This is a genomic window from Novosphingobium sp. LASN5T, from assembly GCF_003856955.1.
Taxonomy (GTDB): Bacteria; Pseudomonadota; Alphaproteobacteria; order Sphingomonadales; family Sphingomonadaceae; genus Novosphingobium.
Genome location: NZ_RQSI01000002.1, coordinates 112954 through 225160 on the forward strand (window position 1 = coordinate 112954; position 112207 = coordinate 225160).

The window sequence follows — 112207 nt, forward strand, 5'->3', positions numbered from 1 at the left end:
AGGACTTTGCCTGGCTGTTTTTCGGCCATTCCGAAGCGGGCCGCGCGGCCGCGGCGGCATTCTGGCAGCGCCGGCATGAACGAACAGAAGATGTCGATCCGCCCAGCGGCATGGCCACGATCATGGCGCAAGTGGCCGCCGGACGGGACTGGCTTGTGCCCCACGGCGAACGCTTCGCCGATCTTGCGGCGATCAGCTGCCCGACGCTGGTCGTCAATGGCAGCCTCGACGTGATGCTGCCAACGATCAATTCGTTCCATCTCCAGCAGCATCTGCCCGATGCGCAACTCATCCTCTATCCCGATGCTGGCCATGCGGCACAGTTCCAGTATCCCGAACTGTTTCTGGCCCATCTCCTCCTGTTTCTCGACGGACACTGAGCAGCCTGCGGACGATTGCCGCCCGCTGCCGAATGAAGGACACGCTATGGATCCCCTCGCTTCTGCAACCATTGCCGCCCATGGCGGGCTGGACCAATGGAAGCGCTTCACCACGCTTTCCGCGCGGCTCGCGCAAGGCGGTGCGCTTTGGCCGCTCAAGGGGGTCGGCGGCGTGCTGGACGATACCGTGGTGACCATAGACCTGACTCGCCAACAGGCCTCGCACGCGCCCTTCGGCGATGCGGCGCGCAAGTCCGCGTTCGCGCCGCATCGGGTTGCGTTGCTGTCCGGCGCGGATACCGTGCTGGAAGAACTGGCCGACCCGCGCGCCTCGTTTGCCGGGCATACGCTCGAAACCCCGTGGACCGAACTGCAGCTGGCCTACTTTGCCGGCTGCGCGATGTGGACCTATCTGACGCTCCCCTTCCTGCTGGCCGAGCCGGGAGTCACGGCGCAGGAAATCGAACCCTGGGAGGAAAGCGGGGAGCAATGGCGCCGCCTGGCGGTGACATTTCCCGCGCACATCGCCACCCACAGCACGCACCAGACGCTTTACATCGGCAATGACGGCCTGCTGCGGCGCCACGATTACGACGTCGAGATCGCCGGGAACACGCCGGGCGCCCACTATCCCGCAGACTATGTCGAAGTGCAGGGCATCCGGTTTCCCACCCGCCGTCGCATCTATCCGCGTCAGGCCGATGGCAAACCGATGGCCGAGCCGCTCGTCGTGTCGATCGATCTCGGCGACATCGTGCTGCGCTGATGCATCGCGGCCCATTGGAACGACCATGGCAGTACGACCGATTTACCGATAGAAACCCCGGAATGCGGCACACGATTCTCGGCGCGTGCTTGTTCGTCGCAGCCTTCTTCGCGGCGCCTTCGGCAGCGTCCGCCACCGATCCCGGCAGTAGCGCTGCCGCGACGGATACCTCCCACATCGTCGTGACAGCCTTGCGCCGCCCGCTGCCCGCAGACGCCGTGCCCGCCAGCCTGACCGTTCTGACCGGGCAGCAGTTGCAGGCCCGTTCGGTCCGCTCGTTTGCCGATCTGGCGATGATCGAACCCAGCCTCCAGATTTCCGCCTATCAGGGCGAGAGCCAGATCTTCGTGCGCGGGATCGGCGCGGTCACCTTCCTGGGCGGATTTGACAGCAGCATCGCGGTCAATCTCGATGGAGTCTATCTTGGCAGGCCGAGCGCAGCGGCATCGGCGATGTTCGATCTCGACCGGATAGAAATCCTCAAAGGCCCGCAAGGCACACTCTATGGCCGCAACGCCACGGGGGGCGCGATCAATCTGGTGAGCCGCGGCCCCGCGCAGGACTGGCGGGCCGACGGGCGCGTGGCGTTCGGCAACTATGCCCGCGCCGATGCCTTCGCCAGCATTGCCGGCCCGCTGACCGACAGACTGGCAATCCGCTTGTCGGTGGGGAGCAGCAATCACGCCGGCTACACCCGGCTGATCACCGGACGCGATGCAAGTGGCAAGGAACACGTTGATCGCGCCGAGGACCAGCACGACCAGAGCGCCCGCCTGCGGCTGGACTGGCAGGCCCGCAGCAATCTGAAACTTGCCCTCTCCGCCGATGTCAGCCGGGCTGATGACCGCGCCGTGGTGTTCCACTTTGCCGGGTCGGGATATGGCAACAATCCCGTCTTCCTCGCGCGCCTTGCGCAAGGCATCGTCGGCCCGGTCGGAGCGCGCACCATCGCCTCGTCCGTGCTGCCGTTCAACCGGCCGCTGAACTGGGGCCTGATGGCCCGGGCCGAGCTTGATCTGGGGGGCACCATATTGAGCGCGACGGCAGCCTACCGCCAGACGCATCCGAAAAACTTCGACGATCTGTCGAACAGCACCGTGCTGGGCGAAACCCAGTACAAGGAAGAAAACGCCCGGCAATGGAGCATTGACCTGGCGCTGCGCTCGGCGCCTTCGGCCACGCTCACTTACTGGCTCGGCGCCTCGCACTACATCGAGCACAATGCGGTTCGCAACGAGTACTTCTTCCCTTACCTCGTTACGCTTCTGGGCGGCACGGGCAGTGCCGACTGCTGCCTGCTGCGCGCCAACGGCAACCAGCGCACCCTTGCCGATGCGCTGTTTGGCGAGGTTGGCGGCGCGATCCTGCCTCGCACCACAGTCACCGTTGGCGGACGCTGGACGCGCGAACGCCGCCAGGGGAGCAATCTGCTCGATTTCACCGGCCTCCAGACCCTGAACAATTCGGTCCTTGCTCCGGCCGATTTCCGGTCCTTCACACCAAAGGCCGTGATCGACCACAGGCTTTCGGACCGCAGCCATATCTTCGCCTCGGCCACGCGCGGCTACAAGGCAGGCGGGTTCAACCTCGGCTCTGCGCAGAACACGCCGTATGCCCCGGAAAAGATCTGGTCCTATGAATTGGGTGCCAGGTTTGCCGGCCCGAACTGGAACATCGAAGCGAGTGCTTTTCACTACGATTACCGCGACCTTCAGGTGCAGGATGTCGACGCGAATTCCGTGCTCATCCGCAACGCGGCAAACGCAAGGGTCGACGGCGTGGAGCTGGGCCTGCGCGGCGCGAGCGGGCCGCAGTTCCGGTTCGCAGCGCGGGCGACCTGGCTGAACGCGCGCTTTTCGCGCTACGCCACCATCAACACCAAGCAGCCCGGCCTCGGCACGCAAGACCTTGCCGGAAACCCGCTGCCCCAGGCGCCGCGCTGGCGCGTACTGGGCTATGCCGAACGGGATTTTGCGCTGCGTGGCGGCGCCATCCTTCGGCTGCGCGGCGATGCCAGCTGGCAGGACCGGATCTGGTTCACCGCCTTTCGCGATGCGCGTGCCACTCAGGCTGCCTGGTGGTGGTTGAAAGCCCGCGCAACGTGGATCCCCGCGCATGGGCGCTGGCAGGCCACCGCGTTCGTCGACAACCTCACGAACACGCGCGCATTTACCAATATCTCCATCACCGGCGATCTCGACGCGAGCCGTGCGCTCGGCAACATGGCCCCGCCCCGCACGTTCGGGTTGGAGTTCGGCTTCAGTCTTTAGGGTCAGGAGCCCCTACCGGCACGGCAGGGCCAAGCACCCGTGCCACCCATCGGCTGCGTCCGCCTAGATGCCGAGCAGGTCGATCTTGCGCAGCATATCGGCGACCGAAATCGACTTGAGTTTGCGCCCCGCGCTTGAACGATGCATCTTCACCGTGATTTCGGTGATGCCGAGTTCATAGGCGATTTGCTTGTTGAGCAAGCCGCGCGCAACCCCGCGCAAGACATCCGTTTCGCGCGGGGTCAGGCTTTCGCCCAGCCGCCGCACGGTGTTTCGCTCGCCGCCATCCCTGTGCTTTTCACCTTCGGTCCGCAGCGCATGAGACACCACGTCGAGCAGTTCCTGCTGACGAAAGGGCTTTGGCAGGAAGTCGATCGCGCCGGCCTTCATCGCCCTGACGGAGGTGGCGACATCGGCGTGACCGGTGATGAACACGATCGGCACGAACTGGTTCATCTCCCGCAGCTGCGCCTGGAATTCGAGTCCGCCGGTGCCCGGCAGCCGCAAATCCAGCACAAGGCAGCATGGCCGATCGGGTATGCCATGCTGCAGCATCTCCGCGGTGGATTCGAACACGGCCGTTTCAAGGCTCACGGATTCGAACATATCCTGCAGGCTTGCGCGCACGTCGGGATCATCATCCACGACGAGGACAAGCGGCTGCCGCGATGTAAACTGGGCCGATGCTTCCTGCACGAGAGCTGCCCTGACCGTAGCCATGGATCGCCTTTCCGGCCGATCGGCCTTGTATTGAGACGCCAATCTACATCGACTTTGCCCGCAGTGCCAGCCGCCGCGCCCCATACCTCGGTATGGGAAGCCACAGAACAAGAGCTATGCAGCCGCAACACTGCTATCAATTGGCCGCAAAGTAGCCGATGACCACCAGCGGCAACACCGGCCTGGCAATGCCAAGCAACCCCGAACGAGAGGACAATGTTGGTGCCTGGGCCTTCCCCGAAAATGCCGGCCCTAATCGGAATTGTCGACGATGACGATGACGTGCGTGAGGCTTTGGAAGGGATGCTGGAAAGTCACGGCTATCTCACGGCTTCGTTCAAGTCGGCTACCGATTTCCTTAAATCTGCCGATGTCTCGAGTTTCTTCTGCGTCATCACCGACTTCCAGATGCCGGGTCTGACCGGACTCGATCTGATCGATGCGCTGCGGGATTTTGGAATGCCCACGATCATGATCACCGCGTTTGCCACGCCGGTGATCGAACGGCAGGCCCGGAATGCCGGCGTGCGCCTTTTCCTGCGCAAGCCTTTCAATCCCCAGCAGCTTGTTGCCGCGATCAAATCCATTCGCAACGGGATGATGTGAAGCGTCGCCCGCGCGCAGCGGCAGCCACGGAGACTTTGCGCGCAGCAGGGCATACCACGGTAGAGCTGTGCCGAATGCCGGCACCCGATCATGGTGGCGACCAAGACGTCCCGTCGCCAACGGCGGCGCCACCAAGGAATTGCCCCATGCCTTACCACCTCCTGATCGACGGCGCACTGGTCGACGGCACCGATACCATCAACGTCATCGATCCGACGATGGCCCAGCCCTTCGCGCAGTCGCCGCGCGCCAGTGCCGCTCAGGCCGAAGCTGCCATACAGGCCGCCAAGCGCGCTCAACCCGCCTGGGAAGCCTTGGGTTACGAAGGCCGCAGGCCGTACCTTGAACGGTTTGCCGAGGCGATCACCGCCAACCTCGATTCCATTGCAGCAACCCTGACCCGTGAACGCGGCGGCCCGATTGCAGATTGCCGCTTCGAGGTGGGCCGCGCGCGCGATGCCATCGCGCACTTCGCCACGCAGTCTCTGGCCGACCGCGTGCTGCTCGAAACTCCCGGACAGCGCATCGTCGAACAACGCTACGCGCATGGGGTGCTGGTCGCTATCATGCCGTGGAACCGGCCGATGACGCTGCTCTCGTTCAAGCTTGGGCCAGCGCTGATTACCGGGAACACGGTGATCGCCAAGCCCGCCCCCACCACGCCGCTTTCGACCCTTCTCCTCGGCCAGCTGGCTGCCGAAATTTTCCCCGCCGGCGTCTTCCAGACCCTGGTGGATGCCAATGACCTCGGCCCTCTGCTGACCAGCCATCCCGACGTCGCCCACGTCAGCTTCACCGGCTCGACGCCGACCGGCAAAAAGGTGCTGGCGTCGGCCGCCGACACGCTGAAGCGCTTTACCCTGGAACTCGGCGGCAACGACGCAGCCATCGTGCTGGACGACGCCGACATCGCCAAGGTTGCAGACCGCATCTTTGCCGCAGCCTTCATCAATGCAGGCCAGGTCTGCTTTGCCACCAAGCGCGTCTACGCCCCGCGCCGGCATGCAGCCGATCTCGCAGCGGCCCTTGCCGAACGGGCCGCTGCGGCGGTTCTGGGCGATGGTATGGACCCTTCCACCACCATGGGCCCGCTGCAAAACCGCATGCAGTTCGACAAGGTGCTGGACGTGATCGCGTCCGCTCGCGCGCAGGGCGGCCGATTCCTGACCGGCGGCGACGCCACCGGTCAGGGCTACTTCATCCGCCCGGCAATCGTCACCGGTCTGCCCGAGCAGGCGCGGCTGGTTCAGGAGGAACAGTTCGGCCCGGTTCTCCCGGTCCTGGCCTACGAGCATGTGGACGAAGCGGTGGCCGCGGCCAACGCCAGCGACTTCGGGTTGGGCGGCACCATCTGGGGTACAGACACGGACCGGGCCATGGCCGTGGCCAGCCGCATCCAGACCGGCACCATCTGGGTGAACCAGCACATGGCACTGCCCCTGGACGTTCCGTTCGGCGGCGCCAAGCAATCGGGCATAGGTCTCCAGAACGGCCTTCCGGGCATGGAAGACGTCACCCAGTTGCGTGTTCTCAACGCCATTCTGGCGGAATGAGGGGATCGGCGATGGACAACACAACGTTTCGGATCGGCGGCGAACTTGAGGTAAGCCGGCTAGGCTTCGGCGCCATGCGTCTCACCGGGCCAGGCATATGGGGGCAGCCCACCGACCGGGAAGCAGCCCTCGCCACGCTCCGCCGGGTGCCCGAACTGGGCATCAACCTGATCGATACGGCGGACAGTTACGGGCCGGATGTTTCCGAACCGCTGATCCGTGAAGCCCTGCATCCTTACGCCCCCGGCATGCACATCGCCACCAAGGCCGGGCTCCGCAGGCCCGGCCCCGATGCGTGGATGCCGCACGGCGATCCCGACTATCTCATCGCCCAGGCGCGCAGGAGCCTGACGCATCTTGGCGTAGAGCAGATCGATCTGTGGCAACTGCACCGGATTGATCCCAGCGTACCGCGTGACGAGCAGTTTGGCGCCGTTCGTGCCATGATCGACGAAGGGATCATCCGCCATGCCGGGCTCAGTCAGGTAACAGTTGCGGAGATCGAGGCGGCGCAACGGGTCTTTTCGGTCGCGACCGTGCAGAACCGCTTCAATCTTTCCGATCGCTCGAGCGAAAGTGTGCTGGATTATTGCACGCGCCACGCGATTGGATTCATTCCATGGTTTCCGCTCGCGGCAGGGGCGCTGACCGGGCCGGGCTCCGCCCTTGCCGTTATCGCGCAGGCACATGCGGCGACGCCGGGCCAAATTGCCCTCGCCTGGCTGCTGCGTCGCAGTCCCGTCATCTTGCCCATCCCGGGCACCGGGAGCGTGGCGCACCTCGAAGAAAATGCTCGGGCACTGCATATCGTGCTGAGCGACGACGAGTTCGCCAAGCTTGAGGCCACTTACCGCTAAGGTAAGGACCCATTACTAGCGTTGCCGCAAGCCGCGAGGCTGAAAGCCGTCGCGTTTTCCAGAAGAGGCTTCTTACAGCCTGCTCCCCCTACCAAGGGACGGGAAAGACAAACCATCGCAGGCCTGTTCCACCCCTGCAGTTCGGTTCAGACTGGCCCTGTTCGGACCTGCTGCGGTGTAAACCCAGCGCCACCACATTCGGGAACAAGGCCCATGGACCCGGCCGGCAACACCATTTTGATCACCGGCGGACATCCGGCATCGGCCACACCCTTGGCCGAACAGTTCCACCAGCCGGGGCGCTAAACCGCCCCGGCCACCCACCTTCCCCACAACGGAGAATGAAGATGTCCCGCATTGCCATCACCAGCCGTGACCAAGCCCCTGCAGCCGCCCAGCCGACGCTCGATGCCGTGCACAAGCAGCTCGGCTTCACCCCGAACTTCTTTGCCGTGCTGGCCAACAGCCCGGCCGTCCTTGCCGCCCACGGCGCCTTCGACGGTGCGCTCGGCAAGACGCTCGATCTGAAGACCCGCGAAGGGATCGCCCTTGCCACGGCGGCCGTCAACGGGTGCGAATATTGCACCGCCGCCCATACCTATACCGGGCACACCTTCGCCCGTCTCTCGGAGGCCGATATCGCGGCGGCGAAGCGCGGGGAGGCAGCGGACGACAAGCTTGCCGCCGCGCTGCATTTCGCCCGGCGTGTCGCGGAAACGCGCGGCAAGGTTGGCGATGACGACCTGGCGCAACTGCGCGCGGCGGGTTATGGTGATGCCCAGATCCTGGAGATCGTGGCCAACGTCGCCAAGAACTTCCTCACCAATCTCATCAACAACGTGGCGCAGACCGACGTCGACTTTCCGGCGATCACCGCCAACGCAGCCGCCTGAAAAGGTACATGGCCAGGGCGGCGGACGAACGGCGAAAGCCGCCCTATACTCTCGTGTGATTGCGCTGCGGCTGCATCGTGTGGTTCGTTTACACGCAGCGGACGCCGCCGCCGCGGCACTTGCTCCAACGGAACACGAAGGCTGACGCGTCATGAGCCAATCCGATTTCGAACTCTCCCGTCGCCAGGTGGTAGGCGGGGCAGCCCTCTCACTCGGGCTCGCGCTATTTCCTGATCCCGCAATGGCGGCCGTACTCCAAGACGCCGCATCAAAAGGACACATGACCATGGGAACGATCAAGGTCGCAGACGGCACGGAAATCTTCTTCAAGGACTGGGGCCCGAAAGGCGCGCAGCCGATTGTGTTTCACCACGGCTGGCCGCTCAGTGCGGACGACTGGGACGCCCAGATGCTCTACTTCCTGGCCCAGGGCTATCGGGTGATCGCCCATGATCGCCGCGGCCACGGCCGCTCCACCCAGACCGATACGGGCAACGACATGGACACTTACGTGGCCGATGTCATCGCGCTGACCGATCACCTGGATCTGCGCAACGCTGTGCATATCGGTCATTCGACCGGCGGCGGAGAGGCGGCACGCTACGTCGCCCGCGCCAAGCCAGGACGCGTTGCCAAGGCCATTCTCGTCGGGGCCGTCCCGCCGATCATGGTACAGTCTGCCAATAACCCCGGCGGCACCCCGATGTCGGTATTCGACGGCTTTCGCACCGCGCTTGCAGCCAACCGCGCGCAGTTCTACCTCGATGTGGCGAGTGGTCCGTTCTACGGCTTCAACCGCCCGGGGGCCAAAATCTATCCCGGCACGATCCAGAACTGGTGGCGGCAAGGCATGATTGGCGGCGCCAAGGCGCACTACGATTGCATCAAGGCATTTTCGGAAACCGATTTTACCAAGGACCTGCAGGCAATCGACGTTCCCACGCTCGTGCTGCACGGCGATGACGATCAGGTTGTCCCGATCGCGGATTCCGCGCAGCTTGCCATCAAGTTGCTGCGCAAGGGCCAGCTGAAGGTGTACCCGGGCTTTCCGCACGGCATGCTGACGGTTCACGCCGATGTGCTCAATCCCGATATGCTGGCCTTTATCAAGGCCTGATCCCCGAAACCGGAACGCTGCGCCGGAAAGGCCGCTCTCATCACGAGGGCGGCTTTTTCGCGCGCACGCGGCGCGCTGTGGCCTGAGATAAAATGCCTTCGTGCGGCGAAGTCGCGCTCCAGCCGTTCGGTGGCGATACTGGCCCGTTCGAAATCCGATCTCGGAGATGGAAAATGCCGGGCGGCCCCCAGGAGGGGGGGAGCTTCGGGGCCGCCCGACAAGGTTGGGACCACATCAGGCCCTGGGAGTGCCAATAGCGGGATCGGGAGAGTTGGCACTGCATCGATTCCGGATCGATGCCATGATGATGCGTTAGTTTCGGCGCGGAGGCTATCACGCGGAAGTATATACGATGCCTTGCCGAACCATACCGAGGTGCTGCTCCATCCGCCACGCCTGCCCCATCGTCAGGTCGCCGCATCCTTGCGCCGGCGGCAGTAGCTTTGTTCCGCAACACCGATCCGGGCGGCAGGCGCCTGCCATCGCCGCCCTGCACCGACACCAACTTTGCCCCACACGGTCTCAGGCCTGACGCGCAACGTCCACAAAAATCCAGCCGCCTTCGACCTTGACCGGATAGACGCGCACGTCCTTGTCAACGATGCCGCCCTGCGCCTTTCCAGTCTTTACGTCGAAGAAGCCCGCATGCAGCGGGCATTCGACGAGGCACCCCTCCTGGAAACCGTTGGTGAGAAGCGCGAAAGCGTGCGTGCAGACATTGTCGATGGCAAAATATTCGCCGTTCACTTCGAAAACACCGATCTTGATCCCGCCGATCGTCCCCGAAAAGGGCCGCCCGTCGGATACTGCCGAGGTTTCCGCAATTCTTTGCCAGCCCTTCATCAGATCCGGTTCCATCGGGTCACGCTTCTTCGAGTGTCTTGGGGGACGTGATCGCACGCCACGGCTGATCCGCAGCGATGGTGGCTGCGCGCGGCATGATCTGCGAAAAATCGAGTCCGCCGCCCGGAGCGCACGCTGGGACCTTGCCGTCGATATATTCCCGGACCGCGCGCAACAAGCCGCGGCGTACGCGGATCACGAACTGGTCGCTCGACGAGAGATATTCCTTTCCGCGATCGGCAAGCGGCCCCTGACTGACCTGCGTTGCGAAATCCTCGGCGACAAGCTGGCGAAATCCGGTCCAATGGCCCTTCTTCATCAATTCCCGATCCTGGCCCCAATGCTCCTCGGCAGATCCGATCGGTGCGAAGGCATCGGGATCGCCGACCTGCGCTCGGGCGCCGTCGAGCCCTGCCTCGGTGTAGGGATTGAAGCGCACGAAGAACTGCATCATGTGAGTATCGTCGGTCGGCGCGACGAAGATCGCTGTGCGATCGCCATAGGGAGGATTTTCGGGCGGTATCATCCCGAACCAGGGCAGCACGAACTCGGTGACGCGAACATACTTCTGCTCGTCGCCGATATGGCGCGTTGCCGAGGCCGTGTAGCCATAGGGCCGATCCTCGAATTCATATTCGACCGCCGTTGACTTGCGCGTCGACGACATGCCCTTGGCCCACTCCTGCTGCATCCAGCTCTGGTGAAGCACGCCGACGTGGGACGAATCGATCGTCCCCTCGACCCCCTGCACCCAGTTCGCGTCGAGCGGCTGGCACATGACGCTGTAACGGTCCGGCGCCAAGTTCATGAAAGGCAGATTCCAGAATTCAGGCTCCTCGCCGCTTCCAAGCCAGACCCAGATGATGCCAGCCGCCTCGCGCACCGGATAATGTTTGAGCGGCACCGTCGCGGCGAAAGCCGCGCTGTTGTCCCCTTCCGTCGGGACCTCGAGAACTTTGCCGTCGACGCCGAAACGCCAGCCGTGAAAGATGCAGGTGAGCGAGCAATCCCGGTTGACGCCCAGCGCCAGGCTTACCCCGCGGTGCGGGCAGGCTTCGTCAAGAAAGCCGACCCGGCCATCGGTCGCCCGGAAAGCCACAAAGTTCTCGCCAAGCAGGCGCACGCGGACCGGCGCTCCGTCGGCCTCAAGCCGCGCGGCGCGGAGTGCAGGCAGCCAGAAATGCTTGCGCAGCATACCGCCCATGGGAGCGTCGCCCTCGACCAAGCACATCAGCTCATTCTGCTCTTTGCTCAGCATTTCCGTCTCCCTCGTGCCCCGAGCGCTTTGTGCGCGGTAGCAAATCACCATCCAACAAACTTCTATTTAATTTTTCCGTTAGGTCAATAACAACATATTACGTCGACCAAAAATATCACTTTAATGCAACCTTCCCGTCGCAGAGCGTCAATCGAAGGGCCGTTTTCTCGCCCTTTTCGTCAGCTTGACCCCCTTACCTGGAATGGCCTAGACTCGGATCGGCGGCCAAAACCCGAAGTGACCCGTCGCGAACGGACCGGATTGGATCAATATGAGCATAGCCCTTGACGCGGCGACCGAAAAAGCCAGGGCCCCGCGCAAGCGGCGTGAGCAAAAGCGGGCGGTCGAAACGCGCGAACGCATTATCCGTGCTGCGGGCGCAGAGTTCGCCGCAAAGGGCTTCGATGGTGCGGCCACCCGGTCGATAGCGGCTGCAGCCGGTGTCCAGCATACCCTGGTCACTTACCACTTCGGGGGCAAGGAAGGTCTCTGGCAGGAAACGCTTCGCTTCTACTCGCACGAGCGGTTCGAGCAGCTTCAGTCAAGGTTGGACGGGCTTCGGGGGGTTGGCGCCGCGACCAAGCTCTACCTCTACATGGATGATTTCGTACGCTATTCGGCCGAGTGCCCGGAGTTTGCCTGGATCATGGGCAATGTCGCGGCAAAACCCAACCCGCAGCTTGAATGGCTATTTGAAACTCAGCTCAGCCGCGGTTTTTCCGCCGTGGAAACGATGATCGAGGGCGCACAGAAAACGGGCCATTTCGTGGATGGCGAGCCCCGATATCTTTATTATCTTTTCATCGGCACGGTGACGCGCATCTTCATGCTGTCGGCGGAGGTCGAGAAAATGCTCGGCCGGTCACCGTTCGACCCCGACTTTGTGGCTATGCATGCGAAGACATGTCTTGGGCTGTTCTTTCGCAACCAGCCCAGTCTTGAGCCCTATTGAAGCCGCCCCTCGTATCAGCCGCGCGCCGCCCTGTAGCCCGAGTAGCCCGGCTGATCTATTGCGAGCCGGTCGAGAGTAGTCTCCCGCAGGATCTCGCGCACCTCCGGGTTGCCCAAGGCATCCGCATCGGCCGCAATGAGGTCGCACAGGTCATCGCGCAATTCGCCAAGGAGGCCGCTTCTACCCAGCGCTGCTTCGAGGCGCCGTTGCTCTGCTGCCTCGGCGACAGCACGCTGCGCGATTTCACGGCCAACAAGATCGAGCGCATTGACCGTCACTCGAACATTGAACGCATCGCCGGCACTCAATCTCGGCAACAGATCGTCGCGAAGGAAGCGGGTAGCTGCCGCGAGAATATCGGGGACGGCGGGGAGGCTGTCATGGGTCATTGCAGCACCAACAGTTCGTCGAGGATGTCGATTTCGGCTTCTGAGGATCGCCGGCCGATCATCGCGCGTTCGATGCTCGGAAGTACATCCGACCCTTGTGGAAGAGACATCTCGATGCAGCCGATACCCCAGTTGAGCGAGCCGAATATCCGCCAGAATGCCAGATCTGCGGGCGCGATCTCCACGCCGCCTTCCCGGATGTATCCGGCAAGGAGATCCGCCTCGGTGCCAAGACCGCCGACAGGTAGGGACCGATTTCCGAAGCGCCAGCTATTGACCGTAAGCCACCCGAGATCCTCGGCAGGATCCCCGACATGCGCCATCTCCCAGTCGAGCACGGCGGCGACGCCGTTCGTGTCGATGATCAGGTTGCCAAGACGAAAGTCGCCGTGCACGAGCGCCGGTCCGCGCGTCGCGTCATGGGTCGGCATGTTATCCTCCAGCCAGCGGAACGCAGCTTCGAAGACCGGGCGGCGGAAGGCGAGCCGGCGATAAAGCATCCTTAGCCGTTCGAGCTTTGCACGGGGGGGCAGGTGCGGCAGGCCAGCGACACTCCGCATGTCCGCCTGGTGAAGCCGCGCGAGGATCGCGCCGCACTCGGCCGCCAAGCGTGGCCGTACTTCGCTGAAGGCCGGGTCGCGCTGAATCCGACGGGGAATCGTCTCGCCTTCGACCCGCTCGGATATGAACCCCCGGCCGAGGCCGTCGCTTGGCACCAGCACGTGACGCACGGCGGGTACCGGAACCCCGGCGCGCTTTGCCGCCGCGATCGCGGCGGCTTCGCATTCGGGGCCGATCGCATTATCGAGAAGCGGGGCATCTTCCGGAAGCCTGCGAAGAACATAGGCACGGCGTTCGGCGGCGGCATCTGCCGCGACAAAAGCCCAGCTTTGCTGGCTTGCCCCCCCTGTAAGGCGGGTCAAGGAGTGTCGATCGAGTGCGCCTAGCCGGGCGCGCTCCAGGAGCGGGCTCAGCAAAGCCGCGAGCTTGTCTTGCTCGGCGGAGGCTCCCTGCTCTAGCGCCGCCACCGCCTCGGCCGCATTATCCCGCGTTGTCGCCGGCTGCCCGGTCATCGCAAGCACACCACGAGCTTGCCTTTCGCCTCGCGCGACGCGAGACGCACTAGGGCGCCTGCCGCATCCTCCAGCGAGACAAGCTCCGAGATTGCCGGGCGGATGTGCCCTTCCCCGTACAAGGTGAACAGTTCCTCGATATTCTCGGCGGATGCAGCTGGTTCCTTCTCGGTGAACGCGCCGTAGAACACACCGATGGCCGACGCGCCCTTGAGCAGTGGCAGATTGAGCGGCAAAGCAGGAATGCCAGCCGGAAATCCGACCACAAGGTGACGACCGCCCCAATCGAGCGACCGGAAGGCGGCCTCGGCGTAGCTGCCACCGACCCCATCGTAGACGACATCGAAACCGGACGCGGGGGCTGCCTCGCGGAACAGGCTTGCCAGTGCCCGGCTATCGTCGACCTTCGAGGGATAAACAAGGCCGCTGTCCGCGCCCTTGCCAAGCGCAAAAGCGACCTTGAGCGGGCTGGATGCAGCCGCGACAACGTAAGCGCCCATGGCTTTCGCCAGTTCGACCGCCGCGATCCCGACTCCGCCTGCCGCGCCCAGCACGAGAAGGCTTTCTCCCCGCTTCAGAGCGGCACGTTGCTTCAACGCATGGTAGGATGTGCCGTAGGTCCCCAGAAATGCTGCCCCTTCGGAGAAGGGCATGGCATCCGGCAGTCGCACGCACTTACCGGCCGGGCAGGTGACCTGCTCGGCCATGCCGTTCCAACCGGTCAAGCCGATCACGCGGTCGCCCGCGCGGTGATCGGTTACGGCCACCCCGACGCGCCGGATCACGCCGGCGACCTCGCCGCCGGGTGCAAATGGCCGCTGCGGCCGGAACTGATACTTATCCTCGATCAGCAGAAGATCGGGGTAATTGATGCCGCAGGCGTGGACGTCGATCACGACATCGCCGGGTCCGCATTCCGGATCGTCGATGGTTTCGACGGTCAAGCTGTCGGGTCCGCCGGGAGTGCGGCTGAGAAGCGCGCGCATCATGCCTCCTTCAAGGTTGCGGGCTGGCGCAGCGCTGCGGCCGCCCGAAGAAAATGGATCGCCGCCCACAAGGCGAAAGGTTGCAAGGCAAGCAGTCCGCCACCGAGCGCGCGTGCGCCAAGCGAGGGTTCGAGAAGATCGCTGATCGCGCCTGCCAGCACCGGACCAGAACCAAAGCCGATGACCGTGTAACTGGCGACAAGACAGGCGGCCGCCGTAGCGCGGCGTTCGGCCCCGGCAGCGATCTGCACCGCCGCAATCGACGGTCCGAGCCAGCAGACCGAAAAGCTCGACTGCAGAACGAGTCCGGCGAGCGCCAGTTTGAGCGTCGATGCAAGAAGGAGCACCACGGACGCCGGGATAGCTGCTACGCACCCGATTACCGCTATCCATTGCAGCCAGGCGCGGTTCCGACGTGCAAGGCGGCTCGCTATCCAGCCAACAGCGATATTGGTCGCAATCGCGGGCACGCCTGCCAGCACGGCAAAATAGAGGCCAGCCTCGGCGGCTGTAATCGAGAATTTGCGCATCAGAAAAGCGGGGCCAAAGGACAGGAAGGCAGCGCTTGCCATGGCGTAGAGGATGGCGCCCAGGATCGTGTTGCGCGTGGCTCGTTGCGCGAAAATGGCCCGAAAGGCCGCCCCGGCGTTTTCTTGCGCGCGCGGCACAGAGATTGCGGCGTTGCGCGGATCGCGAACCATCAGGCGAAGCGCCAGCACCAGGAGCAGTCCCGGCGCGCCCACGATCAGCAGCGCGGCACGCCAGCCGTGTTTTTCGGCAAGCAGCCCGCCAAGGGGAAGCGCAACGAGACCGCCAGCCAGGGCGCCGGCGGCGTAGATGCCGGTGGCGAAGGGACGCCGCGTCTCGTCGAAGATATCCGAAATCAGGCTGTGCGAGGCCGGCTGGCAACCCGACTCGGCCAATCCGATACCCATGCGCAAAAACAGGAGTTGCAGATAGGAGGTCACGAGGCCGCAAATCATCGTCAGCACGCTCCACATCGCGAGCGCCACCGCGAGAATGGCGACACGGTTTCGGGTTTCGGCGAGACGGGCGATCGCGAGGCTTCCGAAGCCATAGAAAAGGGTGAATGCGAGCCCCGACAGCATGCCCAGCTGCCAGTCCTGAAGCTGGAATTCAGTTTTTATAGGATCAAACAGGATCGCTATGATCATACGGTCGACATTGCAAACAACGAGAACGAGGGTCAGGACGGCAAGCGCTCCGTAGGCAGCGCCCCCCTCGCCCATCTCATCTCCCTGCGCCATATCGCCTCCCCTCGTCGCAGCCGTTTCGCTCGATCGATGACGCGAAGCGATCTAGACAATTATTTTCCTTTTGGATAGTCTAATGCCAACAAACATATCATGTCGGAATAATTTTTGACCGATGGGGAGAGACAATGCTTGGTCAAGGGACGGCGGCAAGCGACCTGCCGACTGGGGGCTCCGGCACCTCCGTGCTGCTCGTCGGCGGTGGGCAGGCAAGCTGGATGGTCGCCAAGGCGCTACGCCGCGATGGATTCGCCGACCGCATTACCCTTGTCGGCGAGGAGCCTCATCCCCCCTATGAGCGGCCTCCGCTGTCGAAAGGGATACTCTTGGGATCCATGGCAGCTGACGATGCCTATTTGGGATCGCCGAGCGACCTGGCGGACCTCGGCGTCACCTGGATTATCGACAAGGTGGTCACCGTCGATCGCGCGTCTCGCAGCGTCCGAACCGAAGGCGGCTCTGTGCTGGCTTGGGATCATCTTGTGCTTGCGACGGGCGGGCGCGCGCGAGCCCTGAACATACCAGGTGCGCACCTTGACGGCGTGTTTTCGCTGCGCACGCTTGCTGATGCCTCTCGTCTGAAGGTGAGCCTCGTGCCTGGGCGGCGGCTCGTCGTCGCTGGCGGCGGCTGGATCGGCCTCGAAGTCGCGGCTTCGGCGCGAATGGCCGGGCTCGATGTAACCGTTATCGAGGCTGCTCCGCGCCTTTGCACGCGCGGTCTGCCCGAGGCGCCGGCCACCTTCCTTCTCGAACTTCATCGCGCGCGAGGCACCCATATCCGTTGCAACGAGACTCTCAGCGCCATTGCAGGCACCGGCTGCGTGGAAGAGGTTGTGCTGGGCAGCGGAGAGCGGCTGCCCGCCGATCTTGTGCTGGTCGGAATCGGTATGCTTCCCAATATCGATCTGGCGGCCCGGGCGGGGATCGAAACCGCGTCCGGAATCCTCGTGGATGCCGATGGACGGACGTGTGATCCCGCCATCTTCGCTGCGGGCGACGTCGCCGAAGAGCGGGGCGCGAAATCGCGGACCGAATCCTGGGCCAATGCCAATGAGCAGGCAGAGGTCGCCGCCGCCGCGATCCTCGGCTTGCCGAGACCCGAACGATCGCCAGCCTGGTTCTGGTCGGATCAGTATGATGTTAATGTGCAGATCCTCGGCACGGTCGCCGGAGCCGAAAGCGTCGCGGTCGCAACTCCGGAGAGGGGCGAGGGAAGCTGGTGCTATTTTGACGAAGGCCGCCTTTCCGGCCTTGTTGCGGTCAACCGTCCGCGCGACGTGCAGGTGGTCCGGCGCCTGCTCCAGCGCGGCTACCTGATCGATGCAGGCACGCTGGCAGCTGTAGGTAACGACCTCGCGCTACTGCTCAAATCGCCGCCACCTCCCGGTCCAAGCTCCGGCTGTTGAACTGTCTGCAGGAACATTGTCATGACATACGCCCCCACCCACCCCGATTCCGCGCCGTCCGCAGCAACCATCCCGACCGTCAGCGGCTTGATCGCGCGCCAGGCCGAAGCCGCTCCCGACCGGACCGCCTTGAAATTCGAGGGCGAGAGCCTGAGTTATGCCTCGCTTGCCGACATGGTGAGGAGGACGGCGGCTGCCCTGCACGCCGACGGTGTCCGCGGAGGCCATCATATCGCCTATCTCGGCAAGAACCACCCGGCCTATTTTGTGCTGCTCTACGCCGCGTCCCGTCTCGGCGCGGTGATGGTACCGGTCAGCTGGCGCCTGGCCGAGCCCGAGATCGAATATATCCTCGCCGACACCGGCGCGACGCTGCTGTTCGCCGATGAGGAAATGGCACAGACTGCCGCCTTGGTCGGCCTGCGTCTGCCGTTCCTGCAGAAGATCGCCACGCTGCCCGGCGGGGGCCGCGCGGCGGGGTTGGCCGACTATATCGAACATGTCGGCGCGCACCATGAAGTCCCGCCGATCGACCGGCCCGACACGGTCTTTCTGCAGCTATACACGTCGGGCACGACGGGCAGACCCAAGGGCGTGATGCTGACCGCCCGCAACATCTTCGCGATGCGCGTCCGCTGCGCCGAAGCGGGTATCGAGTGGGACCTGTGGGGAGACGACGAAGTCGCGCTGATAGCCATGCCCATCTCGCATATCGGCGGAACGGGCTACGGGCTGATGTCACTCTATCATGGGGCAAGCGGTCTTGTAGTGCGGGAATTTTCGCCCGAGATCGTGCTCGAGAGCATTCGCGAAGAGCGAGTGAGCAAATTCTTCATCGTGCCGACGGCGCTGCAGATCCTTGTGCGGCATCCCGAGGCGCAGACGACCGACTTTTCCCGCGTCCGCCACATCCTCTACGGCGCTTCGCCGATGCCGTTGCCGCTGCTCAAGGAGGCGATCGAGGTCATCGGGGCCGGGCTTGTCCAGCAATATGGCATGACCGAAACTGCCGGCACGGTCGTAGCTCTCGGCGCTGAGGATCACGATCCGGAGGGCAACCGGCGCATGATGTCCGCAGGCAAGGCTCTGCCGGGAGTCGAGATCCGGATCGTCGACGACGCGGGCGGAATACTGCCCGCGGGAGCAATCGGTGAAATCTTGGTCCGGTCTGACGCCAACATGCACGGATACTGGCATCTCCCGGAGGCAACAGCGCATACCGTGGACAGTGAGAACTGGCTTCGGACCGGCGACGCGGGCTATCTCGATGACGACGGCTATCTCTTCATCTGCGACCGGGTGAAGGACATGGTCTGCAGCGGAGGCGAGAATGTCTACCCGGCCGAAGTCGAAGCCGTGCTCTACGGGCATCCGTCCGTTGCGGAGGCCGCCGTCATCGGCGTGCCGGACGCTAAATGGGGTGAAGCCGTAAAGGCCATTATTGTCCCAACAGCGGGACGCGCGATCGACGAGGCGGAATTGATCGCTTTCACCCGTGCCTCGCTTGCCGCGTTCAAGGCGCCCAAAAGCATCGACGTCGTCGATGCCCTGCCCCGCAATGCCTCGGGCAAGGTATTGAAGAAGAATTTGCGCGAGCCCTATTGGCAGGGTTTCGATCGCCGCGTGAATTAGCGGTAGCCGACAACAGGCCCGTTCCCAGACTTTCACGTTTCAGACCGCTGCGCACCACCGCATCGATCGCCGCACGATGAAACGCCCCGGCCGCGCTAAACGGCCGAGGCGTCAGTTTCCCTCGCAGTGCGTCCGAGGTTATCAGTAGCGCAACGTAAACTGGGCCGCGATTGTCCGCGGCTTCTCGATGCTCGCGGCATAGCCCGTATAAAATGGCGGAGCGTTGTAGGCGTTGTCTATAATGAGGTTGTTTGTGAGGTTTCGGCCAAGAAGCGCAACCTCGTAGCGTCCGTCCGCGAAGCCGAGCGCAACCCTGGCGTTGAGACGCTGCGCCGACCCGAAGTTATAGAGAAATTCGCTCGCCGGCGGATTGGACGAGCTCGGCGGACGGTAGAATTGCGAACTCCGCCATTCCAGATCCACCCCTGTCGTCAGGCTCACACCCCCAAGATCACGCGAATATGTGGCACCGAGATTGCCACTCCATTTCGGTGAAAAGCTCAGTGGCAAATCGTTCGATGTGTCATGCGTGTCGGCGTAAGTGACGGTGGCGTTGAGGCTCAGGCCGTCAATCGGGCGGACCATTGCATCGAGCGTAAAGCCGTCCGATCGCTGATTGAGAGAGCGATAGATCAGCAGCGCGCCATCCGCGACCGCATTCTGGAAATTATCGACGCGAACTCGGAAGCCGGAAAGGTTCACGTAGCCAATACCCGGAATGGTATATTTCACGCCGACCTCAAGGGTGTGCGCGGTTTCTTCGCTGAACTGCGCGCCTGAACGGAACGCCTCATACGTCGGGGCCGGTTTCGGCTGATTGTTGAAGCCGCCCGATTTCGTCCCCTGGCCATAGGAAACATAAGCCATGAGCTCGGGGCTAAACTCGTACTTGGCGGAAACGCTATAATCCACGGTCGTGCGGGCGCGCTTGACGAGGGTGGCAGGAAACGGCGGCTGCGAGGAATTGGAATAGGGGCCGGCAACAATGCGGGTGTTTCCGATAACCGCCCGTTTCTGCTCGCTGGTAACGCGGACGCCCCCCGAAAGCTCGAACTGATCGGTCAGCGCGTAACTCGAACTGGCGAAGGCCGAGAGCGTTTTCGTCACCTGGTCGAAGGCGAAATCGGTACTGCCGATCGCGGTTCGCGCAAAAATCGGGGTCGAGAATTTATCATGGCCGAAATAACCACCAAACAGCCAGTTGAAGGCACCGCCTTCGTCCGAAGCCAGACGCAATTCCTGCGAGAAAAGTCTGTCGCGCTCCTCGAAGCGAGCCGCAAAGAGCGCCGTCGGCAACAGATCGGCATCGATCGAGCTTGCCGCGTCATATTTCTGATACCCCGTGATCGCTGTCATCGTGACGCCATCGAGGTCGAGAACAGCGGTGCTGCTGACACGGTGGCTCCGATACTCGTCTCCCGTCGGACCATAAGGACCCGTCGCGCCGCTGAAATTGGTCCGGCCTGGCGCGGTGGGGAGGAAGGGATGCGCCACGAAAGATACGGGAACGTAGGAACTGCCTTTGGCGCTCCGATGATCGTATTGATAGACGAGGTCGAGCGTAAAGTTGGAAGCGGGAGTCCACTGCGCCGACGCTCGGCCACTATAGCTCTTGATTGCGGTTTCGTCGCGGTTGAGCGTGGCATTGCGAATCCAACCGCCGTCGTCACGATATTGCCCGGCGAAGCGGAACTTTAGGCTGTCAGACACAGGTACGTTGACCATGCCCTCGCCATAGACCGAATCCAGTTCGAACTCGTACCGGCCCGTCAAGGTCGCCTCGAACTTGCTGCGCGGCTTCTGGCTGTTGACGAGGATGGCCCCCAAGCTCGCATTCTTGCCCAGGATGGCCTGCGTCCCCTTCACCACTTCGATGCTCTGCAAATCGTAGGTGCCGATCAACATCGAGCGGCCGTGGCCGTTAGCGACGCCGTTGAAGAAGGGCATTACCGACTGTTCGAACGTCGTGCCAGCACCAGCCGTCCCCATGCCGTAAAGGAAGAGCGCGGGATTGCCGAGCGGACTCGTGTAAATTTGCATGCTTGGAACCAGTCTGCCGACATTGGTGACGTCCACGATCTGAGCGGCCTGCACCTCGTTGCCGCTGATGGCCTGAATGGTCGCGGCGGTATCCTGAAGATTCGTGCTGCGCTTGAGCGCGGTCACCACGATGGCGTCTTCGCCGCCATCTGCCGCTGCCACGCTGTCGCCCGGGCTCGTTCTATCCGACTGCGCAGCCGCCGGCGTCGCAATTCCCGCGATGGACACGCTGACCAGCAGTCCCAACGAAATTTTCATCTCTCTCTCCCTTGTCAATTATTTTCACAAAAAAGTCTATTTTTAATCTATGAATATTCCATATGGTAAATTTGATATAGGATAAGACCGACCTTTCTCATGCTTCCTCGCTCAAGAATTCGGGGTCTGGAGCAGATGGTAGTTGAGCGCCCGCCGCGCCTCGTCGAGCCGCATCCCGCCGCGCACAAGGTCACGGATCTGCTCCTCGACCGCCTCGATCCTTTCAGCGATCTCGGCCACCTCGGCGACCCGGTCCTTCGGGATCGCGACAACGCCATCGGCATCGCCGACCAGCCAGTCTCCCGGCTCGATCCGGACCGAGGCGACCTCGACAGCGACGTTGAACGCGTGGGCGGTTACACGGTCCTTGCCCGTTCGCATCGTACTGCCACGCGCGAACACCGGATAGGCGAGCTCAACGCAGCGATCACTGTCCCGGCAAACGCCATCGATAACGGTGCCGGCAACACCCTTGGTCGATGCGACAAAGGTCAGGATGTCGCCCCAGACAGTCGCATCCATGCGGCCGTCGTTCGCGATCAGCACGACTTCGCCCGCGGCGACGTCATCTATATAGTCGCCGACACTCCCGCCGGTGATGCCCACAGGGAGCATCTGGATGGTGAAGGCAGGCCCGGCGAAGCCCATGGTCCGAACGACGGGTGCAAGGCCCAAAATCTGTCCAGGGATGGCGAGTTTATCAAGCGCGTCGGAAAGCGCGGTGGTTCCGACCGCGCGAAGCCGCGTCGAAATGTCGGCCCCGCTCATAGCGCATCCTCTGCGAGCATATCTTCGTAATCGGTGCCCATCACTTCGTCGATCGGCACACCAGCCGCGATGTCGCGGGCCATCATTTGTTCGCGTGCGAAGATCCGCTCGGCCATCGCCAGAATTTTCTCGAGGCTATCCGCGGCCAGGAACACCACGCCGCTCGCATCGGCGATAACCCAGTCCCCCTCCCTCACCGCGAGGCCTGCAACCGTGATCGGCTCCCCATGCGCGAGTTCGGCCACACGACCGCGCGCGGTGACAGGCACGCCGGCACGTGCATAAACGGGGAAACCAAGTTCGGACGCCTCGTCGATATCGCGCACCGCGCCGTCGACGATCACGCCTTCGATGCCCCGCGCGATCGCGCCACGCGATAGCAGGCCTCCCCAGCCCGATACGTCGACACGTCCCCGATGCTCGACAACGATGATATCGCCTGCCTTTGCCGCCACGATCGCGCCGGCGCCAAGATGAACCTTCGGCCGCCCTGCGACCGGAGCGCCAAGGCGCACCGTGCGCACCCGACCGGCAATACGCGCACGCGCCGTTAGCGGGAGGAGACCGTGGATTGCGCCCGGAAGCCCGAGCGCATCGAGCGCATCGGACAGTGTCGGGGTATCGAGCGCCAGCAGCCTTGTTTTGAAATCTCTCGTCGTCATCGATCCTGCCCTGTCGGTGTCAGTCCGCGATCCAGCCGATCGCGTCACATTGAAGAAGCATGTTTGCCGCCAGTCCTTCGTTGGCCAGCGTGTGCCGCGCCGGACGGCTTTCGGGATCGGGAAAATGCCGCAGCCATTCCGCGTTGATCGCCGCTCGCACGGAGGGGTGCTTCACATGAAAAGTGATCCGCGCGATGCTGCCGAGATCGCCGCCCGCCGCTTCCATGATCGCCGCAAGATTTTCGAAGGTGAGTTGCACCTGCGCAGCCGAATCGTCGGGAATCGTACCGCGCGCCCGGTCGAGACCATAAACCCCGCCGGTAACGACGAGCGGGCCAACGCGGGACGCCGCCGGGATCGGCTGATCGCCATGGCTGAAGCCGGGCACCGCGATGCTCCGCCGACCGCTCATGATTCACCGTCTTTCCAGACGGCGAACCCACACCCGATCCCGGTGCCGGCCGCAGTTCGCCGGATCGGTTCATATTCGACCCAGGAAAGGGGAAAATGGTTCACCGCGCCAGCCGTCATCACCCAGTTGAGTATTTCCGAGGATCCCTCCTTGAGCGCCTCGAACGGAAGACTGCGCAGGATCGTCCCGTCCGGTTCGGCTAGACCCTCGATAACGCGCCAATCGAGGGCTTCCTCGACAACGAAATGGCTGAGACCACCCGAGGCGAGAACGGCCACCTTGAGATCGAGCGGGCTCGCTTCAATCGCCTCGCGAAGCTTGCGACCGATGTCGAAGCAGCGGCCAGGCCGGGGAACGTTGGGGGGATAATAGGTGTTGAGAAGTACAGGCACCATGGGAATGAGACGCTGTCCGAACAGACGCTCGGCCGGAAAACCGAAGGCATGGCCGAAGCCCGACTTCCCAGGATCGGTTACTTGCTCGGCGATCGCTAGATCGACCTCGCGGTCCATCAGCCCGTCTATAATGTCGAGCGCGAGGCCCGGATGCCCCGGAAAGACATGGGTTTCATCCATGCCATAGCCTTCGGCAACCTTCTGGAGCCAGGGCGCCAGTTCATCGTCGAAGCTGTGAGTGATAATCTCGGCGCCCCAGTACACCGCGACCGCCGGCATGTTGCCGGGGGCGTAAAGCTCCTCCTGGTCGTCGCCGATCACGACGATTACATCGGGATCGGCTTCGGCGATCTCAGCCGCCAATCGATCGAGATGCGCCTGACAGCGCGCTGCGATGGCGCAGAACGTCTCGGGCGTCACCCCCTCGGCATAGGGAGCGCCGCGAAGTGCGACGAGGGTTTCGTAATCAACGAGCTGTCCGTCTGCCAGGCTAAGCCGGGGATTGCGGAGATCGGCAGCCGCACGGTTGTGCCAGTCCTCGCCATCGAGTGTAAGCATCGGGCTGTGCGATGTCGCAGCCCCTAGAACGATGCGCGCCATGCCTAGATATCCAGACGCGCAAAGAGATGGCGGGCATTGCCTTCGAAAATCGCGGTGCGGGCGTCATCGTCAAGCGCGGGGATCGCCTCGATGAGCGGCTTGATATCGTCGTAGGCGCGGCCGGTGGCCGGGTCTATCCCGCCGCCGGAGCCCGGGCGCTCGGTCCCGAAGCAGCAGCGATCATGACCAACCGTTTTGAACAGCAGTTCAAGCGAGTCCGGGTTATGCAGCACCGTATCGAACCAGAATTTGCGCAGCACTTCATCGAACGTCGGCGCATCCTGAGGTACGCGGCCGGCCGCTCGCGCCATTTCGCGGTGTGAGCGCCATCGACCGACCTGATAGGGGATCGGGCCACCGCCATGGCTGATCATCAGCTTAAGATCGGGAAAGCGGTCGAACACGCCAGCGCGATAGATGGACGTGATGGCAAGGCCTTCTTCCGCCATGAAATGCTCGTCATAGGTCTCGCGGCCGTTGCAGCACTGCCCCGAATGGATATGCGCGGGCAGGTCGAGCTCGCACAATTTCTCGTAAAGGGGATACCAATAGGGATCGCCAAGCGGCGGGCTTGCGTTCATCCCCTCACTCGGGTCCGGGTTCAGCAGGACGCCGACGAAGCCCAGGTCATTCACGACGCGATCTATTTCATCGAACAGCGAGGTGACGTCACGTCCGGCTTGCTGCGGCAGGGCTCCAACGCCGCGAAAGCGGCTCGGGTGCATCTTGACGGTGCGGGCTATCAGCTGGTTGCTATCGACCGTCCAGTCAATGATGTCATGCCAGCGCGCGGTCCCGTTCACCATCAGGAAGGGCCGCGGCGAGAGCAATTGAAGGTCGGTCCCGACACCGTCCATAATCGCGACATTCTGCTCAGCGGAAGCAGCAAGATCCTTGTCGCTGACGATGGCGCTGAGATGATCGCCATATTGCCCGCCCGACACTAGCAGATTGCTGCGGTGAGCGTAAAAGGAATTGGGCGCGACAAGGTGCGCGTGCGCGTCGATGATCATGCTTGGATGGCTCCGTTTCGAAGTCGGTATATGTCGAGCGTGGTCTCGCCTGCTTCGAGACGACGAAAGATCGTGCGTTCTTCCGCTTCGCGCGCTTCGGCAGCGGCGACGACAGCGGTCGCCTCCGCTGCCGGAATCGCAAACAGTCCATCGGCGTCACCAACGATCAGGTCGCCTGCGCGAACAGTGACGTCGCCCAGCCGAACCGGCTCGCCGATCGCGCCATCGCCGCCGAAATCCTTCGCCGTCCCCTGAATGGCGACCGAGGTGCAGAAAGTCGGGAAGCCAAGTTCCACAAGTTGGCGACTGTCGCGAATGCCTCCGGTGAGCACGAGGCCCGCAAGGCCCCGCGCCACAGCGGCGCGGGCCATCACCTCGCCCCAATGGCCGTAACCTTCGCCGGCGCCGACATCGGCCACGAGCACCGCGCCGGCTTCCGCTTCCGCAATGGCACGGTGAAGCCACAAATTATCACCGCGCGGGGAGCGTACGGGAAAAGCGGGTCCGGCAAGCAGCATAGATACGGAAAGGGGCTTAAGACCGAAAGGTAGGGCCCCTCGCCTGCCGGCAGCTTCGTGCAACGAGGCGGTCCCCAGCCCGGCCGCGCGGCCGAGCAATTCCGCTCCGAACGGATACGACCATCCCGCCATCGACTCAACCTCTCCGTTCGGTTCATGTTTTTAGTTTTATTATACCGTTTGGATAGTTTAGCAAGGCTCCGATGGATATGTTGTAAAATTTAGCTACAGATCAGGCCTTTACGAACGCGCAGCCAGCCGTCGCGACGCGCTCATGCCAATGGGCGCGCGATGGTGAGCCCGCCGCGCCTTGTTTTTTGAAGTTCGACGCCGCGCGCCGGACACCGCGGCACCCGCGCGATGCGGTTCCGATCAGGTTGCGCGCAGCAGCAGCGTTACCGCGAAGCGGCCGTTGTGGCGGCCGAACGTGACCGTGCCGTCATGCGCGGCCGCCACGCGGCTGACGATGGCAAGGCCCAGCCCGGTCCCCTCGCCGCCACGCGCGCTATCGCCGCGGGCGAAGGGGCGCAGCATCTGTTCGCCCGCGGTCGGCGCGATGCCGGCGCCGGCATCGCTGACCGTGATCCGCAACGCCCCCGCTTGCACCGCAGCGTTCATCATGACCGGCGCCACGCCGTGACGCGCCGCGTTCGACAGCAGGTTGCCCACGGCCCGCGCCACCGCCTGCGGCCGCAGCGCGAAGGTCAGCCCGGGTGCGACATCGGGCGTGACCGTGCCCACCAGCCCGGCATCCGCCACCGCGCGCGCCAGCAGCCCGGCCACGTCGGTCGGCACCTGCGCCTCGTTCTCGAAACCCCGCCCGAAATCGAGGAACTGGGTCAGCATCGCCTCGATCCGGTCAACCTGCCGCAGCGCGGTTTCCTCCAGTTCCTCGTCCTGCCCGCGCAGCATTTCCAGCGAGAGGCGCAGCCGCGTCAACGGCGTGCGCAAGTCATGGCTGACCCCTGCCAGCATCAGCGCCCGCTCGGCTTCCTGACCCGCGATCCGCGCGGTCATGCGGTTGAGCGCCCCCGCCACGGCGGCCACTTCCTCCGGACCGGAGACGTCGAGAGGCGGCTGGGCTCCATCGGCGCGGTAGCCATCGACGCTTTGCGCCAGTTGTCGCAGCGGCCGGTCGATCCGGCGCTGCAACGCCAGTCCGCAGGCGATCGCAATCACGAAGGCCACGAACGAGGCGAGCATCAGGCTGGCCAGCGCCCCACGCTGGCGCGGTGGCGTGATGCTGACCCAGTAATCGCGCTGCCCCATGCGCAGCAGGAACCATAGCCGCCCACCCGTATCGGTGCGCCAGACGAGTTCGTCCTGCATGTGCAGGCGCGAGGCGAGCGTCAGCGTGAACTGCCGCTCGACCATCGTGGGAAAGCGCGGCCCGTCCGAAGGTACGTCCGCCGCCGGGCGCACCGCCATGCTGCCCGCGCGGTTGATCCCGTCGATCAGCGCCGCCTGGCGAGCCGGGTCCATTTCGCGCATCGCCTGCGACAGCGCGGTGACCATGTCAGCGGTGACGGCGGCGACGCGGATCACTTGCGGGCGGATCACCAGCGTCATGACGAGAAAGCCGGCGAGCAGTTGCCCCGCCAGCACCACTGCCACCAGCAGCGCCACGTTGCGATGGAACAGCCGCCGGAACACGCGCCTCAGCCCCCCGCCGTCCGGTCGGCCATGCCGTCCGTCAACACATAGCCGACGCCCCATACCGTTCGCACATGGCGCGGATCGGCCGCGTCGTCGCCGATCGCGCGGCGCAGGCGCACGATCTGCACGTCGATGGCCCGGTCGGTCACTTCCGCATCACGCCCCAGCGCGCGTTCGATCAGTTGCGCCCGGCTGAGCGGCCGCCCGGCGCTGCGCGCCAGTGCTGCGAACAGCGCGTATTCGCGCGAGGACAACGGCAGCACCGCACCGTCGCGGCTGACCGTCATCGCGGAGAAGTTGATGCGGAACGGACCGATCTCTTGCTCCTCGTCACGCGTCATGGTCCGCTCCGGCCCCAACCGGCGCAAAATAGCGGCCAGCCGCGCTACCAGTTCGCGCGGCAGGAACGGCTTGGCGAGGTAATCGTCCGCGCCCATCTCCAGCCCCAGCACGCGGTCGATCGGATCGCCGCGCGCAGTGAGCATGATCACCGGCGTGGCATCGCCCGCAGCCCGCAGCCGGCGCACCACCGCCAGGCCATCCTCGCCCGGCATCATCAGATCGAGCACGATGACGTCGGCCGGCTCGCGTTGCAGCGCTGCGTCCATTGCCTTGCCCCCGTCCACCGCGCGCACGGCATAGCCATGCTCCGACAGGAAACGCTGCAGCAGCGCGCGCAGTTCAGAATCGTCGTCGACAACAAGCACGCGGGGCGAACGGTGGCTCATGCCCCGCCTTGTGCCATTCCCGCCGGGCCGCCGCCAGCGCGCAAGCTGTGACAAATGGTGACAGCGCGCCGTGCGTGTCACGCCTTGCCGCATCATCGCGCTTCGTCGGCATTGCCATGACATATCGCCTTGCCATTTCCTCGCCATCGCCAGTCAACGGCGTTCATTTTCACGCAAAGGAAACCAGACCATGATGCGCAAGACCATGAACACGATGATCGCCATGCTCGCCGCCACCACCCTGCTTGCCGGTGCCACCGCCGCCGAGGCACGGCAGGGTATGGTGCGCGTTCGCGGCGCCAACGGCGCGGCCACCGGCGTCGCCGGGCCACGCGGCATCGCCGGACGCGCCCACGGCACCTATCAGTCGTCCGACGGCACGGTGATGCATGCCAGCGGCAGCGCGTTCCGGGGCGCCAACGGCAGCCGCGGCTATCGCGGTTCGTCCACGTCCGTTTCGCCCGACGGCACCGTAACGCGCAGCGGACAGGCCGCCGCCAGCGGTGCGCGCGGGTCCGCCAGCAGCGCGGGCAGCTTCACCCGCTCCGCCGACGGCACCTGGAATGGCAGCCGCTCTACCCAGGCGACGAGCGCCACGACCGGCAATTCCTATTCGGGTTCGACCACGATCGATCCCACCACGGGCAAACCCGTCCATTCCGGCACCTGCACCGATGCCTCTGGCGCCACGATCCCCTGCCGCTGATCCCGGCGCTTCCGTATCCCTCCGGCGCGGGGAGCTTCCGGCTTCCCGCGCCTTTCCCGTCGCCAAAAGGAAAAGCGTATGAGAGCCCTTTCGATCGCGCTGGCCGCGCTGGCCATGATCCCCACCCTCGCCCATGCCACCCCTGCCCGCGCCGCCGCGCTGCCCGAAGGCGCCGCCGATCGCCTGCGCGAAGCCGATGCCAACGGGGATGGTGCGATCAGCCGCGCCGAACTGGGCGCATGGCGGGTCAGCCAGTGGCAACGCATGGATCGCAACGGCGACGGCGCTTTCTCGCGCGATGACCTGCCCGCGCTGATGCGCAGCCGGTGGGACTCCGATCGTCTGGTCAAGCTGCGCCAGGTCTACGACCGCAATGGCGATGGACGAATCAGCCGCACCGAATTTGTCGACGGCCCCGCCCCTGCCTTCGAGGCCGCAGATACCAACCGCGACGGCGTGGTCAGCGCGCAGGAGATGCGGGCGTTGAAGGCCCGCAAGGTCGGCTGAGCCGCCGCCTGCATTCCCGAAACGCCCCCTTGCTGCCGGACGTTCGGCCGGATCGATCAGCGCTTGATCGGCAATCCGGCCGAAGCCCACGCGTTGAAACCGCCGGCAAGATGTGTATCGACGGCGGCCTGCGCCACCGCGCATTTGTCGAGCGCCATGGCCGAACGCTTGCCCCCAAGGCAATTCAGCACCAGCTTCTTTCCGCCCGCATCGGGCAGACGCGAAGCCTGAAACGTCGACAGCGGCATGTTGACTGCGCCGGGAATATGACCGGCAGCGAACTCGTCCGCCTCGCGCACATCCACCACCATCGCCTTGCCATCGTCCAGCAGCGCCGCGAGTTCGGTCGCGCCGATTTCCGCATGCCGGGGCTTTCCGAAACCAAAGACCATTCGTCGTCCCTTCCGAGTCCGGAGGGCGATTTGCGGCGCCCTCACAATTGATGTTGCTAATATTGTAATTACATTATATAAGTCAATTGTAATTTACAGAGAGCGATCGGTGAAGGAGCGCGACAATGCACAAGGATTGGCCAGCGATGGCAACCGAACTCTCCGGTGCGATCAAGGAAGTGCGGCTTGGCACGCCGGAGGTGATGAAGGCGTTTTCGGCGATGGCCAAGGCCGCTACCGACGCCGGCGCGCTGGATAGCAGGACCAAGGAGCTGATCGCGCTGGCCATCGCCGTGGCGATCCGCTGCGACGGCTGCGTCGCCTTTCACGCCCAGGCGGCGGTGAAGCACGGCGCGACGCGCGAAGAGGTCATGGAAACCATGGGCATGGCGCTCTACATGGGGGCAGGCCCCAGCCTGATGTACGCCGCGCAGGCGGTCGAGGCCTATGACCAGTTCGCGGCAAAGGGCTGATTGCCAGAACGGACGAACCGTATGTCCCCGACCGATGCCGCAATCGTCATCTGCCCCCGGTGTGCGGCGGCCAACCGCGTGCCGCAGGGGCGGCTGACGCAGCATCCCACCTGCGGCAAATGCAAGGCGCCGCTGTTCACCGGCCAACCGGTGAACGCCACGCTGGCCGCGTTCGACCGGCACGTGGGCAAAGGCACGTTGCCGGTGCTGGTCGATTTCTGGGCCGAATGGTGCGGTCCGTGCAAGATGATGGCGCCGGCCTTCGCCTCGGCCGCGCAGGCACTCGAACCCTCGGTACGGTTGCTGAAGGTCGATACCGAACGCGAACAGGCGCTGGCCGCGCGCTATGGCATCCGTTCGATCCCGACGATGATCCTGTTTTCCGGCGGGCGCGAGGTGGACCGCATCTCCGGCGCGATGGACGCACGCCGCATCGCCGCCTGGGCGCAACGCCCCTGATCGTTGCCGCCCAGCCCCAACTCTTCGCCCCAACGCATCACGAGCACGCCCTCAACCCACGCAAAAGGGGCGACCGTTGCCGGCCGCCCCTTCGCTGGCGTTTGTGCGCCGGGGAAGATCAGAACTTCTTGTTCACCGTCACCGCGAATTCGCGTGGCCGGCCGACGTTCGAATAGGCCGTGCCGGCGGACGACGCGAGCGCCTGGAACCGCAACGGCAGGTAGTAATACTTGTCGAACAGGTTCTGCGCTTCCACCGAGATCGACAGATCCTCGTTTGCGTTCCGCCAGGTGATGCGGGCGTTGGCCAACGTGTAGGACGGATTGTAATCCAGCGGACCGAAGTTGCCGCCGCCCAGCGCGAGGCGCCCGATCGTCTGCTTGCCGACATGCGACAGATCAATGCGTGGCGTGATGGAACCGGAAGAACCGAGATCGGCGCGGTACTGCACGCCAAGGCTCCACCGCCACTTCGGCGTGGTGATCGGATCGGCCAGACGGATCGATCCGCCCACCGTCGGCCCGATGCGCGACCACGAGCCGTCGATGTAGCTGAGCGAACCATCGATATCGAGACCGGGGATCGGGCTTGCGCTCAGTTCGGCCTCGGCGCCCGCCATATGCCCGTCACCCGCGTTCTGGATCGCCGCGCAGGGGAACGGATCGGTCCCCACGGCAAAGCCATCAAGCAGCGAACAGTCGCCGATCGGCAGCTGGATATTCTTGTAGTCGTTGTAGAAGCCGGAAAGGTTCAGGCGCAGCTTGCGGTCGAACAAATCGGTCTTCAGGCCGCCTTCGTAAGCGGTCAGCGTTTCCGGCGTGAAGGTGCCGTTCTTCGCCTGCGCCTTGGTGAACGGACGCGCGGTCACACCACCGCCCTTGAAACCGGTGCTGACGGTCGCATAGGCCAGCACTTGCGGGCTGAAGCGATAGTCGACCGAAATGCGCCAGTCGACCTTGTGGCCATCGTACTTGGCAACCGAACCATCCAGCGCGCCGACACCGAAGATATCGACCAGCGGACCGCCGCTCCAGTTCTTGCGAACGAAGGTGTAGTCCTTGTGCTCCTTGGTGTAGCGCAGACCACCGGTGATCGTCAGCCCTTCGACGGGCCGGACGATCACCGTACCGAACGCCGCCTTGCTGTTGGCGTTGACCGGATCGTTGCCCAGGAACTGCAGGAACAGCGGCGGCGCGCCGTGGCCGATATAGCGGATGTCCTGCCGGGTGAAGTAGATCGACTGCTGGTCGTTGTAATAGCCACCCAGGGTCCAGTCGACCATATCGCCGATCTTGCCGTTAAGGCGCAGCTCCTGGCTGAAGAAGCGGAAGCGCAGATCGTTGAAGCCGGCGCCGCCAATGAGCGGATCGGGCGTGTAATCGTCATCGGTGCCAAACTGTTCGCGATATTTACGATAGGCCGTGATCGACTGGATCTTCAGCGAATCGTTCAGCGAAATGTTCAGATTGCTGGAAACGCCCCAGCCCGTGAACTTCGTGGTGTTGGGCATGGTATAGGCTTGCGCGGCCTGCCCGCCAGCCGGAAGGTAGAAACTGGCATAGGTGCAATAGCGGCCGCAGGTGAAATCGATCCCGTCCGATTTCGCCGGGTTGGAATAGGACAGCACACCCGCCGCATTGGTGCGGTTTTCGTAGGTGTAATCCCCGGTCACCGTCCAGTCGATCGTGTCGTTGGGATTGTAACGCAGTGACCCGCGCAGACCCGAATAGTTCTTCTCGCCAAGCTTGGCGACAACGCAGTTCGACGGCGTGGAGGCATTGCCGGCGATACCGAGGGCATTGCCCGGCTTTGCGCAGCCATAGTCAATCTGACTGACATAGCCGTCCTGGCGCTTGAACACCCCGGAAACGCGGGCATAGAGCCCCTCGGCAAGCTTGAAATTGGCACTCCCGCGCAAATCGATGCGGTTGCGGGAACCATAGGCCGCCTCGACCGAGCCGCTGTTTTCCGCGGCGGGCTTGGCCGAGAACAACTTGATCGCGCCACCGATGGAGTTCCGGCCCGTCAGCGTTCCCTGCGGACCACGCAGCACTTCCACGCGATCCAGGTCCAGCAAATCCATGACGCTGCCGGTCAGGGTCGCGAAATAGACGTCATCGACGTAGATGCCGACGCCCGGTTCGTAGGCGGGGTTGAAGTCATACTGGCCGATGCCGCGAATGTAGGCTGCCATCGACGATCCGAAGGCCCCGCCCATCTGCGTGAGCTGGACGTTGGGCGCCTGGGCCGCGATCTGCGAAATATCGGTTTGGTTGCGAGCTTCCAGCAGCTTGGAATCAACCGCCGTGATCGACAACGGCGTGTCTTGCAGGCGTTGCGAACGGAACTGCGCCGTCACCACGATTTCACGCGACGCGGCGGCTTCATCGGATGTTGATTGCGCCTGCGCCGCTTCCTGCGCGAAGGCCGGCATGGCGAGACCAAACGCCAGCGCCGCGGCACTTCCCGCGGAAAAAAGACGCACGATTCCTGCAGTACGGTTGGCGATTGCCATATCCCCTCTCCTGTTAGTATCCTCTACGGGACAGCCTTGCTAATTGTTAGTTAGGCATACAAACTTACGCGTGGCAAGCGCTTCCTGCACCATGTCGCCGCAAAAACGGCGCTGATGCACAAAAGTCACAAAACCACCACCAGCCTGGCTGCCGCCTCTTGCCGTTCGCGCCCGGTGCGGCGATAGGCAACGCCATGACTGCCAAGGCTTCCGCCACGCCCGATCCGCAGACCGGCGGCACCGACAACGTGGCCCTGCTGATCGACCTGCTGAAGCTGGCCACCTTCATCGCCGGCCCGATGCGCGATGGCGTAGCGGAGCCGCTCGCGCTCAGTTCCAACGATCTGCGCGTAATTCTCGCGCTGGGCGGCGAAGGCGAACTGGCGGGGCACGACCTGTCCGAAATCATGGGAGTGCCCCCCATGAATGTCAGCCGCGCGCTGGCCAGCCTGCTGGAACGCGGCCTTGTCGAACTCGGCAGCGATCCGGCGAACCGCCGCCGAAAGCCTTTCCGGCTGAGCGCGCAAGGACGGGCGACTTTCGCCAGCACCCTGCCCGCCATGGAGAAAGTCGGCGGCGCCCTGTTCGCCGATCTCGACAAGGCGGAGCGCATGGCTTTCGGCCAGGCAATGCAGGCCGTGCTGGCGCGTATTCCGGGCTGGATGGACCGTCACAGTCCCGCCTGACGATCGCACCCAAGGTCCGTCATGATGTAGCCTTGCTGGCCAGCACCGCACCGAACCGGGGATGCGCAAAGTGCATCGGCACATCATGGCGGTGTGGCCATGTCTGGCGGATTTCCGCGCTGCGGATTTCATCAGGGCCGAACGGGTTTTCGGGATAGCACGCGGTCAGGGGCTGGAGATGCGCGGTGGTCTTCGACCAGCCGGTTTCATATTCGCTCTGCCACTGCATCATGTAGTCGAGCCGCTTGATCTTCCACACGCCGTCTTCGCGCACGTAGTCGTTCTCGTAGATACCCGCTTCCATGAACTGGAGCGGCAGGCCTTCCGGCTTGAACGCGCGCGTTTCGTGGCTGCCGCCGAACAACATCCCGCGAAACCGGCCTTTCGCGGTCTGCCGGTCGGGCGCGACGGTGATGATGTCCTGCATCTGGAAATGATCGAGCAGGAAGCCATAGGCCGGCGCCTCCTCGCCCGGCGCAAGGAACAGGCTGCGGAACCACGTGCCATAGAGCCGGCGCGCGCCTTCCCGCCCCCGGTAGATGCCCGAAAGGAAGATCACCTCGCCGTCCTCGGCAAAAAGCTCTGCCACGTCGTCGGCGCGGTTGAAATCGATGTAATAGCCATAGGCCCAGTGCAGGCGGCGGATGGCGTTGACGTCCTCCAGCAAGCCCACACGGCTTTCCAGCGCCTCCAGGCGGGCAGCAACATCCGTCATTTCAACTCTCCCAATTTCGATCTTTGTATGCAACACTAACAATAACAATCGATGGAACCATTGCGAGAGGAAAACATGGCGCTTGCCCAAAAAGACGGTTCGGAATGGTCCGGCCAGGTCGCGTTCGTAACGGGTGGCGTCACGGGGATCGGCCTTGGCGTGGCGCAGGCGCTCAGCGATGCCGGCTTGCGGCTGGCGCTTAGCTATCGCAACGAGGCCCATCGCGAACTGACCGCGCGCTGGTTTGCCGATAAAGGGCGGGAACAGCCGCTGTTCGTGCCGCTGGATGTAACCGACCGCGCCGGCTTCGCCGAAGCGGCCGAGGCCGTGGAAAGGCATTTCGGCGCGGTGCACGTGCTGGTGAACAACGCCGGTGTCAGCGTGTTCGGCCCCACCGACGAGGCGAGCTATGCCGACTACGACTGGATCGTGGGCGTCAATTTCGGCGGCGTGGTTAACGGACTGGTTAGCTTCCTGCCCAAGATCAAGGCGGCCGAGGGACCGCGTCACGTCGTCAACATCGCCTCAATGGCGGCCTTCCTGCCGGGGCCGCAAGCCGGCATCTACACCGCCAGCAAGTTCGCCGTGCGCGGCCTGACCGAATCGCTGCGCTACAACCTAGCGCCCCACGGCATCGGCTGTTCGCTGTGCTGCCCGGCGCTGACCCGGACCAACGCATGGGATTCGGCGCTCAAGCGCCCGGATAGCTTCGCCGAGAGCGGCTTTGCCCCCGTCGCCCGGGCCGAGCTGGAGCAGTTCGGAACGGCTTTCGAGGCTGGCATGGACCCTTACGAAGTCGGCTGCAAGGTGTTCGCCGGCATGATCGAAGACAAGGGGCTGATCCTCACCCACCCCGAATTCCGCGAGGACTTCGAGGAAATCTTCCAGGAGAGCCTGAACGCCCTGCCCGACGAGGACGCGCCGCCGGCGCGCCTCGAAATCGAACGGCTACGCCGCGCGGCGAACAAGGCGGCAAAGGCGGGCAAGATTGTGAGCCTGTCCGATCTCACCTGACGGCCGCCGGTTGCGCCGCGCCGCTTCGCCGCTATCCTCGCGATCGGCGGGGATTTCGCGGAGAGAAGACGATGTGCGATCAGGATACGGAAGCCGATAACGAAAGCTGGCTGGCGCTGAACCGCCGGCAATTCACTGCCCTGGGCGCGGGCGCGGCGGCAATGGCGATCGTTCCCGGCTGCATGGCCCAGACGCATGACGGCGCGGGCAGCAGCAAGACGGCCAGCCGCGCGGTGACGATCACCACGCCCGACGGCAAGGCCGATGCCTTCTTCGTCCACCCCGAAGGCGGCAAGCATCCCGCCGTGATCCTGTGGCCCGACATCGCCGGCCTGCGCGATGCCTACAAGACCATGGGCACGCGGCTGGCCGAGGCGGGTTATGCCGTGCTCGTGGTCAACCAGTACTACCGTTCCAGCCCGGCGCCGATTCTCAACAGCCTGTCGGAATGGCGCTCGCCCGAAGGGCAGCAGAAGCTGGCGCCGATGATCGCGGCGATCACCCCGGCGGGTACCGTGCGCGATGCGGCGGCTTTTGTCGCCTGGCTGGATGGGCAGGCGGAAGTGGATACCAGCCGGAAGATCGGCACCTGCGGCTATTGCATGGGCGGACCGTTCACCGTCCGCACCGCGCTGGCCAATCCCGCGCGTGTCGGCGCGGCAGCTTCGTTTCATGGCGCCAGCCTGGTCAACGACACGCCCGACAGCCCGCACAAGCTGCTTGCGCAGACGCAGGCGGCCTACCTCTTCGCGATCGCGCAGAACGATGACGCCCGCGCGCCAGACGACAAGGTGCGGTTGCGCGAAGCGGCCGACGCGGCGAAGCGGCCTGAGGAAATCGAGGTCTATCCCGCCCAGCACGGCTGGTGCACGATCGATGCGCCGATCTACGACAAGGCGCAGGCCGAGAAGGCCTGGGGTCGCATGCTCGCGCTGTACAAGCAGTATCTCTGAGAGGGTCTGTCAGGCGGAAATGCTGCACGCCGCCTCGCGCAGCATTTCCGCATTTTCCTCGATCATCTGGCCGGTTGAGCGGGGTTTGCGCCCCGTCAACCGCTCGACGTGGTCGGAGCGGATTTCCAGGAACCCTTCGCGGATCGCCCGGCCGAACGAGACCATGTCATCGCTGTTCCACGGAATGCCGTTGACGGACTGGTCATCGACGGGCCGGCGCGGAATGCCCATGGCGTCGAAGATCGCGTACTGGGTCGCGTCATCCACCGGCTCATAAGTCAACGGCTGCCCGGTAGCCTCCGCCATCAGCGCCGCCACGTCGCGGAAACTCTGCAATTCCGGCCCGGTAATGTCGTAAGTGCGTCCTAGGTGCCCCTCGCCAACCAGCACCGCTGCGGCGCAATCGATGCAATCGTCCCGCCAGACCATCGCCTCACGCCCGTCGCCGGCATTGCTGGTCCACTTGCCCGCCTGCATCACGCCCGGCCCCGCCATCAGCACCATCGCATCGGCATAGTGCGCATCGCGCAGCATGGTCCAGCCGCAGCCCGAGGCGCGGATGAGTCGTTCGGTCTCGATATGATCGTGCCGCACTTCGGCCGGGTTCGCCGGATCGTCGATGCCGATGAAGCTGGTATAGACGATCTGCCGCACCCCGGCCGATGCCGCCGCCGCAATCGCCGCCCGGTGCTGCTCCACGCGCGCGCCCACCCGCGTCCCGCTGATCAGCAGCATCCGATCCGCCCCGATCACTGCTTCGGCCAGCGTCTCCGGCAGGTCGAAATCGCCATAACGCACCGTGCAGCCTTGCGCCGCGCGGTGCGCCAGCTTTTCCGGCTTGCGCGTGATCAGGATCAGATCGGCCCCGCGCCCTTGCGCGATAAGCCGGTCTGTTACCCCTCGCCCATAGTTGCCGGAAGCGCCGGTGATGACGATCCGCGTCACGCCGCCGCCGCGTCCAGTTGCGCCTGCGGCACCCACCAGCCATGCACCTGCGGGCGCAGCCGGGCGGGGATCGCCACTTTCGCCACGGGCCCCGCCGCGAGGTTGCCGGCATCGACCACCCAGGCCTTGTGCACGAAGCTGTTGTCGCCGACCTGCCGGTCCACGATCATGACCAGCCAGCCGTCATGCGCCGGGTCCTTCGCCGGCACGTGTACCGGCTCGTTATAGCCGGCCTGCGGCGGCAGGGGCAGCGCCTGCGAGAGGTGCGGCGCGCCCGTGTCCATCCCGTCCAGGCGCACCAGCAGGTTGAAGCTGACGCCTACCGGCCCGGCGAAAAGCGGCGGTCCCTGCAGGTCCGGATTCATCGACAGCATCCAGCCATGGCCATAGCGGCGCCCCTGCTTCGCGGCGGGGATCACCGGGAAATCGCCGGGAGGGCCGATGATCGTTTCGGTGACGTCGCCACCCTCCGCGGTGGGATCAACGGTCCAGCGAGTCAGCGCGCCCCGGACCTCCTGCGGCGCCATGAAGATGCCCGATGGTTCGCGGATGAAGGCAAAGGCGTTGGTGTTGTTGAGGCACGCATCGAAGTGCAGCAGCCCGCTCTCATCCTCCCACGCGTTCATCATGTGGTAGGAGTGGCACCCCTTCGGCCCCTTGAACCACTTGATTTCCGATACGTCGCCATAGCGCGGCATCACGCCCAGCCAGGAAGCGAGTTCCGGTTCGTGGTGCCAGTGTTCGCCCCCGGCCTGGATGCGCTCGAGATCGGCGGTAGTCGGATAGATCGGGAACAGTGCATAGTTCTCGCTGATCGTGAAATCGTGCATCATCGCGCAGTACGGCGCATCGAACCACTGTTCCGACTTCAGCGTGCCATCAGGGCCGACGATGCAGTAGGCGACTTTCTGCGAGGCGAGGCCATCCGCCTCGTAGCCATAGAAGAACAGCTCGCCGGTACTCGCGTCGATCCGCACGTGCGCGGTCATCGTCTCGGACTTCAGCGCGCCATCGAAGTCATGCGAACCGATGGTTTCGAGCGTTGCGGGATCGACGCGATAGGGGCGCCCATCCTCCTTCGCCATCAGCAGACGGCCGGCGTGCCAGACCGGCGTGGTGTTGGCGACCGTGCGGTCGATCCCGCGCATGTCCTCGTCATCGGTAAAGGGATTGCGGTATTTGCCGAAGCGCGCACGGCCCAATTCCTTTTCCGCCTTGTGCCGCGCCGTTTCCACGAAGCGGATGGCGAAGTCCGCCGTGCCGTCCGCGTTGAACGACAGGCGGCTGACCATGCCATCGCCCGACAGCGTGTGATCGCTGGCGAACTTGGGCGGATAGGCCGGGTCGGGAACCGCGCGGAAGAAGCTGCCACGCACTTCGGCCGGCAGCGTGCCCTCCACCGTCAGCCCCTTCAATTCGACCTCCTGGCCAACCGGCTCGTTCAGGCCGGTGAAATACGGAGTCTGCGGGAAAGCGCCCATCGATCCTCATCCTAACAATTGTTATTATTTCTCCTTACAGGGTGAAACTGGCGATGCCAACCGATTCCGCAACGGCGCTCGCCACGATTGGCAATGGACGGAACTGCAGCATTCGCGCTTTTCGGCCGCGTCAAAACGGAAAGGACCGCCGCCGCGAAAGCGACGACGGTCCTGGAAGCTGCCTTCCCGCTGAGCGGGTAAATCGGCCTCCTCTCCAACCGGTCAGAAGTCCTTCCTGAAACACCCGGCGCTGGCGAACGGCTCGTACAGCGATGTGAAGTGGGGCGTGATCAACAGGGTCCGGACTTCAAACGAAACGGGCTGCGACTCCTGGCTTTGACGCTTGTCGGCAAGCGAGCTATTCCGGGAAAATAGCCTTCTAAGCGGCGCGGTGCAATCATTGTTGCAAAGGGGGCGCCACGGGGCGCCGCAATTGCAACACCAGCGGACGGGATCACGCCCACCACCAGGCCGTCGCGCGCATTTCGATGCTGACGCGGGGCGGCGCGTCGGGCGGGCAATCGGGCAGGTCGAACGCCACGTGGGGAACGTGATGCGCTCTGCCCTCGTCGGTATCGTTGGTCTTGAACAGGATCGCCTCATCGCGCGTCAGCGCGGGGAAATAGTGCCAGCGATGCGCGGCATTGTGCGCGACGACCAGCCCTTCGAACGACCATTCCGGCTTGCCCTCCTCATCGAACACGGCATCGGCTTCGATCAGATCTTCCCGCGCCAGCGTGCGGGCATCGCACAGGGCCAGCGGCACGTCCTGCGGCGGGGGCGAGATCGCGCGCCATACGTTGTAGTGCGCGCAGCGCACGAACGGCCTGCCCGCCGCACCGCGTTCGCCGAACAGCGCGGCGGTCTTGTCCGAGATGTCGATATGCGCGAAGCGCGCCGGCATGGAATTGTTGAGGCTGCCCGCCCGACCCGACCGTTCGCTGAAGCGCAGCAGGCCGGGGCTGCCGACATGGACATGATCGGCGCCGGTCACCTCGCGTACCAGCTCCGCGATCTCGTGCATATGCAGTGAAACGACCTGTTCGCGGTCCGCGAAATCGGAAACGGCACTGGGATGGGCGACGAGTTGGAATCCCTCACGATCGATCGCGGTTCCCTCAGCGCGCGCATCGTGCATCGGCATGGGCACCGGGGCGATATCCACCTCATCCCGCTCATGCGCGTTGGCATAGTAGCGCGGTCGGGCGAAGCGGCGGCCCGAATAGGCGATGAGCGCTTCCATCACGGCATCCTTCTCCTGCGCCCGCCGTTGCCCGCGGGCCTTCCGGAGAAAAGACCACAATTGTTAGCATTGCAAACAGAAAGGCCCACTTCACCAACCGGCGAAGCGGGCCTTCCAGGAAACCGTAGGAGAATCAGCCCTGCGCGAGCTGCTGCTCCAGTTCGCCCAGCACGCGGTAGCAATCGAACACCTTGGCCACCGAGCTGTTGGGGTCGCGGCCTTCGCGGATCGCGCTGACGAATTCGCGGTCCTGCAGTTCGATGCCGTTCATGCTGACGGCAACCTTCGATACGTCGATCGGCTCTTCCTTGCCATTCACCAGATCGTCGTAACGCGCGATATAGGTCGCGGTATCGCCGATATAGCGGAAGAAGGTGCCCAGCGGCCCGTCGTTGTTGAACGATAGCGACAGCGTGCAGATCGCACCGCTTTCGCTCTTGAGCTGGATCGACATGTCCATGGCGATGCCCAGCTCCGGATGGATCGGGCCTTCCACCGCGTTGGCCTTGACGATCTTGCCCGCCTGATAGGCGAACAGGTCCACCGTGTGCGCGGCGTGGTGCCACAGCAGGTGGTCGGTCCACGAACGCGGTTCACCCTTGGCGTTGATGTTCTTGCGGCGGAAGAAATAGGTCTGCACGTCCATCTGCTGGACGTTGAACTCGCCCGCCTTGATCCGGTTGTGCACGAACTGGTGGCTGGGATTGAAGCGGCGGGTGTGGCCGACCATGCAGACCTTGCCGGTTTCCTCCTGCACGCGCAGCACGTCCTGCGAATCCGCCCAGCTATCGGCCAGCGGAATTTCCACCTGCACGTGCTTGCCCGCCTTCATGCAGGCGATGGCCTGCGATGCGTGCATCTGGGTGGGCGTGCACAGGATCACGGCGTCCACGTCGTCGCGCGCCAAGGCGTCTTCCAGTTCGGTGGACGAATGCTTCGCGCCATACTTGGCGGCAACGGCGGCGGCCTGTTCGCCGGTGCGGCTGATGATCGAGACGATTTCGACGCCATCGATGTTCTTCAGGCCATCGAGGTGCTTTTCGCCGAACGCGCCGGCGCCTGCGAGGGCGATACGCATGGGGTCAGTTCCTTCAAAAAAGACCGGGCGGCCCGCAAGCCGCCCGGCAGGGTGGATCGGAGTGTCAGTCCGCCGGTTCGAGCACGATGTGCCCGATGGCGGTGTTCGAACAGGGAATGTGGTAGTGGCGGTTCAGCCGCTTGACCTTCTTGCCCAGCGCGCCGCGCATGATCAGCCACATCACCATTTCGATGCCTTCGCTGCCGGTTTCGCGCAGGTATTCGATGTGCGGGATATGGCGCACATCGTCGTTGTCGGCTTCCAGCAGATCAAGGAACTTGTTGTCCCATTCGCGGTTCAGCAGGCCGGCGCGCGGCCCCTGAAGCTGGTGGCTCATGCCGCCGGTGCCCCAGATCTGCACGTTCAGGTCTTCGGGGAAGCTTTCCACCGCGCGGGCAATCGCCTCGCCCAGCGCCCAGCAGCGGTTGCCCGAAGGCACCGGATAAGTGACGACGTTCACCGCCAGCGGCACCACCTTAACCGGCCACTTTTCCGGCTGGCCGAACATCATCGACAGCGGCACGGTCAGCCCGTGGTCCACGTCCATCTCGTTGATGATGGTCATGTCGAAATCGTCGAGGATCAGGCTTTGCGCGATGTGCCAGGCAAGATCGGCGTGGCCTTCCACGTCGGGCACCGGCCGCGGCCCCCAGCCTTCGTCGGCCGACTTGTAGTGCTCACCGCAACCGATCGCGAACGTCGGGATGATGTTCGCGTCAAAGGCGGAAGCATGGTCGTTATAGACCAGGATCACCACGTCGGGCTTCGTTTCCTTTTCCCATTCGCGGGTCCATTCGTACCCCTTGAAGATCGGGCCGAAGTAATCGTCCTGCCACTTGCCCTGGTCGACAGCGACACCCAGCAGCGGCACGTGGCTGGAGCCAACGCCAGCGGTAATACGGGCCATCTCAGTAGCCTCCCTTGATCGAACGGTTGCCTTCCGGCGAGCGGCCGCCGTTGAGCATCATCTGCTGGTATTCGGGGAACGTCATGTCGGTCATCGTCGACACGGCCTGGGCGAAGCTGAACCCGTCGGTCGAAAACAGCTTGGACAGGAAATAGACGTTTCCGCCCAGATCGAGCAGCCGGTTGTAATCCCGCGCCAGCAGCGCTTCCTTGGCCTCGTCGGAAATGTTCCATTCGTCGAGGTAGGCCTTTTCATCGGCCTTGAAGCGTTCGCGATTGTCGGCCTTCATCAGGCTCATCGCGAACTGGTTGATCCAGTATCCCCGCCGGGCGCGCTTGGCCGTGTAGACCCGCGTGCCGGGGATATCGTCGAACTCGGCCAGGTATTCGTGGATATTCTGCCGAGCCTTTTCGCCAGCATCTTTCTGGTTGCTCACAGGCCCCTCTCCTTCAGTTTGGCGTCGAGACGCGGGAACACCCGGCGGGCGTTGCCTTCGAAGATCGCGTGGCGTTCCGCGTCCGAGATAGCGAGCGCATCGACATAGCGCTTGGTGTCGTCGAAATAGAAACCGGTGGTCGGATCGATCCCGCGCACCGCGCCGACCATTTCCGATCCGAACAGGATGTTCTTGTTCTCGATCACGTCGGCCAGCAGATCGATGCCCGGCTGGTGATAGACGCAGGTATCGAAGAAAACGTTGTTCATCAGGTGCGTGTCGAGGCCGGGCTTCTTCAGCATGTCCGCCAGCCCGCGATACCGGCCCCAGTGATAGGGCACCGCGCCGCCGCCGTGCGGGATGATGAAGCGCAGGGTCGGGAACCGGCCGAACAGGTCGCCTTCCAGCAACTGCATGAAGGCGATCGTGTCGGCCGCGATGTAATAGCCGCCGGTGGCGTGCATCGCCGGGTTGCACGAACCCGAAACGTGGATCATCGCCGGCACGTCCAGTTCCACCATCTTCTCGTAGAACGGGAACCAGTATTCGTCCGTCAGCGGCGGATGCTTGAAGTGCCCGCCGCCCGGATCGGGATTGAGATTACAGCCGATGAAGCCCAGCTCGTTAACGCAGCGCTCCAGTTCGCGGATCGAGCTGGTCATGTCCGCTTCCGGCGACTGCGGCAACATGCACACGCCCGCGAACGTTTCGGGGTAGAGGCGCACGACCCGCGCGATCAGGTCGTTGCAGACCTGCGCCCACTTCACCGCAACCGACTGGTCGCCCACATGCGGCGCCATCGCCGAAGCGCGGGGGCTGAAGATCGTCATGTCCGCGCCGCGTTCCTTGAGCAGGCGCAGCTGGTTGCCCTCGATCGTCTCGCGGATCTCGTCGTCCGAGATTTCGGGATAGGGCGGGCACTCGGTCCCGGCCTTGAACGCGGCCTTCTGCTTCTCGCGCCATTCGTCGTGCGCCTTGGGCAGCACGGTGTAGTGGCCGTGGCAGTCGATGATCATGGTCATTCGCTCGTCACTCCAATCCCAACCCTACCTCCGTTCGTGTCGAGCGAAGTCGAGACACCCGCGCTGGGCATCTCGACTTCGCTCGATGCGAACGGAATTGCTTTTCCGGCCTGCTCGCGCTGGCGGCGCACGGTGCCGCTGGTCATCACCGGTTCGATACCCAGCGATTCCAGCGTCTTGCAGCTTTCCTCCATCTCGGCGGCGCGGCGAATGCCGTGCGTGGTCATGCGCTCGACGTTGTAGGCGGCGCGGACCGTCCAGCTTTCCCGCTTCTCGCTGGCGTCGAGCGAGGCCAGCACCTCGTCGACCACGCCGGCGGCGCTGGCCGCCAGCATCATCTCGGCCGTCAGTGCCTCGATGCCTTTGACCATGATCGACCGGATCATCTTGATCGCGCTCGCCCGGCCGATCTCGGCCCCCACGATGCGCACGTTGGCGAACCCGGCTTCACGCAGCAACGCTTCCGCGCGTGCCGCCGCTTCGCCCGCCAGCAGCAGCGGCACGTTCATGCGCGCGGGATGGACCGGCGCCAGCACCGCCACGTCGACATAGCGCCCGCCCGCCGCCTCGATCGCCTTCGCAGCGGCGCGCTTGGTGTCGGGCGCCACCGAATTCATGTCGCACCAGATCGCCCCCGGCTTCAGCAAACCGGCATAGTCGCGCGCCGCCGGCAGGGCGGAATCCGCCGTCACCAGCGAAAGCGCGAAGTCCGCGCTGGTCAGCGCGCATTCGGCGGTGGCGCAGGCGACGACGCCGGCCTCCTCCATCACCGCGCGCCGCGCGGGATTGATGTCATAGGCCAGCGCGCCCGCTTCCCAGCCGGCGGCCTTGGCGAATGTGGACCCGGCTTCGCCGAACCCGATCAGGGCAAGTGTGGCATCCATCGATCGCCCTCCTGCGCGGAGAGGCCCGCGCCGGGAAATGCAAAGATGGGCGCGGGCATAAATTTATGCGAAACCCGCTTGTGCCACCTCATGCAGTAGCGTGACGAACGCGGCCTGCGGCGCGGTGGGCCGCCAGCCCTGCCGCGTGGTGATCCCAATCGTGCGCGTGACCGGAACCGGCGGCGGCCGCATCGCCAGCACGCCGGCATCCAGCTCCACCGCCAGTTGCGCGGGCGACAGCAGCGTCAGTGCATCGCTTCCCCGCAGCAACTGGCGCACCGTCAGCACCGATCCGCATTCGATGCCCACGTGCGGCGGCTCCGCCCCCACCGCGCGCATCATCGCTTCCCAATAGTGCCGCAACGGCGTGTCGCGCCCCGACAATATCCACGGATAGGCGGTTATCGCCGCGCCATCGACAGCGGGCAGCGCCAGCAGCGGATGGCCCGCGCGCATCACCAGCGCAGGACGATCCTCGAACACCGCTTCCTGTTCCAGATCGTCGAGCAGGGCCGCCTCGCGCAGCGCGCCAAGCATCAGGTCGATTTCGCCATCGCGCAGCGGGCCGGCCAGCTCGGCATGGCTGCCTTCCATCACCGCGACATCCACCCCCGGCCAGTCGCGCACGAAGCGCAGCACCGTTTCCGGCAGCCAGCGCGCGCGCGACAGCGGCATTGCCCCCACCACGATGCGCCCGGCAGCCTTGCCCTGCCAGGCCGCCACTTCGGCAAGGCCCGCGCGCAGTTCCGCCATGGCAAGGCCGAACCCTCGCGCGCGCCGCTCCCCGGCCGGGGTCAGCATCACCGAACGGCCGCGCCGGTCGACCAGCCGCTGCCCCAGCGCGACCGCCAGATCGGCCACGGCGCGGTGCAGCGAAGCGGTGGAAAGCCCGGTCTCCTCGGCCGCGACGGCATAGCTACCCGCCCGCGCCAGTGCCAGGAACGCGCGCATCTGCGTGCCGGTCACGCGCGGGGAACCGATATGCGCCAGGGCCGCGTCGGCGCGCGGCGCCAGCAACAGCGCCGGTTCCGTCGGCGTCATGCCGGCCGCGCCGCGCTCGAACAGCGCGCAGCCGAGGTCCGCCTCCAACCGGGCGATCGCCTGCGTCAACGCCGGCTGCGTCAGGTTGATGGCGCGGGCGGCGCGCGTTACGCTGCCATGGTGCACCGTGGCCGCCAGCGCGGCGAAGTGGCGGATATTGAGAGGCCGCTCGCTCATTCCACTCGCTTAGCATTTCCTTATGCCCCGCGCCAAACATTGCATTGGCTGGCATGGCGCGTGCGGCCCATGGACACGGCGAGATTACGCCATGCAATTGGGAGCACGGGATATGTCGGGTATCGTCGTCCAGAATATCGAGCGGGCCGATCCGGCCGTGATCGACGGCCTTGCCGCCTGCGGCGTGGCCACCGTGCACGAGGCGCAGGGCCGCACCGGCCTGCTCGCCAGCTACATGCGCCCGATCTATCGCGGCGCCCGCATCGCCGGCAGCGCACTGACGATCAGCGCCCCTCCCGGCGACAACTGGATGGTCCATGTCGCCATCGAACAGCTCCAGGCCGGTGATATCCTCCTTCTTGCGCCGACCTCCCCGTGCGAGGACGGCTACTTCGGCGACCTTCTCGCCACCAGCGCGCAGGCGCGCGGCTGCCGGGGCCTGGTGATCGATGCCGGTGTGCGCGACGTGCGAGACTTGACCGAGATGGAATTCCCCGTCTGGTCCAAGGCGATCTATGCGCAGGGCACGGTCAAGAACACGCTGGGCAGCGTCAACGTGCCGGTCGTCTGCGCCAACGCGCTGGTCAATCCGGGCGACGTGATCGTGGCCGACGACGACGGCGTCTGCGTGGTCCCCCGCGCCAACGCCGAAGCCGTGCTGAAAGCCGCGCAGGCGCGCGAAGCCAACGAAGGCGAAAAGCGCGCCAAGCTGGCTGCCGGGGTTCTGGGGCTGGACATGTACAAGATGCGCGAACGGCTCGAGAAGGAAGGGCTGAAGTATGTGTGAGGGGGCGAACATGGCGCCTGTCACTCCCCTCCCGCAAGCGGGAGGGGGCCGATGACCTCCGGCTTCTCTGCCCCCTGCATGTGGATGCGCGGCGGCACGTCCAAGGGCGGATACTTCCTCAAGGAAGACCTTCCCGTCGATACCGCCGCGCGCGACGCGTTCCTGCTCGGCGTGATGGGCAGCCCCGATCCGCGCCAGATCGACGGCATGGGCGGCGCGGACCCGCTGACCAGCAAGGTGGCCGTGGTAGCGAAGTCCACGCGCGAAGGGATCGACGTTGATTACCTGTTCCTGCAGGTCTTCGTCGATCAGGCGATCGTTACCGACGCGCAGAACTGCGGCAATATCCTGGCCGGGATCGGCCCCTTCGCGATCGAGCGCGGCCTTGTCGCCGCCACCGGCGATGAAACCCGTGTCGCCATTTTCATGGAAAACACCGGGCAGGTCGCCGTGGCCACGGTGCGGACGCCGGGCGGCAAGGTCACGTATGCCGGCACTGCCGCGATCGATGGCGTGCCGGGCACCCATGCGCCGGTCCCACTGGAATTCCGCGATACCGCCGGATCTTCGTGCGGGGCGCTGCTGCCCACGGGCAACGCGGTCGATGTAGTCAACGGCGTGCCGGTGACGCTGATCGACAACGGCATGCCCTGCGTGGTGATGAAAGCGCAGGACGTGGGTATCACCGGCTACGAGGACCGGGACTGGCTGGACAACGCCACCGAGTTGAAGGCCAGGATCGAAGCGATCCGGCTGGCCGTGGGCGAACGCATGAATCTGGGCGACGTGAAGGAAAAGTCCGTCCCCAAGATGATGCTCGTCGCCCCGCCGAAGAACGGCGGCGCCGTTACCGTGCGCAGCTTCATTCCCCACCGCGCCCATGCCACCATCGGCGTGCTGGGGGCGGTGAGCGTCGCTACCGCCTGCCTCATCCCTGGTTCGCCGGCGGCCGAGGTGGCCGTGATCCCCGACGGCATGCGCAAGACGCTGTCGGTGGAACACCCCACCGGCGAAATGAGCTGCGTGCTCGAAACCGACAATACCGGCGCGGTGCGCACCGCCGCGCTGCTGCGCACCGCGCGCAAGCTGATGGACGGCGTGGTGTTCGGATAACGGGCAGCGCGCATGCTTCGACAGGCTCAGCATGAGCGGAGTCTGGTAATTGTTCCTGTTTCAACACCCGTTCGTCCTGAGCCTGTCGAAGGACGCGCGCCGAGGGTAAGACCATGACCGACCGCATCCTGAGCTGGCACACAAACCCGTCCAAGCCGCGCTACACCCCGCCCGCCGGCGCGATCGACGCGCATTGCCACGTGTTCGGCCCGATGGCGCAGTTCCCGTTCAGCGCCAAGGCCAAGTACCTGCCGCGGGATGCCGGGCCGGACATGCTGTTCGCGCTGCGCGATCACCTGGGCTTCACCAAAAACGTGATCGTGCAGGCAAGCTGCCATGGCACGGACAACGCCGCCACGCTGGATGCCATCGCCAAGTCCGATGGCAAGGCGCGCGGCGTCGCCGTGGTCGATCCCGCGATTTCGGAAGCCGATCTTCATGCCCTGCACGAAGGCGGCATTCGTGGCATCCGCTTCAATTTCCTCAAGCGGCTGGTCGATGACGCGCCGAAGGACAAGTTCCTCGAAGTCGCCAACCGGCTGCCCAAGGGCTGGCACGTGGTGATCTATTTCGAGGCCGATATTCTCGACGAACTGCGCCCGTTCATGGACGCCATCCCCGTGCCGCTGGTGATCGACCACATGGGCCGCCCCGATGTGCGGCAGGGTCCGGACGGCGCGGACATGAAGGCCTTCCGCGCCTTTCTGGACAGCCGTGAGGACATCTGGTTCAAGGCCACCTGCCCCGACCGGCTCGACGCGATCAAGGAAGGCGGCGCGGGCGATCCGTGGAACGCCTTTGCCGACGCCGTGGCGCCGCTGGTGGCCGATTATCAGGACCGCGTGTTGTGGGGCACCGACTGGCCGCACCCCAACATGGACACTGAGATCCCCGACGACGGCCATCTGGTCGACATGATCCCGCGGATCGCCCCGACCGAGGAACTCCAGCGCAAGCTGCTGATCGACAACCCCACCGCGCTTTACTGGGCCGACTGACAGCCCGCACGGGCAGGCCCCGCGCCTGCCCGATCACCCCTTTGTCAGGCCGCTGCACCACCCGGCGCGCAGCGAAAAATTAAGCCCCTTCGGTTAGAGGCCACTCTGACGGAAGGGACGGCAAGTGATCCGCACGCAACCGCATATCGATGGCGAGGCCGCGCCGCGGTCGGCTTCCGCGCGCGTGTACAAGACGGTGGCGTTTGCCCCGGCCCTCGCCGATCCGGCCTTTTGCGCGGCATGGACCCGGCTCGAAGCGTCCGCCGCCTTGCCAACGCAGGGATTGGCCTTCGTCACCGCGCTGGCCTGTTCGATGCTGGCCGGCGCCGACATCAACGTTTTCGCCGTCGCCCACGAGATCGGCGGGCAGGAACTGGCCGCGCGAGGATGGGAGGGACTGGCGGCGCTGCTGCCCTTGTATCGCGATGCTTCCAGCCGACCACACCGCTGGCGGATGCCCGGCGCGCGCGAGGTCTATGAACCTTGCGATGCGCTCTATGATAGCCCCGAAGCCGCGCACCGGCTCGCCCAGGCCATCGCCGGGCAATCGCAGCCCGTCTCGCTGGACCGGATACCGGCGCAGTCGCTGCTCGTCCCCACGCTGCGCGCGGCGATGAAAGGGCGCGGACTGGTGTCGGTCCGGTCCGCCCTGCCCTGTCCCACGATCACGCTTGGACCGGCGTGGGAACACCCTGAAGACCAGTTCAACGCCGGCCGCCGTTCCGACTTCCGCCGCGCCACGCGCAAGGCCGCGGCCATGGGCGCCGTGACTTACGAGGTCCACGCGCCCGATCCAGACACCTTCGACCGCTGGTTCGACGAGGCGCTCGATGTCGAACTGCATAGCTGGAAGAAGGAGGCAGGGACGGCCATGGCCAGTGATCGGGCCAAGGCCGATTTCTTCCGAGCCTTCTTCCGCGCCGCCAGTGCCGCCGGCACGTTCCGCGTCGCCTTCGTGCGCATCGATGGACAGCCGGCCGCCATGCAGCTTGCGATCGAGCACGCCGCGCGCTTCTGGCTGTTCAAGATCGGCTACGACGAACGCTTCGGCAAATGTTCACCGGGAACGCTGCTGATGCTGCACACGCTGCGATATGCGGCTTCGCGCGGGCTTATCGCCTACGAGCTGCTCGGCAATATCGAGCCGTGGATCTCCGAACTGTGGACGCGCGATCACCACGAGTGCGTGCGGCTGCGCACCTATCCGTTCTCCATCGCCGGGCTGACGGCGCTGGCCGTGGACGGCAGCGATTGGCTGCGCCAGCGCCTGTTTCCCGAAACCGGTGCCTGATGCGCGGCGTGAAAGCCGCCCTGCGTGACGCGCGCTATGCCCTTCCCGGCCGTCTGGGGCGCCTGCTGCCCGCGCCGGATGCGCGATCCGTCGCGCGGCTGGCGCGGCGGCTCGAACGGCGCGGGATCGGGGTAACAACGGGTTACATCCCGGGGCCGGACGCGGAACCCGCTGCAGTGGCGGCCAAGAACATCGCCGCCATCGCGCTGCTCGCGAGCCAGGGCGGCGCGCCCTATCTCTCGGCCAAGCTGCCCACACTGGCGTTCGACGAGCCCGCCTTCGCCGCCATCGCGCAGGCCGCGAGCACCGCCGCCATGCCTTTGCTGTTCGACGCGCATGCGCTGAAGGACGCGGAACCGATCCACGGATATCTGGCGGCCCTGCTCCCGGAACAGCCCGGCACCGGCTGCGTCCTTCCCGCGCGCTGGCGGCGCAGCCTGGACGATGCGGCGCGCCTGCGCGACACCACCGCCCGCTTGCGCCTCGTCAAGGGCGAATGGGCCGATCCCGATTGGCCGGATTGCGACATGGACCACGCCTATCGCGCGCTGGTGGAAACGCTGGCCGGTCGAACCGCCCCGGTATCCGTGGCCACGCACAAGCCGGAGCTGGCGGACCATGCGCTGCGCACCTTGCGCGCCGCCGGCACGCCGTGCGAACTCGAACAGTTGCGGGGGCTGCCGATGCGGCGCACCATGGCCATCGCGCGCGCGCAGGGCGTGTCGGTCCGCGTCTATATCCCGTTCGGCGAAGGGTGGTGGCCCTATGCGCTCGACAAGGCGCTCGCCCGCCCGTACCTGCCGCTGTGGATGCTGCGCGACCTGATCGGCTGAAACGCCCTACTTTTGATCCGCATCCACGCGCTTGTAGTCCTCCTGGATGGCCTTGGGCACATCCTCGAAGCTGTCCCACGGCAGCGGCTTGTGCAGTTCCATCGACCAGCGCTCGAGCCACTCGATCCCGTCCTTGCCGCTATAAGGATCGGGCGTGCGGTACGCCGGATCACGCATCGCCTGGTCCAGCGAGACCGGACGCAGCCGCTGGCGCTTCAGGATCGCGGCCAGTTCGTCCATGCTGTCGGCATTGAGCCGCGTGGCGTGCAGCAGCATGACGTAGGGTATATCGCGGCCGAACAACGCGCGCGATGCCGAACGATACCAGCCGATCGTCCGTTCGGTATAGGCGAGGTAGGTGGCACGGATGCGCTGCCGGCGGGGTTCGTCATGCCGCGCGATGGCGTCGTCGTAAGGCTCGGCGAACTCCCAGTCGTCCGCGTCGATGGTGACCGGAGCGTTGCGGTAGCCATGCTCGGTCAGCCACTGCTCGATCTCGCGCTTGACCGCTTCGGGCGATCCGGTCTCCAGATAGGGATAGCGGAACCAGCGCGGCCGGCGGTGGCGTTCGGCGAGCAGTTCGCGAATGACCGGCTCGCCGCGCGCGATGTCCGCGATATAGGCCCGCCCCCCGATCTGGTTCGGCGAATTGTGCGAGAAGGTGTGGTTGCCCAGGTCCATCCCGGCATCAAGCCAGCGCCGCAGGTTGGCGATCTGGCGCGGTCGGTCGAGCGCCAGCTTGCCTTCGTTGACGAAGCCCGTCGCCGGGAAATGATAGTGTCGCAGGCCGCGCAGGATCATCACGTTGATGTAATCGACATAAGGCTGGCTGTTGAGCTGGGTCAGGCCGGGCAGATCATCGAACGTCAGCGCGATCGTGCCACGCGGCGGCCGCGCGGGCGCTTGCGGCGCGGGCTTGGCGGCGGCATTCGGCAAGACGTTCGGCAGAGCATGGGCATTGGGCGCGGCACGAACGACCGGCGCCGCCAGCACCAGCAGCGCCAGCGATGGCAGGAACAACAGGAACTTGCGCATTGGCTTCCTCTGTCGGCGGGCGGTCCCCCGGTAGCGCTCTAGCGCGACAATCGGGGATGCGCCACTCGCGCCGGTTTTCGTATGCCCGGCGGTCCGATCCAAATAGGATCGATCACACCATGTCGGCCGGGCGCACCAGCCGGTCGAACGTGGCTTCGTCCACCAGCCCCAGCGCCAGCCCCGCCTCGCGCAGGGTCAACCCTTGCGCGTGCGCGTGCTTGGCAATCTTGGCGGCGTTGTCGTAGCCGATCGCGGGCGCCAGCGCCGTCACCAGCATCAGCGACCGGTCGACCAGTTCGGCAATGCGCCCGGTGTTCGGCTCGATGCCTTCCACGCAGCGTTCCGCGAAGCTGTCCATGCCGACGGCAAGCAGGTGGACGGACCGCAGCACGGCCGCGCCAATCAGCGGCTTGAACACATTGAGTTCCAGATGGCCCTGCAAGCCGCCGACCGTCACCGCCTGGTGGTTGCCGATCACTTGCGCGGACACCATCGTCAGCATCTCGCACTGCGTGGGGTTGACCTTGCCCGGCATGATCGAGCTGCCCGGTTCGTTGGCCGGCAGGTCCAGTTCCCCCAGCCCCGAACGCGGACCGGACCCGAGCAGGCGAATATCGTTGGCGATCTTGGTCAGCGCCACCGCCAGCGTGGCCAGCGTGGCCGAGAAGTGCACCAGCGCATCGTTCGATGCCAGCGCCTCGAACTTGTTGGGCGCGGTCACATAGGGGCGGCCGGTCAGCGCCGCGACTTCGGCGGCGAAGTCCTCGCTGAACCCTTCGGGCGCGTTCAACCCTGTGCCCACGGCCGTGCCGCCCTGCGCCAGACGGAGCAGAAAGGCCTCCGCATCGCGCAAGCGGCGATAGGCATCGCGCAACTGCTGGACATAGCCCGAGAATTCCTGGCCCAGCGTCAGCGGCGTGGCATCCTGCAGATGGGTTCGGCCGATCTTGACGATACCCTGCCATGCCTCCGCCTTGACCGTCAGCGCGCCGCACAGCCGGTCGAGCGCGGGAATCAAATCATCGTTCAGGGATTGCACCGCCGCGATATGCAGCGCGGTCGGAAAGCTATCGTTGGACGATTGCCCGCGATTGACGTGATCGTTGGGATGGACCGGGTTCTTGCCGCCGCGCGTTCCCGTCAGGATCTCGTTAGCGCGCCCGGCGATCACTTCGTTGACGTTCATGTTCGATTGCGTGCCGCTGCCGGTCTGCCAGATGACCAGAGGAAACTGATCGTCGTGCCGGCCCGCGATCACTTCGCCCGCCGCCGTGCCGATCGCGTCGGCCAGCCCGGCATCCAGCCCATGCCGCCGGTTCACCCGCGCCGCCGCCTGCTTGACCAGCGCCAGCGCGCGCACGATGCCCAGCGGCATCCTTTCCTGCATACCGAAAGGGAAATTCTCGACGCTGCGCTGGGTCTGCGCGCCCCAGTAAGCGGATGCGGGGACGGCGATTTCGCCAATACTGTCGGATTCAAGGCGCGTGGCGGTCATGGGGTCACTCCGGAAGGTCGGCCTTATCCTACACCGGCTCGACAGCAAGGCCAGCCGGTGCGATGAAAACCGCGATGCGCCAATCCCTGACCGAACTTGCCGTTCCCACGCCGGGCCGCGGCCTTCACGAAATCACGCCCCAAGTCGCGGGCTGGGTCGCCGCGCAAGGGATCGAGACGGGGCTGCTCACCGCGTTCTGCCGGCATACCTCGGCCTCGCTGTGCATCCAGGAAAATGCCGCGCCCGAAGTGCGTGGCGACGTGGTGCGCTGGCTCGACCAGCTGGCCCCGGAGAATGCGGGCTATGCCCATGACGACGAAGGGCCGGACGACATGCCGGCGCATCTGAAGGCAATCCTGACCGGCGTTTCGTTGTCGATCCCGATCGCTGGCGGACGCCCAGCGCTCGGCACATGGCAGGGCATCTATCTGGTCGAACACCGCCGGGCACCGCACCGCCGCAAGGTGGTGCTCCACCTGATCGGGGCTTAGGCTCCTGACCCTGGGCACATCGGAGTTATCCGCGCTTCATGGTGTCACGCGGATGCGCTAACGCGGGACCGACCTGATCCGGAGGCCCCGATGTCCGCCCTTCTTCGCGCTACCGTTGCTGCAGCGCTGCTGCTTTCCCCCGCCGCCGCCATCGCGCAGGAAAGCGCCGCGCCCTCAGCGAGCGCAAGCCCCGCTCTGCCGCCCGTCGATCCCGCGCGGCTACAGGCCGCCACCGCCACGGTCGACCACATCTTCCCGGCCGGCACCTATGCCAAGATCATGAACGGCACGATGGACACCATCGTCCGGCAATCGGTCGACAGCATGACCGCGCTGCCGATGCGCGATCTCGTTGGCCTGGCGGGCCTGAAGCCCGAGGAAGCGGCCAAAGTCGGCAAGGGCACCATGGCCGAAGTCATGGCCATTCTTGATCCCGCCTTCCGCCAGCGCACCGATCTTTCCATGACCGTGATGCGCGACGAGATGACCACGATGATGACCCAGTTCGAGCCGGACATGCGCGCAGGGCTGGCCGAAGCCTATGCCCGCCGTTTCTCCGCCGCCCAGCTCGACGAGTTGAACCGCTTCTTCGCCACGCCCACGGGCAGCGAATATGCCAGCAATTCGATGACACTGTTCATGGACCCGGCCGTCATGGGCCGGATGCAGGCGCTGCTGCCGCAGATCATGCGCCAGATGCCGGCGATGATCCAGAAGATGACCGCAGCCACCGCCAACCTGCCCAAGCCGCGCCGCTATGCCGATCTGACGGCGGCGGAACGCGCGCAGCTTGTCCGGCTGCTCGGCATCAGCGAAGCCGATCTGGCAGGGCGCCAGCCGCGCAAGGGCCAGTAGAGCAAAGCACCGTCGCGCGTTCAGTCCGCGGGGTTGTACTTCGCCAGGAACACGTCGAGCCGGTCCAGCCATTGCTGCATGTTGGCGCTGGTCGAAAAGCCGTGGCCTTCGCCTTCCAGCGTATAGAACTCATAGGGTTTGCCGGAGAGCTTGAGCGCGTCGGCAAACAGTTTCGACTGCTTGTAGGGCACGCGCTGGTCCTCGGTTCCGTGCATCATCAGCACCGGCACCCGCAGGCGATCCAGCGTGAACAGCGGCGACACGGTCCTGAGATCGAACGTCTCCTCGCCCTGCACCGTGCGCCGCCAGTCCTTGCGGTACCGCTTGCTGACCTTGAACGCGATCTGGAACTTGAGCTGGCGCGGAAGGTCCGAAACGCCGGCAAAACTGGCCGCGCAACGATAGCGTTCGGGATTGCGCGTGGCGCCCCACAAGGCGGCATAGCCGCCATAGGAAGCACCGATCAGGCACACCCGCTTGGGATCGATCGTGCCGTCCTTGGCCAGCCAGTCCATCCCGTCGTCGAGATCGTCCTGCATGGCCCGACCCCACTGGCCTTCACCCTTCTCGTAGAACGCCTTGCCATAGCCGCCGGACCCGCGAAATTCCGGCTGGAGCACCGCGTAGCCGCGATTGGCCAGGAACTGCACTTCAGGATCGAACGTGCCATCGTCGCGGATGTCGTAAGGCCCGCCGTGCGGCAGGATCACCAGCGGCAGGTTCTTCGGGTCCCGCCCTGCCGGCAGGGTGAGATAGGCGGGCACCTCAAGACCATCGCGGGCCTTGTAGTGCACATAGCGGGTCGGTACGAGGTCGGCGGAGCGCAGCTTCTCGTTCACGCGTGCCAGAAGCATCATCTTGCCGGCGTCCTGCCGGTACAAATAGTATTGCCCGGCGTTGCTGGACGACCCGAGATGGATCATCAGCACGGAATCATCCCGGCTGCGCGAAACGATCGAGGCCTGCATGCCGCCAACCGCCTTGTCGATCGCATCCTGCACATCGTGCATGGTCTTGTCGAACCAGTGCACCCGGGACCGGTCGTCGGTGTACCATGCGGCCAGCGGGTTCGCGCCGTCGATCGAGGTATCGAAATCGTCGATGTCGTTCGACACGTTGTCGAGGATCAGTTCGCCCCGTTCGCGCGTGGCGAAGTTGAAGCGATAGAGCGCATAGCGCCCGGTCGCCTCGTTGTTCATGATCCGGTAGCCGAGATCGCTGCCCTGGTAGATGCGGAACGCATCGAAGCCGGCGTCCTCGTCCCCCTGTTTGGCCTTCACCACCGTATGGAACGATTCCGTGGCGTTCGGACGGTAGATCATCGTCCAGCGATCGCCCGACCAGCCGAAGCCGGCGCGGACCACGCCCTGTTCATCGGCGTACCAGTCCCAGATGTCGGTGCGGGCCTGAACGACCTGCTTCTGGCGGTTGGTCGCCAGATTGACGGTGAACACGGACGGGTAGTCATAGATCGTGCTCTGATAGGCCAGCAGGATCGACTGCCCTTCCGGATCAATCCAGAGCACGTCATCGCCGACCAGCCCTTCCTCCCGGCCGCCGATGAAGCGGGTCTTGCCGGTGGTGATGTCGAACGCCACCAGCCGCGTCTGCCAGGCATCATCGCCGTCCCACGGCACCGATTTGCCCATGCTTATCAGGATCGTGCCGTTTCCGGCCCAGCGATACCAGTTGAGATCGTATTCGTTCCCCAGGTCCATGATCCGGGGATTGTTCTCGCCGATCTTGATGACTCCGATGCAATCCTTGCCGGCCACGTTCATCCGCGCGACGATCTGCGTGCCGTCGGGCGAGAGCTTGGGATTGCTGAGGAACGGCTGGTTGGCCAGCACGCCCGTCTCGATGCGCGGGGGGCGTGGCTGCGCGGCCGGTGCGGCATCCGCTTGCGCGTGAGCCGGCACCCCGGCCGCGAGCATGATCGTGGTTGCCGCCGCGGCCAGCCAGCGCCTGTCAAACATCGAAATCCCCCGGTTAGAAGCCCCACCCCACCGCGAATGAGGCAAAGGAAAGCGCCACCGTCAATTCTCTTTCCCGGTTACATCTCCATGAAATAGCGCAAGAATGGACGTTCCCATACGAAACGCCCCCTCCCGGCCGGCGGGAGAGGGCGTTCGTTCAAGGGCCGGCGTTTGAGGGCCGGAAGCGGCGTCCGGTTCAGGACACGCTGAAGTTCAGTGCGCCATCGCCTTCGTTGATCCGCACCGTGCTGCCGTCCGGGATCTCGCCACCCAGCAGCTTTTCCGCCAGCGGGTCCTGTAGGTAGCGCTGCACCGCGCGCTTGAGCGGCCTTGCGCCATAGACGGGATCGTAGCCGACGCGGCCCAGCCAGCGCTTGGCGGCGTCCGTCAGGTCGATCGCGATCTTGCGGTCCTTGAGCAGGCCGGCGACGCGTGCGACCTGGATTTCGACGATCGGCGCCATGTGTTCCTGGCCCAGGCGGTGGAACAGGATGATCTCGTCCAGCCGGTTCAGGAATTCCGGCCGGAAGTGCGCGCGCACCACTTCCATCACCTGCGGTTCGACCGAGGTGACGTCCTGCCCTTCCTCAAGGTTGGCGAGGTACTGGCTGCCCAGGTTCGAGGTCAGGATGATCAGCGTGTTGGTGAAATCCACCACGCGCCCCTGCCCGTCGGTCAGCCGGCCATCGTCCAGCACCTGCAGCAGCACGTTGAACACGTCGCCATGCGCTTTCTCGACCTCGTCGAACAGCACGACCTGGTACGGCCGCCTGCGAACCGCTTCGGTGAGAACGCCACCTTCATCGTAACCAACATAGCCCGGAGGCGCGCCGATCAGGCGGCTGACGGAGTGCTTCTCCATGAACTCGCTCATGTCGATGCGCACCATCGCGCTGTCGTCGTCGAACAGGAAGCCGGCGAGCGCCTTGGTCAGTTCGGTCTTGCCGACGCCGGTGGGGCCAAGGAACAGGAACGAGCCGAGCGGCCGGTTCGGGTCCTGCAGCCCGGCGCGGGCGCGGCGCACCGCCTTGGACACGGCCACGACCGCATCCTTCTGGCCGATCACGCGGCGGCCAAGCTCCTCCTCCATGTGGAGCAGCTTCTCGCGTTCGCCTTCCATCATCTTGTCGACCGGCACGCCGGTCCACTTGCTGACCACGGCGGCGATGTCCTCGGCCGTCACCTCTTCACGCAGCAGGGCGTTCTCGGACTGGGTATGCGCGTCGGCAAGCTGCTTCTCCAGCTCGGGAATGCGGCCATAGGCCAGCTCGCCCGCCTTGCCGAGATCGCCCTGGCGCTGCGCCTGTTCCAGTTCCATCCGCGCCGCGTCCAGCGCTTCCTTGATCTTGCCCTCGGCGGCGATCTTGTCGCGTTCGTTCTGCCAGCGCGTGGTCAGTTCGGACGACTGCTGCTCCAGGTTGGCCAGTTCCTCGCGCAGGTTCTCCAGCCGGTCCTTCGAGGCGGTGTCGCTTTCCTTGGCGAGCGCCATCTCCTCGATCTTGAGCTGGATGATCCGCCGGTCGAGCTTCTCGATTTCCTCCGGCTTCGATTCCACTTCCATGCGGATGCGGCTGGCGGCCTCGTCCATCAGGTCGATCGCCTTGTCCGGCAGGAAGCGGTCGGAGATATAGCGGTTGGACAGCGTGGCCGCGGCGACGATCGCGTTGTCGGCGATGCGCACGCCGTGGTGCAGCTCGTACTTGTCCTTGATGCCGCGCAGGATGCTGATCGTGTCCTCCACGGTCGGCTCGCCCACGAACACCGGCTGGAACCGCCGCTGCAAGGCGGGGTCCTTCTCGATGTACTTCTGGTACTCGTCCAGCGTGGTCGCGCCGATGCAGTGCAGTTCGCCGCGCGCCAGCGCCGGCTTGAGCAGGTTGGAAGCGTCCATCGCGCCATCGGTCTTGCCCGCGCCGATCAGCGTGTGCATCTCGTCGATGAACAGGATGATCTCGCCCTCGGCGCCCTTCACCTCGTCCAGCACCGCTTTCAGCCGTTCCTCGAACTCGCCGCGATACTTCGCCCCGGCGATAAGCGCGCCCATGTCGAGCGCCATCAGCCGCCGGTCGCGCAGGGATTCGGGCACGTCGCCGTTGGCGATGCGCAGCGCCAGTCCCTCGGCAATCGCGGTCTTGCCCACGCCCGGCTCGCCGATCAGCGCCGGGTTGTTCTTGGTGCGCCGGGCGAGGATCTGCACGGTACGGCGGATTTCCTCGTCGCGGCCGATCACCGGATCGAGCTTGCCCTCGCGCGCCGCCTCGGTCAGGTCGCGCGCGTACTTCTTCATCGCCTCATAGGCGTTTTCCGCCCCGGCGCTGTCCGCCGTGCGGCCGCCGCGCAACTGGGTTATCGCCGCTTCCAGCGCCTGCGCGGTGACGCCGGCCGCCTTCAGCGCCTGCCCCGCCGCCGTGGTGGTGGCGAGCGTGAGCGCCACCAGCATCCGTTCGACGGTGACGAAGCTGTCGCCCGACTTGGCGGCGACCTGCTCGGCCTGGTCGAGCACGCGCACGGCATCGTTGTCGAGGCCCGGCGTCTGCTGCGCGCCCGAGCCGGACACCGCCGCGATCTTCGCCAGCGCCTTGTCGACTTCGGCCTGGGCCAGCGCGGCATTGCCGCCGGCGCGCTGGATCAGCCCGGACGCCATGCCCTCGCCATCTTCCAGCAGGGCTTTCAGGATATGGTCCGGCGTGATCCGCTGATGGTTCATGCGGATGGCAACGGTCTGGGCCGCCTGCAGGAAGCCCTTGGCACGATCGGTGAATTTCTCGAGGTTCATGGGGTCTAATGTCCTCCTGTTGCGCCAGAGATAGTGTTGCGTTTGGGCAACACAAGGACATGGGTCAAATTTTGGGTGATGACATTCATGACAAAGCTAGCTGTCGATACGCCCCGTAACTGCGTGGCAGTTCGAGAATTGAAATTACTAAGACGATGCCTCTCACCGTTGGGAACGCGCTGCGTCTATCAGGCTTCTAATGTCCTTCAGAGAGCGGAGTTGCGGTTCTGGTGGAGCGTGTTCTGCTGGCAGCCATTGGCCCCCTTGGGCTTTCGCCATCAAATCCAATAAAAGATTGGAAGCTCTAGAAAATTGCCTTGAAACTAGATCAATATCTCTGACACAGAGTGACCCACTTGGCGGCAATGGCCTCTTAGATTTGATCTTCGGTTCCTTATATGAGATTGGCACGATCGCGTATCGTCGCCCCGCACTTGCTCCATAGAATCCGATAGTTCGGCAATGCGCGATCTTGTTACGCGTTGAGGACAAAGCACGAACCTGTTCACGCAATCTTGCCCAGTCCTCGATCAGCTCTTTGAACGTATTTGATTGCGCAATTGCATTGTCCGTAAATGCCAGCTTCGTTCTGAAGTTATCGATTGCGTAGAAGGACGCACCAACGACCTTTGTCGGCACGCCGGAAAAAGCGACAGTGCAGATGTTGAATAGGCCGTTCTCAACATGCGCCCACTGCGTAATCGCCTGTCCTATGGCCATATGGAAGGCGATGTGTTCCTCGACGGGGGTCAGCACCGGGACAGTCATCAATAACACCGATCAAATTGAAAAAGCGACGCTTTACGCCTGACGCGAAACACCCTCGTAAGCCACATAAGCCCACGAAAGAGTCCAGTCCAAAAACTTACGACAGCAGCATTTCCTACCTCTACTTCCGAGGCGCGTCACCAGTCGGACCACGATTAGGCAACCGAATTTAACTCGGTTGATTCGATCGCGAGGCGGCGTTGCCCTAATTGGCATTTGGATCTCTCCATACACCGTTCTTGTCACCCTTTTTGCGCCGCCAATCGACGCGCAGGCGTCCGCCGGAAAGTCGCCTTCACACTCTCGCCGGAAATACCCCACCCACCCAACGCGTTAGCCCATCCTAACGCGCCCCAAAATGCTGCATCGCAACAAGTCGGTCATGCCACCGTCACCGGAGCAGCGCCGAACTGCAACCTGCGCCCCCTAGGTGCCGCCCGGGAGCCCGATCGGGTCGGGCGGTTCAAATCCCAGGGGGACAATCATGATCGCATTTCAACCGCGCCTGGCGCTGGGCGCCTCTTGCCTTGTGCTGGCAACCCTGCTGGCCACGCCGGCGCTGGCCGCGTCCGACGACCAGGCCGCACCGGCGGCCGATACGCAAAGCCCGGACGCCGAAGCGCCCGGTGGCGGCGGGCAGCTTTCCGAAATCGTGGTGACCGCGCAGAAGCGCCGGGAAAACCTGCAGGAAACGCCGATCGCGATTTCAGTCCTCACCAGCCAGGGCCTGGCCGACCGCCATGTCACCTCGCTGCTCGATCTGGGTGACGGCGCCATTCCCTCGCTGAAGGTCGCCCCGTTCTTCTCGCGCCCCGGTGCGCTGATCGTCAACATCCGCGGCGTGGGCGTGCTGTCCGATTCGAACCAGCCCGCGCGCGATCAGGGCGTGGGCGTCTATGTCGATGGCGTGTACATGGGCCGCGCGCAGGGCCTTGGCACCGCGCTGTTCGATGTGGAGAACATCGAAGTGCTGAAAGGTCCGCAGGGCACGCTGTTCGGCCGCAACACCATGGGCGGCGCGGTCAACATCGTGACCAAGAAGCCCAGCGGCCAGTTCAAGCTGAACGCCACGGCCGGGGCCGGCAACTATGGATCGTACAAGGGCGAAGTCCATGTCGATCTGCCGGAGTTCGCGAACATCAGCCTGAAGGTCGATGGCGTGATTGCCCGCCGCAACCCCTTCGTGAAGAACCCGATGCCGGGTCAGTTGGGCTTCAATTCCTATGACAAGCACGGCGTGCACGTGGAAGCGCTGTGGAAGCCGGTCAGCAATTTCAGCGCCGACCTGTCGTACGACAACAGCTACGACGCGACCAGCACGCTGTACATGCAGCAGATTTCGGCGCCGCTCGGCCTGCCCGTGTCCGCGTCGGGATCGGCCGCGGTGCCGGCCAACGTCCTGTCCCCGCTGCTGACCCTGCAGCCCGACCGCGCCTCCACCGCCGTGGTCGGCGCGCCGCAGCAGGCGAGCGTGGGCAAGGCCGAAGGCGGGCGGCTTGGCCTGGAATACATCGCCACGCCGAACCTGACCTTCCGGTCGATCACCAGCTATCGCGAAATGACGCAAAGCCAGTTCGACAACGGGTCTGTCGCCACCAGCATGCAGCGCCCGGTCTCGGTCGCCAGCTTCCAGAACTTCGCCTTCGGCCGCTACAGCCTGGCGCCGTTCCGGCAGAACCAGTTCAGCCAGGAATTGCAGGTGATCGGCGAAGTGCCACGGCTGAAGTACCAGGCCGGCGGCCTCTATTACCAGGAACGCGTGGAAGACAGCGCGCAGGCGCCCAACACGCTGATGTTCACCAACGCGGCCGGCACCGCCTATACCATCTGCGATCAGGCACTGGTTTCAAGCTGCCGCTATGTGACGCAGCGCGCCAGCCACGTCAAAACCACCAGCATCGGCGTCTATGGCCAGGCGACGTACACCCCGCCCGTGCTGGAAGACATGGTCCACCTGACGGTCGGCGCCCGCTGGACGCGCGACAAGAAGGAAGGATCGCTGTTCACCATCAACGGCGCGGCCCCCTCGATCCCGGTCAACGGCGTCAACGTGGTCGGCCCGATCGCGCTCGATCGCAGCTGGTCGCGCGTCGATCCGCTGGTGAACCTGGCGTTCGATGCATCGCGTGACCTGCACTTCTACGGCAAGTGGAGCACGGGCTACCGCTCCGGCGGCGCCAGCTCGCGCTCGCTGACGTACCGCGCGTTCGATCCGGAAAAGGTGTCGATGTTCGAAATCGGCGCCAAGACCGAATTCTTCGACCGCCATGCCCGGTTCAATATCGCCGCCTACACGGGCACCTACAAGAGCATCCAGCTCGACTTCAGCGGCCTCTATGTCGATACCGTCAACGGCGTGCCGCAGATTACGACCCGCACCACGACGGACGTGGTCAACGCGCCCGGCACGGGCCGCCTGAAGGGTGTGGAAGCCGAACTGCTGCTGATGCCGATGGATGGCCTGACCCTGTCGGCCAGCTATGCCTACAACAGCGTGCACATCCCGCCGACGGTCAATCCGTTCCCGCAGACCGGCGGCGTGCCGATCACCACGCCGGTGCCGATCTACCAGGTTTACACGCCGAAGCATTCGGCCAGCGGATCGATCGACTACGAACACGAAGTGACGGCCGGCGGTGCGATGCTGAAGTTGCACCTCGACGGCAACTACGACTCCGGCTTCTACGTCAACTACACCGACGCGAACTACGACAACAACACGCGCGCGGTGCGCTACCCGCAGGTGAAGGGGGAATCCGGGCTGGTGTTCAACGGGCGCATCGCGCTGGCCGACATCCCCATGGAAGCGAACGGCGCGAAGGTGACGGTGGCGCTGTGGGCGCGCAATCTCTTCAACGAACAGCACCTGTTCTACAAGACCGGCAGCGCCGCCGCCGGCATCAGCGGCTTCTTCAACGATCCGCGCACCTGGGGCGCTGAAATCAACGTGAAGTTCTGATCCGCGCGCCACGGCGCAAGGCATCCCGAAGCCCGGTCCGCGCGCATCCCGCGCGGGCCGGCCTTTCGCGTATGCAAGTTTGCAAGCGGCGTTCGACGAACGGACACGTCGTTCGTCGAACGCCGTTCAGCTTCGGTATGGCATCGGTTTCTGAAACGGTTACAAAGGATACAGAGTCTCCCACAGGATAACCCATGGCCCGCATGCATTCCGCTTCGCAGTTCGTCTCCGCCATCGCCATCGCCGCCGCTCTCGCTTTCACCGGAACGCAGCCCGCGGCCGCCGCGCAGCCGGCGCCGGCAGAGGCCATCAAGCCCGCCCCCGTCGCCGATCTCGTCAACCGGGTGACCATCCCCTACGAAAGCTTCACCCTGCCCAACGGCCTGCGGGTGCTGGTCAATACCGACCGCAAGGCGCCGGTGGTCGCGGTTTCGGTGTGGTACGCGGTCGGCTCCAAGAACGAACCGAAGGGCAAGACCGGCTTCGCGCATCTGTTCGAACACCTGATGTTCAACGGGTCCGAACATGCGCCCGGCGATTTCTTCGAACCGCTGCAGCAGGTCGGCGCGACCGACATGAACGGCACGACGTGGTTCGACCGCACCAACTATTTCGAGACCGTGCCGACGGCCGCGCTCGACCGCACGCTGATGCTGGAAAGCGACCGCATGGGCTACCTGCTGGGTGCGGTCACCCAGGAAAAGCTCGATAACCAGCGCAGCGTCGTTCAGAACGAGAAGCGGCAGGGCGACAACCAGCCGTTCGGCATGGTCGAGTACGAGGAGCTGGAGACGCTCTATCCCTCGGGCCATCCCTATCACCATTCCACCATCGGCTCGATGGACGACCTGAACTCGGCCTCGCTCGAAGACGTCAAAGGCTGGTTCCGCGACCACTACGGCCCGAACAACGCCATCCTCGTGCTGGCGGGCGACATCGATCTCGCCACGGCCAAGGCCAAGGTCGCCAAATGGTTCGGCGCCATTCCCGCCGGCCCGGCGGTGCAGCCGGTATCCGTGCCGGTGCCCACGTTGCCCGCGCCGGTCAGCAAGACGATCAAGGATCAGATCGCCACCACCCGCATCTACCGCGTCTGGACGACCCCCGGCCTCGACAACCCGGAATACCTGCCGCTGCAGATGGCGGGCGCGGTTCTTGGCGGGCTTGCCAGCTCGCGGCTCGATGACGCGCTCGTCCGGCAGCAGCAGCTTGCCGTATCGGTATCGGCGAGTACCTCGATCTTCGCGCAGGGCGGGCAGTTCGAGGTCTTTGCCGACGTGAAGCCCGGCACCGATCCGGCGAAGGTCAGCGCCGCGCTCGATGCCGAAGTGGCGCGGTTCCTTGCCCAAGGGCCGACGCAGGACGAACTGGAACGCGCCGCGACGACGTTTGCCGCCGGGCAGATCCGCGCGCTGGAATCGGTGGGCGGCGGCAGCGGCAAGGCGCCCACGCTCGCCGAAGGCCTGCTCTACCAGCACGATGCTGGCGCCTATCGCAAGGAACTGGACGCCGCGGCCGCGCTGACGCCCGCGCAGGTTCGCGACGTGACCCGGAAATGGCTTTCGCGTCCCACATTCGCGCTGACGGTGGAACCGGGCACGCGCACCGAAGGCGGCGAACACCGTGGCGGTTTCCTGACCGATCCCAAGAGCCCGTCCGCCCGCCCCGCCTTCTGGCGCGATCCGCGCTTTGCGGATGGTTCGGCATCGGGCGCGGGGGCCAGCGCGCCCGACCGGTCGGAGCTTCCGCCCGTGGGGCAGCTCAGCCCGCTGGTGTTCCCGAAGATCGAACGCGCCACCCTGCCCAACGGGATGAAGGTCTATTTCGCCCGTCGCGCCGACGTGCCGGCGGTATCGGTGCGCGTGAGCTTCGACGCTGGCTATGCCGCCGATCCCAAGAACGCGCTCGGCACCGAAGCGCTGCTGCTCAAGCTGATGAACGAAGGCACGACCACGCTCGATTCCTCGGCGTTCGCGCGGGCACGCGAACGGCTGGGCGCCAGCATCTCGGGAAGCGCGAACCCCGATACCACGTCGTTCCAGCTCGATGCGGTTACGCCCAATCTCGCTGCCTCGCTGGGGTTGCTGGCGGACTATATCCAGCATCCGGCGCTGGATGCCCGCGAACTCGAGCGCGTGCGTGCCCAGCAACTCACGGCGATCAGCGGCGAGATGAAGGACCCCACGTCACTGGCGTTCCGGGTGCTGTACCCCACGCTCTACGGGCCGCAGCACCCCTATGGCATTCCCGCCACCGGAACCGGCGATCCGGCCGTCGTCGCGCGCCTCTCGCGCGATGATCTGGCCACGTTCCACAAGCGGTGGTTCCGCCCGGATACCGCCAGCGTCTTCGTGGTCGGCGATACCACGCTGGCCGAAGTCACCAAACTGCTGGAAAAGAGCTTCGGCGCCTGGAAAGCGCCGGCCGAACCCGCCCCGGTCAAGAACTTCGCGGTGCCGGTTCCCGTCCAGAAGCCGCGCATCATCCTGATAGACCGGCCCGCCTCCCCTCAATCCGTCATCATGACGGGCGAAGTGCTGGACGCAAAGGGCACCGACGACCTGCTGGCGCTGCGCACCGCCAACGACATCTTCGGCGGCAACTTCCTCTCACGCATCAACACCAACCTGCGCGAAACCAAGGGCTGGTCCTATGGCGTGTCGAGCGGCGTGGTCGAACGGGAGGACCGCGTCCCCTTCCGCATCATCGCGCCGGTACAGACCGACCAGACCGGCCCCGCCATTGCCGAACTGCGCAAGGAACTCACCGGCTTCCTCGGCACGAAGGGCGTGACCGCCGACGAGATCAAGTGGTCTACCAGCGGCAGCGCGCGTGAACTGCCCGGCATGTTCGAAACCTCGCGCTCGGTGCTCGATGGCGTGAGTTCGATCATCGAAAACAAGCGGCCCGACAACTACTACGAAACGCTCGCCGGCCGCTATGGCAGCATGACCGCGCAGCAGGCGGACGCCGCCGCCCGCGCCGCAATCTCGGCCGACAAGCTGGTCTATGTGGTGGTGGGCGATGCCGCCAAGGTGCGGCCGCAACTGGAAGCGCTGGGCCTGCCAGTCGAATCGCTTGCTATTGACAGCAATGTAGGTAGCAAATGAGAGGGCGTCGTCGGCGCTTGCCGGCGAGCCGTTAACGGGAGAGAACCATGTCTGTTGCCGGTACCTATGATTGCGTGACCAAGACGCCGATGGGCGATCAGTCGAGCAAGTTCACCGTCGAAGTCAGCGGCGATACCTTCACCGGCAGCAACGCCGGCCCCACCGGCACGATGGCGGTGGAAAACGGCAAGGTCGATGGCAACACGCTGACCTGGCAGATGAAGATGACCGTACCCATGCCGATGACGCTGGACTGCAAGGCCACCGTCGATGGTGACGCGCTGACTGGTTCGGTCACCGCCGGCATGTTCGGCACCTTCCCGATGAACGGGACGCGCGCCTGAACGAGGTCTCCACGATTCCTTACGCGGATGGGCGCAACTTGCGTCCATCCGCGTCGTCGTGAAGATGGCGCCAATCAGCGTAATGCCCGGCAAACGCGACAGGTAAAATCGGCATTGTTGGCTTTCCCCCACAGGTATACTGGGCGTTGCAGGGGGTTCGACGATGCGGACGATTTTATGGGCCTTGGCGGCCGTTTTGGCGCCGCTGCATGCGGCGTACGCGGCGGAAAGCACCGCCGACACCGCCGCCGCCCCTTGCGAATTGCATGTATGGCCATCCGGCCCGTTGCGCTCTACCTACTACGGCTGGGTGCATGGCGGCATCGTCGACGGCTCCGTCCAAGGCCGCCCTGGCTATCCGAAACTGCCCGATCAGCCTTTGACTACCGCGCGACAGGTGGAAATCCTGAACAGCCAGGATCTGCCAGCCATCCTCGGCCTGCCCGGCTTCCGGACGGTTCTGCACGATCAGCCGCTGGAAAGCCGCGTGTTGCGTGGCACCGTTGGCCGCATTCTCGCGAACAGTCCCCCCTGCTACGCGGAACTCGCCATCGATGACGTCTTCTTTCAGGCAGATGTTTTCAGCGGTGCCTATCTCAAGACGCTCGTGCGCTTCCGCAGATTTGACGCCGGCGATACGCCGACCCGCACGTTCGGCACGATTGCGACCGAGAAACTCACCCAGTTCCCGCCGGCAAAAAGCGATGCGGCCCCCGCGGATGCTGTCGCCGAACTGTCTGCGGCCTTTGGCAAAAGCCTGACCGATTTCGGCAGGATGCTGGCCGCCCCGCCGAAGCGCAAACATTGACCGAACCAGGATAAGAGGGGGTACGAATGAAATATCCAGGCCTTGTGCTCGGAACGATGCTGCTTGCCGGCAGCGTGCAGCAGGTCTGCGCACAGGAACAGGGGTCGGCGGCTACCCCGGCGGCGGTCGCGCCGGACCAGACCGCCACGGCTCAACCCGCTCCGGCTCCGGTCGAGGTCATTGCGCATCCTCCTGCCGATGGCGCGGCGGATGGGTGCGAACTGCACATCTGGCCCGCGCAACGAATGACCTCGATGACGACCGGCCTGCTGGGCGGAGGCTTGCTGGACGCGGCGATCCACGGCAACCGGGATGCCACCAACCGCACGCTGCTGGCCAGCGCCCTCGACAGTCCGAGCCAGCTGGATGCGCTGCAGGCGCTGGATCTGCGGACGGAACTGAAGCTGACGCCCGGCACCACGATCATCACGCATTCGCAACCCGTCGACCGCCACACCATGAACTCGGTCAAGACACGCCGCGGGGAATCCCCGAGCAAGTGCTATTCCGAGCTGATCGTGGCGGACGTCTTCTACCAGAAAGCCGCCATTTACGGTCGCTCGCTGCGAACCCTGTTCATGGTGCGCGATTTCGGGGCGGGCGAGAAGATCGCCTTCGAGTACAAGGCGTGGGGCGGCAACGGCCTGAAACTGTTCCCGCCCAAGGAAGGCGAAGACGCCGTGGCCGCGCTCGACGAGCTGGTCGCCGTGTTCAAGAAGAACTTCCAGGAATACGCCAACAACGAACGCAAGGCGCCACGCACGCCGGCCAAATCCTGATTGACGGGTTCCGGCCCGCACAGCGCGGGCCGGAACGTTACCCCAGCTTCTTCTTCAGCAGTTCGTTGACCAGCTGCGGGTTGGCCTTGCCCTGCATGGCCTTCATCGTCTGGCCCACGAAGAAGCCGAACAACGCTTCCTTGCCGCCCCGGTACTGTTCGACCTTGTCGGCGTTGTCAGCCAGCACCTTGTCCACCACCGCTTCGATCGCGCCGGTGTCGCTGGTCTGCTTCAGACCTTCGCGCTCGACGATGGCGGCGGCGCCGTCGCCCGTTTCCAGCATCTTTTCGAGCACCTGCTTGGCGATCGAGCCGGAAATCGTGCCATCGCCCACCAGCGCCAGCAGTTCGGCCGCGCCTTCGGGGCTGACCGGCGAATCCTCAAGGCCGCGGCCCAGCTTGTTGAGCGCGCCGAACAGTTCGGAGGTCAGCCAGTTGGCCGCCTGCTTCGCCACGTCGGCTTCGCCCTTGCCCTGCTTGCCCGCGCTTTCGGCCAGCAGCTTCTCGAACCAGCGCGCGGTTTCCACGTCGGCGGTCAGCACGCCAGCGTTGTAGGGCGAGAGGCCCAGCACCGTTTCGTAGCGGTGGCGCTTGGCGTCCGGCAGTTCGGGCAGGCTGGCGCGGCATTCCTCCAGGAACGCATCGTCCAGTTCCAGCGGCAGCAGGTCCGGATCGGGGAAGTAGCGGTAATCGTGCGCGTCTTCCTTCGAGCGCATCGAGCGGGTGGAGCCGCTGTCCGGATCAAACAGGCGGGTTTCCTGCACGATCTTGCCACCGCTCTCCAGCACATCGACCTGGCGGTTCGCCTCGTGCTCGATCGCCTGCATGACGAAGCGCACCGAATTGACGTTCTTGGTCTCGGTGCGCGTGCCGAACGGCTCACCCGGCCGGCGGACCGAGACGTTCACGTCGGCGCGCATCGAGCCCTGGTCCATGTTGCCATCGCACGAGCCGACATAGCGCAGGATCGTGCGCAGCTTGGTGAGATAGGCCCCCGCCTCGGCCGGCGAGCGCATGTCGGGCCGGCTGACGATTTCCATCAGCGCCACACCCGAGCGGTTCAGGTCCACGTAGGACATCGTCGGGTGCTGGTCGTGCATCAGCTTGCCCGCATCCTGCTCCACGTGGATGCGTTCGATGCCGATGGTCTTGGTGCTTTCGGGGTCCTTGTCGTCGAGCTGGATCTCGATCGTGCCCTCACCCACCAGCGGGTGGTAGAGCTGGCTGATCTGGTAGCCCTGCGGCAGATCGGCGTAGAAGTAGTTCTTGCGGTCGAAGCGCGACCACTTGTTGATCTGCGCGTTGATCGCCATGCCCGTGCGCACCGCCTGGCGGATGCATTCGCGGTTGGGCACCGGCAGCATCCCCGGCATCGCGGCGTCGACAAGGCTGACCTGGCTGTTCGGCTCGGCGCCGAAAGCCGTGGCCGATCCCGAGAACAGCTTGGCGTTGGACGTGACCTGCGCATGGACTTCAAGGCCGATCACGACCTCCCAATCCCCTGTTGCGCCCTGAATGCGATAGCTGTTCATCTCGTTCTTCCGTCATCCCCGCGGACGCGGGGATCTCGTTGATCTGGGTCGGACCTTCAGGCCCGAGACCCCGGCTTGCGCCGGGGTGACGTCCATTACCACCACTTCGCCGGCTTGGCCGAGAACCCCGCGCGTTGCTCGATCGCCAGCCCGGCGTTCAGTACGCCCTGTTCGTCGAAGGCCTTGCCGATGACCTGCAGGCCCAGCGGCAGCCCGTTGCGGTCCACCCCGGCGGGCACCGACATCGCCGGCAGCCCCGCAAGGCTGGCGGGCACCGAGAACACGTCGTTCAGGTACATCGCCAGTGGATCGTCGCTCTTTTCACCCAGCGCGAACGCGGCGGTCGGCGCGGTCGGCGCCAGGATCACGTCGACTTCGGTGAAGGCGTTCTTGAAGTCGTGGCTGATCAGCGTGCGGACCTTCTGCGCCTGCGTGTAATAGGCATCATAGAACCCGGCCGAGAGCACATAGGTGCCGATCAGGATGCGGCGCTTGACCTCCGCGCCGAAGCCCGCCGCGCGCGTGGCGGCGTACATGTCCTGCAGGTTCGCGCCGTCGGGCAGTTCGCGCAGGCCATAGCGCACGCCATCATAGCGCGCGAGGTTGGATGAGGCTTCGGCCGGCGCGATAATGTAGTAGGTCGGCAGCGCGTACTTGGTGTGCGGCAGCGAGATGTCCACGATCTCCGCGCCCGCGTCCTTCAGCCAGGCGATACCGTCGTCCCACGATTTCGCGACGTCCGGGTCCATGCCGTCCATGCGGTATTCGCGCGGGATGCCGACCTTCTTGCCCCGCAGGTCGCCCGAGAGCCCCGCTTCCCACGCGGGCACCGGCATGTCGAGGCTGGTTGCGTCCTTGGGATCGAACCCGGCCATCGCTTCCAGCATGATCGCGCAATCGCGCACGTCGCGCGCCATCGGCCCGGCCTGGTCGAGCGAGCTGGCGAAGGCCACGATGCCCCAGCGCGAGCAGCGGCCATACGTCGGCTTGATGCCCGAAATGCCGGTGAAGGCCGCCGGCTGGCGGATCGATCCGCCGGTGTCCGTGCCGGTCGCGGCCGGTGCCAGACGCGCGGCGACGGCGGCCGAGGAACCGCCCGACGAACCGCCGGGCGCCAGCGGCGCGGTATCACCGGGGCGGCGCCAGGGCGAGATCACGTTGCCGAAGGCGCTGGTCTCGTTCGACGACCCCATCGCGAACTGGTCAAGGTTCAGCTTGCCCAGCATCCCCGCGCCCGCATCCCACAGCTTGCTGCTGACCGTGCTTTCATACTCGGGCGTGAAGCCTTCGAGGATGTGGCTGGCGGCGGTGGTCTGCACGCCCTTGGTGGCGAACAGGTCCTTCATGCCGATCGGCACGCCCGCCATCTTGCCCAGCGCCTTGCCGGCGGCGCGATCGGCATCGACCTTCGCGGCGGCTTCCAGCGCCTTCTCCGGGGTGGTGACGATGAAGGCATTGAGCGCGGGCTGCGCCGCCGCGACCGCCGCGTTGAACGCGGCGGCGACTTCGGTGGCGGTGAATTCGCCCTTCGCCACGCCTTCGCGGATCGCGGCGATGCCAAGTTCGGTCAGTTCGTTTGCGGTATTGGGCATTATTCGATCACCTTGGGCACGCCGAAGAAGCCGTGTTCGGCCGCCGGCGCATTGGCCAGCACGGCATCGCGAATGCCGCCGCCGGTCAGCGGATCGGCATTCACCACGTCATCGCGCAGGCGCAGGGTATTGGGGATCACGGCGGTCATCGGCTCGATGCCGGCGACGTCCACTTCCCCCAGTTGCTCGACCCAGGCGAGAATGCCGTTGAGTTCGGGGACCATCGCCTCAAGCTCCGGTTCGGTAACCTTGAGGCGGGCCAGCGAGGCGATCTTCGCCACCGTGGCGGTATCTACGGACATGGGATTTCCCTGCCTTGGACAAACGGAAAAACAAAGGACGCCGCGCGCTAGCATCGCGCGCGGCGTCCTTCAAGCGAACGGACGGAGACGCGCGATCAGCGCTGCGGGGCTTCCCCGGCGGGCGGCGCGCCATGCGGGCCACCGTGCGGCCCGCCGGGCATGCCCTGCATCCCTTGCATCTGCTGCAGGACGCGGCGTTGCTGCTCCAGCTCGGCGGCGCTCTTGAAATCGATCAGTTCGACTTCGAACACCAGATCGCTGTTGGCCGGGATCACCACTTCGCCAGTGCCCTGGTTGGTCTGCGGGCGATCGCCATAGGCATCGGCGGCCGGAATCTCGAGCCGGTACTTGCCGCCGCGCTTCATCATCTGAAGCCCCTTGGAGAAGCCGGGGATCACCCCATCGACCGGCATGGCGACACGTTCGCCGCGATCGAATTCCTTGCCGGTGGACGCGAGCCGCCCGACATAGTTCACCAGCGCGACATCGCCCGTCTTCGGCGATTCGCCTTCACCCTGCTTGACCGCCTCGACATAGACCGCCGCAAAGTGCTGCGGCCGCGCGGCATAGGCCCCGCCGATCCCGATCAAAGCGGCCACGGCAACGCCAAGCCAGATCTTGGTGACCGATCCCTGCGCAACAGGCTGCAGCGGAACGCGCGTGATTTCGGACATTGCTTCCCCTTTTGAGCGCCCCGGTCTGAGGCTCTCCCTGCGGTAAGGCGCGAATCGCCATCGGCCGCAAGGGCCAGATGTGCGAAAGGGCGCCGCGATGACGGCGCCCCTCTTGGCCCAGCCGGGCCGTCGCGGCAAGAGGCTAGATGGCGGATGAGACCAACGTCTCTTCCGCCGCCCGAACCTTACTTGGCGCCGTCGCGCTCCAGCCGCTTGCGCTCCAGCTTGCGGGCGCGGCGAACAGCGGCCGCCTTTTCGCGGGCGCGCTTTTCGGAGGGCTTTTCGTAGTGGCGGCGCAGCTTCATTTCGCGATACACGCCCTCACGCTGCAGCTTCTTCTTGAGCGCGCGAAGAGCCTGGTCGACATTGTTGTCGCGAACGAGAATCTGCATAAACCGACACACCTCAAACAGCTTCAGGCGAGAGCCCGCCAATCATGCGGGGGTCACCGTGATTCGGGAAACACGAACGGGGCCGAATCCATGCTGGACCGGCTCCAACCGGCGGCCCGTTAGCAGTGCGCCAAACGAAAGGCAAGCAAACTCGCGCCCTGATCGTTCCCCCGCCCTTCCCCCGGAGCCGCTGAACGTCTAAGGCCGCAACCATGAATCCTCCCTCAACCTTGCAGGCCACGCTGCTGGTCGCCGCTGGCGGCGCCGGTGGATCGGTGCTGCGCTATCATGCCGGACGGCTCGTGATGGGCATCGTCGGCCCCAACGCGGCCTTTCCCTGGCCCACCTTTTCGATCAACGTCGCGGGCAGCCTGCTGATGGGACTGCTGGCGGGCTGGCTTGCCCGGAATGGCGCGGCCGGCGAAGCCTGGCGGCTGCTGCTGGCGGTGGGCGTGCTGGGCGGCTTCACCACGTTCTCCTCGTTCAGCCTCGAAACCGCGCTGCTGCTCGAACGCGGGCTGATGGGCACGGCCGCGGTTTATGCGGCGGGTTCGCTGGCGACGGGCATCGCCGGGCTGTTCCTGGGCCTTTTCGTGATGCGGGCAGCGGCATGAGCGAGGAAGTCCGCCAGTTCACCATCGCGCACGACGATGACGACATCCGGCTCGACCGCTGGTTCAAGCGCCATTTGCCGCAAGTGGGCTTCGCCACGGTTTCGCGCTGGGCGCGCACCGGCCAGATCCGCGTCGACGGCAAGCGCGCCGATGTCGATACCCGCCTGGCGAAGGGCCAGGTGCTGCGCGTGCCGCCAGGCGGGACCACCCCTCTGGCGGGCAGCAAGAGCGCCCGGCCGCGCAAGCCGCTGACCGAGGAGCAAATCGCGCTGGCCGAATCCATGGTGCTGGAAAAGGACCGCGCGGCGATCGTGCTCAACAAGCCGCCCGGCCTCGCCACGCAGGGCGGCAGCGGCACGCACGAGCATGTCGACGGCCTGCTCGACGCCTACGCAGAGGACAAGGGACCACGCCCGCGCCTGGTCCACCGGCTCGACAAGGACACGTCGGGCGTCCTGCTGATCGCCCGCACGCCCGGCAGCGCGGCATTCTTCTCCAAGCGCTTCTCCGGCCGGTCGGCCAGGAAGATCTACTGGGCGCTCGTGACGGGCATTCCCGATATATCGGACGGACTGATCGAACTGCCGCTGGCCAAGCAGCCGGGCACCGGTGGCGAGAAGATGATGGTCGATGAAAGCGGCCAGGGTCAGACGGCGCGCACCCGCTACCGCGTGGTCGATCGCGCCGGCAACCGGGCGGCCTGGGTGGAACTCCAGCCGCTGACCGGCCGCACCCACCAGCTTCGCGTCCACATGGCGGCGATCGGTCATCCGATCGTGGGTGACGGCAAATATGGCGGACAGGCGGCGTTCCTGACCGGCAGCATCAGCCGCAAGATGCACCTCCACGCCCGCCGCCTGCGCATCGAGCATCCCGAAGGCGACCTGATCGATGTAACGGCCCCGCTGCCCGAGCATTTCGCGGCCAGCATGGCGCAGCTGGGCTTCGACGAGGCGGACGGCGATCTCCCGCTCGAACCGGTCAAGCTGGTCGACGAGAAGGACGAACAGAAGCGCGCGGCCAAGGCTCATGCCAAGCAGTACCGCAAGGAGCGGCGCGGCGAACGGCGCAAGCGGGCCGATGGGCCCACCGGCCGCAAGCCGACGGGCAAGCGCGCCGCCGCGAAGCCCGCCGCAAAGAAGCCGGCGGCACGCAAGACGCCATCGCCCCGCACGCCCAAGCGCTGATGCACCCGAACCCCGCCTTCCGCAGCGACGATCGCGATCTGCACGAAGCGCTGATCGCGGAAATCGGATTCGGCATGGTGTTCCTGACCACGCCGGACGGGCCGCGCGTGGCGCATACGCCGCTGCTTTCGACCGGCGACGGCGCGGTGCAGTTCCATCTCGCGCGCGGCAACGCGCTGACCCGCCACCTGGACGGCGCCATGGCGCTGGCGGTGGTCAACGGGCCGGACGGTTATGTCAGCCCGCGCTGGTATGCCGATGCCGCGCAGGTGCCGACGTGGAACTACGTGGCGCTGGAACTGGAAGGGCGCGTGCGGCGCATGGATCAGGATGGCCTGCGCGCGCTGCTGGAAGGGCTTTCCGCACGGCATGAAGCGCGCATCGCCGATGGCACGCCTTGGACGATGGACAAGATGCCCGAACCGCAACTGCGGCAGATGATGGGCGCGATCGTGGGCTTCGAGATGGAAGTGCTGGCCTGGCGGCCCACGTTCAAGCTTTCGCAGAACAAGCCGGCCGACGAACGCACCCGCGTGGCGGCGGGGCTTGAGGCGGAAGGATCGCCCGCCATCGCCGAACTGATGAGGAAGTTGGTGCCATGACGTCCGACGCGCCTTTGCGCCTTGCCATCTTCGATTGCGACGGCACGCTGGTCGACAGCCAGGCCGATATCTGCGCGGCCATGGACGCGGCCTTCGCCACCGCGGGCCTGACTCCGCCCGATCGCGCGGCAACCCGCAGGATCGTCGGCCTTTCGCTGCACGAGGCGATGCGCCGCCTGCACCCTGAAGGCGGGGACCGCGACCACGCCGCGCTGGCCGGATACTACAAGGACGCCTTCCGCGCCCGGCGCGAGGCCGGCGCCGTGGCCGAGCCGCTCTACGAAGGCATCGCCGCGCTGGTGGAAGAACTGGCGGACGCTGGCTGGCTGCTGGGCGTCGCCACCGGCAAGAGCGACCGGGGCCTTGCCCATTGCCTGGCCACCCATGGCCTTGCCGGGCACTTCGTTACGCTGCAGACGGCCGACCGGCATCCCTCGAAGCCCCATCCTTCGATGGTGGAAGCCTGCCTCGAAGCCACCGGCGCCAGCGCCGCGCACACCGCCATGATCGGCGATACCGCCTATGACATGGAAATGGCGCGCAATGCGGGCATCCGGGCATTCGGGGTGGACTGGGGCTATCACGATCCGGCGGAGCTGTTCGAGGCGGGCGCCGAAGCGGTGGCCACCACCATGGACGAACTGCGCGCCCTGCTGAAAGGCATGGAATGAGCGCCGAGCGCGACCCGGCCATCGCCCGTTTCGCCATCCTGCAACTGGTCCGCCTTTCCGGCACGCTGCTGGTGCTGGCCGGCGCGCTTGTCGCTTCGCATAAGGTCGGGTGGCTGGCGGGCCTGCCCGAAGCGGCGGGCTATGTCCTGATGGCCGCCGGTCTTGCCGATTTCTTCGCGCTGCCACCCCTGCTGGCAAAGCGCTGGCGGAGCCCCGAATGAAGCGTTTCTACAAGGACGTGACCGTTGTCGCCGAAGATGGCGGCTTTCGCGTGGTGCTGGACGGGCGCGGCATCCGCACCGTCGGCGGACGTCCCCAGATCGTCCCCGCCCGCGCGCTGGCCGAGGCCATGGCGGCGGAGTGGGCCGATCAGGGCGAAGAGATCGACAGCACCCGCTTTCACCTGCGCGACATGGCCGATTTCGCGCTGGATGTGGTCGCTCCCGAACGCGCCCGCACCATCGGCGAACTGCTGCCTTATGCCGAAACCGATACGCTGTGCTATCGCGCCGAGCCGGACGAGCCCTTGGCGGCGCGCCAGCGCGCGGTGTGGGAACCGCTGCTGTCCGCCATGGAAACGCGCATCGGCGTGAGCTTCCACCGCGTTTCGGGCGTCATGCACCGGCCGCAGCCGCCTGAGGCGATCGAGCGCATCGCCGGCGAACTGGAAGGGCTGGACGCCTTCGCGCTGGCGGCGCTGCGCAACACCGCCAGCCTGGCCGCGTCGCTTACGCTGGGCCTTGCCGCCATCGCGCCGGGCGCGGACGTGGAAGCGTTGTGGAACGCCGCCAATCTCGAGGAAGACTGGCAGGCGGAACTGTGGGGCAAGGATGCCGAGGCACAGGACCGGCGCGACAAGCGCTTCGCGGCGTTCCGCGCGGCAACCCGCTTCGCGGAACTTGCGCGGGCTTAAACCGCTTTCCTGCCAATCAGGATCAGCCGAACCAGTCGACCACGTCCTTCGCCACGGCGTTGGCCGCCTTGTTCAGCGCCGGCCCCACCTCGCTCGCTTCCGGCGCGACGCCCGGCACGTCCTGTTCGAAACGCTTCGTCTCGATCTTGCCGCCCGGCAGTTCCTTCACCGCATCGAAACGGACGATCACGCGCCGGCTGCGCGCGTCGTAGCCCAGGTCGAGAATGCGGCCCGAAAGGCGCGGCCCGCTGACGCCCAGGTCGTTCTCCACCACCAGCCTGCCGCCCTTGGCGCGCAGCGTTTCGGCCAGCAGGCGCTGGAACAGCCGCGTCGGCCGTTCGACCCATTGCGTGCCTTTGAGATAGGCGACGTTGGAATCGTCGATCTGCACCGGAATGCGCAGCACCGCCAGCCGCGCCTCCGCCGCCGGCTCCAGCACGGCGGTCGCGCCGGAGAGGCTGCCCGACACGCCGGCGCCAGCCGCCGGCGCGCTTTCAGGCGTCAGGCTCATCAGCGTGCCCGGCACCTTGGTGCCGATGTTGACGCAGGCGGAAAGGGAGAGAGCGAGGGCAGACGCGAGCAGCGGCGCGGCAAAGATCGGTTTGCGGATCATCGCGATGGTCCCTTTCATGGCTTGTAGTCCGGCAGCTTCGGGCTGCCGACGATGGCGCTTACGCCACGGTCGTTGATCTTGTCGGTCACTTCGCGCAGCGACCGCGTCGTCGCCTGCAGATCGCGGATCGCGGCTTCGGCGGCAGGCAGCGTGCGTTCGTTCAGCTGGCGCGCGGCCGGGCGCGTATCATCCAGCGTGGCCTGGAGCGCGTCCGCCGCGGACTGGGCCGATTTCAGCGTCTGGCGCAACTGCTTGGCCAGGCCGATACCTTCGTCGTTGATCATCGCGTCGGTCGATCCGGCCAGCTTCTCGAAGCTGGAAAGCGTGTAGTTCGCCTGCCGCAAGGTCGCCTGCAATTCGGACAGCACCCGCTTCACATCGGGCGAGGCAGCGGCAAGGTTGCCGGTCATCTTGTCCGTGTTGCGCATGATGTTTTCGAACGACTTCAGGTTCTGGTCGGACAGCACCATCGTCAGCCGTTCGGTCAGCGTCGCCAGCCGTTCCAGCAACAGCGGCGTGTTGGCCAGAATCTCGCCAAGACCGCCGCGCTTGGTCGGGATCACGGGCACGCCTTCCGGTCCCTTTTCCTCGATCGGCGGCGCGCCCTTGACCGCGCCCTGCAACTGGATGGTGGTTACGCCGGTGAAGCTGCCCTGCAGGCTGGCGGTCGTGCCCTGCAGGATCGGCACCTTCCTGTTGATCTTGATCCGCACCCGGACGAATTCCGGGTCCTTCTCCCACAGATCGATGTCTTCCACCTGCCCCGAGGGCACGCCCGAGAACGAGACTTCCGATCCCTTGGCCAGACCATCCACCGACTGCTTGAAGAAGATGTCGTAGTGATCCTGTTCGCCCTGGTTCAGGCGCGCGATCCACACCGTCAGCGCGGCGATGCCGGCCAGCAGCAGGAGGGTAACGGCCCCGACCCAGATATGGTTTGCGCGCGTTTCCATCGGCTGTGTTCCCGTATCCTATGTCTCGTCCAGCGCCGTATCGTCCACCGGAGCGGCAATCCCCGGCGGTGCAATTCGATCCTGCGCGGCCTTGGCGGCCCGGCCGCGCGGGCCATTGAAGTATTCCTGAATCCACGGATGATCGAGCGCCAGCAGTTCCGGGATCGTTCCCACCGCGATCACCTTCCTGTCGGCCAGCACGGCCACACGATCGCAGATTTCGTAAAGGGTATCGAGATCGTGCGTGATCAGGAACACGGTCAGCCCCAGCGTCTGCTGCAGGCTGGCGATCAATTGATCGAACGCCGCCGCGCCGATCGGGTCCAGCCCCGCCGTCGGTTCGTCCAGAAACAGCAGTTCGGGATCGAGCGCCAGGGCGCGCGCCAGGCCGGCGCGCTTCTTCATGCCGCCGGAAAGTTCGGCCGGATACTTGGCGGTCGCTTCCGCCGGCAGGCCGGAAAGGATCACCTTGTAGCGCGCGATCTCGTGCCGCAGCTCGTCGCTAAGCTCCGGATAGAATTCGCGCAGCGGCACTTCGACGTTTTCGGCCACCGTCAGCGTGGAGAACAGCGCGCCGCCCTGGAACAGCACGCCCCACTGGCAGCGGATGTCGATATCGTCATCGTCGCGCGCGTCGGTGATCGAGCTGCCCAGCACCTCGATCTCGCCCGCTTCGGGGATCTGGAGGCCGATGATAGCGCGCATCAGCACCGATTTGCCCGTGCCCGAACCGCCCACCACACCAATGATCTCGCCCCGCCGGACATCGAGATCGAGGTCTTCGTGGACCACATGCGGACCGAACACGTTCTTGAGTCCGCGCACGCGGATGAGGATATCGGGATCGCTCATCCCCAGCCGACCTTGGTGAAGAACACCGCAAAGAAGGCATCGAGCACGATCACCATGAAGATCGCCATGACCACCGCCGCCGTGGTGCGCGTGCCCACTTCCTCGGCATTGGCCTTGACCTGCATCCCCTGGTAGCAGCCGGCCACGGCCACGATCAGGCCGAACACCGGCGCCTTGACCAGCCCGACCCACACGTCGTGCAGCGGCACCACTTCCTGGATGCGCGCCAGGAAGGTCAGGAAGGGAATGCCCAGCGTCGTCGCCGAAAGGAAGGCCCCGCCGATGATGCCGACGACGGCCGAATAGGTGCCCAGCAAGGGCAGCATCAGCATCGTCGCCAGAATGCGGGGCAGCACCAGCGCTTCCATCGGCGAAACGCCGATCGTGCGCATGGCGTCGACCTCCTCGGTCAGCTTCATCGTGCCGAGCTGCGCGGCGAAGGCGGAGCCGGACCGGCCCGCGACCATGATCGCCGTCATAAGAATGCCGAGTTCGCGCAGCGTCAGCCGGCCGACAAGGTTGACCGTGTAGATTTCCGCGCCGAACTGGCGGAGCTGGACCGCGCCCTGCTGCGCGATGACGATGCCGACCAGGAAGCTCATCAGCCCCACGATCGCCAGCGCGTTCACGCCCACCAGCTCCATCTGGTGGATCATCGCCTTGCCGCGGAAACGCCCGGGATGCCGCAGCAGCGTGCCGGTGACCTGCACCACCTGCCCCAGGAAGCCCAGCACCTGCAGCGAGCCCCAGGCCAGCCCGACCACCGCATCGCCCACCTTGCCCGGCACGCGCTCGAACAACGGCAGGCGCGGGGCGCTGACGCCCGAATCGTTCTCTCCCGCCTGGCCCACCGCGGCGATCAGGCGTTCGGCTTCGCTGCGGGCGCCGACGATCTCCGCGCCCTGTTCCTGCGCCAGCCGCCACACCGTCCACGCGCCCACGGTGTCCATGCGCTCCACGTCGGAAAGGTCGATGCGGGCGATCGGTTCGTCCAGCGCGCGCAGCCGGGCATCGATCGCGCCGACCGAGGACACCAGCATCTCGCCGCTGAACGCCAGCGTGGCGCCCCCGGCTTCTTCGGTTCCGGCATCGCCGGGCTGGATCGTGAAGTCGGCTAACGCCCGCATAGGATGCGCTTCATGCGGGAAAATGGCAGGGGCGACAAGTGCATGACGTGCGACACAACGTTTCAAGCGTGGTTTCGGTTTCAGGATGGCATCCCGTTTGGCGCCCCGGCGCTTGCAGGCGGGCGGAACGGCTGGCAAAGCGCCCGCCATGACCGAACAGACTCTCGACAAGACCTTCGAGCCCGCCGAAATCGAGGCGCGCTGGTACAGCCATTGGGAAACGAACGGGCTTTTCCGCCCCGAACGGCCCGAAGCGGTGCCGTTCACGATCGTAAACCCGCCGCCGAACGTCACGGGATCGCTCCACATCGGCCACGCGCTGGACAACACGCTGCAGGACGTGGTGATCCGCTACGAGCGGCTGCGCGGCAAGGATGCGCTGTGGGTGGTCGGCACCGACCATGCCGGCATCGCCACACAGATGGTGGTCGAACGCCAGATGGAAGCGCGGCAGGACAAGCGCACCAACTACACGCGCGAACAGTTCGTGGAGAAGGTGTGGGAATGGAAGGCCGAATCCGGCGGCACGATCACCCGCCAGCTGCGGCGCCTCGGCTGCTCGATGGACTGGAGCCGTGAGCAGTTCACCATGGACCCGCATTTCACCAAGGCCGTGGTGAAAGTGTTCGTCGACCTCTATAATCAGGGGCTGATCTACCGCGACAAGCGGCTGGTGAACTGGGACCCCAAGCTCAAGACCGCGATCAGCGACCTCGAAGTGGAAACGCGCGAGGTGCAGGGCGGGTTCTGGCACTTCAAGTATCCGCTGGCTGACGGCGTGACCCGCGACGACGGGCTGGATTACATCGAGGTTGCCACCACGCGCCCCGAAACGATGCTGGCCGATATGGCCGTGGCGGTCCACCCGGATGATCCGCGCTACAAGAGCGTGATCGGCAAGGACATCGTCCAGCCGCTGACCGGCCGCCGGTTCAAGGTGGTGGCCGACGAGCACGCCGACCCGGAGCTGGGCAGCGGCGCGGTGAAGATCACGCCGGGACACGATTTCAACGACTTCGAGGTCGGCCGCCGCGCCGGCATCAAGGCGGGCGACATGCTCAACATGTTCGATGCCGAAGCGAAGGTGGTGCAGACGACGGACGGGCTGGTGCCCGCCGAATTTGTGGGGCTGGACCGGTTCGACGCGCGCCAGCTGGTGGTCGAGCGCATGAAGGAAGCCGGCTTCCTGATCCCGCACGTGTCCAAGGACAAGGAAGGCAACGAAGTCCTCCACGATGCCGAACCGCGCACGATCCAGACGCCGTTCGGCGATCGCGGCGGCGTGGTGATCGAACCCTGGCTGACCGACCAGTGGTACGTCGATGCCGAAACGCTCGCCAAGGCACCCATGGAAGCCGTGCGCTCCGGCGCGATCGAGATCGTGCCCAAGACCTGGGAAAAGACCTTCTTCAACTGGATGGAGAACATCCAGCCGTGGTGCGTGAGCCGGCAGTTGTGGTGGGGGCACCGGATTCCGGCTTGGTTCGGTCCGAAGATCGAAGGGAATCAGATTCGCTACGATCTGGGACTTTCGAACGTCGAAGTCTTTGTCGCGGACGATGAGTTGGAAGCAGAAAAGCTTGCCCTTGCTAAATACAAGGCGTTGGGACGTCCGATTGCGTTCTTGGACTCTCCCGCCCGCTTGCAAGAGGTGACAGAGCCAGGTCGAGACCCGGACTACATTTATCTCTGGCAGGAAACGGACGTCCTCGACACCTGGTTCTCCTCCGCGCTGTGGCCGTTCGCCACGCTCGGCTGGCCCGATGAAGATGCGCCGCTGCTGAAGAAGCACTACCCCAACGACCTGCTCGTCTCGGGCTTCGACATCCTGTTCTTCTGGGACGCGCGCATGGCGATGCAGGGCCTCCATTTCATGAAGGAAGTGCCGTGGAAGCGGCTTTACCTGCATGGGCTGGTCCGCGCGGCGGACGGGCAGAAGATGTCCAAGTCCAAGGGCAACGTGGTCGATCCGCTGGGCCTGATCGACCAGTACGGCGCGGACGCGCTGCGCTTTTTCATGTGTGCCATGGAAAGCCAGGGCCGCGACGTGAAGATGGATGAAAAGCGCGTGGAGGGGTATCGCAACTTCGCCACGAAGCTGTGGAACGCCGCGCGTTTCTGCCAGAGCAATGGCATCACCGGCGGCATCGGCGATCACACCGGCCCCGGCATCGCGCCGCAGCTTGCCGTGAACCAGTGGATCATCGGCGAAGTCGTCGACACCGTGGCCGAACTCGACAAGGCGATGGCCGACCTGCGCTTCGACGCCGCCGCCAACGCGATCTACCACTTCGTGTGGGACACGTTCTGCGACTGGTACATCGAACTGATCAAGGGATCGTTCGACGACGAGACCAGGGCCGTCGCGGGCTGGGTGCTCGACCAGATCCTCGTCCTGCTCCACCCGTTCATGCCCTTCGTGACGGAGGAGCTGTGGAACAAGACGGGCGCGCGCGCCGGCGAGCTGATCGTGGCGGCCTGGCCGCAGCCGACGGCGGCGGTGGATGCGGCGGCGAAGCGCGAGGTTGAATGGCTGATCGCGCTGGTTTCCGCCTTGCGCACCGCCAAGAACGAGCTCGGCATCGCGCCCGGGGCCAAGCTGGACGCCTATCTGCCCGAACCCAGCGCGGCCACGCGCGCGATCATCGAGGCGAACGGCCCGGCGATCGACCGGCTGGCGCGGCTTTCGTCGATCCGCTTCGAACCGTTCCCTGCCGGTGCCGCGATGCAGATCGGTGCTGGCGATGCCAACATCGTCATCCCGCTGGAAGGTGTGATCGACATCGCCGCCGAAAAGGCCCGTCTCGAAAAGGCTCTCGCCGCCGCACAGAAGGAAGCGAAATCGCTCGAAGGGCGGTTGAACAATCCGGCTTTCGTCGAGAAGGCCAAGCCCGAGGCGGTCGAGAAGGCCCGCGCCGATCACGCATACCACAGCGCCGAGGCCGAGCGGCTGGCGGCGGCGCTGGCGCGGCTGGGGTGACGTGATGCCTGCTCCGTTCGTGTCGAGCAAAGCCGAGACACTCCGCGCGATGGTTCTCGACTTCGCTCGAACCGAACGGAGGCTGGATTGCGTCCGTTGGCCCGCGCCATGCTGACACTTGCCACCACCACGCCGGGCGAACCGGAAATCTTCGCCTCGTTGCAGGGCGAAGGACCGTCAATCGGCCGCCCTTCGGTGTTCCTGCGCCTGTCGCGCTGCAATCTTGCCTGCCGCTGGTGCGATACCGCCTACACTTGGCGCTTTACCGGCGACAACCGGCCGCACCGTGACGCAATCGCCTTCGAACGCGGCGAGAACCAGATCACGCTGGACGAGCGCGACGTGGCGCTGCGCCTGCTGGCCCATCCGCAGGACCGGCTGGTGGTGACCGGCGGCGAACCGCTGTTGCAGGCCCCCGCCCTCATCCGCCTGCTGACGATCCTGAAGGAAGCGCGGCCCCGCCTGCATGTGGAGATCGAGACCAACGGCAGCGTGCCCCCGACGCAGGCGCTGGACGCGCTGGTGGACCAGTACAACGTCAGCCCCAAGCTCGCCCATTCAGGCAACCCGGCCGATCTGGCGCTGGTGCCCGAACGGCTGGCGCACTGGGCCATCGAACCGCGCGCCTTCTTCAAGTTCGTGGTCGCCACGCCCGACGATCTGGACGAGATCGCGGCGCTGCAGGCGCATTACGCCATTCCGTCGGACCGCCTGTTCGTGATGCCCGAAGGCACCGCCAGCGCCCCCTTGCGCGAACGGTCCGCCTGGCTGGCCGAAGCCGCGATGAAGGCCGGCTGGCGCTTCACCGACCGGCTGCACATCCACCTCTACGGGGATACGCGCGGCACATAGCAAAACCTCCCCGGAAGCGGGGAGGTTCGGAAGGTCAGAACGGGATATCGTCGTCCAGATCGTCGGAGAAGCCGCCGCCGCCGCCGGACGATCCGCCGCCGCCCTGGTTCCAGCCACCGCCCGAGGACGATCCGCCCCCGCGCGAGGAGCCACCGCTGCTGCCGCCTTCGTTCCAGCCGCCACCGCCGCCGCCCGAGCGCTGGCCACCGCCGAAGCCGCCGCCCCCACCGCTACCGCCACCGGCACCGGGCGCGCCATCCAGCATGGTCAGCACCGCGCCGGGGCCTTGCAGCACGACTTCGGTGCTGTAGCGGTCATTGCCCGACTGGTCCTGCCACTTGCGGGTGCGGAGCTGGCCTTCGATATAGACCTTGCTGCCCTTGCGCAGGAACCGTTCGGCCACGCCCGCCAGACCTTCGGAGAAGATCGCCACGCTGTGCCATTCGGTGCGTTCCTGCCGCTCGCCCGAATTGCGATCCTTCCACGTTTCCGACGTGGCGATGCGCAGGTTGCAGACCTTGCCGCCGTTCTGGAACGAGCGCACTTCCGGGTCAGCCCCCAGATTGCCGACCAGAATGACCTTGTTGACGCTGCCTGCCATCGAATCGTGTCCCGTGTGAATGTGGAGGCTGGCCTAGCCAATGCGCGGCGGCAGGGCGAGTCCGCCCCCCGTCCTTTCCACAACGCGGGGCAAAACTACCCCAACCCGAAGGCCCGTGCCGTCCAGAAGGTCACGCCCGCCGCCAGATAGGCCAGGCCGAACAGGTAGGCGAGCATGAATGCCGGCCATTTCCACCCGTTCGTTTCGCGCCGGGTAACCGCGATCGTCGACATGCACTGCGGCGCGAACACGAACCACGCCAGGAACGCAAGCGCGGTCGGCAGGGTCCAGTGCGCCTTGAGCTGATCCTCCAGCGCGTTCGCCTGCGCATCCTCGTCATTCGCGTTGTCCACGGCATAGGTCGTGGCGAGCGAGCTGACCGCCACTTCGCGCGCGGCCATGGCGGGGATGATCGCCAGCGCGATATCGCGGTTGAAGCCCACCGGTTCCACCACCACGGCCAGCCCGTTGGCGATGTGCCCGGCGATCGAGGCGTCCACCTGGCTCTGCCCCTCGCCCGCGCGGGGGAAGTTCAGCAGGAACCACAGCACCACCGTGACCGTGAAGATCATCGTGCCGGCGCGGCGCAGGAAGATCCACGCGCGCTGGAACAGCCCGAGCGCCAGATCCTTGACCGTGGGCAGCTGGTACTTGGGCAGCTCCATGATGAAGCCGCTGGCCGCGCCCTTCGTCACCGACCGGCGCAGCACCAGCGCCACCACCATCGCCCCCACCACGCCGAACACGTACAGTCCGAACAGCACCAGCCCCTGCAGGCCGAAGCCGGGGCCGACGGTGCGATGGGGAATGAACGCGGCGATGATCACGGCATAGACCGGCAGGCGCGCCGAACAGGTCATCAGCGGGGCGATCAGGATCGTGGTCAGCCGGTCCTTGGGATCGGTGATGCTGCGCGTGGCCATGATGCCGGGAATGGCGCAGGCGAAGCTCGACAGCAGCGGGATGAAGCTGCGCCCCGAAAGGCCCACCGTGGCCATCAGCCGGTCCATCAGGAAGGCGGCGCGGGCCATGTAGCCGGTCGCCTCCATCGTCAGGATGAAGAAGAACAGGATCAGGATCTGCGGCAGGAACACGATCACGGCCCCCACGCCCGCGATCACGCCATCGGTCAGCAGATCGCGCGCAAGCGAGGGCGGAAGCGCGGTCTTCACCAGATCGCCAATGCCCGCAACGCCCGCGTCGAGCACGTCGGCAAAGGGCGTAGCCCAGCTGAACACCGCCTGGAACACCACGAACAGCAGCGCCAGCAGGATCGGTGGACCAAGCCAGGGGTGCAGCAGCACGCGGTCCATCCGGGCGTGAATGCGATGCTTGGCGGTTTCCGAAAGGATCGCGCCATGCGCCATCTCGTGCGCCAGCAGCCGCCGTTCGGGCAGCGTGACGTGGGCGCGCGGCGCGGTTTCGCCAGACACGCGATCGCGCGCTTGCGCAATCGCGGCGGACAGTTCTGCCAGCCCCCGCCGTCGTACCGCCACGGTGGGAATCACCGGCACGCCCAGCGCGGTTTCGAGCGCGGCCGAATCGAGCGTCAGCCCATCGCGCTCGGCAAGGTCCACCATGTTGAGCGCGACCACGGTCGGGCGGCCAAGCTCCAGCACTTCCTGCGCGAAAACCAGATGCTGTTCGAGGTTCGAGGCATCGAGCACGATCACCAGCACGTCCGGCTGGGCCTGCCCCACCTGTTCGCCCATGATGACCTTGCGCGTTACCTCTTCGTCGGGGCTGGTGGCGTTGAGGCCATAGCTGCCCGGCAGGTCGACCAGTTCCATCGGTTCGCCGCTGGGCAGGATCAGGCGCCCCGCCTTTCGCTCGACGGTGACGCCCGGATAGTTGGCGATCTTCTGGCGCGCGCCCGTCAGCGCGTTGAACAGCGCGCTCTTGCCCGCGTTGGGATTGCCGACCAGCGCGGCGACACAGGCGTTGCGGCTCATGCCGTTGCTCCGATCAGTTCGACATGCATCGCCCGGGCATGCACGCGCCGCAGCGCCACCGTCATCCGGCCGATCTCCACCGCCAGCGGATCGCGCGACACAAATACGCCGCGATAGGCAAGGCGCACATGCGCCCCGGCATCCAGCCCCAGCGCGCGCAGCCGCTCCGCCTCTTCGGGCACGAGCAAGTCCCAATCGACGGAATCGATTCGCGCGGGCGTTCCAAGTGGGATCTGGTCGAGTGTCACGCTCACGGCGCTGCCATAGGCCGAAAGCATTTGCAAGGCATTCGCAATAAGGAGCCTGAAATTAGCATGGCTCCACTGGCGCGACCTTGCCACCGCGCGCATTGACGCCGGTCAAGTGGCTCTTATCGCGCGGGATACCGTAGGCGGCCGAACAGGCGCATCACGCTGAAGGTTTCCTCGCGCGAGCGGGTCAGCCGGGCCTTGGCCTTCTCGAAACGCATCACGCCCTCGATCCGCCGATCGAGGAACGCGCGCGTATCGGCATGGCCCTCGCTCTTGTCCTCGGCATGGACCGCCAGCGTGGCGGCATATATCGCCGCCAGCGTGGCGCGCTTGGTATAGTGGTTGTAGTCCGTCGCGGTATCGCCGGCGAGCCGCCACATCGCATCGGCGCTGTGCCAGCCGAGCTTCATCGCGGTGGTCACGTTCTGCGGCATAGCCATGATCGCCAGCGCACGGCGGAGCGCTTCCTCGCGGCCGGCCAGCGCATCGAGCCGGAACTGTACCAGCGTGCGGATGCGCTCGCGGATCGGCAGGTTGCCGATCCGGGCGGTCGGCAGGGCTTCGGCCATGTCGGCATCGATGCGCGCGATCCACGCCGCGATCATCGCCATGGGCTTGCCCCCGAACGCGAACGCCGCAACCGCCGGGTCCACCCCGGCCGCATCGGCAGCGCTGGCCACGGCGGCCTCGCCCCATCCATCGAAGACGGCGGCTTCGGCCACGTGAGGCGCCAGTTGCAGGCGGATAGCGTCGAGCGTCGATTCAGAAGCGGATGTCATCGCCACGGCCCGATCAGAACGAAGGCCCGTAGGTGGGCTTCTGCGGGGCAGCCTTGGCGGCCTTCATGGCGTTGTCGATCTCTTCCAGCACGGCACTGTTCTTGCCGTCGAGCGCGGCATAATCCCGCGCGGAACGGCCCGAATTGTCCGGCCGCTCCGGATTGGCCCCCGCCTTTAGCAACATGCGGATGATCGCCATGTCGCGGCGATGCACCGCGTTGATCAGCGGGGTTTCGCCGGTGTTGTTCGGTTCATCGACGCGCGCGCCGCTCTTGATGAGGAAATCCACGCCTTCGGCAAAGCCCAGATCGACCGCCATCACCAGCGGCGTGGTGCCCTTCACGTCTCGCACGTTCACATTGGCGCCCTTGGCGACCAGGAATTGCATCCAGGTCAGATCGCGGCGGGCGGTCACGATGTGCAGCGCGGATTCGCCGGAGGTGACGTCGCGCGTGTTGACGATCTGGGTGCCGGGCTCGTTCAGCGCATTCTGGACCTTTTCGCCGTCCTTCTTCTTCACGGCTTCGAGGAACTTGTAGCTTTCCGAAAACTGCGCTTGCGCGGGCGCGGCGAGACCCAAACCCAGCCCGAGCCCGGCGATCATCGCCAGTCCCGCGAAAGCCGATCGAAGCCCGTTGTGCCGCCGCGTGTTCACGTCCCTGTTCCTTCTGCTGCGAGCCTGCCGGACTCGCCCCTTGCGGAACCCGTGTTAGCAGAGCATGAACCGTCCCGCCATGGCCCGACCGATCTTCCTTGCAGCGCTAACCGCCCTGGCCGCCACGCTTTCCGCGTGCGGCAGTTCCACCCCCACCGAAACCCCGCCGCTGGAAGGCGCGGCGATCGGCGGCGATTTCACGCTTGTCGACAAGGACGGCAAGACCGTTCACTTCAACGATTTCGCCGGCAAGTACCGCATCGTGTACTTCGGCTACAGCTTCTGCCCGGATGTCTGCCCGCTCGATCTCCAGCACGTGATGCAGGGCTATCACCTGTTCGCGAAGGATCACGCCGACCTGGCGAAGAAGGTGCAGCCGATCTTCGTGACGATCGACCCCGCGCGCGATACGCCGCAGGTCGTCGGCCAGTTCGCCGCCAATTTCGGCACGGAACTGCTGGGCCTGACCGGCAGCGAGGCTCAAGTCGCGCAAGCGGCCAAGGCTTTTGCCGTCTATTATCAGAAGCGCCCCGGCACCGCGCCCGATGCCTATCTGATGGACCACAGCCGCGGGGTCTATCTGATGGCGCCCGACGGCAAGCCGATCGCGCTGCTGCCCGGCGAGAAGGACGGGAAGGCCGTCGCCGCCGACCTCGTGAAATGGGTCCGCTGACATGGCCGCGCTGGCCGACCGCTTCTGGGAAAAACCCGTCGAAACGCTGACCCGTGACGAATGGGAAGCGCTGTGCGACGGTTGTGGCAAGTGCTGCCTGCACAAGCTGGAAGACGAAGACACCGGCGCGGTCTATCACACCAACGTCGCCTGCCGGCTGCTCGACCTTTCGACCGCGCGCTGCGCCGATTACCGCCACCGCAAGGCGATGGTGCCCGATTGCCTGCGGCTGACCCCGCGCATCGTGGCGGAAGTGCCATGGCTGCCGGCGACGTGCGCCTATCGCCTGCGCGCCGATGGCCTGCCCCTGCCGGCATGGCATTACCTGATTTCGGGCGATCGCGATGCGGTTCACCGCGCGGGCGTCTCCGTCGTGGGCAAGGCCGTCAGCGAGGTGCTCGCGGGGCCGCTGGAAGAACACATCGTGCCGGAAGAGGTATGGCAGGCGTCGGGGGGATGATCGACTGGCTGCGCCGCCCCGCCGCGCCGCGCGTGGTGAAGCCGCGCACCCTGCGGATCGGCGGGCAGGATCTGCCGCTCGTGATCCGGCGGCTGCGGCAGGCAAAACGGATGACGCTGCGCCTTTCGCCCGACGGCAGCGAAGTGCGCGTTTCCATTCCCGCCTGGGGCCGCGTCGGCGATGCCGAGGCTTTCGCGCGGGACCGCGCCGACTGGCTGGCGCAGCAACTGGCGCGCCTGCCCGCGCAGCAGACGCTCGAACCTGGCGCGCCGGTGCCGTTCCGGGGCGTGGCGCGTCGGCTCGACTGGCATGCAACGGCCCCCCGCAGGCCATCCATCGGGGAAGACGCGATCATCCTCGGCGGCCCGCGCGAGGGGCTGGAAAGCCGGCTGCGCCGCTGGCTGGAACGCGAAGCGCTTGCCCTGCTTGCCGACGATCTGGCGCATTACTGCGCGCGCGGAGGCCACCCGGTGCCGCGCCTCGCCCTGTCGCGCGCGCAACGGCGCTGGGGCAGCTGCGCCGCCGACGGATCGATCCGGATCAACTGGCGGCTGGTCATGGCCCCCGATTTCGTCCGGCGGTCGGTCGTGGCGCACGAGGTCGCGCATCTGCGCCACTTCGACCACAGCCCGGCCTTCCACGCCGAACTCGATCGCCTGTTCGAAGGGAACGTCGCCGAGGCGAACCATTGGCTGAAGCGCGAAGGACGCGGGCTCTACCGCCCGTTCGGCTGATCCTGGCGCAGGGCACTGGCGGAATCGGCGGCCACCGCCTATCTAGACGGCGATGAAGGACTTCTTCCGAAACGTCTCGCCCCGGCGCGCGATCATGGATCTGTGGCAGATCATGGGCGCGCCCAGCGAATACCGCACGCGCGGCCTGTTGCTGGCCGCCTGCGTGACGGGCGGAATATTCTACCTGATGGTCCAGCAGGAAGGGCGCGGCCTGCCCCGTCCGCCGAAGGTGCTCTACTTCGAAAGCTGGCGCGCGGACCGCTCCGACAAGGAGATCATCGCGGGCAACATCGCCGCGACGAAGAAGGCCCGCGCCGAAGAGGCGGAAGAGGAGCGCCACGCCGAAAACATCCGCCAGATGTACAAGGCCGTCGGCGCGGCAACGGGCATCGATACGGAAAAGATGTATCAGGAAGGCAAGGCAGAGCGCGAAGCCGAAAAGAAGGCCGAGCAGGAACGTGCCGAGAAGATCATCCAGCAGCATCGTGCCCAGCCCAGCCCCCAGCCCTGACGCTGAGCGGCCCGACCAGGACTGGCTGGACGCGGCAGCGGCGATCGCCGCGCGCGGCCGTCCGCTAAGCCGCCCCAACCCCGCCGTCGGCGCGATGATCGTGCGCGACGGGCGCGTGGTCGGGCGCGGCTGGACCCAGCCGGGAGGTCGCCCCCATGCCGAGGCGATGGCGCTGGCGGAGGCCGGCACCGCCGCGCGCGGCGCAACGCTATACGTCACGCTGGAACCCTGCGCCCACGCCAGCGCGCGCGGCCCATCCTGCACCTCGCTGGTGCTGGCCTCGGGCCTCGCCCGCGTGGTCGTCGGCTGCGAAGACCCCGATCCGCGCACGGCCGGCAACGGCATGGCCGCGTTGCGGGAGGCGGGCATCGCGGTGGACCTGCTCTCGTCCCCGGCCGCGCGGGCTTCACTGGAAGGCTACCTCACTCGCAGCCGGCTGGGCCGGCCGCACGTGACGCTCAAGCTCGCCACGTCGCTCGACGGGCGGATCGCGCTGGCGGACGGGACCAGCCAGTGGATCACCGGCGCCCAGGCGCGCGCGCATGTCCATGCCGAACGCGCCTGCGCCGATGCGATCCTCGCCGGTGGCGGCACCTTGCGCGCCGATGCGCCGCGGCTGGACGTGCGCCTGCCCGGCCTGGAGGAACGCAGCCCGGAACGCTGGGTGCTGACGCGCGGCGCTGCGCCGGACGGCTGGCGCGCTGTGGCCGACATTGCCGCGCAGGACGCCTTTGGCGCGGCGCAATACCTGTTCGTCGAAGGCGGGGCCGGTGCCGCCGCCGCGTTCCTAGCCGCCGACATGGTCGACCGCATCCTGCTCTACCGCGCGCCCATCGTGATCGGCACCGGGCTTGCGGCGATCGGCGATATCGGCCTGGCCGCGCTGCCCGACGCGCACGGCCGCTGGCAACTGGCCGAACGGCGCCAGCTTGGCAGCGACACGCTCGACGTCTACCACCGTCTCCGTCCCACCCTTCCAGCCTGAAAGCCGCGCGCATGTTCACGGGTATCGTCACCGAAATCGGCAACATCATCGCCATCGAGGATCGCGGCGACCACCGCGTGACGGTATCCTGCGCGATGGACCCGGCGAAGATCGCGATCGGTGCCTCGATCGCCTGTTCGGGCGTGTGCCTGACCGTGGTGGACAAGGGCGGCGTGGCCGGCGAAGCGTGGTTCGCGGTGGACGTCTCGGGCGAAACCGTGTCCCGCACCGCGCCCGCGCAATGGCAGGCAGGCCGGCCGATCAACCTGGAACCCGCGCTGAAGCTGGGCGACGAACTTGGCGGGCATATCGTGACCGGGCATGTCGACGCGGTGGGCGAAGTCGTGGGCATCTGCCCCGAAGGCGCCTCGCACCGGATCGGCATCGCCGCACCAAGGGAACTCGCACCGTTCATCGCGCCGAAGGGCTCGATCACGGTGGAAGGGGTGTCGCTGACCGTCAACGAAGTGGCCGACCAGCCCGATGGCACGGCGCACTTCGCGCTGAACATCATCCCCCACACCGCCGAGGTCACCACGCTTGGGCGCCTTGCCCCCGGCGACAAGGTTAACCTCGAGATCGACGTGCTCGCGCGCTATCTCAAGCGTATGCAGAGCCTTGCCGCGCCGGCCTGAGGTCGGAACCTGTCAAGGCGGCGCTAAAGCCTGTCTGTCCGGCGCAAAAGCAAAGCTTGCGCTTGACGCTTATGACTCAACCAAATAAGTAGACATTCATCCCTCACGGGTTCCGGTGACCAGGCCGGCCGTGTCTTCAGAGGGTCCTGGTCCGCGGCATTTGATCGGGAAGCAGCTTGCTCCGCGTTACCAACCGCTAAAGCGCGCGATGCTGGGGCGACAGCGCCAGGCATCGTGTTCCCTCACGCTAAGTGATGAGGTGATACGATGCGTGCCATGAGCTTTATCTGACGTAACCCGCCGTGTCCGGCCGCGCCCTGCGCGCGGAGGGAGCCGGATCGCCCGGCCGGTTGCGCCCCTCACGAACCATACAACCGTCGCTTTACAACTGACGCGGTCACCATGCCCCGCGTTCCGGTCCACCGGACGCATGCGTGCGGCACGCCCGTTTCCATCTTCAGGTTTCAGGGATCAACTATGTCCGATTTCATTTCATCCGCGCTTCGCGGAAGCCTTGCGCGCGCCCTTGCCACAGTTTCGGTCAGCATCATTGCGCTAGCCGCCGCACCTGCCTGGGCAACCGCCGCCGATGCCCCGGGTGCCGATGCGCCCGCGGACAGCACCGCCGCGCCGGACGGGGAAGCCGCCGATGCCGGCAACGAGATCATCGTCACCGCGCGCCACCGCGAGGAGCGGTTGCAGGACGTACCGCTCGCCATCTCCTCGATCGCCGGCGGCGAACTCAACGCCCAGCATCTCGACCGCGTGGCGGACTATACGGTGAAAGTCCCCAACTTCGGCGCGATCCAGCAGAACACGCGCGTTTCGGGCCTCTACATCCGTGGCGTGGGCGGCAACGCCAACAACGACGGCGCCGAAGGCGGCGTCGGCCTGATCGTGGACAATGTGTTCTTCACCCACGTCGGCTTCAGCTGGCTCGATTTCGTCGATCTGGAAGGCGTCGAGGTCGTGCGCGGGCCGCAGGGCACGCTGCTCGGCAAGAACACCACCATCGGCGCTGTGATCGTGCGCACCGCCAAGCCCAAGTTCGATCCCGAACTCAACATCAACGCCACTTATGGTGGCCGCAACCGCTTCCAGGTGCGCGCCAATGCCACCGGGCCGATCATCGCCGACAAGCTGGCCTATCGCGTCACTTTCGCCACCGATCAGGGCGGCGGCTGGATCCGCAATGCCTATGACGGGGCCAAGTATCTCGACAACAGCCGCTGGTCCGTGCGCGGCCAGTTGCTGTTCACGCCGGCCAGCAACATCAGCAGCCGCCTGATCGTCGAGCACTACGAAACGCGCGAATACAACAACTTCTACCCGGCCTCCGCCGACGTAAACGCCAACCTGAACCTCGATGGTACGGTGCGATCCGTCCGTGCCGGAAGCTGGACCAACAAGCTGAAGACGCTGTTCGGCTACACGCCCAGCTTCGACATCACCAAGAACGCCAATCTCAATTCGCAGCAGCGGCTGGTCTCGCGCACCAACGGCATCTCGAACGAGCTGAACTGCGACTTCGGCGGCGCAACGCTGACCTCGGTCAGCGCCTGGCGGCAGCTCTATTTCCGTCCCTACAACGACAGCGACCTGACGCCGCTGCCGATTTTCCGCGCCGGCTATGACGTCGATGTCGACCAGTATTCGCAGGAACTGCGGCTCGCCTCGAACAAGGGCGGCCTGCTCGACTGGCAGGTGGGCGCCTATTACCTGCACGAAGACCTGGTCAGCGATTACCGCACGATCTTCTATTCGGGCGCAGCCGCGTTCCTGACCGGCAGCAACGCCACCCCCGCCGCGATCCTCGACGGCATCGATTACAGCAAGCGCGGCAAGCTCAAGATCGACAGCGGCGCGGTGTTCGGACAGGCCACGCTGCACCTGACCGATGCCCTCTCGCTGACCGGCGGCGTGCGCTTCACCCGCGAACGCAAGCAGGTGAACGTCACCGGTTCCTATACCGGCGGCGCCACCCTGCCCCTGCCGGCGCTGAACACCGCCCGTTCAACCATTCTTGCCAGTCTTGGCGGCACCACGGCAGCGGAAGGCGGCCTTTTCACCGTGGGCGCGGCCAATACGCGCAATTCTGTCGCCTGGCTGGTGAACCCGTCGTTCAAGGTCAGCGACAACATCCTGCTCTATGGCTCGGCCAGCTATGGCGAGAAATCGGGCGCGGCGAACACCACCGCCTCCACGCTCACGCAGTCGGTCATCATCACCCAGCCGGAAAAGTCGCTCGACTTCGAAGCCGGCTTCAAGACCACCTGGCTCGACCGCAAGCTGACGCTCAACGTCAATTTCTACAACAACACGATCAAGGGCTATCAAGCCACTCAAGTCGATACGCAGCGGCCCACGCTCGGCTCCTACCTTGCCAACGTGGGCAAGGTGCGGCTGCGCGGGGTGGAGTTCGAAACCACGATCGCGCCGGTTCCGGGCCTCACCCTGAACTTCAACGGCGCCTATAACGACGCGAAGTACCTCAACTACGCGAACGCGCCAGCGCCGCTGGAATTCCAGGCCGCGCTGGGCGGCGCGACCTCGACGCTCAGCCTCACCGGCTACCAGATCGCCAACGCGCCCAAGTGGGTGCTGCAGGGCGGCTATAACGTCGAGCAGCCGATCGGCGGCAACCTCAAGCTGACGAGCTACGCCACGGTCAGCTATCGCAGCCGCACCGCGTTGATCAATCCGCGTTCGATCTACGGCTGGCAGAACGCCTATGCGCTGGTCAACGCCGGCATCGGGTTGCGGACCGAGGACGATCGCTATTCGATCCTGCTGTGGTCGAAGAACCTGTTCGACAAGCGCTACGCCGCGGCATTCGGCGCGGCCAGCGCCAACACCCCCATCATCACCATCCTGGGCGAACCCCGCACCTGGGGCGTGACCCTTTCCGGGAAATTCTGACCATGGCCGAACCCCGTCAAATGCGCCTCGGCGCATTCCTCTACAGCATCGGGCACCATGTCGCCGCCTGGCGCCATCCCGATGTCGATCCGCACGACGCCTTCCGCTTCGAGTTCTACCGCAAACTCGCGCAGAAGGCGGAAGCCGCCAAATTCGACGCTGTGTTCTTCGCCGACAACGTGGGCCTGCTGGGCGGGTCCGCCGAGGCGATCAGCTACGCCCCGCCGGTCTATTTCTGGGAACCGCTGACCCTGCTGGCCGCGCTGGCCACGCATACCAGCCGGATCGGCCTGATCGCCACGGTATCCAGCACCTACATGCCGCCCTACCATATGGCGCGGAAGTTCGCCGCGCTCGACCAGTTGAGCGGCGGCCGCGCGGGCTGGAATCTGGTGACGTCGGGCACCAATGCCGAAGCGGCCAACTTCGGCCTGTCGCATCAGCTTGCCCACGCCGAACGCTATGACCGCGCGGCAGAGCATATCAGCGTGGTCAAGGGCCTGTGGGACACCTGGGACGACGATCCGCTGGTGCTGGACAAGGAAAGCGGGCGCTTTTCCGATCCGGCCAAGGTCCGCTTCCTGAACCACGAAGGCCCCTATTACAGCGTGCGCGGGCCGCTCCAATCGGGCCGGCCGGTGCAGGGCCATCCCGTGATCGTGCAGGCGGGATCGTCCGCCGACGGACAGAAGCTCGCCGCCGCTACCGCCGAAGTGGTGTTCACCGCGCAGCAATCCCTGGAGGAGGCCGTCGCCTTCGCGCAGGGGGTGAAAGACCAGGCCGAAGCCGCCGGGCGCAGCCGCGACAGCCTGCTGGTGATGCCCGGTGCCAGCATCTACGTCGCCCCCACGCGCGAGGAAGCGCAGGCCAAGTTCGACGCGCTCCAGCGCTTCGTCGACGTCAAGGCCGCCGCGCAGGGGTTCAAGACGTTCCTCGACTGGGACCTCAGCGAGGTCGATCTGGATGCGCCGCCCCCTCCCCCACCCTTCACCGAAGGCTGGCAAAGCCGGCAGCGGCTGCTCTACGATCTGGCGCTGCGCGAAGGCCTGTCGGTGCGCCAGCTGGTCGGCCGGATCAGCGCGGCGCGCGGCCATCTCGTGCTGGTCGGCACGCCCGCCGACATCGCCGACACGCTGCAGGAATGGTTCGAGGCAGGCGCCGCCGACGGTTTCAACATCCTCGCGCCCACGCTGCGCGACGGGCTGACCGACTTCATTGATCTCGTCCTGCCAGAGCTGCGCCGGCGCGGGCTGTTCCGCACCGAGTACGAAGGCACGACCCTGCGCGATCATCTGGGGCTGGCGCGACCCGCCGTCGCCGCGCGACCCGCCACCGCTGTCACCGAAGCGGCGGCCTGAACCAGGGACGGCCCGGCATGACACTCTCTCCGCAATCCGCTCCATCGGCTTGGCGCCTGATCCGCTTTGCCGCGATCGCCGTGCCGATCTACGCCGCGGCACAACCCGTCGTGGCCTATCTGCCGGCGATCATGGCCAAGGATTTCGGCTTGTCGCTGGGCACGCTGGGCCTGCTGATGCTGGCCGGCCAGATCATCAATTCGGTGCTCGATCCGGTGATCGGGACGTTGAGCGACCACACCCGCGCGCGGTTCGGCCGGCGGCGGACATGGATCGCGGCGGGTGGGCTGACCTTCACCGCGGGCGCCGTCCTGCTGTTCTTCCCGCCGCCCGGCGGCAGCATCGTCTGGCTCGCAACCGGCCTGCTCCTGTTCTATGCCGGCACATCCGCCGTACAGACGCCATTGCTCGCGTGGTCGGGCGAACTCAGCAGCGATTATCATCAGCGCACGCGGATCACCGCCTACATCACCGTGCTGGTCGCGGTGGCGCTGGTGGTGACGCTGGCCGTCGCCGCCGTGGGCGACCGCCTGTTCCAGGGCGACGGACGAATGCGGCTGGCGCTGTTCGGCGCGCTCGTTCTCGTCACCGCCCTGCCTGGCCTGTGGCTGACGCTGACCGCCGCACCGGATCGCCCGGCGGAGCTGGTGGCGCGGGCGCCGTTTTCGCTGCGCACGACGCTGGGCGCGGTGTTCGGAAATAGCCTGCTGGTCCGCGTGATCCTGTCCGACGCCTCGGTCCGCACCGGACAGGGCATCCGCGGTGTGCTGCTGGTGTTCTACGTAACCTACTATCTGCGACGGCCGGAATGGGCGGCGGGGCTGTTCCTGTTCCAGTACATCTTCGGCATGGCGGCCGGCCCGATCTGGCTGCGCATCTCGCTCAGGCTCGGCAAAAATCGGACGGCCGTGCTGGCGGAACTGGTCCAGGCCGCCATCAACGCCGGCCTGTTGCTGACCACGCCCGACCGCTTCGGCCTCGTCCTGTTCCTCGCCTTCGCGCAAGGGCTGGCGCAGGGATCGGGCAACATCATGCTCCGCTCGATGGTGGCGGACATCGCCGACAAGCATCGCGCCGAAACCGGCGAGGACCGCGTCGGTCTCTATTACTCCGTATTCAGCGTCTCGGAAAAGCTGGGCAGCGCACTGGCCGTGGGCCTGGCCCTGCCGCTGGTCGCGGGGTTCGGCTTCGATCCCAAAAGCGCCGCCAACACCCCTCAGGCGCTGAACGGCCTGCTGCTCGTCTTCGCGCTCGGTCCGTCGATTGCTCACGCAGTGTCGGCCGCGCTCGTCGCTGGCTTCCCGCTCGACGGGAAGCGTCACTCCGAAATTCGCCGACAACTCGAGGCGCGGGACCGCACCAGCGCCGCCTCCCTCGTGCCCGCCGAATGATCCCTCCTGCCCCCTGTTTCAAGGAGACTGCATCATGAATGCCATCGCCACCTACACCAACGCCCGCGATCCCAAATCCCCGCTCGATATCGTGCCCGTCACCGGCACGATCGGCGCGGAAATCCGGGGCGTGACCCTGTCCGGCGATCTCGATCCCGCCACCGTGCAGGCGATCAAGGATGCCGTCGTGCGCCACAAGGTCGTGTTCTTCCGCAACCAGCACGAACTGGACGATGCCCGGCACGAGGCCTTCGCCGCGCTGTTCGGCGATCCGGTGGCGCACCCCACCGTGCCCGTGGCCGAAGGATCGCGCTACCTGCTCGAACTCGACAGCAAGGAAGGCTACGCCGCGTCCAGCTGGCATACCGACGTAACCTTCGTCGACGCCTATCCCAAGGGATCGATCCTGCGCGCGATCACCATTCCGGAGGCTGGCGGGGATACCGTGTGGGCCAATGGCGAAACCGCTTACGAAGGCCTGCCCGAACCCTTGCGCCAACTGGTCAATACGCTGTGGGCCACGCACACCAATCTCTATGACTATGCGGCGGCGCTGGGCAATCCCGCGCGCGGCAGCGAAGACAGCGTGCAGCGAGAGCGCATCGCGCAGCACCGCAGCGTCTTTGCCTCCACCGTTTATGAAACCGAACATCCGGTGGTCCGCGTCCATCCGGTGTCAGGGCAGCGCAGCCTGCTGCTCGGCCATTTCGTGAAAGGCTTTGTCGGGCTGAACCAGGCGGATTCGCAGCGCCTGTTCCAGATCCTGCAGGACCACATCACCAAGCCGGAAAACGTGGTGCGCTGGCGCTGGCAGCCGGGCGATGTGGCGTTCTGGGATAACCAGTCCACCCAGCACCGGGCCGTCGCCGATTTCGGTCTCCAGCGCCGCACGCTGCGCCGTGCGACGATCGCCGGCGAAGTGCCGGTAGCGATCGACGGACGCAACAGCCGCACCGTCCGCAAGGAAAAAGCAACGCAGTACGAAGCCGTCTGACGATAATCCGCCTTCCCGTGCCGCGAACCGTTCGACGGCACGGGATTGCGCTTCAGGCGATCGTTGGAATGATCCCGCCTTCCATGCGGACGGCAGCGCCATTGGTGATCGCGCCCAGCGAGCTGGCGAGCAGCGCGACCTGCGCCGCGATCTCATCGGGTTCGATCAGCCGCCGGATCAGCGAAAGCGGCCGGAACCGGGCGAAGAACTCGGCTTCGCGTTCGGCTTCGGGCGCATACTTGTTGTCTACGACCGAGCGGATGAAATCCACGATCCCTTCAGAGCGCGTCGGTCCGGGCAGAATCGCATTCACCGTCACGCCGGTGCCGCGCGTCTGCTCTGCCAGCCCGCGCGCGATTGCCAGCTGCGCCGTCTTGGTCATCCCGTAGTGAATCATTTCCTGCGGGGTGGCCAGCGCGCTTTCGCTGGACACGAAGATCACGCGCCCGGTGCCCCGCGCCAGCATTTGCGGAAAGTAATGCCGCGCCAGCCGCGCGCCACTCACCACGTTGACCTCGAAAATGTGATGCCAATCGGCATCGCTGATCTCGGCAAAGGGCTTGGCTTCGTAGATTCCCAGATTGTTGACGAGGATATCGACGTCGGGAACCGCCGCGATCAGCGCGGCCGCACCTTCGGCCGTCGCCGGATCGGCCAGCACGCCCCGCGCGCTCCCCTTCGCGCCGATCGCCTGCACCGCGCGCTCCAGCTTTGCGGAATCGCGGCCGCTGATCGCTACCGCAACGCCTTCGGCGGCAAGCCTTTCGGCAATGGCAAGGCCGATGCCCGCCGTGGCACCGGTGACGAGAGCCGTCTTTCCGGCAAGGTTAAGATCCATGATGCGTCTCCATGAAACGGGATTGTTGCATGGTACATAGGCGCTTGAACAACTTGTGATTAGGCATCACTGATGTATTTTAGAATTGATTTCAATTCACGAGTGTCGCTTCATGGACAACCGTCTCGGCGAAATGGAAACGTTCCTCGCGGTGGCGCGACAGGGCAGCCTGGCCGGCGCGGCGCGGGAACTGCGGCTTACGCCGTCTGCCGTCAGCCGGGCGCTGGGGCGCCTTGAGGCGCGGCTGGGCGTACAACTGATCGCGCGCACCACCCGCGCCCTCGCCCTGACGCCCGAAGGCGAGGCCTATCGCGTGCGCGTGGCCGGGCTGCTGGAGGAAATCGACGAGCTGGAGCGCGATTTTCCGGCCACCGGGCAAAGCCCTTCGGGCCGCCTCAGGATCAACGCCTCGGTTCCGTTCGGTGTGCATTGCCTGATCCCGGTCCTACCCGAATTCCAGCAAGCCTTCCCGGCGATAACGCTCGACCTGGCGCTGACCGACGCGATGGTCGATCTGGTCGACGAACGCGCGGACATCGCGATCCGGGTTGGCCCCTTGCGCGATTCCGGGCTGCGCGCGCGAAAGCTGGGACACAGTACGATGGCCGTGGTGGCAAGCCCTGCCTATCTGGAGCACCACGGCACTCCGCGTGTTCCCACGGACCTCGAGCACCACACCTGCCTGCGCTTCAGCTTCCGCCGCTCGGTCGATTCCTGGCCGTTCCGGACCGGGGGCGTAACCACGCATCAGGTCATGGATGGCCGGTTTCTGGGTAACTCGGGCGAAGTGGTGCGCATGATGGCCTTGGCCGGCGGCGGCATCGCGCGGCTCGCCCGCTTCCATGTCGCGGCCGATCTGGCGGCCGGCCGGCTGATCGAACTGCTCACCCCTTTCAACCCCGGCGATGGCGAGGACATCCACGCGCTGCACGTCGGGCACGATCGCCTGGCGGCACGCATCCGCGCATTCCTCGATTTTCTCGAAACGCGTATCCGCCTTTAGGGTCAGACCGCCAAAACCGGGCGCTCCAACCGGGATTGACTACCCCGGGCAAACCGCGCATGAGCGCGGCTTCCGCGAAGGGCGGTTAGCTCAGTTGGTAGAGCATCTCGTTTACACCGAGAGGGTCGGCGGTTCGAGCCCGTCACCGCCCACCAGGATCACGCTTCACAGCGCCTCCCACCATCCCTGAAAATCCAGCAAATCCGGGCTACACTCGGCCTTGCCAGGTCCACTGCGTCTCCGCAGATGCCACCACAACTCACCCATTTGGGAGCCTTTCCGGGGGCAGGTCAGGCCCGCTGGACGAACTCGCTGACCGAGACATGCGGCGGAATGTCGACGAACAGGTGGACGTGTTCCGCGCCCTCGGCGGGGCTGGGAAATGGCTTCACCGCCGCGCGCTTGACAACGAAGAGGCCGACGCCTTGACAATTGCGGAGGCCAGGAAGACGGCCTTGCCGAGACAAGTTGGGAGAAAGGCGTGACAACCGCAGCGATTGATTTTGTCGAAGTCGGTCCGCGCGACGGCCTGCAGAACGAAAAGGCGCTCGTCACCACCGCGGACAAGCTCGAATTGATCCGCCGCAGCCTGCATGCCGGCGCGCGCCGGATAGAAGTGACCAGTTTCGTCAATCCCAAGCGGGTGCCGCAGATGGCCGATGCCGAAGAGGTCTGCGCCGGCCTACCGCAAGTGGAGGGTGCCAGTTACATCGGCCTTGTCCTCAACGCGCGCGGGGCGGAGCGCGCCATCGCAACCGGCCGACTGCATGAACTCGGCGCGGTCTGCGTCGCCTCGGAACGCTTTGCCATCGCCAACCAGGGGCAGACCAGCGCGGAATCGCTGGACGCCGCCCGCGCGATCGTCACCATGGCGCAGGCGGCGGGCCTCAAAGGACAGGTTACCATCGCCGCCTCGTTCGGTTGCCCGTTCGAAGGCGAGGTCGCCGAGGACCGTGTCGTCGCCATGGCCGCCACACTGGCCGAAGCCAGCCCTGCCGAGGTGGCGCTGGCCGATACCATCGGCGTGGCGGATCCGGCCCATGTCGCACGGCTCGTCCGCCGGGTGGCGGCGGCGATCGCGCCCTTGCCGGTCCGCGTGCATTTTCACAACACGCGCGGGACCGGGCTTGCCAACGTCTGGGCGGCGATCGAGGCGGGAGCCAGCGTGGTCGACGCCGCGCTAGGCGGCCTGGGTGGCTGCCCGTTCGCGCCGGGCGCGGCGGGCAACGTGGCCAGCGAGGATGTGATTTACATGCTCGAGCGCGCGGGCATCCGCACCGGCATGGATTTGGCGAAGATGGTCGAGGCCAACGCGTGGCTTACCACGTTGATGGGGCGCAAGCTGCCGAGCATGGTCGCGCAGGCGCCGGCCTTTCCCGGGATATGTGCCGAGGGTTGACGGGGCCTGCTTGCTTCCTAGGCGGCGTGGACAAATTCCGTAGTTGCGGCGCGTTGCGCGAGCAGCTTTCGGCTTAGCGATTTGGACGCCTCGACCGCACCAGCAATGCGTCCTGCCCCCAGGAACAGCGCTTTCCCGCAGCAATCGTGGCGGAGCGATCGCTTTCACATGTCCGAACTGGACGGACCGGAACGCCTTCAAAAAACGGTTGATAAATACATAGCATTCTAAGTATATTCAGCACAGGTCAGGTTGCACTACCAGTCGGATCGGACGGAAGGATTGAATAAGCATGATCATCGGCGCTGGCGCACTGGAGGGAATCCGGGTGGTCGAAATGGGCCAGCTCATCGCCGGGCCGTTCTGCGGACAGTTGCTGGGCGATATGGGCGCCGAAATCGTGAAGCTGGAACCGCCCGAAACCGGTGACCAGATGCGCCATTGGGGCCAGGGGGACAAGCCGAGCTGGTGGCGCGTCATCGCCCGCAACAAGTATTCCGTGGGTGCCGACCTGAGATCGGCGGAGGGGCAGGATCTGGCCCGCGACCTGATCGCGCGGGCGGACATCCTGATCGAGAACTTCCGGCCGGGCACGCTCGAAAAATGGAACCTCGCCCCCGCGGATCTGCGCGCGGCGAATCCGGGTCTGATCATCGTGCGCGTTTCGGGTTATGGCCAGACCGGCCCCTATTCGACACGCGCCGGCTTCGGCGGCATTGGCGAGGCGATGGGCGGCTGGCGCGGGATCGTCGGTTATCCGGATCGCGCGCCCGCTCGCGTGGGTGTGTCGATCGGCGATACGCTGGCCGCCACCTATGGCTGCCTGGGCGCACTGGCCGCCCTGCACCACCGCAACCAGACCGGCCAAGGGCAGATCGTCGATTCCGCGCTGTACGAAGCGGTGCTGCAAGTGATGGAATCGACGGTGTCGGACTATTCGGTCAGCGGCACCAAGCGTCAGCGCACCGGATCGGCGCTGCCCGGCATCGCGCCGTCCAATGTCTATCCCTGCCGCGACGGTGAATATCTGATCGGCGCCAATCAGGATGGCGTGTTCGCCCGGCTGGCCGCCGCCATGGGCCGCCCCGAACTGGCCAGCGACGAACGCTATGCCACGCACCGGGCGCGCGGCGCGCGGCAGGAAGAGCTCGATGGCCTGATCGGCGAATGGACGAAAACGCTGACCATCGCGGAGCTGGAAGCGAGAATGATCGAGGCCGGGGTGCCCGCCGGCCGCGTTTACGATGCCGAGGACATGATGGCGGACCCGCATTTCGCCGCGCGTGACGCGCTGGTGAAAGTGGACGATGCCGAATTCGGCGAAGTCACCATGCAGGGCGTGTTCCCCAAGCTGTCCGACACGCCCGGCAGCATTCGCCGCCCGGCACCGCTCGCCGTCGGCCAGGATACCGCCGACGTCCTGCGGCGCTGGCTCGGCCGCGAAGCCTGACGCGGCGGTCGCTACCCCCTATCCGATTTCGTGAATGACGTGCCGCACCCCGAAGGCGGTGCGTTCTCCCACGCCGACCGCGAGCACGCCGTTCAACCATTCCAGGCGCTTGCTCGCGGTTTCGAACACCATGGCGATGCGCAGGTAGTAGCGCGCCGGATCGACATCGGGCGCGGCAGGATCGGCGAAGGCGGCGCGCACCGGATCGGGAATGACGCTGCGCCCGGTGTAGGTCAGGTAGATCAGCTCATCCTCGTCCGTGCGCCATACCGCGCGCGCATCGAACGTGCCGACGGACGCGTCTTCTCCCAGGCGTCCGGCGCGAGACCAGTTGCCGCCGCCCGGAAGGATCGTCCCCGCGATTCGCGGACCGAAGAATCGGCCCCCGGTCACATAGCCCATGCGTTGATCGCCGAACGGCGAAGCGCCGATCGCGATCAACCCGCCGGCAACCTCGAACTCCGCCGTACAAAGCGGTTTGCTGGCCAGAATTCCGCGAACATCCGTCTGTGTTTCTCGCGTCACGCCGCGAATCCTCTCTTTCAAATGTGGTGGACACCGATAAAAACATTAGTATGCTAAGGGTCAATCAGATTCACGGTCCAGACGACACGGATCGGAACAACCTCAATGGGAGAGGGTGAACATGAAGGCTCAAAAACAGTTCCTGTTTTCTGGGGTCGCCGTGATGGCGATGCTCGCTGCCGCCACGCCCGCGATGGCGGAAGCGGAGGGAACCGCTTCGGGCGACGTGACCGACGCCAAGGAAATCATCGTCACGGCGCAGAAACGCGCCCAGAACCTGCAGGACGTGCCGATTTCCATGGAAGTGGTCAGCGGCCAGCGCCTGGCCGAATTCAACTCCAACGACATCAAGTCGGTGATGAACTACACGCCGAACGTGTTCGTGCAGTCCACGGCCGGCAACGACGTGATCTACATCCGCGGCTTCGGTTCGCCGCCGGCCAACTTCGCGTTCGACCAGTCCGTGTCGCTCTATGTCGATGGCGTCTATGCCGGCCGTTCGCGGCAGGCACAGGCTCCGTTCTTCGACCTTGCCCGCGTCGAAGTGCTGCGCGGCCCGCAGGGTGCGCTGTTCGGCAAGAACACCGCCGCCGGCGCGGTGAGCGTGGTTTCGGCCGGGCCGACCAGCCACTTCGAAACGAGCCTGACCGCCAGCTACAACTTCGATTTCAAGGGGCCTGACGTTTCCGGCTACGTGTCCGGGCCGATCACCAGCACGCTCAGCGCGCGCCTTGCCTACAAGTTCATCAACCAGGATGGCTATATCCGCAACCTGGCGACCAACCACGATGATCCGCAGATCAAGCAGCAGGTCGCCCGCCTGACGCTGAAGTGGGAACCGAGCAGCAATTTCGACTACACGGTGAAGGCCGAATACGCCAACCGCGACGTGATCGGCGGGATCACCGTTTCCAGCCCGCTGACAAGCGCGCAGGCGCCCCATCTCACGCGCTACCTCGATCGTTCGGCGCTGGGCGATGAAGGCACCAAGACCAAGTCGGTCATGATCTCGGGCACCGGCAACCTCAAGCTCGGCGATTACACGCTGACCTCGGTCACCGGCTACAGCTGGTTCAAGGCCAACATCGTCAACGGCTTCGACCAGACGATCCCGAACAGCGGCGGCGCGTTCACCAACAATTCGGTGTACAACAGCTTCCCCGAACGCTTCGATCAGGTCTCGCAGGAAGTGCGCCTGCTTTCGCCGACCGGGCGCTTCCTCGATTTCATCGTCGGCGCCTACTATGACCACTCGACCTACCGGCTGGATCAGCTGCAGGGCTTCAACATCGCCAACCTGTTCGGCAGCCCCTACTTCGGCCGGATCGACAGCCGCTTCAACCAGAAGGCGGACTCGTTCTCGGTCTTCGGCCAGGGCACGGTGAACGTGACCAAGGCGCTGCGCGTGATTGGCAGCCTGCGCTATACCCATGTCAGCAAGGACGCCGATTTCGCGTCCAGGCTCGTCTATGGTCCTTTCGCCATCCGCCCGATCTCCAGCGCGGCCGGAAAGCGCAGCGAAGGCAACGTCGATCCGTCGATCACCGTGCAGTACGATGTGGCGCCGCACGTCATGGTCTATGGCACCTGGGGCCGTGGCTCGAAGTCCGGCGGATTCGTGTCGAACACGCTGGGCACCACCAACGCCACCTTCCAGTTCAAGCCGGAACGCTCGGAGAATTTCGAGGCTGGCGTGAAATCGACGATGCTGGACGGCAAGGTCGTGGCGAACGTCTCGCTCTACCACACGCAGTTCAAGAACCTGCAGGTCTCGGTCTATCAGCCGGCAACGTCCAGCTACCTGACCGGCAACGCCGCCAGCGCCACGTCGAAGGGCGTGGAAGGATCGTTCACGTTCTATCCGATCGACAACTTCGACATCAACGCGTCGGCCGCCTACCAGGATATCAAGTACGACGACTATCCGGGCGCGGCCTGCCTGGCATCGCAACCGACGACCTGCACCCCCGCCACCAACAACCTGAAGGGGTATAGGGTGGCCTATTCCTCGAAGTTCACCGGCAGCGTCACCGCCCATGCCCGCTTCGATCTGTCAGACGCGCTGCGGCTCGACGTGACCGGCGTGGTCGCGGGCCGTTCCAAATACTTCGACTCCGACAACCAGAGCCCGATCTTCGGCGTGCAGAAGGGTTACGCCAAGCTCGACCTGCGCGTGCAACTGGCCGATCAGGAAAACCGCTGGCACATCGCCTTCGTCGGCAAGAACCTGACCAACCAGCTCACCACCGGCAGCGCGTTCAACCTGCCGGCGCCGATCACCGCCGTACCGCGCGCGATCCTCTATCTCGAACCGCCCCGGAACATCGCGGTCGAGGCTGGCATCAAGTTCTGACAATCCGGCACAGCTGGCAGGGGCTGCCGCGTTTCTCCTTGGGAGCGCGGCGGCCCCTGTCGCATCAAGAACCCCTGTCACATCAAGAAAGGGCATCCTGATGATCGAGGTCTACTTCACCCCCACGCCCAACGGGCACAAGGTATCGATCATGCTGGCCGAAACGGGCTTGCCGCATCAGTTGCTCCGGATGAACGTGCTGGCGGGCGATCACCTGACGCCCGAGTTCCGCCGCATCAACCCGAACGGCCGGCTGCCCGCGATCGTCGATCATGACCCCATCGGCGGAGGCGCGCCGCTGCCCGTGTTCGAATCCGGGGCCATCCTGCTCTATCTCGCCGAAAAGAGCGGCCAGTTGCTCCCCGCCGACCCGCGCCGACGCAGCCAGGCGCAGCAATGGCTGATGTGGCAGATGGCCAGCTTCGGCCCGATGCAGGGGCAGGCGCACCATTTCATCCGCTATGCGCCCGAAGGGCAGACCTACCCGGTCGAACGCTATCGCAACGAAACGGTCCGCCTGCTGCACGTGCTCAACGGGCGGCTGGCCGAGGCCGAATACCTGGCCGGCGAATATTCCGTGGCGGACATCGCCACCTGGCCCTGGGCGCGCGCGGTCCGGGCGATCGGGCTTGCGCTGGAAGACTATCCGGCGGTGCAGGACTGGTTCGACCGGATCGCGGCCCGGCCCGGTGTCATCGCCGGAACCAGCGTCGAGAATCCCGCCAACCTTTCCAGCGCACGACCGGTGCTGAACGAGGAGCAGTGGTCCAACCTGTTCGGCCGCAACATGCTGAACGCCCCCGCGCGCTGACGCGAAGACCGGTTGGTGGGGCCGGTCAGGCGGGCCGGCTAGGCGGGCCGGTCGTGCGCCCATTCGCGTTCGATGCGGCCGTCGATCCGGCGTATCGCCACCCAGTCCCCGCCCGGCAGACCATCGTCCGCGATCAGATCGATCACGCCTTCGGCAATATCCTCCGGTCGGCAGCTTTCGTTGCTGGCGAGCACCGCTTTCATCCAGTCCGATTTCCCGTTCGCTCCGGTGGTGTCGTGGATCGGCGTCTCGGTCAGCCCCGGCAGCACCCCGGCCACGCGCACGTTCCATTTGTCCTTCAGCATGGCGCAGGCCGTCGTGAACATCAGCACGCCCGCCTTGGTCGTGGCGTACATCACGTCGTAAAAACCCGTGCCCAATGCGACCGTCGACACCGTGTTGACGATCACCCCGCCGCCGCGCTCGCGCATGGCCTGCGCCACGATCTGGGTCGCCGTGATCAGCGAGGTCAGGTTGACATCGACGATCCAGCGCAGCCGGTCCACGTCGACCTCCGGAAACTGCGGCTCGCCCGAAACCACGCCGGCGTTGTTGTGGAGGATATCGACATCGCCATGGTTCCGGAACCAGGCCTCCACGGCCGCCATGTCGGCCAGATCGAGCCGGTGGACTCCGGCCTGTGCCCCGAGAGCACTCACCTGCCGCGCGGTTTCCTCCAGCCCGGCCACGTTGACATCGGCCAGCGCGACATGCGCGACTCCGTGCTGCGCCAGCAGGACCGCGGTGGCCCGGCCAATGCCACTGGCAGCACCCGTCACAATGGCGGACTTACCCTTGATCTCCATGCCTTTTCTCCCAAGTGGCTCCACTTACCGTAAAGCGTATTGACAGTTAAACTTACATATCTAAGTATTTTCGCAAGAGAAGAATCTCGGCCCGTTGGGGAGAGCCATTGACGAAAGCCGCCGCTCTTGATGCGCGCGCCGCGCCGCTGGGGCAGCCTTCCGCCCTGCGCCGGAATACGGCGCTGGCCATGCTGTTCCTGATCGGCACAGTGAACTTCGTCGACCGGCAGCTGCTGTCGGTGCTGGTTGAGCCGATCCGGGCCGATCTCCATTTCACCGATACGCAATTCGGGCTGCTGACCGGACTTGCCTTCGCCCTGTTCTATGCCGCGATGGGCGTTCCCGTGGCGATGATCGCCGACCGCTGGCAGCGCGTGAAACTGATCGGCATCGCCTGCGTGGTATGGAGCGCGTTCACCGCGGCCTGCGGCCTGGTCAGCAACTTCTGGCGGCTTGCGCTGATGCGCTTCGGAGTGGGATCGGGCGAGGCCGGCGGAACCGCCCCCTCGCTGTCGGCCATCGCCGATCTCTACCCGCCCGACAAGCGCCCTCTGGCGATCGGCCTGTTCACTTGCAATGGACCGTTCGGCGTGTTCGTGGGTGCGGCGTTCGGCGCCTGGGCGGCAGCGCATATCGGCTGGCGCAACGCCTTTCTGCTGATCGGCCTGGTTGGCATCGTGGTGGCGCCGCTGCTGATCTGGACCGTCCCCGAACCCGCACGCGGCAGGATGGATGGAGCGGAGGGCGACATGCCCGATACCGCCCTGCCCGTCCGCCAGACGCTGGCGCTGTTCGTCCGCCGGCGATCGCTGCGGATGGTGATGATCGGCAGCGGTTTCGCGGCCTTCGTCAGCTATGGCATGCTCAACTGGATTCCCGCGTTCCTGATGCGCACGCAGGGCATGCCCCTTGCCGCCATGGCCACATGGTTCGCCCCGGCCGCCGGCGTGACTTTCGCCATCGGCATTCTCGGCGGCGGATGGCTCGTCAGCCAGGCGGCGCGGCGTTCGCCCCGCGCCTATGGCTTGGTTCCGGCGCTGGCGAGTCTTGTCACCGTGCCCAGCTTCGCCGCCGCGTTGCTGGCGGGAAGCTGGCAGGTTTCGCTGGCGCTGCTGCTGCTGCCGATGGCGGCCTGCACCGCCTATGTCGCGCCCGCGCTGGCACTGGTGCAGAACCTTGCCCCGCCCCGCGCCCGCGCCACGGCGGCCGCCGTGCTGATGCTGATGTTCAACATCGTCGGCCTTGGCCTTGGCCCGCTGTTCGTCGGTATCGCCAGCGACGGGCTGAAGACGCTCCATGGCGCGGACAGCTTGCGCTGGGCGCTCATGGCGCTGCTGCCCTTCGCGCTCGCCGCCGGCTTCGCCCAACTGGCGATGACACGCCACCTCGAACGGGATTTCCGCGCATGACCAGCATAGCCGGCAAAACGGCCTTCATCACCGGCGGCGCCAGCGGCCTGGGGCTGGCGACGGCCCGCGCGCTGGCGGCAAAGGGCGCCTCGGTGGTGCTGGCCGACATCGATGCCGATCGCGTTGCCACCGCCGCCGAAGCGCTGTCCCGCGCAGGCGCCCGCGCCATGGGCCTGCAGCTCGACGTTACCGACGAGGCAAGCTGGGCCGAAGCCGGCCACAAGGCACGCGCCTTTGGCCCGGTGCGCATCCTGTTCAGCAACGCGGGCGTGGGCGGTGGCTCGGGTCCGTTCGAGCAATACGATACTGATGTCTGGCGCTGGAACTATGCCGTCAACGCGCACGCGCATCTCTATGCCTGCCGGACGTTCCTGGGCGAGATGAAGGCTTCGGGCGAGGCATCCCACCTCGTCATCACCGCATCGATGGTGGCGATCGTGCCGCCGCCGATCTCGGTCGCCTACATCAGCTCCAAGTATGCCACGCTCGGCATCGCCATGGCGCTGCGCAACGAACTGGCCGATAGCTGCGTCGGCATCTCGGTGCTGATGCCCGGCATGGCGGCCACGCGCATCGTCGAGACCACGCGCGATCTGCGCCCGGCGGTGGACGAGATCGGCAAGGCCGCCGCGACCAGCCAGGCGATGCAGGGGGTGCTGGCCGGCGGCATGCCGCCCGATCGCATCGGGGAGCGCGTGGTCCGTGCGGTGGAAGCCGGTGAATTCTGGATATTCACGCATCCGGAATGGAAGGCGATGGCCGAACTCGTCACGCGCGACATGCTGTCCGCCTTCGGCGAATCCGCCGATCCGGCTTACAAGGGCGACGATATAGACGGCCTGATCGCCGCGAACGGCGGCCGCATGTTCGGCGCCGGAAAACCAGGAGAGAACGATGGCTGAACAGGACGACATCCGCGCCATGGCGCAGCGCCTCTTCGACGCGATCGAGGCGGGTGACATCGAGACGATGCGCAACAGCTTCACGCCGGACGCGGAAATCTGGCACAATACCGACGAACTGATCGTCACGCGCGACCAGACCGCGCAGACGCTGACCGGCATGGTCGCGCGGATCAAGGAGCGCGAATATGCCGAACGGCGGCTGACGACCTTTCCCGGCGGCTTCGTGCAGCAGCACGTCCTGAAGGGCCGCCGCACCCACGACGATGGCGAAGTCCGCCTGCCCTGCGCCATCGTGTGCAAGGTCGAAAACGGCAAGATCACCCGGCTGGACGAATATTTCGATTCCGCCCACGTCGCCGCCTTCCGCAAGTTCGCGAACGCCTGAGGAGAGAAGCCCGATGCCCGTGCTGCGCCAGGTTCCCCGGTCCGAAGTGACCGACGAAACCGTCATCGCCTATTACAACCGCCTGTTCGGCGATCGCGATCCCGTTGCGGAACCCGGCACGGCCACCGGCACGCCGGGCGACTGGTGGACGGTCTATGCCCTGGCACCGGACATCTTCAAGCACGCGGTGGATGGCTTTGCTGTCTATCGCCACCCTTCCCGCAGGATCGACCCGGTGCTGCGCGAACTGGGACAGACGCGCGCGGGATGGGTCAAGGGCAGCCAGTTCGTGTTCTCGCAGCATTGCAAATCGCTGCGCGGCCTGGGCGTGAGCGAGGAGAAGATCGCCTCCATCGCCTTCTGGACGGTCGCGGACTGCTACGACGAGCAGGAGCGCGCCGTGCTCGCCTATGCCGATTGCCTCAGCCAGGCGGGCGGGCGCGTGCCGCTGGAAGTGTTCGCCAAGCTCAAGACCTTCTGGGACGACGAGCAGATCTTCGAATTCACATACATTACGTGCCTTTACGACATGCACGCGGTGATCACCCGTGCGCTGCGCATGGAATTTGATGCGCGCGAAGACCCCATCGTGGAAGTGGCCGCGCCAGAAGGCTTCAGCGCGGCGGACTTCCTCAGCGCGCCACGTCCGAACGGGGAATGAGCGCCTACGGCGAACCTGAAACCGTCGCCACGGGCCTCCGTTTCCCGGAAGGCCCGGTGGCCATGGCCGACGGTTCGGTGCTGCTGGTGGAAATCGCGCGCGGCACGCTGACGCGGATCGCACCGGACGGCCACGCCACCACGGTCGCGGAGCTGGGTGGCGGCCCCAACGGCCTGGCCATCGGACCGGACGGCGCCGCCTACGTCTGCAACAACGGCGGTTTCGAATGGACCGAGGCCGGACCGCTGCTGTTTCCCGGCCATGCCGCCCATGCGCAGGCCTGCGGCTCGATCCATAAGGTGAACCTCGCCACCGGGCACGTCAGCACGCTTTACGACAGTTTCGAAGGCGAACCTCTGAAAGGCCCCAACGACATCGTCTTCGATGCACACGGCGGTTTCTGGTTCACCGACCACGGGCATGTGCGTCCGTCAGGCCGCGATCACGGCGCGATCTATCACGCGCTTGCGGACGGATCGAGAATCACCCGCCAGCGCGCCGAGATGATGGGGCCGAACGGGATCGGCCTGTCTCCGGATGGCCGCACGCTTTACGTCAGCGAAACGATGACGGCGCGCGTGTGGGCGATGGACATCATCACCCCCGGCGTGCTCGCGCCGCCGCCGCCATGGGCACCCGGCCACTTCGTGGGAACACCCCCCGCCTTCCGGCTGCTCGACAGCATGGCGATCGAACAGGACGGCCGCATCTGCGTGGGCACGATGATAGAAGGCGGCATCACCATATTTGGAACGCAGGGCGGTTCCGAGTTCCTCCCTTTGCCGGATGTGGGCATAACCAACATCGCCTTTGGAGGCGCCGACTTGCGCGA

108 protein-coding genes and 1 tRNA gene (2 of these 109 running past the window's edge) are annotated in these 112207 nt (G+C 65.5%); 59 read left to right on the top strand and 50 right to left on the bottom strand.

The features are described 5' to 3' along the window. The 3 genes from EH199_RS02895 to EH199_RS02905 form a co-directional block, all read left to right on the top strand. Nucleotides 1-380 carry the end of an alpha/beta fold hydrolase gene (locus EH199_RS02895; protein WP_223806439.1) on the top strand. The gene continues 457 nt to the left of window position 1, outside the view, so only the last 380 of its 837 coding nucleotides appear in the window; the start codon falls outside the window, past its left edge; it ends in the stop codon at nucleotides 378-380. A gap of 46 nt (nucleotides 381-426) precedes the next feature. After that, complete coding sequence (locus EH199_RS02900; RefSeq protein ID WP_124807758.1) at nucleotides 427-1146, top strand: hypothetical protein; 720 nt, start codon at nucleotides 427-429, stop codon at nucleotides 1144-1146. A gap of 62 nt (nucleotides 1147-1208) precedes the next feature. After that, a complete protein-coding gene (locus tag EH199_RS02905; protein ID WP_190287094.1) occupies nucleotides 1209-3416 on the top strand; it encodes a TonB-dependent receptor in 2208 nt (735 codons plus the stop codon). 63 nt (nucleotides 3417-3479) lie between these two features. On the opposite strand, the gene EH199_RS02910 is transcribed toward EH199_RS02905, so the two are convergent. Then, nucleotides 3480-4136 (bottom strand): response regulator transcription factor, encoded by a 657-nt coding sequence (locus EH199_RS02910; RefSeq protein ID WP_124807877.1) that lies wholly within the window; start codon nucleotides 4134-4136, stop codon nucleotides 3480-3482. 243 nt (nucleotides 4137-4379) lie between these two features. On the opposite strand from EH199_RS02910, the gene EH199_RS02915 reads away from it, so the two are divergent. From EH199_RS02915 to EH199_RS02935, 5 genes are all read left to right on the top strand, one after another. Continuing rightward, nucleotides 4380-4742 carry a response regulator transcription factor gene (locus tag EH199_RS02915; protein ID WP_190287095.1) on the top strand — a complete coding sequence of 121 codons (363 nt, stop codon included), beginning with the start codon at nucleotides 4380-4382 and terminating at the stop codon, nucleotides 4740-4742. A gap of 74 nt (nucleotides 4743-4816) precedes the next feature. After that, a complete protein-coding gene (locus EH199_RS02920; protein WP_370449651.1) occupies nucleotides 4817-6295 on the top strand; it encodes an aldehyde dehydrogenase family protein in 1479 nt (492 codons plus the stop codon). 11 nt (nucleotides 6296-6306) lie between these two features. After that, nucleotides 6307-7152, top strand: a complete 846-nt coding sequence (locus EH199_RS02925; RefSeq protein ID WP_223806440.1) for an aldo/keto reductase — start codon at nucleotides 6307-6309, stop codon at nucleotides 7150-7152. A gap of 347 nt (nucleotides 7153-7499) precedes the next feature. Then, entirely contained in the window at nucleotides 7500-8045 is a 546-nt protein-coding gene (locus tag EH199_RS02930; RefSeq protein WP_124807762.1) for a carboxymuconolactone decarboxylase family protein, read from the top strand. 286 nt (nucleotides 8046-8331) lie between these two features. After that, nucleotides 8332-9162 carry an alpha/beta fold hydrolase gene (locus EH199_RS02935; protein ID WP_124807879.1) on the top strand — a complete coding sequence of 277 codons (831 nt, stop codon included), beginning with the start codon at nucleotides 8332-8334 and terminating at the stop codon, nucleotides 9160-9162. Between the two features lie 522 nt (nucleotides 9163-9684). Here the strand turns inward: EH199_RS02935 and EH199_RS02940 are convergent. Together EH199_RS02940 and EH199_RS02945 are read right to left on the bottom strand one after the other, a co-directional pair. Then, a complete protein-coding gene (locus tag EH199_RS02940; RefSeq protein ID WP_124807763.1) occupies nucleotides 9685-10005 on the bottom strand; it encodes a non-heme iron oxygenase ferredoxin subunit in 321 nt (106 codons plus the stop codon). 19 nt (nucleotides 10006-10024) lie between these two features. Further along, nucleotides 10025-11263 carry a Rieske 2Fe-2S domain-containing protein gene (locus EH199_RS02945; RefSeq protein WP_124807880.1) on the bottom strand — a complete coding sequence of 413 codons (1239 nt, stop codon included), beginning with the start codon at nucleotides 11261-11263 and terminating at the stop codon, nucleotides 10025-10027. Between the two features lie 271 nt (nucleotides 11264-11534). Between EH199_RS02945 and EH199_RS02950 the strand changes: the two genes are divergently transcribed. Then, nucleotides 11535-12215, top strand: a complete 681-nt coding sequence (locus tag EH199_RS02950; RefSeq protein WP_124807764.1) for a TetR/AcrR family transcriptional regulator — start codon at nucleotides 11535-11537, stop codon at nucleotides 12213-12215. A 14-nt stretch (nucleotides 12216-12229) separates the two neighbouring features. Here the strand turns inward: EH199_RS02950 and EH199_RS02955 are convergent, their stop codons facing one another. The 4 genes from EH199_RS02955 to EH199_RS02970 all read right to left on the bottom strand — a co-directional run bounded on the left by EH199_RS02955 (nucleotide 12230) and on the right by EH199_RS02970 (nucleotide 15931). Next, a complete protein-coding gene (locus tag EH199_RS02955) occupies nucleotides 12230-12604 on the bottom strand; it encodes a DUF6285 domain-containing protein (protein WP_124807765.1) in 375 nt (124 codons plus the stop codon). Continuing rightward, nucleotides 12601-13677, bottom strand: a complete 1077-nt coding sequence (locus EH199_RS02960; protein WP_124807766.1) for a phosphotransferase family protein — start codon at nucleotides 13675-13677, stop codon at nucleotides 12601-12603. Before EH199_RS02960 ends, EH199_RS02955 begins: the two co-directional genes overlap by 4 nt. Next, a complete protein-coding gene (locus tag EH199_RS02965; RefSeq protein ID WP_370449652.1) occupies nucleotides 13674-14573 on the bottom strand; it encodes an NADPH:quinone oxidoreductase family protein in 900 nt (299 codons plus the stop codon). Before EH199_RS02965 ends, EH199_RS02960 begins: the two co-directional genes overlap by 4 nt. 89 nt (nucleotides 14574-14662) lie before the next feature. Next, nucleotides 14663-15931 carry an MFS transporter gene (locus EH199_RS02970; RefSeq protein WP_124807767.1) on the bottom strand — a complete coding sequence of 423 codons (1269 nt, stop codon included), beginning with the start codon at nucleotides 15929-15931 and terminating at the stop codon, nucleotides 14663-14665. Between the two features lie 191 nt (nucleotides 15932-16122). On the opposite strand from EH199_RS02970, the gene EH199_RS02975 reads away from it, so the two are divergent. After that, the gene (locus tag EH199_RS02975) at nucleotides 16123-17343 is read left to right on the top strand and encodes an NAD(P)/FAD-dependent oxidoreductase (RefSeq protein ID WP_190287099.1); all 1221 of its coding nucleotides are present in this window, start codon (nucleotides 16123-16125) and stop codon (nucleotides 17341-17343) included. 21 nt (nucleotides 17344-17364) lie between these two features. After that, nucleotides 17365-18975, top strand: coding sequence for a long-chain-fatty-acid--CoA ligase (locus EH199_RS02980; protein ID WP_124807769.1), 1611 nt, complete (start codon nucleotides 17365-17367; stop codon nucleotides 18973-18975). Nucleotides 18976-19116: 141 nt separating this feature from the next. Here EH199_RS02980 and EH199_RS02985 read toward each other — a convergent pair whose 3' ends face one another. From EH199_RS02985 to EH199_RS03025, 9 genes are all read right to left on the bottom strand, one after another. Further along, nucleotides 19117-21273 (bottom strand): TonB-dependent receptor, encoded by a 2157-nt coding sequence (locus EH199_RS02985; RefSeq protein WP_124807770.1) that lies wholly within the window; start codon nucleotides 21271-21273, stop codon nucleotides 19117-19119. Nucleotides 21274-21384: 111 nt separating this feature from the next. Continuing rightward, a complete protein-coding gene (locus tag EH199_RS02990; protein WP_124807771.1) occupies nucleotides 21385-22041 on the bottom strand; it encodes an RraA family protein in 657 nt (218 codons plus the stop codon). Further along, the gene (locus EH199_RS02995; RefSeq protein ID WP_124807772.1) at nucleotides 22038-22703 is read right to left on the bottom strand and encodes an RraA family protein; all 666 of its coding nucleotides are present in this window, start codon (nucleotides 22701-22703) and stop codon (nucleotides 22038-22040) included. The genes EH199_RS02990 and EH199_RS02995 overlap by 4 nt, the downstream gene beginning before the upstream one ends. Nucleotides 22704-22722: 19 nt before the next feature. Next, nucleotides 22723-23115 carry a RidA family protein gene (locus EH199_RS03000; RefSeq protein WP_124807773.1) on the bottom strand — a complete coding sequence of 131 codons (393 nt, stop codon included), beginning with the start codon at nucleotides 23113-23115 and terminating at the stop codon, nucleotides 22723-22725. Beyond that, nucleotides 23112-24110 carry an extradiol ring-cleavage dioxygenase gene (locus EH199_RS03005; protein ID WP_124807774.1) on the bottom strand — a complete coding sequence of 333 codons (999 nt, stop codon included), beginning with the start codon at nucleotides 24108-24110 and terminating at the stop codon, nucleotides 23112-23114. The genes EH199_RS03000 and EH199_RS03005 overlap by 4 nt, the downstream gene beginning before the upstream one ends. Nucleotides 24111-24112: 2 nt before the next feature. Beyond that, the gene (locus EH199_RS03010) at nucleotides 24113-25123 is read right to left on the bottom strand and encodes an amidohydrolase family protein (RefSeq protein WP_124807775.1); all 1011 of its coding nucleotides are present in this window, start codon (nucleotides 25121-25123) and stop codon (nucleotides 24113-24115) included. Then, nucleotides 25120-25773 (bottom strand): RraA family protein, encoded by a 654-nt coding sequence (locus EH199_RS03015; RefSeq protein WP_124807776.1) that lies wholly within the window; start codon nucleotides 25771-25773, stop codon nucleotides 25120-25122. Before EH199_RS03015 ends, EH199_RS03010 begins: the two co-directional genes overlap by 4 nt. A 240-nt stretch (nucleotides 25774-26013) precedes the next feature. Then, on the bottom strand, nucleotides 26014-27294 hold the full coding sequence (locus EH199_RS03020; RefSeq protein WP_223806441.1) for an ATP-binding protein: 1281 nt from the start codon (nucleotides 27292-27294) through the stop codon (nucleotides 26014-26016). Nucleotides 27295-27299: 5 nt separating this feature from the next. Next, nucleotides 27300-28025, bottom strand: coding sequence for a response regulator (locus EH199_RS03025; RefSeq protein WP_124807778.1), 726 nt, complete (start codon nucleotides 28023-28025; stop codon nucleotides 27300-27302). A 190-nt stretch (nucleotides 28026-28215) separates the two neighbouring features. Between EH199_RS03025 and EH199_RS03030 the strand changes: the two genes are divergently transcribed. Continuing rightward, nucleotides 28216-28731: a hypothetical protein gene (locus EH199_RS03030; protein WP_124807779.1), complete on the top strand. Its 516-nt coding sequence runs from the start codon at nucleotides 28216-28218 to the stop codon at nucleotides 28729-28731. 78 nt (nucleotides 28732-28809) lie between these two features. After that, on the top strand, nucleotides 28810-29238 hold the full coding sequence (locus EH199_RS03035) for an EF-hand domain-containing protein (protein WP_124807780.1): 429 nt from the start codon (nucleotides 28810-28812) through the stop codon (nucleotides 29236-29238). A gap of 56 nt (nucleotides 29239-29294) precedes the next feature. On the opposite strand, the gene EH199_RS03040 is transcribed toward EH199_RS03035, so the two are convergent. Further along, nucleotides 29295-29630, bottom strand: coding sequence for a rhodanese-like domain-containing protein (locus tag EH199_RS03040; protein ID WP_124807781.1), 336 nt, complete (start codon nucleotides 29628-29630; stop codon nucleotides 29295-29297). 125 nt (nucleotides 29631-29755) lie between these two features. Here EH199_RS03040 and EH199_RS03045 point away from each other — a divergent pair, with 125 nt between their 5' ends. Then, the gene (locus EH199_RS03045; protein WP_124807782.1) at nucleotides 29756-30103 is read left to right on the top strand and encodes a carboxymuconolactone decarboxylase family protein; all 348 of its coding nucleotides are present in this window, start codon (nucleotides 29756-29758) and stop codon (nucleotides 30101-30103) included. A 21-nt stretch (nucleotides 30104-30124) separates the two neighbouring features. Beyond that, nucleotides 30125-30562 (top strand): thioredoxin TrxC, encoded by a 438-nt coding sequence (trxC, locus tag EH199_RS03050; RefSeq protein ID WP_124807783.1) that lies wholly within the window; start codon nucleotides 30125-30127, stop codon nucleotides 30560-30562. A gap of 118 nt (nucleotides 30563-30680) precedes the next feature. Here the strand turns inward: trxC and EH199_RS03055 are convergent, their stop codons facing one another. After that, nucleotides 30681-33077 (bottom strand): TonB-dependent receptor, encoded by a 2397-nt coding sequence (locus tag EH199_RS03055; RefSeq protein WP_124807784.1) that lies wholly within the window; start codon nucleotides 33075-33077, stop codon nucleotides 30681-30683. Nucleotides 33078-33271: 194 nt separating this feature from the next. Between EH199_RS03055 and EH199_RS03060 the strand changes: the two genes are divergently transcribed. Then, nucleotides 33272-33763 carry a MarR family winged helix-turn-helix transcriptional regulator gene (locus EH199_RS03060; protein ID WP_124807785.1) on the top strand — a complete coding sequence of 164 codons (492 nt, stop codon included), beginning with the start codon at nucleotides 33272-33274 and terminating at the stop codon, nucleotides 33761-33763. Nucleotides 33764-33782: 19 nt separating this feature from the next. On the opposite strand, the gene EH199_RS03065 is transcribed toward EH199_RS03060, so the two are convergent. Beyond that, the gene (locus tag EH199_RS03065; RefSeq protein WP_124807786.1) at nucleotides 33783-34478 is read right to left on the bottom strand and encodes a nuclear transport factor 2 family protein; all 696 of its coding nucleotides are present in this window, start codon (nucleotides 34476-34478) and stop codon (nucleotides 33783-33785) included. A 75-nt stretch (nucleotides 34479-34553) separates the two neighbouring features. Between EH199_RS03065 and EH199_RS03070 the strand changes: the two genes are divergently transcribed. Both EH199_RS03070 and EH199_RS03075 read left to right on the top strand, forming a co-directional pair. Beyond that, nucleotides 34554-35492 carry an SDR family oxidoreductase gene (locus EH199_RS03070; protein WP_124807787.1) on the top strand — a complete coding sequence of 313 codons (939 nt, stop codon included), beginning with the start codon at nucleotides 34554-34556 and terminating at the stop codon, nucleotides 35490-35492. A gap of 71 nt (nucleotides 35493-35563) precedes the next feature. Continuing rightward, the gene (locus tag EH199_RS03075) at nucleotides 35564-36445 is read left to right on the top strand and encodes a dienelactone hydrolase family protein (protein WP_124807788.1); all 882 of its coding nucleotides are present in this window, start codon (nucleotides 35564-35566) and stop codon (nucleotides 36443-36445) included. Nucleotides 36446-36454: 9 nt separating this feature from the next. Here the strand turns inward: EH199_RS03075 and EH199_RS03080 are convergent, their stop codons facing one another. The 9 genes from EH199_RS03080 to EH199_RS03120 all read right to left on the bottom strand — a co-directional run bounded on the left by EH199_RS03080 (nucleotide 36455) and on the right by EH199_RS03120 (nucleotide 45659). Then, nucleotides 36455-37390 (bottom strand): SDR family oxidoreductase, encoded by a 936-nt coding sequence (locus EH199_RS03080; protein ID WP_124807789.1) that lies wholly within the window; start codon nucleotides 37388-37390, stop codon nucleotides 36455-36457. Further along, nucleotides 37387-38871, bottom strand: a complete 1485-nt coding sequence (locus EH199_RS03085) for a carotenoid oxygenase family protein (protein ID WP_124807790.1) — start codon at nucleotides 38869-38871, stop codon at nucleotides 37387-37389. Before EH199_RS03085 ends, EH199_RS03080 begins: the two co-directional genes overlap by 4 nt. Nucleotides 38872-39325: 454 nt before the next feature. Next, complete coding sequence (locus EH199_RS03090) at nucleotides 39326-40114, bottom strand: CmcJ/NvfI family oxidoreductase (protein ID WP_124807791.1); 789 nt, start codon at nucleotides 40112-40114, stop codon at nucleotides 39326-39328. Between the two features lie 133 nt (nucleotides 40115-40247). Beyond that, nucleotides 40248-41192 (bottom strand): Gfo/Idh/MocA family oxidoreductase, encoded by a 945-nt coding sequence (locus EH199_RS03095; RefSeq protein ID WP_124807792.1) that lies wholly within the window; start codon nucleotides 41190-41192, stop codon nucleotides 40248-40250. A 64-nt stretch (nucleotides 41193-41256) separates the two neighbouring features. After that, nucleotides 41257-42099 (bottom strand): class III extradiol dioxygenase subunit beta, encoded by an 843-nt coding sequence (locus tag EH199_RS03100; protein ID WP_124807793.1) that lies wholly within the window; start codon nucleotides 42097-42099, stop codon nucleotides 41257-41259. 1 nt (nucleotide 42100) lies between these two features. Then, nucleotides 42101-42535, bottom strand: a complete 435-nt coding sequence (ligA, locus tag EH199_RS03105) for a protocatechuate 4,5-dioxygenase subunit alpha (RefSeq protein ID WP_124807794.1) — start codon at nucleotides 42533-42535, stop codon at nucleotides 42101-42103. Then, the gene (locus tag EH199_RS03110; RefSeq protein ID WP_124807795.1) at nucleotides 42532-43557 is read right to left on the bottom strand and encodes an amidohydrolase family protein; all 1026 of its coding nucleotides are present in this window, start codon (nucleotides 43555-43557) and stop codon (nucleotides 42532-42534) included. Before EH199_RS03110 ends, ligA begins: the two co-directional genes overlap by 4 nt. Then, entirely contained in the window at nucleotides 43554-44441 is an 888-nt protein-coding gene (locus EH199_RS03115) for an NAD(P)-dependent oxidoreductase (RefSeq protein ID WP_124807796.1), read from the bottom strand. Before EH199_RS03115 ends, EH199_RS03110 begins: the two co-directional genes overlap by 4 nt. 63 nt (nucleotides 44442-44504) lie before the next feature. Next, a complete protein-coding gene (locus EH199_RS03120) occupies nucleotides 44505-45659 on the bottom strand; it encodes a LysR family transcriptional regulator (protein ID WP_124807797.1) in 1155 nt (384 codons plus the stop codon). A 112-nt stretch (nucleotides 45660-45771) separates the two neighbouring features. Between EH199_RS03120 and ligK the strand changes: the two genes are divergently transcribed. From ligK to EH199_RS03145, 5 genes are all read left to right on the top strand, one after another. After that, complete coding sequence (gene ligK / locus EH199_RS03125; RefSeq protein WP_124807798.1) at nucleotides 45772-46446, top strand: 4-carboxy-4-hydroxy-2-oxoadipate aldolase/oxaloacetate decarboxylase; 675 nt, start codon at nucleotides 45772-45774, stop codon at nucleotides 46444-46446. Nucleotides 46447-46497: 51 nt separating this feature from the next. After that, a complete protein-coding gene (locus EH199_RS03130; RefSeq protein ID WP_124807799.1) occupies nucleotides 46498-47559 on the top strand; it encodes a 4-oxalomesaconate tautomerase in 1062 nt (353 codons plus the stop codon). A 113-nt stretch (nucleotides 47560-47672) separates the two neighbouring features. Continuing rightward, nucleotides 47673-48557 (top strand): amidohydrolase family protein, encoded by an 885-nt coding sequence (locus EH199_RS03135; protein ID WP_124807800.1) that lies wholly within the window; start codon nucleotides 47673-47675, stop codon nucleotides 48555-48557. A gap of 124 nt (nucleotides 48558-48681) precedes the next feature. Continuing rightward, entirely contained in the window at nucleotides 48682-49848 is a 1167-nt protein-coding gene (locus tag EH199_RS03140; protein WP_124807801.1) for a GNAT family N-acetyltransferase, read from the top strand. Continuing rightward, nucleotides 49848-50681, top strand: coding sequence for a proline dehydrogenase (locus EH199_RS03145; RefSeq protein WP_124807802.1), 834 nt, complete (start codon nucleotides 49848-49850; stop codon nucleotides 50679-50681). Before EH199_RS03140 ends, EH199_RS03145 begins: the two co-directional genes overlap by 1 nt. A 6-nt stretch (nucleotides 50682-50687) precedes the next feature. Here EH199_RS03145 and EH199_RS03150 read toward each other — a convergent pair whose 3' ends face one another. Both EH199_RS03150 and fumC read right to left on the bottom strand, forming a co-directional pair. Beyond that, a complete protein-coding gene (locus tag EH199_RS03150) occupies nucleotides 50688-51716 on the bottom strand; it encodes a polysaccharide deacetylase family protein (protein ID WP_124807803.1) in 1029 nt (342 codons plus the stop codon). A 112-nt stretch (nucleotides 51717-51828) separates the two neighbouring features. Next, nucleotides 51829-53211 carry a class II fumarate hydratase gene (gene fumC / locus EH199_RS03155; protein ID WP_124807804.1) on the bottom strand — a complete coding sequence of 461 codons (1383 nt, stop codon included), beginning with the start codon at nucleotides 53209-53211 and terminating at the stop codon, nucleotides 51829-51831. Between the two features lie 74 nt (nucleotides 53212-53285). On the opposite strand from fumC, the gene EH199_RS03160 reads away from it, so the two are divergent. Further along, nucleotides 53286-53702, top strand: coding sequence for a secondary thiamine-phosphate synthase enzyme YjbQ (locus EH199_RS03160; RefSeq protein ID WP_124807805.1), 417 nt, complete (start codon nucleotides 53286-53288; stop codon nucleotides 53700-53702). Between the two features lie 90 nt (nucleotides 53703-53792). Next, nucleotides 53793-54557, top strand: a complete 765-nt coding sequence (locus tag EH199_RS03165; protein WP_124807806.1) for a DUF2059 domain-containing protein — start codon at nucleotides 53793-53795, stop codon at nucleotides 54555-54557. 20 nt (nucleotides 54558-54577) lie between these two features. On the opposite strand, the gene EH199_RS03170 is transcribed toward EH199_RS03165, so the two are convergent. The 3 genes from EH199_RS03170 to EH199_RS03180 form a co-directional block, all read right to left on the bottom strand. Then, entirely contained in the window at nucleotides 54578-56533 is a 1956-nt protein-coding gene (locus EH199_RS03170) for a S9 family peptidase (protein WP_124807807.1), read from the bottom strand. Between the two features lie 196 nt (nucleotides 56534-56729). After that, nucleotides 56730-59309 carry an ATP-dependent chaperone ClpB gene (gene clpB, locus EH199_RS03175; RefSeq protein WP_124807808.1) on the bottom strand — a complete coding sequence of 860 codons (2580 nt, stop codon included), beginning with the start codon at nucleotides 59307-59309 and terminating at the stop codon, nucleotides 56730-56732. A gap of 162 nt (nucleotides 59310-59471) precedes the next feature. Beyond that, nucleotides 59472-60077 (bottom strand): hypothetical protein, encoded by a 606-nt coding sequence (locus EH199_RS03180; protein ID WP_124807809.1) that lies wholly within the window; start codon nucleotides 60075-60077, stop codon nucleotides 59472-59474. Nucleotides 60078-60561: 484 nt separating this feature from the next. Here EH199_RS03180 and EH199_RS03185 point away from each other — a divergent pair, with 484 nt between their 5' ends. The 5 genes from EH199_RS03185 (at nucleotide 60562) to EH199_RS03205 (ending at nucleotide 68077) form a co-directional block, all read left to right on the top strand. Beyond that, nucleotides 60562-63036: a TonB-dependent receptor gene (locus EH199_RS03185; RefSeq protein WP_124807810.1), complete on the top strand. Its 2475-nt coding sequence runs from the start codon at nucleotides 60562-60564 to the stop codon at nucleotides 63034-63036. A 194-nt stretch (nucleotides 63037-63230) separates the two neighbouring features. Further along, nucleotides 63231-66146: a pitrilysin family protein gene (locus tag EH199_RS03190; RefSeq protein WP_124807811.1), complete on the top strand. Its 2916-nt coding sequence runs from the start codon at nucleotides 63231-63233 to the stop codon at nucleotides 66144-66146. Nucleotides 66147-66193: 47 nt separating this feature from the next. Beyond that, entirely contained in the window at nucleotides 66194-66490 is a 297-nt protein-coding gene (locus tag EH199_RS03195; RefSeq protein WP_124807812.1) for a hypothetical protein, read from the top strand. Nucleotides 66491-66653: 163 nt separating this feature from the next. After that, on the top strand, nucleotides 66654-67298 hold the full coding sequence (locus EH199_RS03200) for a hypothetical protein (protein ID WP_124807813.1): 645 nt from the start codon (nucleotides 66654-66656) through the stop codon (nucleotides 67296-67298). 26 nt (nucleotides 67299-67324) lie between these two features. After that, entirely contained in the window at nucleotides 67325-68077 is a 753-nt protein-coding gene (locus EH199_RS03205) for a hypothetical protein (protein ID WP_124807814.1), read from the top strand. A gap of 37 nt (nucleotides 68078-68114) precedes the next feature. Here EH199_RS03205 and gatB read toward each other — a convergent pair whose 3' ends face one another. The 5 genes from gatB to rpsU all read right to left on the bottom strand — a co-directional run bounded on the left by gatB (nucleotide 68115) and on the right by rpsU (nucleotide 72568). Next, complete coding sequence (gene gatB, locus EH199_RS03210) at nucleotides 68115-69608, bottom strand: Asp-tRNA(Asn)/Glu-tRNA(Gln) amidotransferase subunit GatB (RefSeq protein WP_124807815.1); 1494 nt, start codon at nucleotides 69606-69608, stop codon at nucleotides 68115-68117. A 95-nt stretch (nucleotides 69609-69703) separates the two neighbouring features. Further along, nucleotides 69704-71200 carry an Asp-tRNA(Asn)/Glu-tRNA(Gln) amidotransferase subunit GatA gene (gene gatA / locus EH199_RS03215; protein WP_124807816.1) on the bottom strand — a complete coding sequence of 499 codons (1497 nt, stop codon included), beginning with the start codon at nucleotides 71198-71200 and terminating at the stop codon, nucleotides 69704-69706. Continuing rightward, entirely contained in the window at nucleotides 71200-71502 is a 303-nt protein-coding gene (gatC, locus tag EH199_RS03220; RefSeq protein ID WP_124807817.1) for an Asp-tRNA(Asn)/Glu-tRNA(Gln) amidotransferase subunit GatC, read from the bottom strand. Before gatC ends, gatA begins: the two co-directional genes overlap by 1 nt. A 95-nt stretch (nucleotides 71503-71597) precedes the next feature. Beyond that, nucleotides 71598-72176 carry an FKBP-type peptidyl-prolyl cis-trans isomerase gene (locus tag EH199_RS03225; protein WP_124807818.1) on the bottom strand — a complete coding sequence of 193 codons (579 nt, stop codon included), beginning with the start codon at nucleotides 72174-72176 and terminating at the stop codon, nucleotides 71598-71600. Between the two features lie 185 nt (nucleotides 72177-72361). Further along, the gene (rpsU, locus tag EH199_RS03230) at nucleotides 72362-72568 is read right to left on the bottom strand and encodes a 30S ribosomal protein S21 (protein ID WP_091145878.1); all 207 of its coding nucleotides are present in this window, start codon (nucleotides 72566-72568) and stop codon (nucleotides 72362-72364) included. Nucleotides 72569-72780: 212 nt separating this feature from the next. Between rpsU and crcB the strand changes: the two genes are divergently transcribed. From crcB to EH199_RS03260, 6 genes are read left to right on the top strand one after another with little or no spacing between them, the layout of a single operon-like run. Further along, entirely contained in the window at nucleotides 72781-73182 is a 402-nt protein-coding gene (crcB, locus tag EH199_RS03235; protein WP_124807819.1) for a fluoride efflux transporter CrcB, read from the top strand. Next, a complete protein-coding gene (locus tag EH199_RS03240) occupies nucleotides 73179-74369 on the top strand; it encodes an RluA family pseudouridine synthase (RefSeq protein WP_124807820.1) in 1191 nt (396 codons plus the stop codon). Before crcB ends, EH199_RS03240 begins: the two co-directional genes overlap by 4 nt. Beyond that, nucleotides 74369-74971: an FMN-binding negative transcriptional regulator gene (locus EH199_RS03245; protein WP_124807821.1), complete on the top strand. Its 603-nt coding sequence runs from the start codon at nucleotides 74369-74371 to the stop codon at nucleotides 74969-74971. Before EH199_RS03240 ends, EH199_RS03245 begins: the two co-directional genes overlap by 1 nt. Continuing rightward, a complete protein-coding gene (locus tag EH199_RS03250; protein WP_124807822.1) occupies nucleotides 74968-75642 on the top strand; it encodes an HAD-IA family hydrolase in 675 nt (224 codons plus the stop codon). The genes EH199_RS03245 and EH199_RS03250 overlap by 4 nt, the downstream gene beginning before the upstream one ends. Then, nucleotides 75639-75863, top strand: coding sequence for a hypothetical protein (locus EH199_RS03255; protein ID WP_124807823.1), 225 nt, complete (start codon nucleotides 75639-75641; stop codon nucleotides 75861-75863). Before EH199_RS03250 ends, EH199_RS03255 begins: the two co-directional genes overlap by 4 nt. Next, complete coding sequence (locus EH199_RS03260) at nucleotides 75860-76555, top strand: ATP12 family chaperone protein (protein ID WP_124807824.1); 696 nt, start codon at nucleotides 75860-75862, stop codon at nucleotides 76553-76555. Before EH199_RS03255 ends, EH199_RS03260 begins: the two co-directional genes overlap by 4 nt. A gap of 22 nt (nucleotides 76556-76577) precedes the next feature. Here the strand turns inward: EH199_RS03260 and EH199_RS03265 are convergent, their stop codons facing one another. From EH199_RS03265 to EH199_RS03280, 4 genes are read right to left on the bottom strand one after another with little or no spacing between them, the layout of a single operon-like run. Further along, a complete protein-coding gene (locus tag EH199_RS03265; protein WP_223806443.1) occupies nucleotides 76578-77186 on the bottom strand; it encodes an ABC-type transport auxiliary lipoprotein family protein in 609 nt (202 codons plus the stop codon). Next, complete coding sequence (locus tag EH199_RS03270) at nucleotides 77183-78121, bottom strand: MlaD family protein (protein WP_124807825.1); 939 nt, start codon at nucleotides 78119-78121, stop codon at nucleotides 77183-77185. Before EH199_RS03270 ends, EH199_RS03265 begins: the two co-directional genes overlap by 4 nt. 18 nt (nucleotides 78122-78139) lie before the next feature. After that, complete coding sequence (locus EH199_RS03275; RefSeq protein ID WP_124807826.1) at nucleotides 78140-78973, bottom strand: ABC transporter ATP-binding protein; 834 nt, start codon at nucleotides 78971-78973, stop codon at nucleotides 78140-78142. After that, nucleotides 78970-80100, bottom strand: coding sequence for an ABC transporter permease (locus tag EH199_RS03280; protein WP_124807827.1), 1131 nt, complete (start codon nucleotides 80098-80100; stop codon nucleotides 78970-78972). The genes EH199_RS03275 and EH199_RS03280 overlap by 4 nt, the downstream gene beginning before the upstream one ends. 148 nt (nucleotides 80101-80248) lie before the next feature. On the opposite strand from EH199_RS03280, the gene EH199_RS03285 reads away from it, so the two are divergent. After that, entirely contained in the window at nucleotides 80249-83080 is a 2832-nt protein-coding gene (locus EH199_RS03285; protein ID WP_124807828.1) for a valine--tRNA ligase, read from the top strand. Nucleotides 83081-83188: 108 nt separating this feature from the next. Further along, nucleotides 83189-83932 (top strand): 7-carboxy-7-deazaguanine synthase QueE, encoded by a 744-nt coding sequence (locus tag EH199_RS03290; RefSeq protein WP_124807883.1) that lies wholly within the window; start codon nucleotides 83189-83191, stop codon nucleotides 83930-83932. Between the two features lie 34 nt (nucleotides 83933-83966). Here the strand turns inward: EH199_RS03290 and ssb are convergent, their stop codons facing one another. The 5 genes from ssb to EH199_RS03315 all read right to left on the bottom strand — a co-directional run bounded on the left by ssb (nucleotide 83967) and on the right by EH199_RS03315 (nucleotide 88170). Next, nucleotides 83967-84533, bottom strand: coding sequence for a single-stranded DNA-binding protein (ssb, locus tag EH199_RS03295; protein ID WP_124807829.1), 567 nt, complete (start codon nucleotides 84531-84533; stop codon nucleotides 83967-83969). Between the two features lie 95 nt (nucleotides 84534-84628). Beyond that, nucleotides 84629-86485 carry a ferrous iron transporter B gene (locus EH199_RS03300; protein ID WP_124807830.1) on the bottom strand — a complete coding sequence of 619 codons (1857 nt, stop codon included), beginning with the start codon at nucleotides 86483-86485 and terminating at the stop codon, nucleotides 84629-84631. Then, nucleotides 86482-86739: a FeoA family protein gene (locus EH199_RS03305; RefSeq protein ID WP_370449654.1), complete on the bottom strand. Its 258-nt coding sequence runs from the start codon at nucleotides 86737-86739 to the stop codon at nucleotides 86482-86484. Before EH199_RS03305 ends, EH199_RS03300 begins: the two co-directional genes overlap by 4 nt. Nucleotides 86740-86855: 116 nt before the next feature. Next, a complete protein-coding gene (locus tag EH199_RS03310; RefSeq protein ID WP_124807831.1) occupies nucleotides 86856-87515 on the bottom strand; it encodes a COQ9 family protein in 660 nt (219 codons plus the stop codon). A 13-nt stretch (nucleotides 87516-87528) separates the two neighbouring features. Continuing rightward, nucleotides 87529-88170, bottom strand: coding sequence for an ankyrin repeat domain-containing protein (locus tag EH199_RS03315; protein WP_223806444.1), 642 nt, complete (start codon nucleotides 88168-88170; stop codon nucleotides 87529-87531). 64 nt (nucleotides 88171-88234) lie between these two features. Here EH199_RS03315 and EH199_RS03320 point away from each other — a divergent pair, with 64 nt between their 5' ends. From EH199_RS03320 to EH199_RS03365, 10 genes are all read left to right on the top strand, one after another. Then, nucleotides 88235-88843: an SCO family protein gene (locus EH199_RS03320; protein ID WP_124807832.1), complete on the top strand. Its 609-nt coding sequence runs from the start codon at nucleotides 88235-88237 to the stop codon at nucleotides 88841-88843. A gap of 1 nt (nucleotide 88844) precedes the next feature. After that, the gene (locus EH199_RS03325) at nucleotides 88845-89303 is read left to right on the top strand and encodes a YcgN family cysteine cluster protein (protein ID WP_124807833.1); all 459 of its coding nucleotides are present in this window, start codon (nucleotides 88845-88847) and stop codon (nucleotides 89301-89303) included. Next, a complete protein-coding gene (locus tag EH199_RS03330; RefSeq protein WP_124807886.1) occupies nucleotides 89300-90037 on the top strand; it encodes a M48 family metallopeptidase in 738 nt (245 codons plus the stop codon). Before EH199_RS03325 ends, EH199_RS03330 begins: the two co-directional genes overlap by 4 nt. Nucleotides 90038-90089: 52 nt before the next feature. Next, on the top strand, nucleotides 90090-90548 hold the full coding sequence (locus EH199_RS03335; protein ID WP_124807834.1) for a hypothetical protein: 459 nt from the start codon (nucleotides 90090-90092) through the stop codon (nucleotides 90546-90548). Next, the gene (gene ribD, locus EH199_RS03340; protein WP_223806446.1) at nucleotides 90523-91533 is read left to right on the top strand and encodes a bifunctional diaminohydroxyphosphoribosylaminopyrimidine deaminase/5-amino-6-(5-phosphoribosylamino)uracil reductase RibD; all 1011 of its coding nucleotides are present in this window, start codon (nucleotides 90523-90525) and stop codon (nucleotides 91531-91533) included. The genes EH199_RS03335 and ribD overlap by 26 nt, the downstream gene beginning before the upstream one ends. A gap of 11 nt (nucleotides 91534-91544) precedes the next feature. Then, entirely contained in the window at nucleotides 91545-92168 is a 624-nt protein-coding gene (locus EH199_RS03345) for a riboflavin synthase (RefSeq protein ID WP_124807835.1), read from the top strand. 477 nt (nucleotides 92169-92645) lie between these two features. After that, entirely contained in the window at nucleotides 92646-95087 is a 2442-nt protein-coding gene (locus EH199_RS03350; protein ID WP_124807836.1) for a TonB-dependent receptor, read from the top strand. Nucleotides 95088-95089: 2 nt separating this feature from the next. Next, nucleotides 95090-96445 carry an LLM class flavin-dependent oxidoreductase gene (locus tag EH199_RS03355; RefSeq protein ID WP_190287101.1) on the top strand — a complete coding sequence of 452 codons (1356 nt, stop codon included), beginning with the start codon at nucleotides 95090-95092 and terminating at the stop codon, nucleotides 96443-96445. Between the two features lie 17 nt (nucleotides 96446-96462). After that, nucleotides 96463-97836, top strand: coding sequence for an MFS transporter (locus EH199_RS03360; protein ID WP_124807837.1), 1374 nt, complete (start codon nucleotides 96463-96465; stop codon nucleotides 97834-97836). Between the two features lie 34 nt (nucleotides 97837-97870). Continuing rightward, nucleotides 97871-98830, top strand: a complete 960-nt coding sequence (locus tag EH199_RS03365; protein ID WP_124807838.1) for a TauD/TfdA family dioxygenase — start codon at nucleotides 97871-97873, stop codon at nucleotides 98828-98830. 52 nt (nucleotides 98831-98882) lie between these two features. On the opposite strand, the gene EH199_RS03370 is transcribed toward EH199_RS03365, so the two are convergent. After that, nucleotides 98883-99668, bottom strand: a complete 786-nt coding sequence (locus EH199_RS03370; protein WP_124807839.1) for an SDR family NAD(P)-dependent oxidoreductase — start codon at nucleotides 99666-99668, stop codon at nucleotides 98883-98885. A gap of 112 nt (nucleotides 99669-99780) precedes the next feature. On the opposite strand from EH199_RS03370, the gene EH199_RS03375 reads away from it, so the two are divergent. The 4 genes from EH199_RS03375 (at nucleotide 99781) to EH199_RS03390 (ending at nucleotide 103520) form a co-directional block, all read left to right on the top strand. After that, nucleotides 99781-100671: a LysR family transcriptional regulator gene (locus EH199_RS03375; protein ID WP_124807840.1), complete on the top strand. Its 891-nt coding sequence runs from the start codon at nucleotides 99781-99783 to the stop codon at nucleotides 100669-100671. Nucleotides 100672-100750: 79 nt separating this feature from the next. After that, nucleotides 100751-100826: transfer RNA gene (locus EH199_RS03380), tRNA-Val, on the top strand. Between the two features lie 326 nt (nucleotides 100827-101152). After that, entirely contained in the window at nucleotides 101153-102070 is a 918-nt protein-coding gene (locus EH199_RS03385; protein ID WP_124807841.1) for a hydroxymethylglutaryl-CoA lyase, read from the top strand. A gap of 292 nt (nucleotides 102071-102362) precedes the next feature. Beyond that, a complete protein-coding gene (locus tag EH199_RS03390) occupies nucleotides 102363-103520 on the top strand; it encodes a CaiB/BaiF CoA-transferase family protein (RefSeq protein WP_124807842.1) in 1158 nt (385 codons plus the stop codon). An 18-nt stretch (nucleotides 103521-103538) separates the two neighbouring features. Here the strand turns inward: EH199_RS03390 and EH199_RS03395 are convergent, their stop codons facing one another. Continuing rightward, nucleotides 103539-104045: a DUF3237 domain-containing protein gene (locus tag EH199_RS03395; RefSeq protein ID WP_158453943.1), complete on the bottom strand. Its 507-nt coding sequence runs from the start codon at nucleotides 104043-104045 to the stop codon at nucleotides 103539-103541. 121 nt (nucleotides 104046-104166) lie between these two features. Between EH199_RS03395 and EH199_RS03400 the strand changes: the two genes are divergently transcribed. Next, nucleotides 104167-106398 (top strand): TonB-dependent receptor, encoded by a 2232-nt coding sequence (locus EH199_RS03400; protein WP_124807844.1) that lies wholly within the window; start codon nucleotides 104167-104169, stop codon nucleotides 106396-106398. A gap of 100 nt (nucleotides 106399-106498) precedes the next feature. Beyond that, nucleotides 106499-107209: a glutathione binding-like protein gene (locus EH199_RS03405; RefSeq protein ID WP_124807845.1), complete on the top strand. Its 711-nt coding sequence runs from the start codon at nucleotides 106499-106501 to the stop codon at nucleotides 107207-107209. A 38-nt stretch (nucleotides 107210-107247) separates the two neighbouring features. Here the strand turns inward: EH199_RS03405 and EH199_RS03410 are convergent, their stop codons facing one another. After that, nucleotides 107248-108015: an SDR family NAD(P)-dependent oxidoreductase gene (locus tag EH199_RS03410; RefSeq protein WP_124807846.1), complete on the bottom strand. Its 768-nt coding sequence runs from the start codon at nucleotides 108013-108015 to the stop codon at nucleotides 107248-107250. Nucleotides 108016-108122: 107 nt separating this feature from the next. On the opposite strand from EH199_RS03410, the gene EH199_RS03415 reads away from it, so the two are divergent. The 5 genes in view from EH199_RS03415 to EH199_RS03435 are tightly spaced (at most 13 nt apart) and all read left to right on the top strand, a layout consistent with a single transcriptional unit that may run on beyond the window. Continuing rightward, complete coding sequence (locus EH199_RS03415) at nucleotides 108123-109424, top strand: MFS transporter (RefSeq protein WP_124807847.1); 1302 nt, start codon at nucleotides 108123-108125, stop codon at nucleotides 109422-109424. Beyond that, entirely contained in the window at nucleotides 109421-110326 is a 906-nt protein-coding gene (locus EH199_RS03420; protein WP_124807848.1) for an SDR family oxidoreductase, read from the top strand. The genes EH199_RS03415 and EH199_RS03420 overlap by 4 nt, the downstream gene beginning before the upstream one ends. Next, nucleotides 110319-110714: a nuclear transport factor 2 family protein gene (locus tag EH199_RS03425; RefSeq protein WP_124807849.1), complete on the top strand. Its 396-nt coding sequence runs from the start codon at nucleotides 110319-110321 to the stop codon at nucleotides 110712-110714. The genes EH199_RS03420 and EH199_RS03425 overlap by 8 nt, the downstream gene beginning before the upstream one ends. Before the next feature lie 13 nt (nucleotides 110715-110727). Then, nucleotides 110728-111375 carry a carboxymuconolactone decarboxylase family protein gene (locus EH199_RS03430; protein WP_124807850.1) on the top strand — a complete coding sequence of 216 codons (648 nt, stop codon included), beginning with the start codon at nucleotides 110728-110730 and terminating at the stop codon, nucleotides 111373-111375. Then, on the top strand, nucleotides 111372-112207 hold the 5' portion of the coding sequence (locus EH199_RS03435) for an SMP-30/gluconolactonase/LRE family protein (RefSeq protein WP_124807851.1). The gene runs 88 nt beyond the window's last position; only the first 836 of its 924 coding nucleotides appear in the window; the start codon lies at nucleotides 111372-111374; its stop codon lies off the right edge, out of view. Before EH199_RS03430 ends, EH199_RS03435 begins: the two co-directional genes overlap by 4 nt.

What these genes read in the sequence shown, in the direction of transcription:
- EH199_RS03350 (WP_124807836.1), top strand. Translation starts at nt 92,646, where the DNA reads ATGTCCGATTTCATTTCATCCGCGCTTCGCGGAAGCCTTGCGCGCGCC.
- EH199_RS02915 (WP_190287095.1), top strand. Translation starts at nt 4,380, where the DNA reads ATGCCGGCCCTAATCGGAATTGTCGACGATGACGATGACGTGCGTGAG.
- EH199_RS03325 (WP_124807833.1), top strand. Translation starts at nt 88,845, where the DNA reads ATGGCCGCGCTGGCCGACCGCTTCTGGGAAAAACCCGTCGAAACGCTG.
- EH199_RS03030 (WP_124807779.1), top strand. Translation starts at nt 28,216, where the DNA reads ATGATGCGCAAGACCATGAACACGATGATCGCCATGCTCGCCGCCACC.
- EH199_RS02955 (WP_124807765.1), bottom strand. Translation starts at nt 12,604, where the DNA reads ATGACCCATGACAGCCTCCCCGCCGTCCCCGATATTCTCGCGGCAGCT.
- trxC (WP_124807783.1), top strand. Translation starts at nt 30,125, where the DNA reads ATGTCCCCGACCGATGCCGCAATCGTCATCTGCCCCCGGTGTGCGGCG.
- EH199_RS02925 (WP_223806440.1), top strand. Translation starts at nt 6,307, where the DNA reads ATGGACAACACAACGTTTCGGATCGGCGGCGAACTTGAGGTAAGCCGG.
- EH199_RS03055 (WP_124807784.1), bottom strand. Translation starts at nt 33,077, where the DNA reads ATGGCAATCGCCAACCGTACTGCAGGAATCGTGCGTCTTTTTTCCGCG.
- EH199_RS03205 (WP_124807814.1), top strand. Translation starts at nt 67,325, where the DNA reads ATGAAATATCCAGGCCTTGTGCTCGGAACGATGCTGCTTGCCGGCAGC.
- crcB (WP_124807819.1), top strand. Translation starts at nt 72,781, where the DNA reads ATGAATCCTCCCTCAACCTTGCAGGCCACGCTGCTGGTCGCCGCTGGC.
- EH199_RS03225 (WP_124807818.1), bottom strand. Translation starts at nt 72,176, where the DNA reads ATGTCCGAAATCACGCGCGTTCCGCTGCAGCCTGTTGCGCAGGGATCG.
- rpsU (WP_091145878.1), bottom strand. Translation starts at nt 72,568, where the DNA reads ATGCAGATTCTCGTTCGCGACAACAATGTCGACCAGGCTCTTCGCGCG.
- EH199_RS02970 (WP_124807767.1), bottom strand. Translation starts at nt 15,931, where the DNA reads ATGGCGCAGGGAGATGAGATGGGCGAGGGGGGCGCTGCCTACGGAGCG.
- EH199_RS03040 (WP_124807781.1), bottom strand. Translation starts at nt 29,630, where the DNA reads ATGGTCTTTGGTTTCGGAAAGCCCCGGCATGCGGAAATCGGCGCGACC.
- EH199_RS03015 (WP_124807776.1), bottom strand. Translation starts at nt 25,773, where the DNA reads ATGGCGGGATGGTCGTATCCGTTCGGAGCGGAATTGCTCGGCCGCGCG.
- EH199_RS02905 (WP_190287094.1), top strand. Translation starts at nt 1,209, where the DNA reads ATGCGGCACACGATTCTCGGCGCGTGCTTGTTCGTCGCAGCCTTCTTC.
- EH199_RS03170 (WP_124807807.1), bottom strand. Translation starts at nt 56,533, where the DNA reads ATGTTTGACAGGCGCTGGCTGGCCGCGGCGGCAACCACGATCATGCTC.
- EH199_RS03185 (WP_124807810.1), top strand. Translation starts at nt 60,562, where the DNA reads ATGATCGCATTTCAACCGCGCCTGGCGCTGGGCGCCTCTTGCCTTGTG.
- EH199_RS03025 (WP_124807778.1), bottom strand. Translation starts at nt 28,025, where the DNA reads ATGAGCCACCGTTCGCCCCGCGTGCTTGTTGTCGACGACGATTCTGAA.
- EH199_RS03355 (WP_190287101.1), top strand. Translation starts at nt 95,090, where the DNA reads ATGGCCGAACCCCGTCAAATGCGCCTCGGCGCATTCCTCTACAGCATC.
- EH199_RS03430 (WP_124807850.1), top strand. Translation starts at nt 110,728, where the DNA reads ATGCCCGTGCTGCGCCAGGTTCCCCGGTCCGAAGTGACCGACGAAACC.
- EH199_RS03195 (WP_124807812.1), top strand. Translation starts at nt 66,194, where the DNA reads ATGTCTGTTGCCGGTACCTATGATTGCGTGACCAAGACGCCGATGGGC.
- EH199_RS03085 (WP_124807790.1), bottom strand. Translation starts at nt 38,871, where the DNA reads ATGGGCGCTTTCCCGCAGACTCCGTATTTCACCGGCCTGAACGAGCCG.
- EH199_RS02920 (WP_370449651.1), top strand. Translation starts at nt 4,817, where the DNA reads ATGCCGGCACCCGATCATGGTGGCGACCAAGACGTCCCGTCGCCAACG.
- EH199_RS03060 (WP_124807785.1), top strand. Translation starts at nt 33,272, where the DNA reads ATGACTGCCAAGGCTTCCGCCACGCCCGATCCGCAGACCGGCGGCACC.
- EH199_RS03000 (WP_124807773.1), bottom strand. Translation starts at nt 23,115, where the DNA reads ATGAGCGGTCGGCGGAGCATCGCGGTGCCCGGCTTCAGCCATGGCGAT.
- EH199_RS03065 (WP_124807786.1), bottom strand. Translation starts at nt 34,478, where the DNA reads ATGACGGATGTTGCTGCCCGCCTGGAGGCGCTGGAAAGCCGTGTGGGC.
- gatC (WP_124807817.1), bottom strand. Translation starts at nt 71,502, where the DNA reads ATGTCCGTAGATACCGCCACGGTGGCGAAGATCGCCTCGCTGGCCCGC.
- EH199_RS03390 (WP_124807842.1), top strand. Translation starts at nt 102,363, where the DNA reads ATGATCATCGGCGCTGGCGCACTGGAGGGAATCCGGGTGGTCGAAATG.
- EH199_RS03110 (WP_124807795.1), bottom strand. Translation starts at nt 43,557, where the DNA reads ATGACCATGATCATCGACTGCCACGGCCACTACACCGTGCTGCCCAAG.
- gatB (WP_124807815.1), bottom strand. Translation starts at nt 69,608, where the DNA reads ATGAACAGCTATCGCATTCAGGGCGCAACAGGGGATTGGGAGGTCGTG.
- EH199_RS02940 (WP_124807763.1), bottom strand. Translation starts at nt 10,005, where the DNA reads ATGAAGGGCTGGCAAAGAATTGCGGAAACCTCGGCAGTATCCGACGGG.
- EH199_RS03265 (WP_223806443.1), bottom strand. Translation starts at nt 77,186, where the DNA reads ATGAAAGGGACCATCGCGATGATCCGCAAACCGATCTTTGCCGCGCCG.
- EH199_RS03365 (WP_124807838.1), top strand. Translation starts at nt 97,871, where the DNA reads ATGAATGCCATCGCCACCTACACCAACGCCCGCGATCCCAAATCCCCG.
- EH199_RS03275 (WP_124807826.1), bottom strand. Translation starts at nt 78,973, where the DNA reads ATGAGCGATCCCGATATCCTCATCCGCGTGCGCGGACTCAAGAACGTG.
- EH199_RS02950 (WP_124807764.1), top strand. Translation starts at nt 11,535, where the DNA reads ATGAGCATAGCCCTTGACGCGGCGACCGAAAAAGCCAGGGCCCCGCGC.
- EH199_RS03005 (WP_124807774.1), bottom strand. Translation starts at nt 24,110, where the DNA reads ATGGCGCGCATCGTTCTAGGGGCTGCGACATCGCACAGCCCGATGCTT.
- EH199_RS02900 (WP_124807758.1), top strand. Translation starts at nt 427, where the DNA reads ATGGATCCCCTCGCTTCTGCAACCATTGCCGCCCATGGCGGGCTGGAC.
- EH199_RS03360 (WP_124807837.1), top strand. Translation starts at nt 96,463, where the DNA reads ATGACACTCTCTCCGCAATCCGCTCCATCGGCTTGGCGCCTGATCCGC.
- EH199_RS03045 (WP_124807782.1), top strand. Translation starts at nt 29,756, where the DNA reads ATGCACAAGGATTGGCCAGCGATGGCAACCGAACTCTCCGGTGCGATC.
- EH199_RS03240 (WP_124807820.1), top strand. Translation starts at nt 73,179, where the DNA reads ATGAGCGAGGAAGTCCGCCAGTTCACCATCGCGCACGACGATGACGAC.
- EH199_RS03135 (WP_124807800.1), top strand. Translation starts at nt 47,673, where the DNA reads ATGACCGACCGCATCCTGAGCTGGCACACAAACCCGTCCAAGCCGCGC.
- EH199_RS02935 (WP_124807879.1), top strand. Translation starts at nt 8,332, where the DNA reads ATGGGAACGATCAAGGTCGCAGACGGCACGGAAATCTTCTTCAAGGAC.
- EH199_RS03260 (WP_124807824.1), top strand. Translation starts at nt 75,860, where the DNA reads ATGAAGCGTTTCTACAAGGACGTGACCGTTGTCGCCGAAGATGGCGGC.
- EH199_RS03165 (WP_124807806.1), top strand. Translation starts at nt 53,793, where the DNA reads ATGTCCGCCCTTCTTCGCGCTACCGTTGCTGCAGCGCTGCTGCTTTCC.
- EH199_RS03130 (WP_124807799.1), top strand. Translation starts at nt 46,498, where the DNA reads ATGACCTCCGGCTTCTCTGCCCCCTGCATGTGGATGCGCGGCGGCACG.
- EH199_RS03300 (WP_124807830.1), bottom strand. Translation starts at nt 86,485, where the DNA reads ATGAGCCGCAACGCCTGTGTCGCCGCGCTGGTCGGCAATCCCAACGCG.
- ligK (WP_124807798.1), top strand. Translation starts at nt 45,772, where the DNA reads ATGTCGGGTATCGTCGTCCAGAATATCGAGCGGGCCGATCCGGCCGTG.
- EH199_RS02980 (WP_124807769.1), top strand. Translation starts at nt 17,365, where the DNA reads ATGACATACGCCCCCACCCACCCCGATTCCGCGCCGTCCGCAGCAACC.
- EH199_RS02910 (WP_124807877.1), bottom strand. Translation starts at nt 4,136, where the DNA reads ATGGCTACGGTCAGGGCAGCTCTCGTGCAGGAAGCATCGGCCCAGTTT.
- EH199_RS03145 (WP_124807802.1), top strand. Translation starts at nt 49,848, where the DNA reads ATGCGCGGCGTGAAAGCCGCCCTGCGTGACGCGCGCTATGCCCTTCCC.
- EH199_RS03090 (WP_124807791.1), bottom strand. Translation starts at nt 40,114, where the DNA reads ATGGAAGCGCTCATCGCCTATTCGGGCCGCCGCTTCGCCCGACCGCGC.
- EH199_RS03330 (WP_124807886.1), top strand. Translation starts at nt 89,300, where the DNA reads ATGATCGACTGGCTGCGCCGCCCCGCCGCGCCGCGCGTGGTGAAGCCG.
- EH199_RS03150 (WP_124807803.1), bottom strand. Translation starts at nt 51,716, where the DNA reads ATGCGCAAGTTCCTGTTGTTCCTGCCATCGCTGGCGCTGCTGGTGCTG.
- EH199_RS03375 (WP_124807840.1), top strand. Translation starts at nt 99,781, where the DNA reads ATGGACAACCGTCTCGGCGAAATGGAAACGTTCCTCGCGGTGGCGCGA.
- EH199_RS02995 (WP_124807772.1), bottom strand. Translation starts at nt 22,703, where the DNA reads ATGACGACGAGAGATTTCAAAACAAGGCTGCTGGCGCTCGATACCCCG.
- EH199_RS03010 (WP_124807775.1), bottom strand. Translation starts at nt 25,123, where the DNA reads ATGATCATCGACGCGCACGCGCACCTTGTCGCGCCCAATTCCTTTTAC.
- EH199_RS03180 (WP_124807809.1), bottom strand. Translation starts at nt 60,077, where the DNA reads ATGACTGTCCCGGTGCTGACCCCCGTCGAGGAACACATCGCCTTCCAT.
- EH199_RS03410 (WP_124807846.1), bottom strand. Translation starts at nt 108,015, where the DNA reads ATGGAGATCAAGGGTAAGTCCGCCATTGTGACGGGTGCTGCCAGTGGC.
- EH199_RS03245 (WP_124807821.1), top strand. Translation starts at nt 74,369, where the DNA reads ATGCACCCGAACCCCGCCTTCCGCAGCGACGATCGCGATCTGCACGAA.
- EH199_RS03070 (WP_124807787.1), top strand. Translation starts at nt 34,554, where the DNA reads ATGGCGCTTGCCCAAAAAGACGGTTCGGAATGGTCCGGCCAGGTCGCG.
- EH199_RS03370 (WP_124807839.1), bottom strand. Translation starts at nt 99,668, where the DNA reads ATGGATCTTAACCTTGCCGGAAAGACGGCTCTCGTCACCGGTGCCACG.
- EH199_RS03280 (WP_124807827.1), bottom strand. Translation starts at nt 80,100, where the DNA reads ATGCGGGCGTTAGCCGACTTCACGATCCAGCCCGGCGATGCCGGAACC.
- EH199_RS02945 (WP_124807880.1), bottom strand. Translation starts at nt 11,263, where the DNA reads ATGCTGAGCAAAGAGCAGAATGAGCTGATGTGCTTGGTCGAGGGCGAC.
- EH199_RS03160 (WP_124807805.1), top strand. Translation starts at nt 53,286, where the DNA reads ATGCGCCAATCCCTGACCGAACTTGCCGTTCCCACGCCGGGCCGCGGC.
- EH199_RS02990 (WP_124807771.1), bottom strand. Translation starts at nt 22,041, where the DNA reads ATGAGCGGGGCCGACATTTCGACGCGGCTTCGCGCGGTCGGAACCACC.
- EH199_RS03095 (WP_124807792.1), bottom strand. Translation starts at nt 41,192, where the DNA reads ATGCGTATCGCCCTCGCAGGCGCCGGCGCGTTCGGCGAAAAGCACCTC.
- EH199_RS03310 (WP_124807831.1), bottom strand. Translation starts at nt 87,515, where the DNA reads ATGACATCCGCTTCTGAATCGACGCTCGACGCTATCCGCCTGCAACTG.
- clpB (WP_124807808.1), bottom strand. Translation starts at nt 59,309, where the DNA reads ATGAACCTCGAGAAATTCACCGATCGTGCCAAGGGCTTCCTGCAGGCG.
- EH199_RS03400 (WP_124807844.1), top strand. Translation starts at nt 104,167, where the DNA reads ATGAAGGCTCAAAAACAGTTCCTGTTTTCTGGGGTCGCCGTGATGGCG.
- fumC (WP_124807804.1), bottom strand. Translation starts at nt 53,211, where the DNA reads ATGACCGCCACGCGCCTTGAATCCGACAGTATTGGCGAAATCGCCGTC.
- EH199_RS03405 (WP_124807845.1), top strand. Translation starts at nt 106,499, where the DNA reads ATGATCGAGGTCTACTTCACCCCCACGCCCAACGGGCACAAGGTATCG.
- ssb (WP_124807829.1), bottom strand. Translation starts at nt 84,533, where the DNA reads ATGGCAGGCAGCGTCAACAAGGTCATTCTGGTCGGCAATCTGGGGGCT.
- EH199_RS03345 (WP_124807835.1), top strand. Translation starts at nt 91,545, where the DNA reads ATGTTCACGGGTATCGTCACCGAAATCGGCAACATCATCGCCATCGAG.
- EH199_RS03320 (WP_124807832.1), top strand. Translation starts at nt 88,235, where the DNA reads ATGAACCGTCCCGCCATGGCCCGACCGATCTTCCTTGCAGCGCTAACC.
- EH199_RS03200 (WP_124807813.1), top strand. Translation starts at nt 66,654, where the DNA reads ATGCGGACGATTTTATGGGCCTTGGCGGCCGTTTTGGCGCCGCTGCAT.
- EH199_RS03270 (WP_124807825.1), bottom strand. Translation starts at nt 78,121, where the DNA reads ATGGAAACGCGCGCAAACCATATCTGGGTCGGGGCCGTTACCCTCCTG.
- EH199_RS03075 (WP_124807788.1), top strand. Translation starts at nt 35,564, where the DNA reads ATGTGCGATCAGGATACGGAAGCCGATAACGAAAGCTGGCTGGCGCTG.
- EH199_RS03035 (WP_124807780.1), top strand. Translation starts at nt 28,810, where the DNA reads ATGAGAGCCCTTTCGATCGCGCTGGCCGCGCTGGCCATGATCCCCACC.
- EH199_RS03115 (WP_124807796.1), bottom strand. Translation starts at nt 44,441, where the DNA reads ATGGATGCCACACTTGCCCTGATCGGGTTCGGCGAAGCCGGGTCCACA.
- EH199_RS02930 (WP_124807762.1), top strand. Translation starts at nt 7,500, where the DNA reads ATGTCCCGCATTGCCATCACCAGCCGTGACCAAGCCCCTGCAGCCGCC.
- EH199_RS03335 (WP_124807834.1), top strand. Translation starts at nt 90,090, where the DNA reads ATGAAGGACTTCTTCCGAAACGTCTCGCCCCGGCGCGCGATCATGGAT.
- EH199_RS03100 (WP_124807793.1), bottom strand. Translation starts at nt 42,099, where the DNA reads ATGGCCCGTATTACCGCTGGCGTTGGCTCCAGCCACGTGCCGCTGCTG.
- EH199_RS02960 (WP_124807766.1), bottom strand. Translation starts at nt 13,677, where the DNA reads ATGACCGGGCAGCCGGCGACAACGCGGGATAATGCGGCCGAGGCGGTG.
- EH199_RS02985 (WP_124807770.1), bottom strand. Translation starts at nt 21,273, where the DNA reads ATGAAAATTTCGTTGGGACTGCTGGTCAGCGTGTCCATCGCGGGAATT.
- EH199_RS03255 (WP_124807823.1), top strand. Translation starts at nt 75,639, where the DNA reads ATGAGCGCCGAGCGCGACCCGGCCATCGCCCGTTTCGCCATCCTGCAA.
- EH199_RS03425 (WP_124807849.1), top strand. Translation starts at nt 110,319, where the DNA reads ATGGCTGAACAGGACGACATCCGCGCCATGGCGCAGCGCCTCTTCGAC.
- EH199_RS03120 (WP_124807797.1), bottom strand. Translation starts at nt 45,659, where the DNA reads ATGAGCGAGCGGCCTCTCAATATCCGCCACTTCGCCGCGCTGGCGGCC.
- gatA (WP_124807816.1), bottom strand. Translation starts at nt 71,200, where the DNA reads ATGCCCAATACCGCAAACGAACTGACCGAACTTGGCATCGCCGCGATC.
- EH199_RS03290 (WP_124807883.1), top strand. Translation starts at nt 83,189, where the DNA reads ATGCTGACACTTGCCACCACCACGCCGGGCGAACCGGAAATCTTCGCC.
- EH199_RS03190 (WP_124807811.1), top strand. Translation starts at nt 63,231, where the DNA reads ATGGCCCGCATGCATTCCGCTTCGCAGTTCGTCTCCGCCATCGCCATC.
- EH199_RS03420 (WP_124807848.1), top strand. Translation starts at nt 109,421, where the DNA reads ATGACCAGCATAGCCGGCAAAACGGCCTTCATCACCGGCGGCGCCAGC.
- EH199_RS03250 (WP_124807822.1), top strand. Translation starts at nt 74,968, where the DNA reads ATGACGTCCGACGCGCCTTTGCGCCTTGCCATCTTCGATTGCGACGGC.
- EH199_RS03285 (WP_124807828.1), top strand. Translation starts at nt 80,249, where the DNA reads ATGACCGAACAGACTCTCGACAAGACCTTCGAGCCCGCCGAAATCGAG.